Raw genomic sequence first — 115,343 nt, forward strand, 5'->3', positions numbered from 1 at the left:
CTGGAAGGTCTGGCACATGGCAGTGACTTCAAAGGACTGCTCGTTTTCTTCGATAAAGGCAAACCTCATTGATTTTCCTTCGCAAAAAAAACGGTGGCTTTTTTTAAAATATCCCGTTCCATTTTAAGACGGCGATTCTCTTCGCGTAATCGCTTCAGTTCTGCTTTTTCATCTTCCGTCAGCGAAGGCGATTCTTTGTCCTGGGGCATGAATTTCTCTTTCCATTTACGAATCTGGCTGGCGTGGACTCCCAGGCTCCGGGCAGCTGCAGCGAGTGAATAGCCCTCTTGAGTCACCAGACGCACCGCATCCAGCTTGAATTCCTCGGAATAAACGCGTCGTGATACCTTAGATTTTGACGACGATGATTTAGCATTTTTGGACATACTGAACTCCTCTCAGAGAGTATACACTCTCAGGCAGGCGCCCACTATTCCTGGGGAAGTCCAATACATCGCTTCGCACTGATCTTCATAAAGTTCCAGCAACTCGGGAAAATTATTTGCTTCTGTTTTGATGGAAGATAATTTTCCATGAAAATCTGTAAATCGAAATCGTTGTGCAATCTCTTCGCTGAAAAATAAGATTTTGCTTGCATCAAAATCTGGATGAACATCCTTTATGAATCGGCGATCAGGGTTTGCAAAACGCTCTTCCAAAAGCCGATGAACGTAACAAACACCTGTTAATAATATTTTATCAGTTCTTTGCAAATGCCATTGATTGCTCGACATCATTCAATCCTTTGCGAAATTATCTAGGGCGAGTCAATAGACTAAAATTTTAAGCTTATTGACGTCATTTATATGTGAATGCAGAAAATGATGCCGGTATTAAAATCTCTCAGCAGTAATGAGATCGCCCGAAGATGGGCGAGCCGAATTCTACCGGTTCGTTGGAATAAACTACTTGTGTCGCATTAAAATCAATAATGAATCAAGCAATCGGGTATTGCTGCATTCAATTTCATCACTCCCTCTTCCGTGACTTTAGTTTCTAACAACCATAAAAGAGTTAGTCTGGTCAGTTCTTTAAGATGCACAAGTCCTGCATCACTGATGTCGGTCATCGCAAGGGACAATATCGTGAGATTGTTCAGCTCTTTAAGATACACAAGTCCTGCGTCACTGACTTTGGTGGACCCAAGGTCCAATGTGGTCAGATTGGTCAGCTCTTTAAGATACACAAGTCCTGCGTCACTGATGTTGGTGCCTCGAAGGTTCAATGTGGTCAGATTGTTCAGCCCTTTGAGATGCACAAGTCCTGCGTCACTGATGTCGGTGTGTCGAAGGTCCAATGTGGTCAGATTGGTCAGCTCTTTAAGATGTACAAGTCCTACGTCACTGATGGTGCTGCCAGAAAAATAGACTCGTATGATATTGCCCGTGTCATCACTAATAATTATTCCTCCAAGTGCCTTGATCGAGTCGGTAGCTGGTTCATCCGTCTTTCCACACCCGCTACACAACAGAAGAAAAATAAAAGACATGAAAACACTGTAATTGTTCATTGAGGTAAAATTCTTCATTGAATGCCATTCTGATGAAATATGAGATGTTCCAAACAAAGAAGCTCAAACTCAATTCTGGAATTCGAACACCGCATTGTCAATGATACTATTTCTAAGTAATTGTCATTAACCCCCACACTTACCACATGCTTTTCCATCATCAGGTCCACAAATTCGACCACGCTTGGTATTCTTAAAATATTCGCGGTTTTAATTGTGCCTCACTTTGGATGTGACATGCCCCCTTTAACCGAATCCAGAGCTTGATATACAATTCAGGTTTCTTGACCTTGCCCCCAATCTTGAGCCAGTTGGAATATTAGAAATCTAATGTATTCATGCCCGGCGCGCCGGGCATGTTTTTTCGCAAACTTCACTGGTGACTGAAGCCCATCCGTTGTACGTGGAATTTTCGGTATGCTCTGTTGCAAACGGGCACTTTGGCTTTTGGTTTTGTTTGAATAGTCCGACTTCGAATGTCTTTATTTGTATTACTTGGCGTTGTATCTCTTTTTTGCTGTCTTTCGGGCTTCGCTACACTGTTTTGCGGTCAAATTGTTCTCGTAAGGAAAAAACCAATAGGTCGTCCCTTGGGCCATCAAATTGTCTTTGTCTTTCTCGTGTTCTAGTCCTAATGCGTGACCTATCTCATGCGCCATTAATTCTGGTTTACCGGTCAGGATAGCGACGGGATCAGAGCCAATCTTATAAGCTACTCCCTGCGGGTCACCGCCAAATCCATAGCCTCCCCAATCCCAAAAATCTGGCACAAAATGTACATCTAATACTTCGGGTGTGTTGTATTTCGTAAGAATCTTGTGCTCCCGGGGAAAGCCGGGTGCGACACTTTATATTGGCAGATCGCGTCTATAGCCACCAGCATTCTTTTTTGTATCCGTGAGCGTTCCAGACCAATCAAATTTGATGCAGCATTTTTTGAAGATTTTGTTGGCCATTTCTACAGAAGCAGATGCATGTTCTTTTTCGGCTGCACCATTCCAACGCCATACTTTCAACGGCACTGATAATGTATTTGCATAGCCAGGATTATCACAGCACGAATAGAATCCTACTCCCCTTCCACATTTTGAAAATGGCACTGATTTTTCTTCCGTACCACAACCCTTTGGCCGCACAGAGTAGTGGGTGATGGTTCCTCCCCCTCCGAAGGATGGATTGGCAATAGGGTCCCAGTCATAATTACCTTCTATGGTTTGACACCATTTACAACACTGACAAACCATCCCGCTCGGATCCACACCATTCGGTATAAAGTAAGCCAGATACAAACCGAAACCATCAACAAACCCTAACGGATCAGTGCTGAGCCATCTTCCGATGGTTGGTTCGTAGACTCTGGCTCGGATGTAGTAGCTTTCCAACTCTGTATCGTAGTAGTAGCCCACGTTTCCGGTCCATCTGAACGGGTTAGTGGTTGTGCCGGTGGTTGTGAGTTGGTTGCCCCAGGCGTCGTACAGGTAACTGTCCGTAATCGTTTCCGAGCTGTTCGTCAGATCGCGTGTGGAACCCAGTGCATCGAAATGATACCAATTCGTGGTGCTGCTGCGACGTTGACTAACCAGATAACCAAATTCAAATGGGTCATTCGTGTAAACGACTTGTGTAACATTAAAATCATCGGTTTCCAGCAGTACATTATCGCTTTCGACATCCCAAATGAAGTTATTCTTATAGCTAACTGTTTCTTTGGAAGTCCGACGATTTTCTGGATTGTAAGTCATTGTTACCAGTGCATTGGTAGGGGCCTCATAAACAGTAGGCTGATTTTCATAATTCCAGGTCGTCGTAGTGCGATTCATGCTTGGTTCAAGAACCACTTGCTGATTTCCTGCCGCATCAAACGTATAAGTCGTTCTCCCAGCTGCATCAATCTGAACCGTTAACTGGTTCGCCACATCGTATTCAAAGCGTGTCAGCACGGTATCTTTTTCGTTTTTGATCCGATTGCCGGACACATCGTAGGTAAAGGTCGCACTGTAGGAAGTGGTTCCCGTGCGATGCGTGCTGGTGAGTTGATTCGTTGCATCATAGCTATAAGTCGTGCGAGAATTGTCCGCTTCTATGATCGACACACGATTCCCGGCAGCATCGTAAGTGTAACCAAAACTGTCTATCACTGAATTGTCTGACTTGCGATGTACTAGATTGACAACCTGACTGTTTGCATCATAGCTAAACGACGTTCGTGTCAGATTAGCTCGCAGAATGCCCACACGTCGATTCTGCTCATCGTACGAGTAGGTAGTACGATCATTCTGCGGATTGACCAGAGTGATTAATAAATTGTCCGGATTGTAAGAGTAGGTAAACCGGCCACTGTCTGGATCAATCATGGTCGAACGATTTCCCTCAGCATTATAACTATATGTTATCGTCTTACTGGCAGGATCGGTCACAGAGACTCTCTTGGAAATAGCGTCGTAAACGGTAGTGTAACGCCCCGTACTATCTTCCATTGTAGTCATCTGATTGAGCGAGTCAAAAACAAAGGTTGCTCGAGAACTATCGGGATACGCGCGCCCCGTTAAATTATCGTTTGCATCATAGGAGTACGTCGTCCGAAAACCACGTGGATCAATTCGTAATGTCTGGCGACCCGCGGCGTCATAAGCAGATGTTGTGATACGATTTAACGGGTCTTCCTGCTCGGTTTCCCGATTGGCTGCATCATACACGAACGTGTTGCGATTTCTCACCAAAGAATATCATTCTGTCGAGGCACTCTGTTTTGAGTGAGCGAAAGAGTCGCTTAATGCAAGAATTCAGATTGGGGGACCTTGGAGATAAGACAATCGACTTAGTATCTGACTGGCTTAAGATCATTTGAAACGACTCACAATAAATCGTGTCTCGATCCATGATCAATTGTCGTTTCGCGCCAAGTTTCTCTTTGAGCACCTGATTTTCGATTCGCAAATATTCGATTACTTCTTGTTGGTGCTGGTTAGCCTAACCAACGATCATATAACAGAACAAGTGCCAAGATTGCAGAATGATACTCATAGATGGCCTCATTGTATGAGAATGATTTCAGTCTCTCTCACGATTAGGAAAAGTCGCGATGACATCAACTCTGTTTTTGCATCCAACACAAATAATAGAGTCAGCAATTATGATCTGCACACGGTTGTATCGGCTGGACAATACCTGCGGCTTTCAATAATTGATACAACTTCCTAACAAGAATTCGTAGTAATACGCTACGATAATTCTAGATACAATTTAGTGGGACATTTTGAGAACACAGGTTCTAATTTTTCGAACTGGTATGTTGGCACCGAATCACTTTATAGTCATTTGCTGCATTGAAAACTGTGTCAGTCCAGTCAAATCCGTTGTGGTTGTAGCGAATCTGCATCCCGCGGACCGAACCCGTTTTGAGCGCAGTGAAGGCATCATCCAGATTGAGCTGGGGTTCATCAGCATACAAAGTCTCGCCCCCTTTTATTTGAATTGACTCAATCTTTGTGAACTCTTTCAAATCGCTTAGAAAACTGGCAAGTTGCTCTTCTCCAAAAATCATTTCCCGCATTTCAGGAATAGGAGGACCATCTTCAAAGAGATTATGTGTTGTAGAATCCATGTCATCTTTTTTTCATTGAGAGTGGAAGAGGCTAGTCGTTCGTTTCTGATGCTTGTTGACCCTGATCACGATTTTTGTTGATGAGACTATGCAGGGTGACAAACGAATGTTGATCCAGTGTCGCAGAGGGAGCGTGGCATTGCAAACAGTTTGTGAACCAGGGATGCGTTGTTCTCAATCCAGGGCGAGTGAGTAAGCCGTGACAACTCATACAATCTTCTCGCATGAAAGTCGCGTGTGGTACTCTTGGCGGGGCAGTCGGATGTGCACGTAGACCAGGGCCAGGACGAGCAACTCCCACAAATAGATTCACCGCATCCACCGATGGAGCATCGAACGGACCTTTGTTCTCCTTGGGCACATGGCATTGTACGCAGTTAGCAAAACGAGGGTGACTCATTTTACTCGCAATTTTCTGACCGATCTGAACTCCTTCTCCATGACAAACTAGACACTTTTCTGCCCTGACATCGGCAATCAGATGTGGGATAGTCGGAGGAGCACCTTCAAACGCCCTGTTTTTCACTCGATCTAAGATTGCCTGAGATTTCATTTCTGGTTTTTTAATCACGGGATCAAAAATCCCCGGCTTCTGCTGCTTTAACTGTGAGAAGTGCATTGCCAGTTTTGGGTTCTTCTTGAAATCTGCCGTGGTAATATCAGAGTAAGAAACGATGAGAGGAACCGCTTCCTCACTTTTGGATAGGTGATTCTGTGTGGGGTGTTCTTTCCAAGAGGCGCGCACCGGCTCCTGCTGTTCGGAAATTCCCAAGATAAAGCCGACCAAAACACAGCCTGTCAGGAACACCCCGATTAAAATGGGAAGTCGGCTGTTGTTTTGGTTTTGAGTTGAAGATTCACGTTCATTCATCGGTTCGTTCACTTCTTTACCCAACCTTACTGATCCGTACGGCACATTTTTTGTAATCGGGCTGTTTACTGATAGGACAATGCGCTTCCAGAGTCAGCTGATTGATGAGCAGATTTTCATCAAAGAACGGTACAAAGAGATGTCCGGGAGGACAGCTTGCCCGCCCATCAATCCATGCATTCAATTGCAATTCGCCCCGCCGCGTTTCCAACCTGACCTTATCTCCTGTGCGTATTCCGAGTTTCCGGGCGTCATCTTTGTTGACTTCAACATAGGCGCTGGGCATGGCTTTGCGAAGCGGTGGCACCCGCATCGTCATTGTCCCCGAATGCCAGTGTTCCAGAACTCTGCCTGTATCCAACCAAAAAGGATATTCGTCGTCAGGCATCTCTGGTGGTGGGACATAGGGACGGAAGAAGATCATTGCCCTGTCGTCTCCCGTAGTGGAATGATAGAACTGGAATTTTTTCCCCTTTTCAACAAACGGGTCGGAGCCTTCTACAAACCGGTAGGCGGTATCCTTCCAGACTCCGTTTTTGTCTTGCGTCACTGGCCAGCGCATGCCGCGCGCTTTGACGAGTTCCTGATATGGGGCCACATTTTTATGTTTGATGGTCGTAAACTGTCGATACTCTTCAAAGAGAAATTCATCGACGTTGTAGTCGTAATATTTTTCCCAATCCCAGACAGGAACGGTCTTTCCATTTTTATCTTCAAAATGAAACAGGAACGAACCATCTTTTTTCTTCATCCCCGCAAAACCATCCAAAAACAATTGGTGTGCGACTGCCAATGTCTGCCAGCAGTCGTCACGGGCCTCTCCAGGTGGCTGGACCATCTTGAACCATTGTTGAGTGCGGCGTTCTGAATTCCCAAAAACCCCATTTTTTTCGACCCACATAGCAGAGGGAAGAATCAGGTCAGCCAGCTTTGTAGTTGCAGTCGGGTAGACGTCTGAAACAATGAGAAACTTATTTTTCTGTTTTTCCTTCGGATCAAACAGCTTGTGCAAGTTGGGAAGTGTCTGGCCAGGATTCGTTACCTGGACCCAGATCGTGTCGAGCGAATCTTTTTCTTCTGTTGGAGAGCAGAATTTTTCCCACATCTTAACGGTGTGGTAACCCGGCTTGGGATTGATTCGTCCTTCAGGCAGTCCCCACAATTCCTCCGCCTTCGCTGCATGTTCCGGTTTGGCGACGAGTAAACCTCCCGGCAAGGCATGTGCCAGTGTTCCCACTTCACGGACCGTTCCGCAGGCAGAAGGCTGCCCCGTCAGACTTTGAGGTCCATCGCCGGGTTTTCCCCAGTGACCACTTAGGAGATGAATGGCATGCACGAGATTATTAATTGCGGTTCCCTGTGTGTGCTGATTCATGCCCATACACCACAGACTGGTGATTTTGATATCCGGATTACCGAACAATTTTCCAAGCCAGAGCAATTCTTCTACAGAGAGACCGCTGACTTTGGAAACTTTTTCGGGAGTATATTCTGCAACGAGAGCCTGGTACTCATCAAATGAAATCGGCACCCCCTTCAGTGAAGCAGGTCCATCAGGGCCACGAAAGTTGCAGTATTTCTCAACGAACTCGCGCGAATAGGTTTTATTCGCAATCAACTGATTGGCAATGCAGTTTGCGATCGCCATGTCTGACTGAGGTTGCATCATTAAAACATGGTCTGCCATCTGGCTCGTTCGAGTCCATCGCGTTGTCATGTCGACCAGAGAAATTTTTTCGCCGCGTATTTTCCGATCCATGTACCTGCTAAACAGAATCGGATGCATTTCTGAAAGATTATTCCCCCACAGAATCACACAATCCGCATGATCCAGGTCGCTGAAACCATTATACGGTTCGTCAACCCCGTATGTCCCGATATATCCCGTTACGGCTGACGCCATACAAAGACGGGCATTCGGGTCGATCATATTATTGGCAATTCCCGCCTTGATGAACTTGTTCGCGACGTAGCCTTCCGGGATGGTCCACTGCCCTGACCCATAGATGGCGAACTTTTCAGGCGCCTCGAGGATACGATCGGAAATAATCTGAATTGCTTTGTCCCAGGAGATAGGCTCCAATTTGCCGTTCACCCGCAGTAGAGGTTTCGTTAATCGATCCTCACCATACAGAATCATCCCGACATGGTAGCCTTTTACACAAAGCAGTCCTTTGTTGACGTCTGCTTTGCGGTCTCCCGTCACCGCAACCACTTTGCCATCCTTAACACCGACTTGAACATGGCATCCCGTTCCACAAAATCGACAAGGGGCTTTGTTCCACTCCACATCTTGCAGGACGGGCAGCGCATCGCCCCCCGGAGTCGTCGAAGCTGACTTCGCGACTCCAGCAGCAAGAGCTGTCGCTGCAGCCATCGCAGTTGACTTGAGGAAAAAACGTCGGTCTGCTTGCTGATTCTTCATGAAACAGTCACTCCTGGGATTCCACTTCTTGACATTCGACGGGATTCAAATCTTCAAAACTCACAAACGCGACCTCAACCTTGAGCACTCCCGGAAATTGAGAGATCCTATAAAACCATTCTCGTGAGTCAGATTCGTCCTCAGCTTCGAGAACAATCGGGATTTTACAACCATGCCTTTGCCCGACTTCAATGCAGGAAATCCCTGCAAGTAGTTCTTCAATGGAACTGATTCCAGCGACATTATCATCGAGCGTAATAACCATACTGCTGATCTTCATGGTGAGATCCTCTCTGGAGAGAACTTGTTTGTTGCGTAAAGTTATCGACATCTTCCAGACAATTCAAGAAATAAAACTCTTTAATTCTTGATTCGGTTTGATAATTTCTATATCCTCTGCCGACATGAATGATTAAGAGTATTTTTTTGACGTATTTCAACGCGAAGGGAAGGGTTTCAGATGAACGTGTCGGCTGGAAAAATGCTCTTCATCGTGGGGCTTTTTAGTATTTCCGCATTTGCAGTACAAATGTTTGCCAGTGTAGAAAATAGCGAAGAAATCGCAATTCATCCCAAGGCCGATGACGCACCTTTGTTTCCAGTGAAGATCAATCCCGCGAATCAATTGGTAGAAATCCCAACAGACCGGAAAGATGCCAACGGGAATCCGGTTCTTGTTTCCTGTCAGTCGTGCCACGGTGTACGTAACCCCAATCCCAAAAATGGATCAACAGGGCCTTTGGTATCATTCCATCAGGACCTGAGCTTTGTGCACGGAAAACTAGTTTGTATTTCATGCCATAACCCGGAAGGATCTTATTCTGACTTTCGACTGGCCTCAGGAGAGAGCATCAAACCAGAGGACGTCATGCAGTTATGTGCTCAGTGTCACGGGCCCCAGTTTCGTGATTATCAACATGGTTCGCATGGCGGAATGACAGGCCATTGGGATTTGCGAAAAGGAATGCGGCAGCGAAATCATTGCGTCAATTGCCACGATCCGCACAAGCCAGCCTTCCCTTTATTCCGTCCTGCTGCAGGACCGAATGATCGTTTTCCTCCCCATCATCCAAAGGGAACTCATGAGTGATTCAAAGGCTTCGTTGCCAATTATTGACCATCCAGAAGTGAATCGACGACGATTTCTGAAAACCGCCGGGGCCACATTGGGATTAGCCGCCTGGGCCGCAGCAATGAAGCCGCTGCTGGAGCTGACTCCAGAAGTAAACGCAGATGAGTTCTTGCAGAAACATTACCGTGAGCTGACTCCCGAGCAGAAAGCGGTCGTATTTAAGCGGCTCGAAGAAGAAACCAAGGAAGAATACAATGCGGATGTGACGATCTCTGACCCTCAACCAATGGATAATGTTCTCTTTGGATATGCCCTGAATTTGAGTGCCTGTATTGGGTGCAGAAAATGTGCAGAAGCATGCCATATTGAGAACAATCACGATCGAGCATCGAATAATTCCTATATACGTGTCTTTGAGATGGACATGGGGGGAATCGATTTTGAAAAAGGGAATGCTAACTACGACCACCCCGTTCCTGCGCCAGGGAAATATTACATGCCGGTCCAGTGTCAGCAATGTGAAAATGCACCTTGTGTCACCGCGTGCCCCATTGAAGCAACCTGGAAAGAGAAAGATGGCATTGTCGTCGTCGATTATAACTGGTGCATCGGATGTCGCTATTGCGAAGCAGCCTGCCCTTACCATGCACGTCGATTCAATTGGGAAAAACCAGAAATTCCCGCTGAAGAAGTGAACCCGAATCAATCTTATCTATCCAACCGGATTCGCCCTCAAGGGGTCATGGAAAAGTGTACTTTCTGCTTACACAGAACCCGTGAAGGACGATTGCCCGCTTGCCTGGAAGCATGCCCCACTGGTGCCCGCGTATTCGGAAACTTGTTGGACCCGGACTCAGAAATCCGTTGGGTCATTGAAAATAAAAGAACCTTCGTGCTGAAAGAAGAGTTGGGGACCAGACCTCGCTTTTTCTATTACTTCGATGAATAAAGTTGTTGTTGAATAAAACCTGAATGCCTGATGAATAAGATCTCGATCAAACAGAATGGGAGTTCGTACCGTGGTTGAGGCCCAGAATCCACCTTCCCCTGCCCCTCAAAATACTTCGGTTGTACTGAGCTATCTTGGTTTCCTAAGACGTGCCACAGGAGTTGCCACCGATGGGAAATGGTACTTTTATGTGTGGATGATTATCTTGTTTGGGATTGCGCTTGTGGGGGCAAACGCGTGGGCACAACAAGTTCGCGATGGAATGATCGTGACAAACATGTCAGATCATGTGAGTTGGGGGCTCTATATCGCCAACTTCACATTCTGTGTCGGCCTGGCGGCCGGGGGAGTCATGATGGTGATTCCCGCATACCTCTATGATGACGAAGAGATGCATCAGGTTGTCATCATCGGCGAGGCGGTTGCCATCGCTGCGATTCTAATGAGTACCCTCAGTGTAGTTGTCGATTTAGGGCGTCCTGATCGCTTTTGGCATTTGATTCCCGGCATCGGCAAGTTTAACTGGCCTCTTTCCATGCTGACCTGGGACATCATTGTCCTCAATGGATATCTGTTGATCAATCTGCATATCGTAGGGTACTTACTCTACATGCGATACCTGGGACGCAAGCCGAACCCCAAGTGGTATGTTCCGTTTGTATTTCTTTCCATTTTCTGGGCAATCAGCATTCACACCATCACTGCATTCTTATATTGCGGTTTGGGAGGCCGTCCATTCTGGAATACTGCTTTACTCGCCCCTCGTTTTCTTGCCTCTGCGTTTGTCAGCGGGCCGGCATTTATTATCCTATCAATGCGTGTGATGCGCCTGTTAACCGACTTTCATTTTTCGCCCAAACCTGCCAACACCTTGATTCGAATTATACGTGTGTCAATGTGTGTGAACCTTCTGATGCTGCTCAGCGAAATCTTCACACTCTTTTATACCGGTGGTTCTCATGCATCCTCAGCACAATACCTCTTTTTCGGATCCCATGGAGCGAACGGACTTGTCCCCTGGATATGGACGTCGATGTTTTTAAATATCGCTGGCGCCTGCCTCTTTTTTACTCCTGCAGCACTACGCCGTGAAAATACGCGAATTGTTGCTTGCCTGTTTTGCATCGTTGGAATCTGGATTGAAAAAGGGATGGGGTTGATTATTCCCGGATTTATTCCTTCGACGCTCCATGAAGTTGTGGAATATTCCCCCAGTCTCATAGAATGGAAAGTGACAGCTGGAATCTGGGCCTTTGGTCTTCTGGTTCTGACCTTGCTCTTGAAACTGATTGCATCAGTTTTTACTTATGATTCATCCCGAACAATGACCACGGACCAAAATACTGATCTGGATGAAACCAATACCACATCCAGTCCGGTTGAGACGATTTCATGACACCATACGGGAAGACTGCCCAAAACGCGATTGCCGCTATGAGCTTGATGGCAGAGGTCTATCATGATGATCCACCTATCCGTCTGAGTTCTTTGCAAATTGCAGAAAAGCGAAGCCTGATGAAGCCCGTTGTAGCCAAAGTATTAACGGTACTTTCGCAAGCAGGTCTGGTTACAGGAGCCCCCGGCCCGAATGGGGGATATCGACTGGCGATGCCACCTGAAATGATTTCGTTGTTCGACATTTCTATTCAATTTGATCGCCTTGAGGAATCATTAAATTGTCCTTTCGGAAAAGAGTGGTGTGGAAACGGGCCACAGTGCCCGCTCCATGATGATCTGAAAGCACTCCGCGAAAACACGAATCGATTTCTTCAAGAGAATACGCTCGCCCTCTTCCAGACAAACAAAGAAGAGTCATCGTAAATCGTTGATTCCGTATGGTCAAAGTTTCAGCCACGCGATAAACCCTTAGATGATTTGGCTTTCTACGCAGTTGATACTATCGCCCCTGAGGAGGAACAACATCAGCAAAGCGTGGTTAAAGCGAATACAGTCTTCGGAACCGGGGGCCTAATGCCCACTTCCTGCTGAATAAATCAGACTTGACAGCGTCACGCCCTCTGAAATGATGGTGCATTACCTGTGTCGCGCGCGAGAAAAGTACTGGTTCAGGTGAAACGTCGGAACGTCTAAAAATATCAGCACCATAAAACCCACTCATCTCAGCCAGATTTTCATAACCACTGCTCGCCCGCACCTCAGTTATCGATTGACTTCGCACGACATCGCAGCCACTTCGATTGATTTCATAATGACTTCGTAGCATATCACTGCCCATTCGAATGACGAAAGAAGTCGCTTCCCCTGGACTCTCCCACGCCCCCAACAACATTCCTCGGTACAGATTTAATTGTTTCATGTGAGTCTCAGCTTAAACGTGGGATCAAACATTGGGTTGCCTTGAATGCCACTTTGACAAACGGCAGACAAAGCCTACCAGATATCACCGGCAATCTCTTAGATGAACAACCTGCACCGTCACGGGAAGAGTTACCCCGTACCATCGGATAGATCGCAAGCGTACCGGGGAAGCAAACCACTAGTGGAGTGTCATTTTTAATTTTGGGTTGATAGATATCACGGGAGTGCGACAACGGAGCACGTAAACAACACCCCCAACCCTCAATTTCCAGCTTGAAAAAGCACTCGCCTGACAATCCCTTTCTCCTGGTTCTTACAGAGCAGATTCCTCTTCCACTTCACCCCGCCCCACAGTGCTTACATAGTGCTCACACAGACACTTTCTGTGTCACAAATATCGAATTTTGTCCTTGATCGAATTGCGCTCCTGAATATGTTTTGCACAACAATAAAGTGTATTTGATATTCAATTACCCCTACGAACACGTCGGCAAAAACACATAGGGAACATTGTTTTAAAGAGCATCGTTCACATTCAATTAGAGATCACTGAAATACAGTCAAACAAAACACGATACACGTCAAAATAAAAACACACACTTAAAATCACAACCACATCAAGGAAGAGCATGAGCCCTAAACCAACAAGCACAGAGTGGCAGAAAGACGTTTCTAACACCGTCCAAGTGACCTTAAACGGCGCAACAAGCGACCAATCACTGTTCAACAAAGACTATGAATTGAAACTTCTCTATTGCTACTCCAAAAGCTGCTCTTGGGAACTTATATTCCCCGCCGCAAATGGATTGTCCAAGGCCATCTTTGTTGCCACTCAAAACAAGGACGGCTCATTTGAAGCCTGGTTTAAATTCGAAGGAAACACTCAAGGACCTGAGTGGACCGCACTAGGCATTCAAGGACTCTATAATACGATCAAGCTGTTTTTAAACCCGGACTTCCCAGCAGACCCTTCGGTCTCCGAGGGCTGGCCAAATGAAATTCAGGTCACATTTTTGCCTTTGAGTTCGGAGAAGAGAGCATTCTACATTGCCCCTGAACTGAATGCCGAACAAACTGCAATAATGTCGTACATCGAAAACTCAGGATCTGGTTCAGGATCTGGCTCTGGATCCGAGAGTTCAACTTCGACATCTTCCGAATCTGGAAATTCTTCTACTTCCGCTGACTCCGAATCTTCTAGCTCCGATGCTCCAGGAGGTTCCTCATCATCTGACTCTGTCGGCAGTGGTGGTAGCGGAGGCAGCGGCGGAAGTGGAGGCAGCGGTGGCAGTGACGGTGGTGACAGCAGTTCCAGCGGTGCAGAACCTGACACTCCCGTCCCCAGAACGGAAGTGGCCGGTTGCGGCGATTTTTCTGACGACCCCATTCGCTACGTCGACGGGCAAATTCAGATGCAGGCCGTCGATGTGGCCAGCCAGGGATTTGGTCAATACTGGGCACACGAACGAAGCTACTCTAACCAGTTGGCGTACAGCGTCAACATGGGAAATGGTTATAACTGGTGCCTGCCTTACCTGTCCCAAATCATCAGCATCACCACCACCAAATATGCGCTGGTGGGTAATATGAACAATGTGATCTATTTCGAAAAAGACCTTGAGACGGGTCTGTTTACTGCTCTTAATGGAAACCTGGAACAACTCACTTACGATGATATGAATCAGGTCTTTTATCTACTATCTCCAGACGGCACTTATCGTGAATTCAATGGCTCTAGTGAGACCGACTCTTTTGGAAAACTAATCTACTCCCGCAGTCCGGGAGGAAATGAATCAACGGTTGTCAGGACCCCTTCTAATTTTAGTGTGGAACGAGTGATTTCAATTCCGTCAGGAACGTTTACCCAACGCTTCTCTTATACCACGGAAAGTGAAGGAGTTTATGCCGGACTGATCACTTCATGTTTTCTACAAGTCATTGATTCGTCCGAAAACGTGACGAAGATCGCAAAATCGAACTATACCTACTACGACGGGAGTTCAGACAAGGGCTCTTTAAAAGACTTAAAAACAGTTTCAATTCAAACTTGGGACGAAGACACAAGTGCATGGATCGACCAGGGTACCACTTACTACCGGTACTATAAAAACAATGAATCTGAAGGGTTTGAACACGGCCTCAAGTATGTCACCCTGCCCGGTTCCTACGCGCAAATGGTCAGCGACAGCATCGACCCACTCACGGCATCGAATACCACAATCGCCCAGTATGCTGACAATTATTTCGAGTATGACACTTCACAAAGAGTCGTACTGGAGCGAAATAAAGGGGGCGCCTTAACCTTTACTTTCGGCTATAGCGAAAACTCTGCCGCAAGCTCGTCAACCAGTGGAGGCTCACCAACTTATAATCCCAATTCCTGGGAGAATAAAACCGTTCAAACCCTACCCGATTCCAGTCAGAAAATCCTGTATTTCAATGGCGTGGGGCAAACGATGCTTGAAGTCAAGAAATCGGGAGATGACGAGTGGTGCTGGTTCAAAAAATATGACACGAACGGGCGGGCCATTCTGCACGCAGAACCCTCGGCGATCTCTGGCTATGACGAACAGTACCCGGACCTTCTGCACTATTCCGCTGGCAGTTACCAATACCTGTATAACAGCGAAGGCCTGATTCATCTTTATGACTATTACACTACTACCGGATCGGGAGCCGCAGCAGGCTATCCTTCTTTCACAAAAATACAGCATGGTCAAAGTGGCACGCCCCTTAATCTCAGTAAAACCGAATACACGTCCCATTCGGCAAACGGGAGCACCATTTACCTGCCCTCCAAAGAAATCGCCTACCCGGACGAATCCAATCAGTCGACAACAATCGAATCCAGTTATTCCTACACATTCCATACAGGAACTTTACAGGTAAAACAAAAGACAACCACACTCCCCGTCATTTCCACATCCCAGAACGGATCAGGGACTGCCAACACCAGAGTGGAAGTCTATGACACAGAAGGCAATCTGACCTGGGCCAAAGATGAACTTGGCTTCATTACCAAAATGGTCTACGACAATTTAACCGGCGGACTACTCCAACTGATCGAAGACGTCGACACGACCCAACAATCTGACGAACCTGCCGGCTGGGTCACTCCCTCAGGTGGGGGAAAGAATCTGGTCACTGATTATGAATTAGACGACCAGGGGCGAGCCACTCAGGTTCTCAAACCCGAACACACAATCGACCTCAATGGCCAATCCACGACCATTCGCACTGCGATCTGGTATGTCTACAAATCCAACACAAGTGATAATCAGACCTGGCAAGCAACCGGCTACCAGTCAGGCCCGTCGAACAACTATCAATACACCCTGATCAATCCGGTAATAATTACGAAGACAGACAAATACGGCAACACACTCGAAAGCATCCAGGCCACACGCAGTTCGAGCAGTGGAAAACTACTTCCCACCGATTCGTTCCCGCAGCCCTCTTATGTCAGCTGGATTACCCGTCAGTACACGGGCTGTTGTCTGCTCGAATCTGATCGCGTCTATCATTTAATTCCGACATCAGGCATCGGCTCGTCGGGAACAAACTACGATCAGTCCAGTTATGGCTACGACAATATGCAGCGGCAAAACCGCAGCACTTCGCCGGGTGGCACGATCTCCTTTACGGTCTTTGATATTCGCAATAACCCTTATCAGGTTTATGTGGGCACCGACGATACAGGAGCCACTCAACAAGATCCCACAGGTGGTGGAGCGATTGGCAACAACATGGTGCTGGTTTCACAGAATCAATATGACAACGGCGCCGATGGGGGCGATAATAATCTGACCACTCAAACCCTATCTGTCGACTCGTCAGAGACGCGTATCACCGCATTCAGCTACGACTGGCGTGACCGCCTCGTTGAAACGGATGGCGAGATTGACGCGTTCCAGAAACAATACTACGACAACCTGAACCGCGTCATCAAAGTAGAGCAGTACCATACAACCTCAGCAGGGGTTTTACTGGGCCGCGCTGAAAGTAAATATGATGATCTGAGCCGCGTCTATCAGACCATTCAGTATGCCGTAGATCCGTCTACCGGGACCGTAGGCAATAGCCTCGTCAACAACACCTGGTACGATGCTACAGGCAAAGCACTAAAACAGCTCCCCGCCGGATCAGACCTCTTTACGAAAATGGAGTACGATAGCCTCGGACGGTTGACAGCGAGCTATACCGGCTATGATCTGGATGAAACCAGTTATGCCGACGCTGGAACCGTTACCGGCGATACGATCCTGGAACAGTCAGAATCGATCTATGATGATGCCAATAATATCATCGAGAGCATCACACGGATGCGTTATCACGATGCCCCAGATAGCCAGACAGGCGCACTTCTAGATCCGAGTTCTGCTCCCAAAGCGCGGGTCACCTACATGGCGAATTACCCAGATGCCATTGGACGTGTAATCGCTACTTCAGACTACGGAACCAATGGGGGAACCAGTCTATCGCGTTCCAGTACAATACCCACACGCAACGATACGGTGCTGGTCACAACCACGGCCTTTGATTCTGCAGGACGCGTTTATCAACTGATTGATCCTGCTGCGATGGAATCACGCAAGGAGTATGACGATGCCGGGCGGGCCATTAAAGTGATCGAAAATTACCAGGCTCCTGTGTCTTCCAGTTCCAGTAACTCGTCGGGCGCTGATCCTTCGGATGATACCAACCGCACAATATTGACCACCTATACGCCCGATGGTTCCATCGCCACTCTGACCGCAGAAAACTCAGAAACAGGAAACCAGGTAACCACTTACACCTATGGGACAACGTTAAGTGATTCCGAAATTGCCAGCAGTACCTTGCTGCGAACAGAGACCTATCCTGATTCCGTGGACGGAACCGATGTGGTTACTTACGCCTACAACCGGCAGGGACAGACCATTGAAAGAACGGATCAACTCGGAACGATTCATGAAGTCGACTATGATAAACTGGGCCGAACAACACAGGATCGTGTCACAACGCTGGGGACTGGCGTCGATGGAGCCGTGCGTCGCATCGGGCTGACCTATGATGAACGCGGTCTCAACTCTGAACTCAGCAGCTATGACAATGCCACAGTAGGACAGGGAACACTAGTTAACGAGGTTCAGTTTGCTTATAATGATTTCAGGCAGGCCATTACCAGTTATCAGTCGCATACGGGAGAGGTGAATGTGAGCACCAGCCCCAAGGTTCAAACCAATTTTGCTAATGGCAGTGACAACACGATTCGTCCCGCCAGCCTGACTTATCCCGATGGTCGCGTGCTGTCTTACAGCTATGGTTCTTCGGAGAGTATTGACGATGCCACCAGCCGCGTGGCAGCGATTGTGGACAGCGATCTCAGTGCCACCCACCTAGCCGAATATTCCTACCTCGGCATGCGCAGCCCGGTTATTGCCGATGATACCGAACCCGATGTCAAATACACGCTGGTCGGCACAGCAGGAGGCAACGATCCAGATACCGGAGATATTTATCGTGGCCTGGATCGCTTCGGTCGGATCAAAGAGTCCCTCTGGTATGACTACGGTGCAACAGCAGACAAAGCCAACATTCAGTATGGCTACGACCGAGCCTCCAATCGGACCTGGCGGTATAACCTCCTGGATACAACCCACAGCTTTGATGAATTCTATGCCTATGATGGTCTGCAGCGTTTAAAAGAAACGGATCGCGGCACGCTGAATGGGCCAAAGACGGGAATCGATACACTCAAGTTCGCTCAATCCTGGTCACTCGACGAAACAGGAAACTGGAAAGGTTTCCAGCAGGATGATACCGGTAACGGAACCTGGGATCTGGAGCAAACCCGTACCAGTAACACAGTCAATGAAATCACCGACATTACCGAGACCGCTGGTTCGAGTTGGATCACTCCCGCGTACAACAAAGCGGGCAATATGACGACGATCCCTCAACCCGCTGATCTGACAGCCGGTTTTACCGCGACTTACGATGCCTGGAGTCGGCTGGTAAAAATTATGGACAGCAGCAACACGGTTGCCGAATATGCCTATGATGGCCGCAACTTTCGGATCATCCAGAAATCCTACGTCAGCGGTTCCCTGGATGAAACCCGACATCTTTACTACACCGATTCCTGGCAAACCATCGAAGAACGCATCGACAGCGAAACCAGTCCCGAACGCCAGTTCGTCTGGGGAATGCGCTACATTGATGACCTAGTTCTTCGCGACCGCGATACCACCAGCAACGGCACACTGGATGAACGGCTCTACGCGTTACAGGACGGCAACTGGAATGTCACAGCGGTCTGTGATGAAAACGGTGATGTCCAGGAACGCTATGCCTACGACAGTTATGGCAGTCCTACGTTTTTAACACCCAGCTTTGGTTCTCGCAGCAGCTCTAGCTTCGACTGGGAAATTCTTTACGGAGGTTATCTTTGGGAAACAGCGACGGAACTGTTTCATGTACGTAATCGTGTGTATCATTCGCCCTTAGGATGTTGGATTCAACGTGATCCGGTTGGATATAGAGATGCTTTTAACTTGTATGTTTATGAATCTAGTAAGCCGCTTGTATTTTTGGATCCCTCAGGCACACAAAGTTTTATGCCTAATTGGAATCCTTATCAAAAATATGCTGAAGACTTCGCTAGGCATTATAAGCAAGATTCTGAAATGGTATCTGCTCCAAATGTGATAACTTATGGAGCAGTGCCTAATCCAGAGTTATTATATCAGGGAGTCAAAAATTTCGTAAATGAATACGGCTCTCCGAGAGAACGGAGGGCTTTTGAAGAAACCGAAAAGCTTATGTTTGGTCCGCAAGCAGATCCTAAATATTACGACGATACTGGTAAATATTTTGGTCCTGTTTACGGCACTCCACCTATTATGGGTGCCGGGTTTAAGGGGAGAGGTTGTCGGACCTGGAAGAGACGACCAGAAGGAACTCGGCTTAAAAAAGTTGGCAATTACTGGATTAAAGAAGTAGATCCAAACGCATCACGATTTATGCAATGGTGGGGGAGAGGATCATTAAAAACACAGGTACGTGCTCTAGATAAACTTGGAGATATGGCCCCATCGCATCTATTTAGAAATGGAAAGCTGATAATGCGTGATGCGGGAACTTTTAACGGATCAACCAAAAACTTTCTTAAAATTTGGGCAAGCGGTTCTTATAGATTAAAGACGCCATTCAATGATATCCGACCACGCAATATTGGTTCCAATGGATTGATCTTTGACCCTGCTCTTCATCCAATTCAACAAGGAGTTTATTGGACGGGTGCGGGAGCTGTTACATTCGGTGGTGGAGCCTGGATTTATTATGAGGCACAATCAGATGAGTAATCCTTTTTCGTTTCCATTACTTCTAATTGCTGGTGGAATCGCTTGGAACATTGCATGTGTTTTCTTGGCTTGGCTGCTTTCTCGGAAGCTGAAATATTCACCACCTTCTTCTTTTTGGCTGCAACAAGCTGGGTGGATTGGTTTTGCAATTTCTATAATTGCTGCTTTTGCGTATTATTTCATGAGTAGCTGAGACACAAAAAAAGATGACGAATGTAATACAATAAACACTTCAGACACAATAAGGGGTCTGGTCTCACTTCTAGTGGACCTGGCCCCTTATTTCTTCCTACGGTGCTTCCGCCGACAAAGCGAATATTCAATACGGCTACGATCGCGTTTCCAATCGAACCTGGCGATCGAATCCCCTGGATACAACCCACAGTTTCGATGAATTCTACACCTATGATGGTCTGCAGCGTTTAAAAGAAACGGATCGCGGCACGCTGAATGGGCCAAAGACGGGAATCGATACACTCAAGTTCGCTCAATCCTGGTCACTCGACGAAACAGGAAACTGGAAAGGTTTCCAGCAGGATGATACCGGTAACGGAACCTGGGATCTGGAGCAAACCCGTACCAGTAACACAGTCAATGAAATCACCGACATTACCGAGACCGCTGGTTCGAGTTGGATCACTCCCGCGTACAATAAAGCGGGCAACATGACCACCATCCCGCAACCCGCTGATCCGACAACCAGTTTCACCGCGACCTACGATGCCTGGAATCGCCTTGTAAAACTTACAGATGGCAGCGATACGATTGCAGAATATGCCTATGATGGTCGCAACTATCGGATCATCCAGAAATCCTTTGTCAGCGGATCACTGGATGAAACCCGTCATCTTTATTATACCGATTCCTGGCAGGCCCTCGAAGAACGCATCGACAGCGAAACCAGTCCCGAACGCCAGTTCGTCTGGGGAATGCGCTACATTGATGACTTAGTTCTTCGCGATCGCGATACGACCGGCAACGGCATACTGGATGAACGACTTTACGCGTTACAGGACGGCAACTGGAATGTCACGGCGATCTGCGATGAAAACGGCGATGTTCAGGAACGCTATGCGTATGATAGTTACGGGTTGGCATGCTCCCCATTTTCCGTCCCATTTCATCGCGGATAGGACAGCGATCTGCATCCAAGAGTTGGTCTAGAGAAGAAAATGGAGATGAAGTTAATCCGCAATATAGTGCTAATACGTCTCCCTCTCTGCTGAATACCGAGACCTTACTTGATCTTGCAACAAGGCTGGATATACCTGAAATTAAGAAAACGTTGCTGGAGTCCCTCTGAATTCAGACAAGCACACCCAGTATTACGAAATATCTGGTTTCAACATCAGTTCCCCCCATTCACCAGCCAAAGGATTGGCTTGCCCAATGGAACCACGGAAGATCATTCTGAGTAACTCACTAAGCCCTGGTGACATCGTCATGTTGACCGCGACGATCAGGGACTTGCATCGGTCCTATCCTGGACACTTTCTAACCGATGTTCGCACGACCGCGAAACAGATCTGGGAGAATAACCCTTATATCACACCTCTCGATCCTAAAGAGCCGGGAGTGACAACGATCAAAATGCACTATCCTCTGGTGCATCAATCCAATAGCAGTTCCTTCCATTTCATTCATGGATTTACCCAGTACCTGGAGAAACAGCTCGATTTGAAAATTCCGGTTACGAATTTCCAGGGAGACATTTACCTGTCAGATCAGGAAAAACGCTGGATGTCGCAGGTGGAAGAGACCGGCTTTCAGGGAAACTATTGGATCATGATGGCCGGCGGCAAATACGACTTCACTGCCAAGTGGTGGAACCCAGTATTTTACCAGCAGGTCGTCGATCATTTTCGAGGGCGGATTCAATTCGTGCAGTGCGGAGAAGCAAAGCATTTTCATCCGCCGTTAACGGGAGTGATCAACCTGATTGGTAAAACAGACACGCGCCAGTTCATCAGATTGATGCACCACGCGGATGGTGTGGTCTGTCCGGTCACGTTTGCCATGCACCTGGCAACTGCCGTCGAAACCAAACGAGGAAAACCAAAAAATCGGGCCGCCGTGGTTTTAGCCGGAGGCAGAGAACCCGCGCAGTGGGAAGCGTATCCGCATCACCAATTCATTAATACAAACGGTGCGTTGAGGTGTTGCGATCAGGGTGGTTGCTGGAAATCACGCTGTCAACCAGTGGGCGATAATGATCCCAAAGATCAGGATCTTTGCCTGTATCCGGTTCAAGTTGATGAGGATCTGCAAATCCCCAAATGTATGAACATGATCACACCACAGGATGTCATTCGACGCATCGAATTCTATTTCGATGGTGGTGCACTTCAATATAATCAGTCGGCATCGGCAGAAAAGACTGCTGACTGCTGTGAAGTACAAGCCGCATAAAAAGATCTTCCTTTAAGGCTACCCCCTTCCCCAAAAAACGAAACAAGAAACAATATGCCACGTTATACGTTTATCACAGTCACCGACTTCGCGTTTTTTCCTGGCACACTGGCTACCGTGAATAGTGTATTGCACTATCACCCCGACACGACCATTCATGTGGTCGTCAACGCGAAAAACCCGTTAACTCCCGCACAAATCGAATGCCTTCAAGCAGACGAACATGTGAAGCTAATTGGCTCCCGGGAACTGGAAAAGAATTCTCGGTTTATCAATGCCTGGGAACTGAAATCCTATGCCTGCGAGGACCTTTGTGAAGCGTACGACGTTGTCATCGGAATCGATTCGGACTGTCTGTTGTGCAGCAACGTCGATGATGTCATTGAACGCTGCTACCAAAGCGGGGGCTTCATCGGAGGCGCAGATGGCTCCGGCACAGACTATGGAATCAGATACAAAGTATATGGAATAGAAGCGCCCGCACATAATTCCAAATACATGAGCACGTCTCTGTTTTTCTGTGCGGTAACGGAACAGAATCGGCAGATTCTGAAAAAGTGGAGCGAATGCTGCAATTCCGCTGAGTTCAATGGCCAAGGCCCCTGCCCCGGCCATGGTGATCAGGGAGTCCTGAACGCTGTACTGTTTGCCGCCGGACGAACGGGGGATATTGAGCTGCTCCCGAATCACCTCTGGAGTCAACATTGGGTTTATTGGAATTCCATTATCAGTTTCAAAGACCAGCAGTTTATTAACTGCTCACATAACAATGTTCCTCAACGATCGTTTCATTGTGGAGGGGCAGAAAAATACTGGTCCAAGGCCCATCGTGATAAAATCTTAAATGGCCATGCATTGCAAACCTATCCTTACCTGTGGTTCCTGACGATGTTCTGGTTTGGCAAATGCAGCCAACGGAAAACCGATCCATTTCAATATCTCCCCGAAGCGAGCCAGCATTTGGTGCAGGACTTAATGGATTTTCTACCGCAAATTTTCCAAGTGTATCCGGAAGCTCGCACTCTCTGGGACAATTTAGAAGAGCCAACCCTGGATCGAATTGTGAATGGCGTTCATCGCATGCTCAGTCTGGAAGGTGGCAGCATGTCAGAATTAATAGAACTGGTGAAATCCGATCCCGGAATCAAACGTTATGCCGAAGTGGGCAGCTATGAAGGTGGCTCCATCATGACACTCGGAGTTCGGTTTGCCAATCGCGATATGGATTTCTATTCCATTGAATCGTTCATGGGAAATCTGGATGGAACAATGGACGGCCACCAACTCCCTTCAAGGCCGCGCTACCTGGAAAACTTGTCTCGTTTCCCTTCCATTCGAGTCAAACTGATACCGGGAGATTCACGCGATGCGGCAAACTTATTTGACAATGTAAGTTTGGATTTTGTGTTTATCGATGCCTGCCATGAAACAAAGGCTGTCCTTTCCGATATTGGTATTTGGAAACAAAAAGTCAAGCCGGGAGGAATTATTGCTGGTGACGATTATGGATGGGAATCAGTAAAATCTGCCGTTCATGAGAAATTTGAAGAAGTACAAAGTACTCCCACCGGACATGTCTGGTGGACGCGTATTGCTTAAACGGAAACTCAAACACTATCAATATTTGATCCATAAACAAGGCAAGCAGCATGGATGCTTTCAAAGTGCGAAATATCACGAAATGGTCTGTTGGGATTACGACGGCTCCGCGAAAACAACCAACGTTGAGTCAGACAATCGCCAGTATCAAAAAAGCGGGCTGGGATCGACTGCAAATATTCGCGGAACCGGATGTTGAAATTCCGGAATATTTCGATGACCTGATAATTGGACAACGTAATGAGAGATTAGGCGCGTTTCCAAATTGGTATCTTTCATTGACAGAAATGGTGCTGCGAGAGCCAAAGGCGGAAGCATATTTGATATGCCAGGATGATGTCTTATTTACTGAAAACATACGTGAGTATCTTGAATACCGATTATGGCCTGCTTCAGAAATCGGTGTTGTTTCGATTTATTGCCCCAGTCATTATCAGCAACAAACAACGCCAGGTTTTATTCGAGAAGATCGAGGCTGGAAAAGTTGGGGCGCTCTAGCTTATATCTTCTCAAATCCATCAGCCCGATCATTGTTAAGTGATTCTGTAGTATTAAATCATCGTGGATTTGGCCCTGCCGAGGGGATGCATCATATTGATGCTGTCGTTGGGCTTTGGTGTGAACGACAGCAACTGCCTTACTTCGTCCATTCACCAAGTCTGGCGCAGCACATTGGTGAAACGTCGACCATTTACCCCAAAGCTTCAGTTGTAGGGCATCGTAAAGCAAATCATATTCTAAAAAGTGTTCAGTGAAAGAAAGAGATCGAAATAAGAGAGCATCCATTTAAGGTAATATTTCATTATGGATAACCATAATCCTGATCAGGATGAGGAAGATTTTCTTCTAGAGCATTATGAGTCTGAACAATACCGGGGACGATTGAATGCGCCGACAGTCAGTTATCAGATATTAAATCGGACCTGTGGAGACAGCGTCGTTCTAGACCTGGAACTGAAAAACAATCTGGTCGTACAGGCAAAATTTGAAGCCCAGGGGTGTGTGATCAGCCAGGCTGCAGCTTCGATTTTATGCGAAACAATTACTGACTTGGAACTGACTTCCCTAAACTCATTTGACGCATCCTGCATGCTCAAAGCGATAAGGATTCCTTTGTCCCCCCGGAGGATGGTGTGTGGATTGCTGGCTTGGGAAGCGCTGCAAAAGATAAAAACAAATTTGGACAACCAAGTAAAAGGGAATAGACAACAATGAAAGCGGAGAATCTCACAATAGAGATTGTAATTCCAGACGGCCCGTCTTTAGAGAATGCCGATGCGACTATGGATTGTTACTCAGAACAAAATCAATCTAAAACGGTGGTTGAATTACTTGAAACCATCGCCTGCTTAACGGAAGCGCGAGATGTTGTTCTCAGAAATAGCGCTCAACCAATTGTCTCCGAATTGAGCGAAGTGATCCCCCAGGAACCACTTCGAAAGAAACAATTTCAACTGCGTTTAAGGTTGAACGCTCACACTTTCACTCAAGATGAATACCTCACAGAACTGTTAGAACAGACTGGATGCCAGGTTGAATTTTATCTGCAAGATACACTCCCCGATTTTCAATTTAAATATAGACAGATCAAAAAACTGATCGAGCGCTGGGAGAGAAGCTATAACCTGCAGGCATCCGTTCAAGTTCTGGACAATGCTCTAGACCAGGCAGATGCTGCAAATCAGCTTTCGATCAAACTGTTCCCCGGAATGAACGGCCATTCTGCTATGAAGCAGATGGCCAAATCAAATTATCTACAGTTCCTTAATGGTCAGTTATCCCACACGTCTCAGAGAACCTCTTTAGGCTCAGTCAAGCGGATGGGCAACCGACACCAAAACAGTTCCTCAAGAGCTAATCTATCACCTCTCTCCAATAATCAGTCACGCTGCCCCGATCAAAAACCCAAAATAGCGGTATTGGTGGCGGTATTCGATCCGACCGGTAGCAGCAATCTGTTTAAGAACTACAAGCGATTTCGAGACGAACTGACGCCGGATGCGGATGTGTTCGTTGCTGAAGCCAGCTATACCGGCAGGTTTCATATTCAGGATGCAACGATCAAAGTCAACGCCACGCACCGGCAGGTATTATGGCAGAAAGAGCGACTGTTTAACCTGCTGCTCGATCAGTTGCCACCTGAATACGATTGCGTGATGTGGGCAGATGCGGATATTATTTTTGAAAATAAGAATTGGTTAAGGGAAACAGTTTCCCTGCTGGAATCTCATGATGTGGTGTTCCCTTATTCGACAGCCACAAGACTGGGCGCTGATGGAAAGCCGGAACGAAAACAGCGAGTGGTTGCTCTGGTTGATCAAGAGGGAACGCAACCTGGTGCCCCAGACTGGCACCGGGATCGTGGGCAGGGTTTAGCGTGGACGTTTCGTCGTGAATGGTTGGAACGCCATCGATTCGACGACTACTGCATGAATGGCTCCGGAGACTCACACGATTATTATGCGATCAAAGGTGATCCTAAATGGGGAGAGCGACACTGTTCCAAAGAGACTTATCCTTTATGGCTGGAACGATGCAAAGCAATTCGCGGAAGCAAGGTTACGTACGCCAGCGGACATTTGATTCACCTGTACCACGGCAGTAAAACCAACCGTCAATACAAGCCATTGGAAGACCTGTTGAAACAAATCAACTTCGATCCGACCCGGGACATCCAAATCGCAAAGAATGGCTTGTGGGAGTGGAGGGGGAAAGAGTCAGCTTATAACGTCATTCGTGACTCATTCTATAAACGTCAGATGGAAGCGGGGCAAAACAAACGCTACTCCACGTTCCTAAAGGACGGCAGCATAAAGCCAACCTGGAATTCCCCTCTGGGTGAGGTGATCATGAGTAAGCACACTAGCAAAGAGTTTGCCCGATCACTGAATCTTCCTAGTCTGAGAACCCCTCAAACTTATAAGCTGAAGTCAAACAGCATTCTGAAACCGGACCGGGACTGCGGTGGTAGACGAGTACGCGTGATCCAGAAAAACGAAGACTGGATTTACGAGGAATTAATTCCCCATGACAAGGATTACCGACTTTTCGCCTTCGGTGGCCGGGTCGTCATGCTGCAGATTGACATCTGTAAAGAAACACCAAACGGGATGCAAATAACCGAATACAATTATAAACGATATCCTGACTGGAAGACGCTAGACCTTGATAAAAGCCTGACGGAAAACCCTTCCTTGATATTTGAGGCCGAACCGCCTGTCTGCCTGCCAGAAATGGTCGCGACTGCCGAGGAAATCAGCTATCACTTTCCCGTTCCTGTGCGCGTAGATTTCTTTATCGATGATCAGGGACACCCGGTCTACAACGAAATGAGCATTACACCCGGTCTGGTCAAAGACGGCCGCATTACAGATGAGGGTGACCTGTGGCTTGGTAGCTTCTTGAATGAGCCTCTATTAAATTTGCGACAAGCATACGAACCTGAATACGGTCCGATTCCGTTGCCTGATGACACTGGGATTCTAACCTCTTCCGATGATACATTTTTCCCAGCATTTCAACTACTATTTGTCAGCGTGATGGCGCGATACAAAACAAAGTTTGCTGTGGCCGACCTCGGACTGACGGCAAGGCAGAGGTCCTGGTGCGAACATCAGCCGGACATTACTCTGATAGACCTGCCTGAAACGCTCCCAGTGCCCCGCAGTGCTGAGGTTTGGCAGAACTGGAATAAGCCTCTGTATTTCCAGTTGAGCCCATTTAAACGTAACCTGTGGATCGATTCAGATTGTGTCGTAATGGGCGGCCTCGAAGTGATGGCGTCAAAACTACAAGACCAGTTCTACACCTGTGAATGTGTGGCCCCCTTTCGTCGCGAAGATCGGATGACCTTCCCACACAAACTATTTGGAACAAATCCGGTGAATGACACTCTGGTCATGGCAGGAATTTGTGGTTTCGACCGTGAACGGGATGCAGAATTTATCGCCAACTGGCTGGCAAAGTGTGTCGAGCTGGAAAAAGCCCCACGCAAAAAACGAGTGATGCGTGATCAAGAAGCCCTGCAATGGATGGTCGATGTCAACGGGCATCATGATCGCATTCTCAGAGGCAGCAAATGGAACGAATGCAATGTAAAATACAGTTCTGCCGGACCACGTGAGTTTCTGAGCTCACTCTCTAAAGAGCAAGCAAACATTTATCACTTTTACGGCAAGAGCAAAGGCAGTCCACCTTTTTGGTCAACGTGGGGAGAAGTGCCGATCTGGTAACGGGCAATGATGATCACTGTAACCATATCAGAGCAGAAATAAACGAACGGTTTCCCGGAATGAATCTGGCTGAGTTCAGAGGAAAACCGCGGATCCTCGTGCGGTTCCAAAAGTGCCGTGACGTTACAGTTGTTTTGGTATCACATTTTGAGCCTGACTCGGTCGCCTCAAGCGACTTTTCGCCATCGTTGGCCAATTTCACGAGTTGCATCATCATCATGGCCAAACACAATCGAAGTATAATCCTGAAACGCTTTGTGCCGCTTGACGCTCAGCAACCGAGGAATTGGTTGATCGAACACCTTGCCCATCAGGTCCCACAGCGCCTACCGCAGGCAGTCACAACTCGGTAACAGCTAGCACAGACGAAGTGATTCCCTGACCTAAATTAATTTAATCTGTCTGATTCAGAAACATCCTGACATTCAAGATCAACGGGAATGAGGAATGAGAATATTCTAATTGAAATAAGCTGTGACTAAATTTCAGATTGATCATTTGGCAGCGCCACGAGCGGACTAACGCGATACAACGAAGGGGGCCTGCCAGTTTCGCGTTTAAAAAAACGAGCAAATGTTTCGACATGAAAGAAACCGGTTCGCTCAGCGATTTCCTGAATAGTCAAGTCTGTTTCCAGTAATAAATTCATTGCGTGCGACAACTTTGATTGCCGAATTATTTGAGCGGGGCTTTTACCGAGAGACTTCTGGAAACGATTTTCCAGAGATCGGCGGGAAAGGGACGCGGCACTAGCCACTTCCTCTACTCGCACTGGTAAGGCAATGTTTTGTCTAATAAATTCCATTGCATTACGCACATGTTCATCTTCAAAATACAGGGTATCAACGGATCGTCTGGTCACAATTCCACATGGTGGAATTAACACAGATTTTTCTGGAGCAGGTTCACCCTGGATCATCTTTTGCAACAGTTTTGCCGCTTCAATTCCAACTCGATGGGGAGATTGATCGATATAGGCTATCGGAACGGGAGACAGAGACGAGACCAGAGGGTCAAGTTCAACCGCTAAAATCGCAACATCGTTCGGAACTGATAAACCGAGATGACGACAAAAGAGCATGATTTCTTGCCCCATCGTGGTCGTCCAAACGAACAAGGCGATGGGTTTGGGGAGCGAAAGCAGCCATTTTTCCATTTCCGGACGTTGGTCCTCAAGAGAGAGTTTGCCATAACCCAGGGAATGTTCAAATTGATGTGTGTAATATCCGTCTTCGGACAGTGACTGAGAATACGATTTTTCGGTTAGGTCAGAATATCTCTGATTGGGGGGTGGCCCAACAAAACCATAATTAGTCCAACCATTTTGGACAAAATACTCCGCAGCCATTTGACCACACGCCGCTTCATCAGAAATCACATTGGGGATGTGGATCGAATTTAATCCTTTCCAACTCACATTGACAGCGGGAATATTTCTTGAATGCAGCTCCTCGATTAACTCCGGATCTGTGAGCCGGCAGATAACTCCATCCCCTTCCCAATCTAAAGGCAAGCTGAGTTTTTCATAAAAGCCGCGCGGCTCAATTCGAAAATCCCACCCACCGATTGAAGAGGCATACTCTGCCACGCCTTCCAGAACTTGCCGACTCCATTCGCTGGAAGTCTGAACAAGCAACGCAACTCGCCAACGGAAATTATTCATGGTAGTTCAATTAAGGGAAAAGTATCAGGCAGATATTCGCATAACGTCATGGCAAACGACTTACATTCAATTCAAAATCGAACCATATGATATTTTACGTTTCCGTCGAGGGAATAGTTATGAAATCGATGTTAATTTTTGGTAAGTTGTCTGATTTTATAGTGACTGAACTCCTTGAGTTCGCTTTATAATTGGAAATCATTTGTATCATTAATGAAAGCGAATTCCCGAAAAAATTGATCGACAACAAGGAATTGTGATGAAGTATGACGTAATTGTAATCGGCAGTGGTATTGTAGGCTTGGGACATGCCTGGGCCGCTGCCCTACAAGGACTGAAGGTAGCCGTATTTGAAGCAAACTCCCGAGCGGAGGGAGCCAGCATTCGGAACTTTGGGATGGTCTGGCCTGTCGGTCAACCGGCGGGAGAAGCCCGTAAAATGGCTCTGCGGAATCGAGAGTTATGGCTGAAACTCGGTCAAGCAGCTGGCTTTGCTGTTGAAGAATGTGGATCGCTCTTTCTAGCACATCATCCCGATGAATTGGCAGTCCTGAATGAGTTCCTTGATTCAGAAGCATCTCATGGACTTAATGCTGAGTTATGTCCGCCGCATGTCGTTCAGCAAAAAATGCCAGCAGTGAATACAAACAGCCTGCAAGGGGGAATGTTTAGTCCGAGTGAATTGCGCGTCACTCCCCAAACGGCAATCAGCATGGCTACAGCTTATCTCGCCGATACTCTCAATGTGGAATTCTATTTCAATAGTACGGTGGTGAAGGTAGACTCGGGAGCAATTTTAACAACTGCAAACGAGACCTGGCATGCAAGCAAGATCATCATCGCCAGTGGGGCTTACTACGAAAGTCTGTTTCCTGCGACCTACAGCGAAGAACGCTTACAAATTTGTAAACTGCAAATGCTGTTAACCGATCCCCAGCCAATCGGTTGGAAACTTGGCCCCCATATGGCCAGCGGACCGTCATTACGTCATTACCCAGCATTCGAGAACTGTCCCTCAATAACCGAACTCCGTAAACGTATTTCTAAAAACATGCCCGAATTTGATCGTTTTGGAATTCATGTCATGGCATCGCAAAACGAGAATGGAGAACTGATTCTAGGTGATTCTCATGAATACAACGATGACATTGAACCGTTTGACAAGAGTGAAATCAACAACCTGATTATTCGCGAGATTCGCAAAGTGCTCAACATTCCAAATTTCTCGATTTCTCGAACGTGGCACGGCCTGTATGCCAAGCATCCCAAAAACATGTTCTTTGTCCGGGAAATTCGACCAGATGTCTTGATTGTCAATGGATTTGGTGGGAATGGAATGTCGCTGGCCTTGGCTGTAGCAGAGACCGTCATGCAAAACTGGAATTCTGCGACAACCTGCGAGATTAATTATGAACCAAGTCTCTGAAGGGAACGCGGTTGAAATTCTTACGGTGTATTTTAGATCTCATTTAAGTCCCCTGCCCTTACATGGTACATCCAGAACACGATCTACTGAAATTCCGAATATTTTCGCAGTAGACTCACGAGTCCTCTCAAAGCTAAAGTGAAAGTAGGGAGACAATGTTTGTGAAACATTTCAACAAGCTGCTTCCAATTCTGTTCGTCTTGCTGATCTTTGCCAATCTGCCACGAGTCACATTCGCAGAAGATGGTTTCTCGAAGCATCACTGGATATTTGCAAAAGAAAACCTGAATCAATCGTCAATCAAAGCGGTGAAAGGACCAAATGCAGAAATACTGGGAGAGACTTTCTTTACCCCCAGTGATCGCTTGAGTGCTATTGTATTGGATGGTGAGTCAAACTCGATCATGATCTCAGAACAGAGCACTCAGGCAAACTTGCCGAAAAAAGAGATCACCGCAGAAGCTTGGGTTTTTATTAACCGGGACCTGGAATGGGGCGGTATTATTGGTGCAGTCCGCGATAACGGGAAGGACGAATCAGGCTGGATTCTTGGTTATAGAAAGCAGCATTTTTACTTTGGTCTTGCCACACAGGATAAGCAGCAACTGACGTATCTGACTGCGAAATCTGAGTTCGAACTCGAAAAATGGTATCACGTTGTCGGTGTCTATGATGGAAACGTACATCAGTTATTTGTGAACGGAGAACTGGCTGCGACTGATTCATCACGTTCGGGGGAGATCTTCTACCCTCCCACAGATACGTTTTACGAAATGGGAGCTTTTCACGATTCCAATGAGTATTTCCGTTTAACAGGAATGCTTCATGAAGTTTCTGTTTCCTCTCAAATTCTGACTCAAAAACAAATTGCAGCGCGCTATCGTGCAAAATTGAACAAGCTGCCTACCAAAGCTCAAAAGCCGAAAAAGCATCATCTGGTGCACAGCCCTTATGCTTGGTATGAACCGAATGGCGATGTCACACTCTGCTGGCAAACGGAAGATGCATCGCCATCCAGCATCAGATACGGTGAACCAGGGCAAATTGATCAACTGGTTGAACAGACAACTCCCCAACACACGCATCGCGTTACTCTGACTAACTTAAAACAGAATCAAATATACGAATATCATATTTCCGTTCACAGAAACGGACAGGAGTTGCAGAGCCACAAACACCTTTTCGACACAACATTCAACCATCGACCGCGACCCGTTCCTGCTGAGTTCTCTCCCTATGCAACAAACAAAATGGCAAAATACTATGCCGATGCCGCAAAGCATACTTTGTCTAAGACAGGGGTCACCAAAGGCTATTGTATCGTATATGGCGTTGGGGATGGACAGTTTGCTTATGAATTGGCGAAGCAAAGTGAATTGATTATCGTGTGTGTTGATACCGATGTAGCCAAGGTTGCAGAGGCCCGACAAAAACTTCACTCAGCCAAAGTGTATGGCACAAGAATTACTGTGCGGCATGTCAAATCCCTCGAAATACTTCCATTCACAAGACAATTCGCCAACTTAATCGTCTCTGATGATTTCGTTACACACGGTAAGCTGATTGGTTCACCAAAGGAGACCTGCCGCTTACTGCGCCCCGAGGGGGGCACCCTTTTCCTGGGGCAGCCAGCGGGTACGGCGGAAGCAAATAGCAAAGTGAACCTCGAACAATGGTATCAGCAAACCGGATTAACGTTTTCACTCTACGACAATGAAGCAGGTTTCTGGGGAATAGGAAAACGCGATGCGGTTGCAGGTGCTGGTAAATGGACGCATCAATATGGCGGTCCAGGCAACTCTTCATTTGGAGGGGAAAAGCTGGGTGGCGTCTCACGCACGGCCGATCTGGAAGTGCAGTGGATTGGTCTTCCAGGAGCAGATTTCGGTATCGATCGACAGGTTCGACTCTCCGCGCCACTTGCTGTCAACGGAAGACTTTTTCACCAGGGAATGAACCGAATCATCGCTCTGGATTCCTATAATGGTGCGTTTCTCTGGCTATTGGAAATAGCCGATTTACGACGAACCAATATCCCGCGCGATGCAGCCAACTGGTGTGCCGATGAACGAAATCTTTACGTGGCAGTTAATGGGGAATGCTGGGTTCTGAACGCATACACTGGCGAGCGAACCCGCGTTCTTCAATTACCTGATACCAGCAGACAACAGAGCCATGACTGGGGGTATATCGCCAATGCAGGCAACATGCTATTTGGCAGCAGTGTCAAACGGGGAAGCATTTACACCGATTATTGGGGACGCGAACGTTGGTTTGATGGCACCGGATCTCCCGGTGATGGAACAGACAAAGTGTGTAGCGATGATCTCTTTGCCTACGACAAACAGACGGGGCAGAAAGCATGGGAATATCAGAATGGTGTCATACTGAATACATCGATCGCTGTTGGTGACGGGCGGGTTTACTTCGTAGAATCGCGTCACCCTAAAGTGAAAACTCTGGTGCACGGTGATGCACGTTTTCTTTCAGCCAAAGAGAGGCGCCGAGGCATAACCAATGGTGTTGCCAAAGAAAATCTCTGGCTTGATCAATATATGGTGGCGTTAGATGCCCGCACAGGTAAGAAATTGTGGGAACAGCCCATAGACACAAGAGATGGGATGGTGACTTTTTATCTGGTGTATGCAGCAGGCAAAATCGTAATCTCCTCTTCTGGACGCGGAGAATATCATCTCTATGCATTCGAAGCAGAAAATGGAAAACAACAGTGGCATTCGATCGCAAATTGGCCCAGTAACAATCATGGCGCGCATGCACAACATCCGGCTGTTGTTTCGGGCAAAGTCTATCAAGTTCCGCATGTCTATGATTTAGAGTCTGGATCGATGTTGAGCAACAACATGATGGGAGGAAAGGTCACACGCAGATGCGGCAGCTATGTTGCAACGGAGGGATCTTTAATCTACCGCGGAAACAACCTCTTATCGATGTGGGATATGAAAAATGAGGAAGTCAGCGATTGGTATCGGCTCCGTTCCAGTTGCTGGTTAAGTACGATCCCCGCTGCCGGGATGCTGCTTTCGCCGGAAGGAGGTGGGGGCTGCTCATGTGGTGCCTGGATGGAAGCCTCGTTTGGATTTGCTCCACGTTTATCTATTGCAAAACAGAACAAAGATTGAAGTAGAGGTGTTATCAACAATGAGCGATCATAAATACAATCAGGACTCTCAATCTGCACCACTTCACGGGGCACTTACAAGCGTTTCACTCCAACGGTTGCAACAAGTCTTTTACTTTCTCTTAATTGTCTTGAATTACAATTTGGTAAGCCATGCAACAGATTGGCCCACCTACCAGCATGATAATCGTCGAAGTGCCGTAACATCTGATAAATTGATCTTGCCTTTGCAGCAAATCTGGATGCGTCAATCAGAATCACTGCCGCGACCTGCGTGGGCGCGGCCGGCAAAGTGGGATGCGTATGCGGAGGTCAAGGGATTACAGGCCATGCGGAACTACGACCACGCGTTCTACACAATCGCTGTAGACGATTCAATTTGGTTCGGTTCCTCAATTGATGACGCAGTCCATTGTATCGACGCCAACACGGGCCAAGAGCGCTGGGCATTCTTTACTGATGGTGCTGTGCGTATCACACCGACGTGGCATGCAGGCAAAGTTTATTTTGGTTCTGATGATGGCTTTGTGTACTGTGTGGATGCAACAACCGGAACGCTTATCTGGAAATATCAACCTGCCGAGAATGACCGGCTCATTCCGAACAATGGCAAACTAATTTCATCCTGGCCTTGTCGCACGGGCGTTTTAATTCAAGAGGGTAAGGCATATTTCGGGGCTTCGCTGTTACCGTGGCAACCATCCTGGTTATGTGCAATCAATGCAGAATCCGGCAAAGTTGAGGGCAGTGGTACGTTCAAGCTTTCCGTTTCTAAAATGACAATGGAAGCCTCTATGCTTGCATCGGCCACCGATCTTTACGTACTGCAAGGTCGCAGCTTTCCTGCTATGTTTCAGTTGGCAGATGGGAAATTCAAAGGGGTAAGTGGTGAGGGTCGTCAAGGAGGAGGCGTGTATGGGTATCTGACTGAAGATGCGGATTTTGTTTCCGGACTGGGGAGCCTGCGCGGTGCGCTTGTTTTACACAAGAATGCAGAACATCCTCAAATGGTGATACTTGAAGGTGCCAATCGTATTCTCATTTCCGATCCGTTCGCCTATCTACATTCTGGCAAAGAAATCTCTGCTTTTGATCATCCTCAATATCTCGCCTTAAACCGTCGCAACGCAGCATTGCACGCTCAACTCTCCGCACTAAAGACCGATCTGGTGAAGAAGCTGAAGGCCAAAGTGAAAACTAAAACGGAAATTGAGGATTTACAAAATAAGATCCAGGACACGCAAAAGAACATCCAACAAGTGGTACCGTTGATCAAGAAATGCCTGCGCTGGCGAGTCCCATTTGCTGAAGTCCATTCTTTTGTTCTCGCAAGCGACATCCTGCTGGCTGGCGGTGACAATACTGTTGTCGCGATTGATACGACGAATGGTGAAACATTATGGCATGCAAACATCAACGGAAAAGCACTGGGTTTAACAGTCGCCAACGGTCGCCTGTTCGTCAGTACTGACACGGGAGCCATTTACTGCTTTGCAACCAATTAGGAGAATGTTAGCCAACGCTCCTTCATTCTTAGAATCCCACCAAATCACTATCGATAAATGACTCATATCCTCAGCTAATTCCCTGATCGTAAATGATAGACCAACCTGGCAGATTTCGTACTCTGGAATGAAATTCAGAATCGGAACGTACTTCTCGTATGTGCTTGATGTATTTAGCGTTAACTCAATGTAAAGAAGCGATGAACGTCGTGGAAATTGTGTTGGGCAAGATGACGCAAAACGTCATTGTGAATGACTCCTGGGTAATGCATCATGATGACGATCTGAGAGCTTGCCAAAACCGAGTCTTTGGGGAGCAGCAGTCCGGTACATCAAAATCGTTTTTACTCAGGAGTCCGATATGAAGCGTACATCAGCTTTTCGCAAAGTGTCTGGTTTTACCTTAATTGAATTACTAGTGGTGATCGCAATCATCGCCATTCTGATTGCATTGCTATTGCCGGCTGTACAACAGGCACGGGAGGCAGCTCGACGTTCCTCTTGCAAAAATAATTTGAAACAAATAGGAATCGCCTTACATAATTATCATGATCTCTTTTCAAAATTGCCTCCTGGAATTGTTGAGTTCTATGATAGTGGTGATCGTGGAAACTGGGGTTGGGCCGCTTATATTTTACCCAGCATGGAACAGAGTACCCTCTATAACTCCCTCAGAATATCAGAGATTTCCTTAGCAGAAGCGTTGGATGACCCTGCGATGGTCACTGCCATGAAACAGTCCTATCCCGCATTTCAATGCCCTTCCACTCCTGTGCCGGAACAAACCGATCGCGACATCAACCCCCTCAGTGGAGGCCCGGATGTTTTTTTGACTGTCAGCACATATGTCGGTAATGGAGGCTCTTGGCGGTTATACAAAACCAAGGCGGCGGCGGCTTCTGCTGGTCGGAATGAGGGTTGCGTCAATGGTGTATTCTGGTCCAACAGCAATGTGCGTTTTCGGGATATCACTGATGGAACAACGAACACAATTTTGGTCGGTGAAAGAACATGGGAGTTAACAAACCTTTCAACCCCACTCTCTTTTAAAGGTAGAACCCATCCTCATGCGGCTCACATTTTTGGTACTGCCACCGCTGCTTCCAATACCTATTATGGCATGGCTGATGTTTTAGGAGTGGGTGAATCGCACATTAACGGCCCGGGTTATCCACGCAATAGTTTCTCAAGCGCTCACACCGGAGGAGCTCATTTCCTATTGTGCGATGGTTCTGTGCGATTTATTAGTGAGAATATCGATCATTTAAAATCGACTTCAGCAGTTGACAGTACTTTTGACAGACTGTTGGGCAGAGCTGACGGTGATCCGATAGACGAATTTTAAGACTCTGATATGAAGTCTGATTCCGCATTTGTTTCTATTCGTTACTATTTTCATTTATCCAGAGGAGCGATTCGGGTGGATATTTTCCCTGCCAATCGGAGTTCTTTTTTCCCTTTCATCTTAGGGCTATTTAGTCTGTTAACGAGTGCTGGGTGTAACTCTCAACCAAGCACAGTGACAGCAACGGGCAAAGTAGTGATGGATTCAAAGCCTGTCTCTAATGCAGAAGTACTTTTTGAATCTCTGGAACAACGCGGTTACCCAGCGATTGGGATGACGGATTCAAATGGGACGTTCAATTTGAATCTTGTCGATGGACCTTCAGGTGTCGTCCCTGGAAAGTACCATGTATCGATCTCCACATTCAAGAGAGGGGATCCTAAGGAAGGAATCCCTGATACGCCAGAAATGATTCCGGTAGAATATAATGAGCGTTCAAATTTAGAAGTGACAGTAACAACAGAGAAAAAAAATAATTTTGACTTTGATATTCAAGAACAGAAATCGAAATCACAAACAAAGAGACGTAAATGATTCAAAAGCGAAAAAACAATCCGGTTTACTCTATTTAAAGTCTTATCTTGAATCAGAACATCGCACTATTCCGTGTATTGAATGCTGTTTCGTGATCGAACGCTTTTGCATTGGGACGCGATAAATCCTGAGCGTCGATCACTTTCTCAGCATAGACCAGAAAACGGGATATTAAAACGATTTGCCTTTCGGCACCGGGAGATTCGACACACTTGAAAAGAGCTCTCCCCCCTCCGGCAGCCATAATTCCTGGGAAACTGAGACGTTTTTGAATGTCTGCACTTTTCCCGAAAGCCAGTGAACAATCAGTTCATCGATCTGGCTGGCATCTCCCACACCGACAATAAGACGACGCTCGTTACTCGCCTGATAGCCGTCCCCTGCAGTAAGCTGACGCGTAATGGTCTTGTTGTTGACACGAACTTGAATCGTTGTTCCGATCGCATCTCGATTTGACTCAACCCCGAATAATCTGAGTGAAAGAGAATGACCTGTGGGAGCACTTGTGTTTGTTAAAAGAGCGGAACCACCATCAAGATGACCGACGATAAGATCGTCTCGACCATCCCGATTCCAATCAATTCTAGCGACAGCTCGCCCCAATCTTTCTTGCTCAAAATACGAACCTAAAGTGGTTGCATCAACTTTTGTGAACTGCTGTCCGTTCCCTTGATACAGATGTGGTCGCATTTTATACGGTCGCCCGTGTTGGCGCAAGTCATCAACGTGTCCATTCGACACGAATAGCTCGAGACGTCCATCGAGATCCATGTCGAGGAACTGTGTTCCAAACCCGAGAACGTTCATTGTTGGAGAGTGGAGATCCAGCATACGGGTGCGATCTTCGTAAAATCCTGTCGACGAATTCATGTAGCAGGTATTTGATTCACTCAGGAAGTTCGTAATATGGACGTCCAGATGTCCATCGTCGTTGAGATCGCCGAGGCTAATTCCCATACATCCCTCGGCCTTTCCATCCTCATTCAGTGCGAGGCCGGCTGGAATCCCGCGTTCTTGCAAACCAGGTTGACGGTCGCCGCCAGATTCGTTCTCGTTTACGAAAAAAAAGTTTGGCCCGGTGTCATTTGCAACGAGAAGACTCAGTTTTCCTGTTCCGTTCGCGTCCCACACAGCGACGCCGAGTCCTTTTCCGTCTGGTTTTACGGAGAGAAAGTCCTTAGTCGCATCGGTAAAGTGACCGTTTCCGTCATTGAGCCATACACGGTCCGTCTCCCCTTCGAAATGAAATGGTAAGCATGCGCGCGGTGTCCCGTCTGGATGTTTGCAAACACGTGCGAAGACATCTTCAGCGGTTAGATAATTGACGGCGTAGATGTCCGATAATCCATCAGAGTTTAGATCGGCCAGAACGCAACTTGTGGTCCACTGACTACCACCGACTCCTGCCACTAGAGTGACATCCGCAAAAGTCCCATCGCCATTATTCATCCACAAATAATTCGCTCCGATGTTGGCCACGTAGAGATCTGGAAACCCATCCGAGTTAAAGTCTCCTACCGCAACTCCCTGCCCAAAACCGCTTTCATGAATACCAACACTGGAAGTCACGTCTTCAAACCGAGTTGCCTCACGATTCCGAAAGAGACGATCAGAATACTCATTTCCTTGCGTGTCGAGTGGCCAGGGACGTCCTTGTGTAAAATAGATATCGGAGAAACCATCCATATCAAAGTCGAGGACGCCAATTCCCCCGCCAGTGAACTCGAACATCCTCCGCGAAGGGGGTCCCTGGGTCCCGTTAAAATACTGGAAATACAAACCACTTGCTTGCGCATCATCCCGAAAAGAAATTGTTGTTGATGTATTTAAACTAAGCTTGCCTGTTGGTGTTCGGGTCTCTCGAAATTTTGGAAGCGGATACGTCGAGAGGTCAACAGATTGTGCGACGTTCGCTGTATTGACTGTCAACTGTAGTGGAATACCGTTAATTTGTTTTCGTAGTTCCTCTAGATAAGACTGCGCACTCTGATGCAAGGGACTGACTCGAACAGAGAGTTGACACCAGGCATAAGCTTCCCAGATTCGTCCAGCTGCTTCATAACTTCTTGCCAATTCCAACACCGATTCGATGCTTGGTTGATCATTCATTGAAAAGATTCGGTCCTGAACCACATTCAATTCTTGTAATCGAACAACGTGTTCTGCAAATTTATCTGCCGTTTTGGTGTCTCCAACCTCAGAGAGAAGATTGGCGAGGCGAAAGTTCGTCAGCTTTGATTCTGGGGCGCGCAAGGCCGCTTCCCAATAACAACGAATTGCTGCCTCTTTCAAACCCTCTTTCTCAGCAACTTGTGCGCGAACGAGCCAGGTTTCTGAATATTGTTCCGCATCCAGTGGAAGCTGTTTTTCCCAAAGCAGCAGATCATCGTACTGGCCAGAAGCCAGCAATTGCCGCCCCAGCGCGACATGGGCGGCAATGACATCAGGACGTCGTGCTTTCGCATCTCGCAGCAATTGGATGGCACGTTCGGTTTGCTCGTTCTCTGCAGCATGCCACGCGAGACCAAGCAGTGGATTCACATCATCGGGAACCGTTGTATGCGCCCGTTCGAGCGATTCCGGATCGTTAATGACCCCTGATTCTCGAGCAATCAGCATCAGTAAATCCGTTTCCACTCCCTGACGAATCAATTTCAGGACATGGGGAATCGCCTCACTCCGCCGCCCGCATAGCCCCAGAAGTTTCGCCAGGTTAGAGTTGGCATGGATATTTTCTGAATCAAGATCGAGCGCCCTGCGGTAGGACCGTTCCGCATCGGAAAAATGATCCGTGTGATAATGCTGTAATTCAGCTGCGAACAGCGCTGCACGTACAAGCACATCCGGTTTTGATGTTCGCAATTGTTTCAGATAGTTGAGGGCATCTTGATCTTTATTCTGCAAGACGGCGCACTCAGCCGCGAGAAATACCGCTTCTTCAGAACCAGGATTGATTACCAGAACTTGCGCAGCTTTTCTCTCTGCCTGCTGTTCCCGTCCCATAGCATGGTCACGTCTCGCCTGATGCATCAGCCGTTCCGTCTGAACGCTGGGGTTCCACAATTGATGCCATGCTGCCCATCCGCATCCTGTCAAGATAAGAAGAACGACGCCCAAAACAACCAGCCGCCGATTCGATCGAGATTGTGGAATGACATCGTTCTCACTGACGGACACTGCGTTTCTCCGATACCGCATTAGAATTTACCATATTACTTTGATATTCCAATTGTACTTCTGCATCAGGTCTTTCGAGCTCCGAACCACGCCAGAGCGCGAAAGGAGCCTCTCCCTCCACCAACTCCAGGGTGACATCGACCGAAAGGTTTTTGATTGTCGTCCCCCCTCCCGATGGCCAGTGGATTAGGATTTCTTGAACTGAAACAGACTTACCCAATCCAAATTGAAGTAGCCGCTGATTACTCGCCATGTAACCATCTCCGGCCACTAACTGTTTTTTCCAACGCCGATCATTCGTGGCGACTTCAACGACGGTACCAATGGCATCGCGCGCAGTTTTTGTTGCATGCAGGCGTATGTTTATGAAATGACCACTTTCCGTGGTCTGGTTTGTCATCAGTGAAATTGGTTCTCCGATTTGGGAAACCACAAAATCCATCAAGCCGTCGCGATTCCAGTCAAGCCGTGCCAATCCACGACCCAGAATTTTTTTTTCGAACCATGGTCCTACATCAGTTGCGAAAAGCTCGGTAAACCGTCCTCTCCCCACGTTTTTGAAAAACTGAGGCCGCATTTGATATGCTCCTCCCTTATCGCGATAGTCATCGACATGACCATTCACCACAACAAGATCCACGTCACCATTGCAATCGGCATCCAGAAACTGCGTTCCCCAGCCAACAAATGGCCAACTGGGATTGGCCAGGCCAGCTTTCTTGGTCGCGTCAGTAAAGATCCCCTCTGTATCCTGCAAATAGAGAGTATTCGATTCGTCCTTGAAGTTCGTGACAAAGAAGTCGATTCGCCCATCTCCATCCACGTCATCGGCGGCAATGCCCATACAAGCCATTGACAGACCATCTTCAGTGTGTGAGACGCCGTCGATGAATCCTCTATTTTCCAGGCGAATACCAGAAGAGTTGTCTGAGCGGGATGGCTGAAGCAAAAAATTAGGAGTTTGATCATTGCCGACAAACAGGCATGGTCGTTCGCGATCATGCAAAGCTGATGCTATGACCCCCATGCCTTTTGCTCCAGAGACAGGAGTGACATCCGGGATGAAGGAAAATGTACCGTCCCCCTGGTTCAGATGCAGGCGATCAGGCGTGCCAGTAAATCCAGAGGGAGAGCATGCCTGGCCTTGGCAGATTGCGGTATAAACATTCTTCCCTTTCAGATAGTTCACATCAAACAGGTCTGGTAACCCGTCCGCGTTCAGATCGACGACGACACAACTTGCTGTCCAATCTTCTCCCGTAAGTCCACACTCATCGGTAATATCCTCAAACGTGCCATCTCCGTTGTTCCGATAGAGTCGATTGTGTCCGATGTTGGCGATATAGAGATCAGGAAATCCGTCGTTATCGAAATCGGCCACGGTGGGACCTTGTCCAAAGCCCTGGTTTCCAAGGCCCGCTAAAACCGTAATCTCTTCAAATGAGTCTCCCATATTACGGTACAATCGGTCGGTATAACGCTGGGAAGGTGTCGGCTCCTGGTTACCGGATTTCCATTCCGCTCCTTGCGTAAAATACAGGTCAGGCCATTCGTCTCCGTCGAAGTCTACAACCGCAACCCCACCGCCGTTTGATTCAAATACACGCAGGCCCTTTGTCGATGGATCGGGACTATTAAAGTAAGTGAAGTCGATGCCAATATCTGATTGTGAGAACCGGATTTGCGCATTGACCTGAGATGCGGAGTCTTCAGCCGAGAGATGAAGATCGGTTTGTGCCAGTTGAAACTCTGGAAAATATGATAAGTCATAATTGAGTGCCAGATTTTGTGTGTCTTCCACTAGCGGAAGATCTCTATTCAACAGGGGCGCGCATCGTGCTAAAAGTTGTTGTGGCCAATCTGCTTTATCGAATTGGTTCCGTGCCAGAACCCCCCAGGCGCACGTCTCCCAAATTCGTCCCATTTTTTCCAATAGTTCCAGTGTTTGATGAACTGCTGCTTCGTTGAGGCCTTTACTCCTTAAAACATGATCGACCTGCTGCGTCAGTTCGACCATCTGAGCCGCCCTCTCTCGAAACACGGCGGACGATTTCTGATCTAGTGATGCCAATACTTGACTCAGTTGAACTGTCGCGCGCCGGTGTCTTGGGTCGCGGCGAACACATTGCCAGAAGCAATGCGCGGCCATTTGACGATCACCATGTCGGCGCGCCCAAAGCCCACGCACATACCAGATATCCGGATGTGCTTCTGCCTCATCTGGTAGACTCTGATGCCATTCCACAAATTGTTTCTCGTTTTCATCAAGCAGTAATTCTCCCAGCATCGCCTGTGCGGAGATTAGTTCGGGGGCTTTCACCACAATCTGGCGCAGTCTCTCTTTTGCCTGATCTGGCTCTCCGTCCCAGAACAAATGGGCGGCCAGACCAAATCGCACATAGGAATCATCTTTTGATTTTAGCGAGCAAGACTGAAGGAACGCTTTATGTTCGACATGTCGGTCAAGATCCGCAAAGATTGCCAACTCATTAATCGTGGCCGATCCACTACGAACCAGAAAAAAGAAATGAGGTAACGCTTCCCAGCGTGCCCCGCTAGCGCTTAATAAAAATGCAAGCCGTTCATGAGTAGCAGCATTGTCAGAATTTGTTTTCAACACTTGCCGATAGGCCTCTATCGCATTAGATAATTGACCAAGTTCACGGTAGACTTCGGCAGATGAGAACCGGGCCAATTTAGTGTGTTTTTTTGTTTGTCCAGAATCAATCACCGATTGAAAATATTCCAGCGCATCAACAAATCGTTCGGTACGCATGGCGGCTTCTCCAGCCACAATAAGAGCAGCTGAGCGTTCAGGAGCACTGGCAGGTACAGCAATAGCAAGCTGCTCGGCACGTTCGAAGTCATTTTCAGCGAGAGCCGCTTCGGCCTGCCGTAAAAGTAAACCTGGATCAACAGACTCCGCCCCACAACCACAGATGCCGATCAGGCAGAGAAACCCGACAAAAAACGCTACTTGCCATTGAGCAAGTAGCGAAGCATCAGTCTTCAAGAGTTCCCGGTGTGGCATGGTGCAATCGACATCCTCTCTCTACTTGAGCTCCAGATCGAACTTGTTCTCGCCACCGGCTTCGACGGTTACCGACAACGGCGTAGAATCCACATCAGCGTATTGCGCCGGAATTGCGTTCTCTGTCGTTTGAGTTGCTTTCGCGTCGTGTCCGCCTCTTGAATCATAATTCTTCGTTGGATCGGCGCCATGCGCAGCATCACTTTGATCCCCCTTCGGTTTACTGCTTAAATACTTAGAGACGAGTACAGAAAACCGACCGGCGGCTGCGCCGTCCCCGGGATCGTAGGTCATTAATTCAAATTCACCAGAGCCATTGGTGCGTCCGTAGGCCACGGGTAGTTTTTCTTTTGATACAAAAGTGACTCTTGCCCCGGGAATAGGAGCCCCTCCCAAGCTGATGGTACCGGTCACTTTATAAACAGGCACTCGATCTTCTTTGCTACCACTACACCCCCACGAAAACATGCAGAGAGAAATGATTAGTAAAATCCGTACTTTCATTACAGGAATCCCTTAGAACTTATTACCTCAAAAAACACTTTACGCATCCCCATTACAGAGGGCAGTCGTTTGCTGCCCTCCGTTTTTTCAGGTTGATGCTTAATCGCTTGAAACAGCAATCTTAGAAATCGCCAACCGTTTCGCCACCTGAGACAGAACCCAATGAGCCCCAGACGCCAAAGGGACTCCTTGTGGCACCTAGTGGGGAAGGTGAGGCAGGATTACCAGAGTCAATATTTTCGCTGACAAACCGAACAGCTCCGTCCCCCATAAGCACTTGTGCTCCGCCCGTATGTTGACTGGTCGGATCCTGTACCCCATCGCGCTGGTCATCAGTTTCAGAACAACTGGGCTTGTTAGGGCCGAGGATGGTGGTCATACCGGTAAAGCTCATCGCACCATCCATCCAACGCAAACCTCCCCAACGGGCTGTAGCCCCAGCATATTCGTCAGTTGTACTGTTATAATTGTTGAGACAGACCGAAGCATCAGCACGATATTGGGCTTGTGAAATATCGGTAGCAATGGCACCAGTACGAATTGAATTTCCGCCTGGTTTTGCTTTGATGCGTTCGCCCATGGCGATTGTGTTGCTTAAGCCGTCGGTGACGTCGCGGATTCTTCGTACACCAGAATTGCCTGTTCCCCCCACGAAGAAACCTCTCAGACCACGTCCACCGTTTCCATTCCATGCAGGGTTAGTGTCCCAGGCAGAGTCACCCCGTGAGAACATAAAGTTACATTTTGCACGCGGATTCCCCTCGGTTGAATCTCCGTCTGACGGACAAAGCAACATGGGGATTTTTGTACTGACAGCTTTGTGATTATTGTCCCAGGGGACAAAATCGAATGCATTATAAACTGTCGTTCCATCGACTGCGGCAGCAGTCCCACCAGATGCAATCATGTTGAAGAGCGGTGCCTGATCAATAAAGGGGAGCAGGCCTACAAATCCACTCTGCCGCCGTCCTCCCGGACCGCCATCGCTTCCTGAGCCCATCGGCATGCAACCGTGCACTTCGTGATAGCCATGAATTGCGATTCCCAATTGTTTCAATTTATTTTTACACTCTGTCCTCCGAGCTGCTTCACGTGCCTGCTGCACTGCCGGAAGCAGAAGCGCAATTAGAATTGCAATGATCGCGATTACGACCAGTAACTCAATTAATGTAAATCCAAATGAAAAAATACGTTTTTGCTGACGTCTCAGTTTCATGTCTTTTCCTCCGTAGTAAATAAATAATGAGAAAAGTCAGTATTAATATGAAAATCATTGCCATAAATGGCATCTCTGTTAGAAAATTACACGGATCTTTCGTGGAACCCGATAAGGAAACTATGAGGTAATTACTAGATAATTAGTTAGAATTGACCATACATTCTGAAAGCACCAATATATCAATAACACTAAACAGCGGCCAACACAGCAGTTCATTAATATACTAACGAATATTAATATCTTTTATATCTACTTGTATCAGGATGTCAATTTAATTATGAAGAATAATTCATTTGCGCATCGAATCGATTGCAGTGGCGAAGAAACATAAAACCTCAAGGTAAATCACTTTAATTAATATTCATAAGTAATTATAATGCATACACTTACATCAACGACTATCCATTTCAATTACCCCACCAGCTGACTGAAAACTGGTTGCTGATCACACTATCTAAACAGCGGAACTCAATGATCTTGGACAATAGTTTGGATTGACAATTCTCAGGTGAGAAGCACCCATTATATACAATTGACAACATCTTATTTGAGGGATATTCCCCAACAGTGTACCCTACTAACCATGCGTACAAACCCGTATTTGTTGCACAATTATTGCTATTATCTGTGCTCACTCTATGGGGTGCCGTGGGAATCAAAGGGAGTCATTCGTTGCATGACTAGAGCAGTCCGAAAGTTATTCAAATCACGGCGTGTCTTCGGAATTCTACTCGTCGTCATCTACGCAACTCTGGCTATCGGGTCGACTTGGCCCTTGGCACGTTTTTCGACAACGTGTTTACCCACAGGAACATCAGAATCTTTAACAGTTCCCATGTTCAATCTCTGGACAATCTGGTGGAATACGGAAGGATTTCTACAAGGGACAAACAGTTATTGGAACGCCCCGATTTTTCATCCGATCCAAAATACGTTTGCTTTTTCAGAGCCACAAACAATAACGATGCTCATGGCTCCCATTAACTGGTTTACAGATTCTCGTGTCCTGACCTATAACATTTATCTTTGGCTCTCGTTGTTATTTAACGGACTGTTCACATTCCTGCTCCTGAGAAAACTCGGTGTGAATCGTTCAATAGCCATCGGGGGTGGCGCTGCGATGCTGCTGCTTCCAATTGTGCACTGGCAACTTGATGTCGTGCAGTTGACACCACTTTGGGGGATTCTCTGGACCTGGCTTGTTTTGTTGAAGATATCCCGGCACCCTACCCTGCTTCGTGGAGCGGAACTGGGAATCGCCTTCGGGTTCACATTTCTGATCTGTGGTCACCAAGGTTTATTCCTGGCAGTGCTACTCCTTGGAGCCACTTGGACATTGTGGAAACGATGCTTGAATCCCATTCTCTGGGCCACGTTTGCCGTGGGAGTGAGCGTTGCTGCATTATTGACAGGTCCCGTCATCTTTCACTTGAAACAGGCCGCAAACGAGAACAATTTCATACGTTCCTCGAATACCGTCTTACAACTCTCTGCACTCCCTGGAGACTACACCGCTTCTACCGGTAGGCAATTGATCAATTTAAATACCCGGGAGGCACACGACCAGCGGCGTCTCTCCCCCGGATGGTTCAAAATCGGACTTGCGATAACGGGAGTCATTATAGGATTAATACGAAATCGCTGGCGATGGTGGACGGTGTTTATACTCATTACGCTGCTGCTTGCTTTTTCACTTTCTCTGGGACCGAACCTTCGTATCTACGAATGGCGGCCCTGGTGGACCTTGACGGAATACTGCCCCGGATTCTCACAAGTTCGAAATGTCTTTCGATTTGCTTTTTTCGTTCAGATGACGATTGTTCTGCTGGCCGCCCAGGGGCTTTATGGAGCATTCCTGTTGAGTAAAACGTTCTGTGCGAAAAAGCTTCAGAACTACCTGGCAAAACCTGCTCTTCTCATTCTTGGCCTGATTGCTCTGTTTGAAGTGACCCCACCTTCGCCTGCACTCGGGAAAACGCCCAGCGCCGACAGACACGCTGGCTGGATTACATATATTCAAGAAAATACTCCGCCCGATCATGCGATTGCCTGTGTTCCTTTTGCTCGTGGAGTGAAGGTCAAAGATTTTGAGTCCACGACACGGTGGATGTACTTTGCTACGTTCCACGGCGTACCGCTTGTCAACGGCTATTCAGGTTTCTTCCCTGACGAGTATTTCGAGATCAGTGAAGCGATCAACACAGAACCCCCATCGGAAGCAATTTTCCGACAGCTTGCCGATTCCAAAGTGGAATTTCTGGTGGTGATGCGATCCCAAGTCAAGGTGAAAAGCTTCAGCGATACCAGGTTTGATACGGTATCGTTAGAACACGTTTATTCTGACCCGGTCGGTGTCGACGTCTATCGCTTACAACGAATCGAAACATTAAGGTACGGAATGACCAATCAATATTAGGGTTTTAAATTGAGTATGCCGATATTAACCGATTTAGACACATTTTTTAGTACTCCGGAAACCTTAGATGAAAATGTTTAGTAAAAGTGATTCAACTCAGATCTTGATAGTTCGACGTAGACAAAGCGAATGAACAGAGGTAAGATTAATTGAATCAATCATGGCCATCTGCACAGAATATCTCCCCCATCCTCAGCGTCGAGTTACGTTGCGGGATCCTTCCTGGATTTAGTTATGCTTAATATTTTTGATACTTCTGCCAACAAGTTTTGCAATCAGGTGTCGCGCCGGAATTTTATCAAAATCGGATCGCTTGGCCTTGGCGGTCTTTGCTTGCCGAACATACTCAAAGCGGAGCAACAAACGGGCAAAGTCAATTCTCATAAGTCGATCATCATGATCTATCTGCCAGGCGGGCCGCCGCATCAGGACATGTATGATATTAAGATGGACGCACCTACTGAGATCCGTGGCGAATTCAATCCCATCTCGACCAATGTCCCTGACATTCGGATCAGCGAGCAACTTCCACGGATTGCACGGATTGCGGATAAATGTGTGTTTGTTAATTCGCTCGTCGGTTCGATCGGCCAACATGCCTCGTTTCAATGTATGACCGGACACAGCTCCAATAACCAACCGGCTGGCGGTTGGCCTGAGTTGGGTTCTGCCCTGTCACACATGAAAGGCGATCCAGCGACAACCTCACCCGCATATGTGAATCTCTCGCCTAAGATGCAGCACACTCCCTACAACTTTGGAAAAAACAGCTTCCTCGGAATGTCACACACCCCCTTCAATCCAAATGGTGAAATGAAGGGTGATATGACACTCAACGGAATTACGTTAGATCGCTTACAAGATCGTAAAAGCTTACTGCGTAGTTTTGATCAATTCAGGCGCGATGCCGACAGTAGCGGCATGATGCAAGGGCTCGATTCTTTTTACGAACAGGCATTCGGTGTTCTCACCTCTGGACAATTAGTTGAAGCCCTTGATGTTTCGAAAGAAGATCCCGCAATTCGCGAACGCTACGGCAAAGGAACCTCTAGAAAACAAGGGGATGCTGCCCCGCGTCTGAATGAACAATTTCTGCTCGCGCGTCGTCTTGTTGAAGCCGGAGCACGCGTTGTCACTCTGAGTTACAGTTTCTGGGACTGGCACAGTCGTAATTTCAAGCTTGCCAAAGAGAACTTCCCCGATTTCGACCAGGCCATCACTGCCCTGATTGAGGACTTGCATCAACGTGGTATGGCGGAAGACACAACAGTCATCGCCTGGGGCGAGTTTGGACGCACTCCGAAGATTAACAAAAACGGCGGTCGCGATCACTGGCCACGTGTTTGCAATGCATTGCTTGCCGGTGGCGGCATGAAAACAGGACAGGTCATCGGCACCACCGATCGGCTCGGCGGTGAGGCTGAGACTCGGCCCGTTCATTTCCAAGAAGTCTTTGCCACGCTCTATCGCAACATGGGAATCGACGTGCAGCAAGTCACGCTTCCCGATCACGCCGGTCGCCCACAGTACCTCGTCGATAGCGGTTACCAGGCGCTTCCTGAAGTCATCTGAAATTTCCTTTCACATATAACAAACAGGCCTTCATCGCATGATGAAGGCCTGTTTTATTTCTTCTATCAACGTGTACCTCAAGCAATGAAAATGCTGCTTGGTACTAAATCGAGCTCCCGTTCAGAATGAAGTCCGACAGAGGATCATTCAGACCACCTGGAGTACCAATGAACCCGAAGGAAATGGTCCCGCCAGCGGGAATATCTTCGTTCCAGGATGCACCTCGAATGACGTAGGTATTACCGACGTGAGAAACGATCTCGGCGTTCCAGATGTCCGTGATGTCGCCATCGAACGTGAATTCCAGCGTCCATCCATCCCAAGCCTCGCCACTCTCGTTGTTGATTTCGATCGCTCCCTGGAATCCACTGTTCCAGTCATTCACCACAGCGAAGTCGACGTCAGCCATCGGTGCCGGGGCATCATTGTCCTGAATCGTGCCACTACCGGTGGCCGATACCAACGCGGCACCAACTGCCTGATCGAGCACGACCTGGAAGCCCTCAGACGATTCCATCACAGCATCACCCAGAATCGACACCGAAATGGTTTTCGTAGTCTCCCCTGGTTGAAAGACGAGTTGGCCACTGAGGGCCTGATAATCTTCGCCAGCAATCGCAGTACCATTCTGTGTATGGAACTGCACCGATACCATTTCGGTAGTCGGCTGATCCAGCGACACGGTAAACATGGCCTGGGAACTGCCACTATCACCTTCTATCACAGTCACATCATTGATGGAAATTTCCGGCATGATCACAACAAGAGACTCAACAGTGACATGCACTGTCGTCGTGATGATGCTGCCGGAATCGGTAACCGTCGTGTAAGTAAAGCTGTCATCACCAGAGAAAGTATCAACTGGCGTGTAGGTCAGCGTGCCGTCCTGATTGTCGACGACCTGCCCATGCACGGGCTGCGTGAACGACTGTAGCGCCGCACTACCGCCCATTGAAGCCGAGGGACTGATATAGTTCCCCGACATCACAAGCATGCTCAGCATCGAAACTGAATCGGCATAGTAATTCGAGTGCGTCGTCGCGACACTGTCGAAGACAGAGTTGAGCCAAGCCTGATCAGCGGCATCCGAACCGGTCATCGCAGAGACGCCAACCGCCGCTCGGAAGAACGGATCGCTCCAACTATTCAGCGGTGTTCCATCAAGCTCATAGCCGCCCAGAATCTGTGACGGATTTCCTCCTGAAGACTGCTGAAAGAATTCGGACAACATCTGTGCCTGCGTCAGCGAGACTGCATCGCCGCTCAAAACAGCGTCGGTTCCGATCCTCCAGGGAACCCGTCCCGCATTATACCAGTAATTCTGATCATTGACTTCCAGGAAACCAGACGGCGCAGGAGAAACGCTACCAGTCGCCGGATCCACAATCACAAAGTCTGGCACCAGTCCTGTTCCCGACTGCTGCTGTAGCCTTGTCAGTACGTCCTGAGTGGCGGCGATCACTTCGTCCCAGGCTCCGGTCTGTGTGGCGGCTTCAAAAGCTCTGAAGTGCCCATACATGAAGTCGCTGGTACGGGTGGACCATTGGCTGTGCTGGCTGCCATTCGGATTGACCCAATCCCCTAACATAGGGAGATGACTGTCCGGACCAATGGTCGATTCGTACATGGCATTGATAATGGTAATCGCTTCCTGGAGATAGTTGACATCACCATCACTGCCCCATTGGGCATCGGCTACTAACAGGGCATAAGCAATATCCGCATCCCCATCGAAGGCGCTGTTATTTCCGGAAGGATCCGGCTGCGCCCAATCCATGAGATCAGGGTTCCCCTGGCTGGGATTCGCACGCGAATATTGAAACAGGCCATCGAAAATGGTCTGGGCATCCGCATCATATCCATCCAGATGCGCCAGAATCAGCATACCGTAACCCTGTGCTTCAGATGTGGTACGTCCTTGCGAGTCCATCACAACCCGGTAACCGTTACCGCCGGGATCAACACGCAACCAGTCTGACTTCCATTGGTTAAAGTAATCGCTGACGACTGCATCGAGTTGCGTCTGAGTGTACTGACTGGGAAACAGGGTCCCGTTCACATACTGCTGCACGTGGCTGGCGAAGTCCGGGTCGCCGACAGACGTACCAATCGAAATCGTGACGGGCGTTTCGAAGGGAGTGGTGATGGTCACGTCTGTTTCGCTGGCAACGTCGTCGTTAAGAATCGTGTTGGCGGCAGACGAAAGATTATCATCCAGAGTCGCCCCCACGGGACTGCTGAGCGTCACATAAAACTGTTCATCGGATTCAATCTGAGTATCTCCGAAGATACTAACCGTGATCGTCTTGGCGCTTTCACCAACTGCGAAAGAAACCTGTCCGCTGGCTGCAGCATAATCGTCTCCAGCGGTGGCTGTTCCATTCGACGTCTGATAGTTGACCGTAACGGACTCCGTTGCAGGCGCAGAAAGCGAAACCGTTAACGTCGCCAGGATAGATCCACTACCCCCTTCGGTCACGGTTGCTCCGCTGATGCTCAACACAGGCTCCACTTCATCCGGAGGATCGACGACAACATCCAGGGGAACCGGATTCTGATAGTACTCCTGGACTTTGGTAATCCACCAGTAATCGTCCGTGGGATCACTGCCGATAGAATCGGTACTGATTCCAACGCCGGCTCCAAAGAGAATCTGCCGGATACCAGCAGCACGTGCCTCTTCGATATGAGAGCCCCAAGTGACGGTGTTGCCTGAAACGGTCAGCTTCTCATCTCCAAAATCATTTGATGAAAAGTAATCCAGACGATCTCCGGTTGCCGTGAACGTATCTCCCAGGAAAAACGTGGGCGCAGAGTCCTCATACTGGCGAGTGGTATTCGTCAGTGGATCAAAGGTGCCATTCTCGTCGTACGGATTTGTGGCGAGACTATCATTGATATGGCCGACAGGAATCTGCCAAAGAATCATTTCACGATCCGTCGTTTCCGTGAGTGTCTGGACAATCAGCAGATAATTATTCCAATGATCGTTGTTCCAGAACCAGGTACTGGCTTCCGGGTTATTTGCCGCACCATTTTGTGCCCCGGCATCCAAACCATATTTATCGAGAGAAATAAAGCCGGCACCATAGCTGAGGACACCTGCATCCATGTAATACTCGGCAATCAGTTCGGCTTCGCGGGCAATCGCTGCGCGTCCCGCTTCAACACCGAGCGTATCTGTCAGATGCACAATTCCTGTTCCTGGAATCGGTGTTTCAATACCCGACGAAGCCCAGAGATTGAATTGCCAGCCGAATTCCACATTCGGAGCGTAACTGCTGATCGTATAATTGATCGCCTGTATCAGCCCTGTCACCGAATTATCGAATTGCGGATCGACGCCTGCTTGCAATACCCCACTGCTATAGGCCGCACTTGTCATAGCTGAAAGCGCACTAGCGGGCGCATTGGCGTTCTGCATCAGGTAACCAATGAAGTCCGGTTCCAGAATTATCTGAACCAATTCGTCACCTGCTTCACTGCGAATGGTATCCAGTACGATTTTCAGATCACGGAAGTAACTTTCCATGTACGACTGACTGTTGATGTGCTCATTGTTAGTCGTATAACTTTCGCCGCCATCGGGAATGTTGTAATAAACAAACTGCGGGATCATCCCCAGTTTCATACTTTCGCGAACATAACTGCTCACGCGGTCCGGATCCCAAGTGCGCCAACCATTGATAGGTCCTCCGTTAATATAAATATAGCGCGAGTCGACATATTTATTGGTCAGCGGATCACTGCTGTCAAAATCCTGCCAGAATGCCAGATCGCCAGTGGTATCTTCGCTCACCGAACCGATCGTGACATAATCGGGCAACCCCGGCAATTGTCCATCTTCCGTGCGGACGCGAACCCCAATATAGCGATCTTCGCCTGTATCCGCATCGGTGACTCGCACAGACGCCCGCCCTGCCTCCAGGCCGGTAACGCGTAACGTATTCCCATTCACGATTTCCACTTGGATCACGCGTGAGTTACTGGTCGCGACGCTAAATTGTGTCGACTCACTAGATGAGGCGAGTGTGTATTCGACCGTTGTTTGATCGATGGTCGTCTGCAGAGCTTGCCCTGTAACGTCGACCTCTTCGATGCTGATCAGGCTGGCGTTACCTGCCACGTAATTCACTTCATCACTCAGCGTTGTCCCGCTCGCGTTGCTCACTTCGACCTGATATTCATAAACTCCATAGTCCCGATTAGTGATGAGCAGACTGTCTGTTTGCGGGGTCGCATTTCCCGACAATGATGCCTCGTAGATCAGTTCGCCGTTCTCGTAGAGTTTCCAATGGTCGGCAGGATCTCCTGCCCAGAGATTGAGGGTCACACGATAGCCACCCGAATTGTTATCCGTGAGGACACTCACGCTCGGCTTGTTTGGAGCGCCCACCACAGGATCTGGATCTGGATCTGGATCTGGGTCTGGGTCTGGGTCGGGATCTACCGGGCTACCACTGCCGAGAAAAGAAAAGCCCGTGGGTTCACTGTGATTTCCCACGGCAACGAACCCAACAGACAGCGACTCACCCACATCGAGTGTGTTATCCCAATTCGGAGGGGTAATCCGATAGCGACCGCCGCCAAGATTCTCGACCTCGGCATTCCAGAGCGACTGAATCTCGCCACTATAATCAAATTCGAGCTGCCAGTCCGTGAAAGCGCTCGCTTCATCGTTAGTCAGAATCAGGCTGGCCGACCGTCCGGAACCCCAGTCTTCTTCGATTTGGAATTGAACGTCGGGAGCGTCGGCCAACGGATGGGCCGCGAGCATTGTTCGCACCTCAAGTTCCTCAAGCGAATTAAATCGCCGTGACTTTTGGGCGCGAGACCGTCGAGGAGTAGTGTGCTGTTTAGCGAACCATTGCAGAAGGTTAACGTAAAGTCGTTTCATCTCACCAACTCTGCGAACGCAGAGTCCTTTCAGTCTGTGCCAAGACAGTGATCACCACTGATGCTGAGATTCAGCATCAGTAGACAATGGACTTGGCACAACTTCAGGATCCTGATGATTCTGAATCGTGCTTTGGTCACCGTAACACTGCTTATCACCGGGTGCGAGCAGAAAACCGCAAGGTAGACAGGCGGCCGTAGACTGCTAACGTGCCCAGAATTAACTTGGCGCGGAAGCTGTTTTGGCCCAGATCAAACAGCAATGTCCGAGATTTCAGATGTGGTTTGAGTCTGGAACCAATCCAGACTCGGAATACTCCGATTTAACCATGCTCCCCTCCCCTGTGTCTAGAGATGCTTTGAAAACATTTTGGAAATCATGTACAGGCAAGTGAGCTTCGGCAAGCACATGGTAGGAAGACTGCGCTATGTTCTATGTGACACACCGCGACGAAATGATATAACCAGAAAATCGTGCTCTAGAGTTCCTTGACACAAAATCACATACAGCTAGAGAAAGCAGAGTGCACTCAAAGCGTCGTTGAAACAATGGGATCTGAAAAACCGGTAGCTATGAAGAACTGCAGGAGTTGGGTTCCAGCGATAGCTCATCAAAGGATGTATTGAGAGTTCGCATTCCCTCGAGTCGACTTTTACAAGCCTGAGTAAGGCTGATTCTTACATCGACAGATACCAATATTAGCCGAACAATTCGGAAACGGCTTCGCCGGTATCGAGTAAAGGCAGCGGACGGTCCAGGCGATCACGGAACATCACGCGTTGTGGATCGATGCCCAGATGGCGATAAACGGTTGCCGCGACGTCTTGCGGACTGACGGGACGTTCCACGACATTTTCACCATGCTTGTTGGAACGTCCAATGATCTGGCCCATGTTCATACCACCACAGCCCATCAGCACACTGAAGGTTCTGCCCCAGTGATCGCGTCCGGCATTTTTATTCATGCGCGGTGTTCGGCCAAATTCTCCCATCGCTACAACCAGTGTTTTCTCATACATACCACGGTCCATCAAATCGCGAACCAGTCCGGCGATCGCGGCATCAAGTGGGGGTATAAGCTTGCGTGCTCCTTCTTCCGTTTTATACTGACCCGGTGAACCGTGGTGGTCCCAGGGGACGCAGTTGACTGTAACAAATGTGGTACCATGCTCGACCAGTCTGCGCGCCAATAATGCACTTTGACCGAAGGTATGCCTGCCGTAGCTGTCGCGCAGTGAATCAGGTTCTGCCGCGATGTCGAATGCAGATCGAACATCTTTTGAGGCGAGTAACTCAAATGCCCTCTGCTGATGCTCATCAAGATCGCGGAATCGCTTTTCATGATCACGAGGCAGCACATCGAGTGAGCCCAGAAGTTGCCGGCGATTTTTTAATCTGTCTAACGTCAAGTTTTTTGCTAAAGTAAGATTTTTAACACTAAAGCCCGCTGCATTCGGATCGGACTCGACAATAAAGGGGTTGCTGCCACCTCCGATATAGGAGGAATAGTGAAACAGATTATCGGTTCCGCCACGCAAATGCGGCACGCCCACATACGGTGTCATCCCTGCTTGATTTGGACCTCGTAAAAAAGAGGCAGCTGACCCCATCGAGGGTCGTCTTTGCACACGATTGTCGGGGGCATTGAACGCAGGACCTTCAAAGCCGGTCAGCATCCAGTGATTCCCTTTGGTATGATCTCCAGAACCATGATTGACCGTTCGCAGTACAGCAAGGTGCTCAGCCAGTTTTGCCTGCTCGGGCATCAATTCACCGAATTTCGCACCAGCCAGACTGGTTGCGATTGATTGAAAAGGCCCCCGATAATCAGCAGGAGCTTCTGGTTTGGGATCCCAAGTCTCCATATGACCAGGACCGCCACTTAACCAGAACAGAATCACGCTGGTATCTTGCTGCTTCGGATGAATCGCTCCCTCTGCCTTCAGCTTCAGAAAATCAGCTAATCCCAGCCCCCCAGCTCCCAGTAAGCCCGCCTGCACAAAATTCCGACGCGAGACCCCGTCGCAATTTGATCGCTTCTGAGATGTCTGTTTTTTCATCGAAAGTTTTCTTGATGTGTAAAATTAAAAATCGCTACAGGCTTAAAATCACATAAACCATAGTTGATCCGTTAATTATCATCAAAATGAAGTGCCAGGTCAAGTCGTCTCATCGTAAGCGAGAACCTTAAATCAGTCCGTTCAACAATTCTCCGACTCTCCCTCGCCACTATTACGCGTTCTCCGTTTTTGCTAAGACAACAGTCCTTTGACGACATTCGCACCTTCGACACCGGTGAGTTTGAGGTCGAGCCCCTGATATTTCACTGTAAAGCGATTATGGTCGATGCCCAGACAATGTAGAACACTGGCGTTTAAATCGTTGATGTGTACAGGATCTTTCACAATGTTATAGCAATGATCGTCCGTTTCACCGTAATCAATTCCTGGTTTAAAACCACCCCCGGCAACCCAGGTCGAAAAACAGCGACCGTGATGATCTCGGCCGTGATTGTCTTTCGTCAGTGCTCCCTGACTATAAATCGTGCGGCCAAATTCTCCTCCGAAGATAACGACCGTGTCGTCTAATAATCCCCGTTGTTTTAAATCTTTCACTAGGGCAGCGGCTGGTTGATCCACTTTGTCACAATTATTACGAATGGCTTTAGGTAAACCACCATGCTGATCCCAACCACGCTGAAAGAGTTGAATAAAGGGCACACCGCGTTCCGCCATCCGACGTGCTAAAATACAATTCGCGGCGAAGGTTCCCTTTTTCTGGGAATCAGGGCCGTACATCTCAAACGTGGCTTTTGTTTCTCCACTTAAATCCATCAAGCCAGGCACTGAGGTTTGCATCCGATACGCCATTTCGTATTGCGCGATGCGTGCTTCAATTTCTGGATCGCCTGAAAGCTGAGCTTTTTCCGCATTGATTTTCGCTAACCCATCCAGCATTTTGCGACGCAGACCTCTGTCTAACCCTTTTGGATCAGACAGAAACAAGACAGGATCACCGGCACTACGAAACTGAACTCCCTGATGTCGGGAGGGTAAGTTTCCACTGCTCCAGAGTCGCGAATAAAGTGCTTGTCCTGGTGCATTACCGACCGATATCATCACTACATAAGCGGGCATATCTTTATTAGGACTGCCTAATCCATAACTTAACCACGCTCCAAAACTGGGGCGTCCCAATTGCTGTGTTCCCGTATTAATATAGGTAATCGCGGGATCATGATTGATGGCTTCCGTATTCATGGTGCGGATGATGGCAATGTCATCCGCGATGGAAGCCGTGTGGGGTAGAATGTCCCCATTAATCCATGTTCCTCGTTCGCCATAACGTTTGAAATTGAACATCGGCGCCACACAGGGAAACGATTTTTGTCCGCTGGTCATTCCCGTCAGCCGTTGTCCTTTGCGAACCGACTCAGGCAGTTCTTTCCCGTGAATTTTCTTCAACTCAGGCTTATAATCAAATAGATCAATATGGCTGGGACCACCGGCCATGAAGAGATAAATCACCCGTTTTGCTTTGGGGGCAAAATGAGGCATGCCCGGTAATCCTCGTTGATCCGGGTTCGTTTGATTAGCTGCGGATAATTTGGGTACCTCGCCCATCAACGAAGCGAGAGCTGTCGCTCCCAGGCATCCACGGGAACGTGACAATAATTGTCGACGCGTTAACTGTCGCTGGTATTCTTCCAGAGGATTCATAGCGCTTTACTCACGAGTTAAAGTTTCGTCTAAATTTAAAATCATGTTAGCCACCACCGTCCAGGACGCCAGCTGCGTGACATTCAGATTTTTATCACGGGGCGATTCACCAACACTCATCAGTTCTTCAGCCGCTTTAACATTTGCCTGATAGTGCTTCAGACTTTTTTCATAAACGTCCAGAAGTACTTCTCTCTCTGTGGATCGGGGCTCCCTGGCCGTAGCCAGCAAAAAAGCATACGTAACCTGTTCTGCATTTGTTGCTCCCCCCTCTTTCAACATTCGTTCTGCAAGGTGACGAGCCGCTTCAACATATTGGACATCATTCATTGTGACTAATGCCTGCAGAGGTGTATTCGTACGCGGTCGTCTGATCGTGCATTTTTCCCGCGTCGGTGCATCAAAGATCTGCATACCTGGAGGCGGCGCTGATCGCTTCCAGTAGGTATATAAGCTGCGGCGATAAAGTTTCTCGCCGTGATCCTGTACGAATTTTGGATTTCCTCCCAAACCGACTTCTTTCCAGAGCCCGGGAGGCTGATATGGTTTGACTCCCGGTCCTCCCATTTTTGTGTTGAGAAGTCCGCTGACTTCGAGAGCGCTATCGCGAACAAATTCTCCCTGTAATCGAAAACGTGCCCCACGTGCCAACAGTCTGTTTGATGGATCTTGCAAATAGGTTTCGCGGGAGGCATCGGATGTTTGCCGATAAGTTGCCGACATCACGATTTGTTTGAGCAACCTTTTAACATTCCAGCCTGATTCCCGGAAATCGACTGCCAGCCAATCCAGTAAATGCGGATGACTGGGAAACGCCCCTTGTGAACCGAAGTCTTCCGGTGTCGTGACGAACCCCGTCCCAAATAACATTTGCCAGTATCTGTTGACCGCGACGCGTGCTGTGAGTGGATGATCAGCTTGAAAGAGCCACTGGGCTAAACCTAAGCGATTTTGCGGTGCCTCTTTTGCCATGGGAGGCAGAACCGCAGGTGTCCCCGGTTGAACTTTGTGTTTGGTAGGGGCATCGTAAGCACCACGGGCGAGAATAAATGTATCCCGGGGCTTTGCCATGTCGCCCATCATCATGACCGTGGTCAACGGTTTGAGGAGTTCTGTCTCCTCTGTTTTTAATTCCTGTTTTTTCTTGATCAACGCGATATAGTCTGCGTCTTCCTGTTCTAGATAATAATTACGCAACTGTTGCTGTTGCTCAGCCGTTCGTTTTTCAGGAGCGACGGCCAGGATTGTCGTAATCGGAAGTTGTTTTGTCAGTGTTTCCACTTCAGTTTGACTGAGCACACGATTATAGACGGCCACTTCATCAATGGTTCCCTTCAAACGAGAACTGGGATGCCGACTGCCAATCAGTAATGTTTTTAGCGTGCGGATGGATTCAGTTAAGCGATCCTGCTCAATCTTCCAGTCCCACAACTGACCATCAACATAAATTTTCACTCCCTTCGCTTTGGAAGAGCCATCATACGTCACAAAGACATGATGCCATGTTGAGGGTTTGAGTTTTTTCTTCGTAGTGACCTTAATGGCATTCGTGGGCCATTGATTAATGATGTGGACTGAAATTTGTTCGCTTGAAATGAGAATATCATATCCACGATAACTGTTCGCATCATCCATTTTTGCCAGCAGCGCACCGGAGCCTTTGGGATCGAGGTTGATCCAGCCACCATACGAAAATTGATCAGTCCGTTCAAAATCACAGACACTCCCTAAGTCAATATAAGTTTTACCATCAAATTTGATCCCCTGATCGTAAGGAGACTGAACCCAGTTTGCTGTGCCATGAATGGTCCCTTTACGATTCTGATCCACTTGATCAACGACTTGAGTTCCTTTCCCTTCGTCAAGCCGATAATGCAATACCTGACCTTCAATATGCGAAGGCGCTGCATGGTGTTCTTTTTCTTTTGTCGCTAACCAGGCTGCAAACTGAGGCTCTGCCGACTTTTGACGAGCGGTTATCTGCTGCTGGTTTTCTTCGATTCTGGCACGGGTCCCTGGCAGTTTTTTTTGTTTTTCCGGATCGACCAGCGCAACCGTTGGTTGGGCGTTCCCATTTCTTGTCTGACTGCCACCATCAGCACTGATGTTAAAAAACCCGAAGAACCGGTAATAGTCCTCGTGTGAAATAGGATCATATTTATGCTCATGACATTGAGCACATTCCATACTGAGACCTAACCAGACTGTCGACGTCGTTTTCACCCGATCCACGGCGTATTCAACTCGGTATTCTTCGGGGATCAAACCACCTTCATCTGTTGTCCCATTATTACGATTAAATCCAGAGGATACTTTTTGAAGCGGCGTTGCATTGGTAAGCAAATCCCCCGCCAGTTGCTCCGTCGAAAACTGGTCAAAGGGAATATTTTCGTTATACATCTGCACGATACGATCGCGCCAGGCCCACATATCACGTGGCCCATCTGCATGATACACGCTCGTATCACCATAACGGGCCGCGTCCAGCCACATCAACGCCATTCGTTCGCCGTAATGTGTTGAACTTAACAAACGGTCAACCAGTTTTTCATACGCTTCGGGAGATTCATCATTGAGAAAATTGTTTATCTCTGGAATTGTGGGAGGCAGGCCTGTCAAATCAAAGGTGAGTCGCCGTATCAAGGTTCGGCGGTTGGCTGCAGGCGATGGATGTAACTGCTCTGACTCCAGCTTTGATAAAACGAATTGATCGATGGGATTACGAATCCACTGACTGTCTTTGATTTGCGGAAGCGTTGATTTTTGAGGCGAAACAAAGGCCCAGTGACGATTCCATTCGGCTCCCTCATCAATCCAGCGTTTGAGCAATCCCCTCTGCTCGGGTGTCAATTTTTTATTCGAATCAGCGGGAGGCATCTTGAGATCGGAATCAGTGCTGCTGATCCGTTTAAAAAACTCACTTTTATTAGAATGCCCGGGAATGATCGAGTTTGCTTTCGCTGACTCTTCGATATCCAGACGAAGATCTCCTTCGCGATGTTTCGTGTCGGGGCCATGACAGTGAAAGCAGTTCTCAGATAGAATCGGACGGATATCGCGACTGAAATCGATTTTCGTTGTTGATGCAGAATTCTTTGCCGGATCATTTTCAGCCAGACAGACATTAATCGTCAGAGCGAGAAAACCAGACAGCAAAAAGCGGACGAGGCGAGGAAGCGTGCGCATACTCAATTATGTCCTTCAATATTGAACACAATCAACGATCCTGGTGCGTCTCAAGAATTTCCGAAGCTGCGACATCGCAGTCCGGAGAGAACAGGTGGGTCCCAAATGAATGATCGTTACCTAGATGGTAAGTATGCCGAAAGACAATTGTCAAGGCATTTCCAGTCAAAGATGAATGCGGATTGCTGAATGATCACATTGCAGAGCTCACGAAATAAGAATGCCACTGCTCTGCATTTCTGGCCTTCAGTAAAAGCAGCTGACTTTCTCTACCATGTTCACGAACCCCCTGATATATTGGAATCAAGAATTCCGGTTCAGATATCAAACCAACTTCGGTTTTCAATGCTGCTCAGAGGGTATCTATCGTGAACACAATAAAGATGTTTTTGCTTGCCTTGCCGACAACGTTATTGACCTGCGTTGCTGCGGCAGAAGAAAAGATCGAGTTTAATCGCGATGTCCTGCCGATTCTTGCGAATCATTGTTTTATGTGTCATGGCCCCGATTCGGCAACGCGTGAAGCGGGCTTGCGATTAGACCAGCGAGAATCAGCCACGGGCAAGGCGGACTCCGGCAAGAGAACAATCACCCCCGGCAAAGTACCAGCCAGCGAACTGATTCATCGCATCACCACACTAGATGAAAATAACCGTATGCCTCCGGTCGACGGACCGCAGGCACTAAGTGCAAAACAGATTGCGATTCTGAAAACGTGGATCGAACAAGGTGCCGAATTCCAACCGCACTGGGCCTTTGTTTCACCGAAACAACCGGCGATCCCCAAGACACAGAACTCCGCCTGGCCGAAGAACAAAATTGACCACTTTGTACTGGAGCGGTTGGAACGAGAGGGATTAAAACCCGCCGACGAAGCAAAACGTGAAACGTTAATCCGACGTGCAGCATTTGATTTGACCGGTCTGTCTCCAACACTGAAAGAAATTGACCATTACCTTTCCGATCAAGCTCCCAACGCGTACGAACGAATGGTCGATCGGTATCTCAACTCTCCCGCATACGGCGAACACATGGCCCGGCACTGGCTTGACCTGGCGCGCTATGCAGACAGTAACGGCTATCAATATGACACCGAACGCCAGCAATGGATCTGGCGTGATTGGGTCATCAATGCCTATAACAGCAACAAACCTTTCAATGAATTCACGATTGAACAACTTGCCGGTGATCTATTACCTAAAGCCACTGATCAGCAACGGCTGGCAACTGGATTCAATCGAAATCACAGTATCACCATCGAAGGCGGTATCATTGATGAAGAGTATCGTACAGAATATGTGATGGACCGGCTGGTCACCACCGGCGAAGTCTGGCTCGCACTCACCATCGGTTGCGCCCGTTGCCACGAACATAAATTTGACCCGATCTCACAAAAAGAATTCTACCAGCTTTATGCCTTCTTTAATCAAGTACCGGAGCGAGGCATGCAGGGATTTGCTCCCAAGCAGCGTATCCGCTCCCCCCTTGCCACGTCGTTACAGGATGGACTCGACGCGGAGTTGGCACGTCTCAAGACGGAGTTGAAAAAACCGACAGATATTGACCAGCATTTGGATCTATGGTCAAAGCATATCTCCAAGCAGGCCGTTAGTGGCTGGACTGTCGTTGAACCGCTCACGATGAAATCGTCCGGCGGAACGACGCTCACGAAACTTGTAGATAATTCCCTTCTGGCCAGTGGAGCGAATCCTCAAAAGGATGTCTACGAGATCACTGCGGAAACCGATGTAACAAATCTCACCGCTGTCAGGTTAGAAGCGCTCACGCATGAGTCGCTTCCAGGCGGTGGTCCAGGACGGCACAGTAATTCCAATTTCGTTCTGAGTGAGTTCGAATTGACGGCGGTTTCAGTGACAGATCCGTCCCAGCGGCAAACAGTCAAATTTACCCGCGCCATCGCCGACTATTCACAGGCCAATTATGAAATCAATAAAACCATTGATGGCAACAAAACCGGCAACAATGGCTGGGCCGTGGATGGCCCAACCCGCAAACTTCCGGCGACGGCCATGTTTATCGCGACTTCGCCCTTCGGTTTTGAGGGCGGCACCGAATTACAGTTTCGACTGCGCCACGAGGCCGGTTTTTCGACACACGGTGTAGGACGTCCCCGGTTTTCAATCACAGGCGACACGCCCCAATCTCTACAACTGCACGGCATTCCTGCCGACATTCGACAGATTGCAGGCAAAGAACGAAACCAGCGAACAGCCAACGAACTAAAACAACTGCGAGAATATTTCCTTGCCCATCACAACCCGAAGCAAGAACTGAACCAACGCGTTGCTGAAATTGAGAAACAAAAACTGGCAGCGATCCCTGAGACTATGATCATGCAGGACATGGCCCAGCCACGGGCGACTTATCTTCTCGATCGCGGTCAATACAATGAGCCACGCGATCAGGTCACCCCCAATGTCCCCGCGATCTTTCCGCCGATGCTCAAAACAGCGACAAAAAATCGTTTAGGTTTCGCTGAGTGGCTGGTTGATCCTAACCATCCACTCACGGCGCGCGTTGCCGTAAATCGATATTGGCAACGACTCTTTGGCTTGGGATTGGTGAAAACATCCGAAGACTTCGGTGTGCAGGGAAAAATGCCCAGCCATCCAGAATTATTGGATTGGTTGGCTTTGGAGTTTATTCGCAGCGGTTGGGATATCAAACAAATGCAGCGGCTGATCGTGAATTCGGCGACCTATCGGCAAACGTCTCACGTCGGTCCGGCAGCCTACAAACAAGATCCAGAGAATCGGCTGCTTGCCCGAGGCCCAAGGATGCGACTGTCTGCCGAGGAAATTCGGGACGCGACGTTAGTGGCCAGTGGCTTACTTGTGGAGCAGCTTGGCGGAAAAAGCGTCTACCCGTATCAACCAAAGGGGCTTTGGCTTGAGTTGAACAACCGGCCAAATTATTCCAAGGAATATCCACAAGGAAACGGAGACGATCTCTATCGACGGAGTCTGTACACATTCTGGAAGCGGACGGTTCCTTCTCCGATGCTGAAAACACTTGATGCCCCGGAACGGGAATTCTGTACGATTCGTCGGTCACGAACGAATACGCCGTTGCAAGCATTGTTACTGTTGAACGGTCCCCAATTTGTCGAAGCAGCCCGGAAGCTGGCCGAGCGGATGCTGACAGAAGGTGGTACAACGGTTGATGAACAAATCAGATATGGATTTCGACTGGTCACGGCTCGAAACCCCAGCGAGGCTGAACTAGCACTGTTTCGCGAAGCTTATGAAACGGATTTAAAACATTACACCAACGATAAGAATGCCGTCGAGAAACTGCTGCAGGTTGGTGATTCCGCATTGAACGAGAAACTCAATCAGGCCAAGTTAGCCGCCTTCACCAGCCTCACTCGCGTATTCCTGAATTTGGACGAAGCGATTACGAAGGAATAAATTCATGCCCCATCCATTAATTGAAATGCAATTACATCAAAACCGGCGTCAATTCTTTGGGCGCACGAGTACCGGCATTGGTGTCGCAGCACTCGCGTCACTTCTCAATCGTGACCTGTTTTCTAAAGAGACCGCCAACGATCCAACGCGCGTCGGCGGACTGCCCGGCATTCCCCATTTCGCTCCTAAAGCCAAACGGGTTATCTACCTGCTACAGTCGGGCGCGCCCTCTCAAGTGGACCTGCTCGACTACAAACCCTCGCTCGACAAGCTACATATGGGCGAATTGCCAGATAGCGTGCGTAAAGGCCAGCGACTGACGGGGATGACAGCAGGACAGAAGAAATTCCCTATTGTCAAATCACCATGGAAATTCCGGCAGCACGGTGAATCTGGAACGTGGCTAAGTGATCTGTTACCCCATATGGGAAAAGTAGCCGATGACATTTGTGTGATTAATTCCATGCATACCGAAGCCATCAATCATGACCCGGCCATCACCTTCTTCCAGTCAGGACATCAGCAACCAGGACGTCCGAGTATTGGGGCGTGGCTCAGCTATGGGCTGGGAAGTGAGACCGAAAATTTACCTTCGTTCGTCGTACTGCTCAGTAAAAATTCGTTCCATCAGGCACAACCCCTGTATGATCGATTGTGGGGTAGCGGCTTTTTATCGTCAAAGTATCAGGGGGTCAAATTCCGCAGCCAGGGCGATCCGGTTTTGTATTTGAGTGATCCTGCCGGCGGCAGTGACGCAAATCGTCGGGTAATGCTGGACCGACTGGCAAAGCTCAACCAGTTGCGAGAGCAGGAAATCGGCGATCCCGAAATCACCGCACGAATTGCTCAATATGAAATGGCGTACCGCATGCAGACCTCGGTTCCGGAACTCGCCGATATCTCTGATGAGACAGCCAGCACGCTCAAGCTGTATGGCGATGACGTCAAAGAGCCCGGTTCCCACGCGGCAAACTGTCTGCTTGCGAGAAGACTCGCCGAACGCGGCGTCCGCTTCATCCAAGTCTTTCACCGCGGCTGGGATCACCATAGTAACGTACAGCAGCACCTGCCAACACTGGCTAAGCAAACTGACCAAGGATCCGCCGCGCTCATTGCTGATTTAAAACAGCGCGGCATGCTGGATGAAACACTCGTGATCTGGGGAGGAGAGTTTGGTCGCACGGTTTATTCACAAGGCAATCCAAAATCGTTTGGCCGCGACCATCACCCACGGTGTTTTTCCATCTGGATGGCAGGTGGCGGCATCAAACCCGGCATCACTTACGGGCAAACCGATGATTACTGCTATAACATCACAGAGAACCCGGTTCATGTGCATGACTTTCACGCTACCATCCTGCATTGCCTCGGCATCAATCACGAGCGGTTGACCTACCGCTTCCAGGGTCGTGATTACCGTCTCACCGACGTCCACGGAACCGTGGTCAAGGACATTATAAAGTGAACCATGATTGAATCCACATACGCTTGTTTCTTCGTATGTTCGACAGCACTTATGACAACAGCGTTTATGACAACAGTGCTTTAATCACATGCGCTGGTTCCACACCAGTTAATTTTTGATCGAGTCCCTGGAACTTATAACTGAATTTCTCATGATCAAAACCGAGAAGATGGAGAACAGTTGCATGAAAGTCACGAATGTGCAATGGATCTTTCACGATGTTATATGAGAAATCATCCGTTTCTCCATAGATGGCGCCTCCTTTTGCGCCCCCACCTGCCATCCACATGCTAAAGCAGCGTGGGTGATGATCGCGGCCGTAATTCTCTTGGGACAAACTTCCCTGTGAATAGATGGTGCGTCCGAATTCGCCGCCCCAGATCACTAAGGTGTCTTCCAGCATGCCACGTTGCTTCAGATCTTCGAGGAGCGCGGAACAGGGTTGATCAACGTCTTTACATTGAGAAGGCATGCGTCCTCCTACGTTGGAATGATGATCCCAGTTATTGTGGTAGACCTGAATGAATCGTACACCCCGCTCTGCCAGTCGCCTTGCCATTAAAGCAGTGTTGGCAAAGGTCCCTGGTTTTTTGGCGGCTTCACCATAGAGTTTAAACGTACTTGCGGATTCACTACTAATATCGGTCAGTTCCGGAACACTCGCCTGCATCCGGAATGCCATTTCATACTGTCGAATCCGTGTGTGCGTCTCTGGATCTCCCAACGCCTGATAGTTCAATTCGTTGAGTGCGTTGAGTCCCTCAATCGTCTTTTTCCTGATTGAATCGGGGACACCGGGAGGATTATTGATATACAGAATCGGATCCCCTTTGCTGCGAAAAGAGACTCCGGAATGCTCACCTGAAAGGTAACCAGCACTCCACAAGCGAGAAGAAATTGCCTGCTCCTGCTCGCGGTTGGAGGGGGTCGCTACGAGTACCACAAACGCAGGCAGATTTTCGTTTTCGGACCCCAAACCATAAGAAGCCCATGAACCCAGACAGGGGCGACCGGGGACTTGATTTCCTGTCTGCATCGCCGCGATGGCGGGTTCGTGATTAATCGCCTCGGTATGCAGGCTGCGCATCCAGCAGATTTCGTCGGCCTTCTTCGCAAGATTGGGCAGTAGTTCTGAATTCATCCACATACCGCACTCACCGGCTGGACTGAATTTGTACTTTGAAGGCGCGATGGGGAAGCGTTTCTGGCCGCTCGTCATCGTTGTCAGACGTTGGCCTTTGCGGACTGACTCGGGAAGGTCTTTGTCGTAGAATTTCTGCATGACCGGTTTATAATCGAGCAGGTCCATCTGCGATGGCCCTCCCACCATATGCAGATAAATCACCCGCTTTGCCTTAGGGGGAAAATGACTTCCCACGGGTTGGCTTTCTGTAGCCGCATTGACCGAGTTACCGAGCAGTGATGCCAGTGCCGCCCCGCCAAGCAGATGACGCCCGCGAGAAAAGAAATGACGGCGTGTTTCCAGTTGATGAAAGTCTTCAAAGATGTTCATAGTTAGAACCTCATGATTAACCAAAGCAGTCGTCCTGCACCTCAAATCAATGTGCGTCAGACTGGCTATTTATTCAATGTTTCGTCCAGATTCATCAGTTCGTTGACCAGCATGGTCCAGGCTGCGAGTGTCGCCGGTTCGACCTGCTCACCGGCTTTTAAATCACCGACCGAAATCAGTTGCTTCGCGTCTTCAGTGTGTGTCGTGTAATAAGCTGCTAAATCGTTAAACGATGATTGAGCAATCGTTTGCTCTTCAGGTCGCAGTTTTCGAGCTAACAAGCGTTGCGCCACAAATTGCAGCCTCTCATCAAACCGATCCCCCCCGTTGAGAACCGCCGCCTGTGCCAGGTTTCGGGCAGCTTCGATAAATTGCGGATCGTTTAATGTTACCAATGCCTGAAGCGGCGTATTGGTTCGTTCACGGCGAACTGTGCAGAATTCTCTGCTGGGAGCGTTAAAAGTTTCCAGGTTCGGCGGCGGTGCCATACGCTTCCAGAAGTTATAAATCGACCGGCGATAGAGGTTTTCTCCTTTGTCTTGGACATAGATACGCGTATTGCCCTCGGGCAGTCCTACGATGTCCCAAATCCCTTCGGGTTGATACGGTTTTGTTCCAGGACCGTACATTTTTTTCGACAAAAGACCGCTCGTTGCCAGTGAATAATCACGAATCATCTCGGCATCCATTCGGAAACGAGGGCCACGAGACAGTAAGATATTATCGCGATCCTTCTCTAACTTCTCTGGTGTTGTGATCGCTGCCTGTCGATAGGTTGCGCTCATCAGCATCAGTTTAAATAACTTCTTAACGTCCCAACCATTCTCCTGAAACTCCACTGCTAACCAGTCTAACAGTTCTGGATGACTAGGCGGCGCCCCCATGATTCCAAAGTCTTCCGCCGTCGTCACAATTCCCCGTCCGAACACTTCCTGCCAGAAACGATTCACAGTCACACGAGCCGTCAATGGATTTTGAGTATCAATCACCCATTGCGCTAACCCGAGTCGATTGGGAGCAGCGCCGGTTGGCATCGCGTGTAGTGACACAGGCGGCGCGGCAGAGACCTGATCGCCGGGTTTATCGTAAGCACCACGCATCAAAACATGAGCCATCGCGGGTGTGTTCGGTTTTTCTTTCTGGATATGTGTCACCGGACTGCGTGAACGAATCGCGGTCTGTTCTGCTTCAAGTCGCACTACTGATGCGACTAACTCCGGATATTCAGCATCATGCCTCTCAAGGTAATAGTGATAGAGCTTCGCTGCCTGCTGGGGCGTTCGTTTTTCTGCAGCAATCGCAAGTAGTTTCTGTATCGAAGAATTATCTGCAATCGCGTTGACTTCATTGTCGCTGAGTAGCCGCTCATAAAGGCGAACATCTTGAACAGCGCCCCCTTCAAAAACGGCTCCCTCACTCCGCTGGCCAACTCGCAAGGGTGTTGGGGTGCGAATCGAAGCGTCTGATTTTAGCGACTGTTGTTCCACGCGAATGGGTTCGGCACGACCGTCAACAAAGATCTTCACTCCGGCAGGTTTGCCAGAGCCATCGTAAGTCACGAAGACATGCTGCCATTTCCCAGGTTTCACCACCCTGTTGCGCGTGACGACTTTCAGAGCGTTTCCGGGCCATGTGTCAATAATGTGAGTACCGAATGACTGACCGTTCTGCCACAGGTCCCAACCACGGTATGAAGCTTTCACATCCATTTTCGTGAGGATACCTGCCTGGGCATCCTTGCTCGCTGTTTTCACCCATGCACCGTAGCTGAAGGAACGATCTCGTTCAAAATCGCCGGCATTCCCTACTTCTAATGTCGCGCCCGCTTTAATCACGAGGGCCGGACCTGACTGACCATTCTTGTCCCAGTTAAGCTTCCCTGTCTGACTAACCAGTTCTTTTAGACCAACAGCTTGTAGTTCGTTATCCTGCCCTTCATTAAGTGGCAGATGGAGTACGAGCTTGTCTTGTGGAATATCCCGCCCCATGGACTCGGGGGTTGTTGAGTCCAGCCAGTTCTTGAAATCGGAGTGGGCGTTTTTCTTGCGTGACTCACGTTTCTGTTTTGCTGATGTGATTTCATCGGGCAGCCCATTCCAGCGCGGTTGATCAGCCTTGGAAGGAACAATCAAAGTGGGACCGCGGCCATCGGCCACATTACCATCCTTGGGGCCCTGTGTTGTATTTCGAAAGAACGCTGCCAGCGAGTAGTAGTCTTTCGCCGTTAGCGGGTCAAACTTGTGATCGTGGCACTGAGCACAGTTCGTTGTCAGTCCCAGGTAAACCCAGCCAAATGTCTGAACCCGATCAGTGGCGTAGTTTGCGAGATTTTCCTCATCGATTGTGCCCCCTTCGTTTGTAGTAATGTTACACCGCTGAAAGCCGGTGGCAATGAGTTGATCAGTAGTCGGATCTGGCAAAAGGTCTCCCGCCAGTTGTTCGACCGTAAATTGATCAAATGGCTGATTCCTGTTAAACGAACGTATCACCCAGTCACGGTAAACCCACATCTCACGATAGTTATCAAAGTGCAATCCATGCGTATCGCCATAACGTGCCGCATCCAACCAGTAACGAGCCCGGTGTTCCCCCCAGGCAGTCGATGACATTAATCGATCAATCCATTCGGAGAGTGCTGCATCCTTTCGTTGACGATAATCGGCGACAAATTGAGTCACATCGCCTGGAGATGGTGGAAGCCCCGTGATATCGAGATGCAGCCGTCGGAATAAAGTAGAGGCATCTGTTACTGGTGCCGGAGACAGACTCCGGGATTCCAATCGAGCCAACACAAACCGGTCGATAGCATTTTTGCTCCATGCGATGTTTTTGACAGCAGGCAGGCTGGTTTTTTGTGGTGCGATAAAGGACCAGTGAGGTTGATAAGCCGCCCCGGCGGCGACCCACTGCTTCAATACATCCTTCTGCGCTGAAGTGAGCGAATTTTTCGATTTATGTGGTGGCATCACAAGATCGGGATCATCACTCAGAATACGTGCGATCAATTCGCTTTCAGCAGAGCTTCCCTCAACGATTGCGCTTGCATCAATTGCCGCCTCACGTTGATCCAGTCGCAAGTCTGCTTTGCGTGCCGCACTGTCTGCACCGTGACAGGCAAAACAGTGGTCTGCCAGAATGGGACGAATATCCCGGTTATATTCCGGAGGCTCAGCCGCACGCGAAATCTCTGGACTCACCAGGGAAACGAACAAAAGCAAAACAGTTATGTTCCACAATGACAGACGATACAATAATGTAATCATAGTTTTCACTCGCACTTTCCTACGCGCTTCGCAGCTCAAATTGCTTGACGAATCACCAGCGAACCGAATAAACACGATGATTATTTTATAACACGCCCCTGAAGCGGAAGCAATGGCACGAATAAAGGCGCACTTTTCACCCTAACGGGAGAAACACTAACTCAAAGCAGATTCAAAGAATTTCAGCGTTTAATGTAGTCCATAACGACTCATCTTATAGTGCAGTGTGCGGACACTGACTCCCAGCATTTTTGCTGTTTTTTCACGATGGTAATCGCAAACAACCAGCGCAGCCGAGATCGCAGTCTTCTCTGCATCTTCGGTAACTTCGGCTAAGGTTCTTAAAGGTTCACTTGTGGATGCGATCGTTGGATTCAGGTCGTTTGGTAAATCTGCTGAGTGAATCATATCGCCAGGCAGTGTCACGACCAGTCGTTCGATCACATTTCGAAGTTGCCGAACATTACCGGGCCAGCGTGTCCTGACAAGCTCCTGCATTGCCTCTGGGGAGACTTGCTTGTGTGGCCGATTGTGACGCTGGCAGAAGTGTGTGAGAAAATGTTCGACCAGCAAGGGTATATCATCTCGTCGTTCGCGCAATGCAGGAACGTGAATCGGAATGACATTGAGTCGGTAGAATAAATCCTCGCGAAACGTCCCCTCTTCAATCAACGGTTCCACTGATTTATTGGTGGCAGAAATGATACGGGCATCACTTTTCATCACTTCTTCCCCCCCCACACGCATGAATTGTTGCGTCTCCAATACACGCAACAGATCGACCTGACTTTTGGCCGGCATTTCGGTGACTTCATCCAGAAACAGGGAACCGCCCTGGGCCTGTTCGAAGCAGCCTGGCTTTTGTCGCGTGGCGCCGCTGAATGATCCTTTCTCATGGCCAAACAATTCGCTTTCGAGAAGGGTTTCCGGCATGGCTCCCAGATTGACGGCTACGAACGGACCACTGCATCGATTACTCAAGTCGTGCAAGGCTCGGGCGATGAGCTCTTTTCCGGTCCCACTCTCCCCCTGGATCAGGACCGTCGCATCGGTCGCTGCAACCTGACGAACCTGCTGAAAGACATCGTGCATGGCAGCACAATTTCCAATGATATTCGAAACCTCGCCTGCATTCACAAGACGATTGCGCAGCTCTTGATTCTCAATCTGCAGGCGATGATGCTCACGCGCCTTGCGAACCTGATGTCGAATCAGGTTCAGATCTAAGGGTTTGGTGATGAAATCGAAGGCCCCCAGCCTCATGGCTTTGACTGCAGTTTCGACAGTTCCGTGCGCAGTGATGACAATGGCCGTCGTTTGCGGCCGACTACGCAGCATCTGCTGAATGAGCTGCAACCCATCCATCTCTCCTGGTAAACGGACATCGGCAATCACCAGTTGAAAAAATCCTTCCTGAAACCGGGCCAGTCCCTCTTCTCCATCGCCGGCTGTTTCCAGAACATCCGCTTCTCTGGCCAATCCTTTGGCAAGGCCGGAACGAATGTTTGGCTCGTCATCAATAATCAAAATCCCAAAGCCGTCTGATTGCATATCTACTCACTTAGTGGTAATAAAACAGTGAAAGTCGTTCCACTCGATCCGGTGGTTAGTTCGATTGTGCCGTTGTGTTGACGGACAATCTTTTCACATAGAGCAAGTCCCATACCGGTACCTTCATTACGCGTGGTAAAATATGGGTCAAAAATTAGATCACGAAACTCGATCGGAATTCCCTTACCTGTATCGCTGACATCGATTCGATACCAGTCTCCCTCTCGGCTCAGACTGATTGACATCGTACCAGTGTCAGGCATTGCCTGCAGCGCATTCAAAGCAAGATTGAGCAACACTTGATCAATGTGAACCGAATCTGCCTGCATGTCGGGAAGTTTTTCTTCTGGGAGATGTAGTTCAATCTTAATCTGCTGTTGTTCAGCCTGTGGCCCAATAAACCGCACCAGCTTCTTGATCAATGCAGACAGATCAACGGCAGAACGTCCCGGCTCCGACATGGATGCATAATCGCGAAACCCCTCCAACACGGATACCAAACGGTTGATCTCAGTGCGAATGACTTCGAGCATTTCGTCAATTTCATTCGTAGATGAATGTTCGATGAGCGCTTCATCCAGCAGCTGAACATGCAGTGACAAGGCACTGAGTGGATTCTTGATTTCATGCTGGAGTCCCGTCGCCAGTGACCCCAATCCCGCATAGCGCTCCATACGCCGAAGTCTTTGTTCCATGAGTGCCCGCTCGGTAACATCGCGCACATGGATGACAGTCCCCAGTTCTTCCTGGCGTTCATTTCTCAGTAAGCTGCAACCCGCACGGAGAGTTTGTTCGTGCCCCTGACTCGAAATTGTATAATCACAGTCTCTAACAGAGGAATGATGCGCGTTGACATGGCTGCAAATCACACATAAGAGTGTGTGTTCCGTCCCCACATCAGAGAGTGGGCGTCCAAGAACCGTCCCTTCCAAGCCGAGCAGTTCGCGGCCCCGTGGATTGATGCTCGTAATCATCTCTTTGCGGTCAGTCGTCACGACTCCCTGGTCCATGCTGGCTAAGACATCGCTGGCCAATACCTTGACTTCGCGGAGCGAACGTTCGCTGTTCAGATAAGCCCGCACCAGCAAGACCACAGCGATACCGGTCGCGATAATATTCAGCACTAGCAAAATGGACAATTGGGACTGGAATCGCAGTTCACCTGCCAACTCGCGTGCTACGGCCAGATCACTGTCCGGAAGATCTCGAATGATCTTCGCAACTATCTCCTGCTCGCGCTGAAAGTCGGACAGAATCCAAAACGTAACAACCAGCGCTGTCAGGCTTAATAACGCCAGACCACCAATTGCCAGTTGAAACCCGCGACTGACTCGCGTCTCGTAGACATGAAACATCTCTCGTCTCCCGCCCCCTAATCTATTTCAACCCCTCCCGGCATCATTGACACATTGATTTGTGTAAGGGAGGCAGGGGTTCATTTGAGAGGTCTGAAAGGACTTTGGTGATATGCATCTATTGTATGAGTCGTTTGATTTTTTCTCAATCGATTAAATTCAAACCGGGTTACACGACCAATGCCTCTGCAGTTTTTTGCAGAAGAAGTGCAGAACGTTGCACACTTCTTTAACCAAAACCCTGTTTCTCAAATTTTAAAACGATTCCATCACGACCGGCACACTCTCATCCGATACAGATAACTGAGTCTCCGTATTCCGCAAACTCGAATGGTGGAACACGCGCGACAACCAATATCCCGCCAGTTGGTATCAGAGTTGCTTTGCTTCAAAGAATTGACCAATTAAAGGATTTTGAGGGAAATAAAAGTAATGAACCAAGAAACCGGCTTTCAGCAGATACAATATTACTCAGCCGCACCAAACAGGTGTAAGCATATCATCTCACAGCCTTTGCGAACGCTTTCCATCTGGTCGCTGACCTTGTTTTTCGCGCTGTCACTATCCGTTCTTGAGAGCATGGCACAACCACCAGCTCCGGAACCAAACGAAACTGGAGTGCATTCTCACCTTCAGTCTCTGCAGAGGCAGATTGATGAATTGAAGTCACAACAGACGCTGATGAATCAATCTCCCAATGGCCCCGTTCCATCGGAAGAAGATGAATACGACTCAGACTTACCCTCGCTCCTTAGCAATGATCCTGCAAACGGTAACCAATATCCAACCGCGCGCCTGACAGGGTTCTTTCAAGCGGATTCAGTCTGGTTTCATCAAGATTCCGGCAATATCCAGGCGGTAGGTAATTTACAAGATGGCGCCGATTTTCGTCGAGCCCGATTGGCAGCCACAGGAGATGCCTGGGAGAACATCGGATACATGCTTGAGATGGATTTCGCTTTCCCCGGGCGCCCCAGTTTCATGGATGTGTGGCTGGAAGTGCGCGAAGCCATGGGAACGAATACCGTAAGGATCGGGCAATATCGACAGCCTTTAGGAATGGATGGACTCACGAGCGTTAAAGAGCTCACCTTCCTTGAGCGGGCTCTGCCCTTTGCTTTTCTCCCGTTCCGTCAAATTGGTGCAATGACCTTCGGCCACTCTGAAGACGAACAATCAACCTGGGCACTCTCCGGGTTTCGTTTTCCCACAGACACCTATGGTGGAAATGTGGGTGACAGTGGAGGTTATGGTCTGGCCACACGTCTGACACATTTGTTAATCGACAACGGAGATGGTAACGGACTCTTACACGTTGGCGGGGGTTATAGTTTTGGCAATCTAGCCAACAATTTGCTTCAGTATCGTAATCAACCAGAAATCTTCGTCTCAGAAACTGGTGGCGCCGCGCAAGTCCCGGTGGGTGTCCCCACGAATGTGCCCCCTTTTGTGAACACAGGTCTGATTCCGACTCAGAACTTTAATCTCTTCAATGCCGAATTGGCGTACGCCATCGGTTCATTCTATGCTCAATCGGAAGTGCTTTATTCCCATGTACTACAACGGAATGGGCAAACCAATTCGTTTTCCGGGGCTTATGCACACTTTGGCTATTTTCTCACGGGAGAATCTCGTGCTTATAACCGTAAGGGTGGCGTTTTTGGCCGTGTTGTTCCCCTGAATCCGTATAATCGAGATGGCGGCTGTGGTGCATGGGAAGTTGCTGGTCGCTGGTCCTATATTGATTTGAACGACAAGAATATTCAGGGGGGGCGTTTGACCGACCTCACATTCGGCGTTAACTGGTATCTTAATCAATACACCAAGTTTCAGTTCAACTACATCCACGCATTCCTGAACAGCAGCCCCGCGGTCAACGGCCCTGTTGTCAAAAATAGCAATGCTGATATTCTGGCTGTTCGCGCACAGGTCGACTTCTAATCCTCAATTCAACCTATTCTGGCATAATCACTCCAACACCGGTACCATAAATACTCTGGTTTGATTTAATATCAGATTAGCAAGCGCCTATTAAAAAACGATCCTACAAATACTTCTTACATGGGATTGATCAATGCAGTCGGCCATATTATCGATTATGTCTCAGAGCGATCTTTTTCAAGGATGCACAACACAATGTCATCGATTGATTGCAGATCGTTTGCAAATTCACAGTTTTGCACCTGGGTCCACCATTCTTCAAGCCGGTCATTCTGATCGTGCATTATGGATTGTATTGTTGGGTCAATGCAGGGTTGTTGGTCTCACACAGGATGCCGGCGAAATTGAACTGGCGCAACTTGGGCCTTCCAGTATTTTCGGTGAACTATCATTCTTCGCGCCCGCTGCCCATCGCGTCTCCGTGCTTGCCAAGACTGAGGTTCAGGTGGCTCAGTTCCCTCGCGATGACTTTGACCGTCTCTCCCAATCCCATGTGACGATCGCCCATCAACTCACTTGTAATGCAGCGACCATTCTTGCCAGACGATTACAGCGTATGGATGAATTAATCTGCCGCACTGTCGCCGAAGCCAGAATTGCCCATCACAGTGAGTGGCACGAGTTTTGTCAGTTGATGCACACCACACCTGACAAAACTCGGTAACTTACCTGATTTGATGTGGAGTCAGGATCCCCTCTGGTGTGGTGCCATGAGAGTACGGTTCAAAACGGGAGCCGACCATCGATCAGCCTTATTTCAACTCTAACAACAGGCGACTCTTTTCTCTCAAAGTGCACCTGCCCCAATCAAATAGTAAAATCGGCTTAGAAAATGTGGCACACGAGATTCCAGGCTCGCTGAACGAACCTTGGTTTCGGGATTGATCATTCAGTGGTAAAAAAAGTGCCCGTCGTTTCGCTCAGGCGATTGACCAGGAGCACGAAGTTGCCAGTCACCCATCATACTAGCTACCCGCCAAAGTAAGCGCATGAAGGTGACTGGCAAACTACGTTCACAATAATAGATCAACAACTTGAACTACCCGCTCAAGTGGAAACGGGATACGCGTAACTGAACGCCTCAGGAATCCCGCACGACGGACACTTCTTCGTCTCATAGTATGAACGCCACTCAATTTCATACAAACCATTTATCGTAGTCAGTTTTGCGCGAAACATGATTAAGCAATGAATTTGGATGCATCTCGCACGCGTACCACTTCCAAATATGCGGTAACAGCATGAGCTTCATAGCGTGGTTGGCGACAATAATCTACGATGGCATCGGCGATGGCTTCGGTTGTGATGATTTCAATACGTGTCTGAGAGTGGCCGATAAATGGTTCATCATATACCTGATGATGCCCCTGCCCCCAGCAATTCATGCAAGTAAATCCCTTAATGCCCAACTCACGGAAATGGTTTAACATTTCTGATTCGAAATGGGTCTCTGTAATCACAATGACTTTCGTTAATTCTGTTGTTATAGTCATGAAAACATATTCCTGTGTAAGGTTAGATCATATTCAGCAAGTTCGAAAATGAATGGATTAGCAAAATAAACTGAATGGCAATATCAGTTTGCAATTGTTGCCATTGATGAAAATGACTCTGGCTGAATTAGGGCTTTCCAACCAGAGCCGGGGCCGGGGCCGGTTATGTCACAGGAAACGCTGTCATGATGGACTGTGCCATCAACATGTAGACGGGAATACCAATCGTCACATTATAGGTAAATGTCAGCCCCAGCGAAGCTGCCAAAGGCAGCGTGGGACTGGCCTCGGGAATCGCCAGCCTTTGTACCGCCGGCACTGCGATATAAGAAGCTGCACCACACAGTACGGCAAACAAAGCATAAGTCCCCAAGCCAAAGGGTTGCCCTAATACAATGCTGTAACCATGGGCTACGACAATGCCCACGAATGCAAACACATTCGGGGCCAGTACACCGAAGAGAATAAATCTCCAACCAGCCGTTTTAAGATCTTTCAAACGTCGACACGCGGTGATACCCATTTCCAGCAGAAACAAGCACAACATTCCGTGAAAAATATTGACAAACAATGTGTCATCAGCCCGGGTCACTGCTTCCCCTTGAAGTCGTCCCAGAAATCCGATGACGATCCCACCAAATAGAAGATATAACCCTGGATTTAGAAAGACCTCATGTAAAAGTTCTTTGCTGAAAATGGGTTCTTTCTTTGAAGGTTCTTCCTCATCTGATTCAATCTCTAAATCATCTGCGACGTCCAGCTCTGCAGCCAGTTGTCGCTTTGTCCCTGTCTGTGGCAGATCCACAACAGCTGTTGCAGTGTGACCATGTGAGGGATAAGCATTACCCTGGCTCAGCGATTCGCCCTGCAATTCTTCTGAATATTCAACTGCTTCTCCTCCTGCCATTTCTAACGCTGGTTGAGTTGCTGGTTGAAAGCCGGGTTCATAAGGCATATTCCCATGAGGGTCCATGCCTTTCTGCCTTAATCGCGACACAAGAAAGAGCGCGACCAGACAACCAGGAATTTCCATGACGGCCAGCATCACAGGCATATAAGCTGCATAAGCAATGTTTGCTGCGGCAATCACTCCCAGACAGGTCACAAAGGTTCCTGCTGAATCCGAACCATAGAACCCGGCGACTGTCGCCGCATCAACCTGTCGCAACTTGGTGGTTCGCTGTAGAATGAAATAAGCAAATAATCCAATACAGAGGTTCGTGACAAACCCAATTCCCATGAACCCCAAAGCCTGCCCAAATTCGGCCAGTGAAAGCGAAGCCAGTTCCTCACCACCGTGCCAGCCAATGGCCACAAGCAGATAGAGGGTCAACCCCTGGTAAACTGCTTTCGGAAATTCAAAGGGGACTTTGAGAATCGGAATCAGAAATCCCATGTAGAAAAATAACAGCAGCGGCTTGAACAGGTTATGAGCAAAATTATGTAAGAAATCGGCTAGCATAGCTTAGTTTCCTCTGGTAGGTAATTGAGACGGTTTCAGTACCGAATTGGGGAGTGATGCGGCAAGGAACTTCACGCTGAATTGCCAACGTGGAAAGCACACAACGACCTTATGCAAGCGTTATGCCATCCCCGATATTTTTCTGTTTTATTTCGCTGGCGTGAATTGAGAACTCTGAAAACGGGATCAATCACTTGAGAAAAAGCATGTAAAATCTGATGGGAGTGCTTTGGCAAAACAAGTTCAGGGCAGCCTGACCTCTCCTGGTGTGCAATAATCTGCAGCTGACACGCAAGAACATGCAGTTCGGACCACCTGCTCTTCTGAGTTCATGACTTACCAGCGGTACTCGAAAGCAATACCTGTTCCACCGGAATACGAGATCGGAAACACGGACCAGTTTCGATCTGCGTTTTGTGTGGCATCGACAGCATTGGTCGCAATCCAGGCCATCCACCAACCGAGGAAGACTTGTGATGGATAATGCCTGTTGTCATTGACTCGGGACAGCGGTGCCAGTGTCGAACCGGCGTAGAAAACGAGTTTGAGCAGTGGTTTATCTGTCATCTTTGCCGCCGCCAGGAACGGGATTGCCCCCATGAAGCTGTGCCCGCTCACACCATTATTATCCTGAAATGGTTTCCAGTTTGCATTCGCGGTGGTTTCTCCCGGGCGTGAGGCACCGGTGACATACTGCATCGCCAACATCGGAGGTGTCCCGACAATAATAGCCCGTATCGAACGTTCGCCCCATTCCCCCGTGGCGTTGACCAGTGGGATCTTTTCAAACAGCGCCCCTGCTGCCCAGGCGGCTGCAAACAACGGAAGCGTGTAACGACCATTACCCAGTTCTTTTTGTGCATGCAACCCATGCAGCCATTCGTCTGAACTGGCACTGTGCACACTGGACTGAAAGTGATTCTGGATTCCCCCATCTAACGAAGTATTCGCCATGATGGCTCCCACACCAAAGCCTCCCGCTAACCAGGTGAGTGATTCTTGAGAATAGTAATTGACATGGTCTGCTTTAACCTGACTCCATAAAGTCAACTGTTCCCCTTGCAGTCCGTCATCAAACGTGCGATCAAACTCATTGGAACCGCCCACAGGGGCGTTTGACAGAAAACCTTCGACCGTGATCAACGCCGGCGGTTCGCTGCCTGGTCCGAATGGATCTTCCACGATCTCAGCCGGTTGATGCAATGGGGGATAATGGATCCCCTCAGGCGGCATATGAAGCCAATCCGGATAGGTAGAACCGTTACGCACTTCATCGGCAGTTTCGACCTCAGAACCAACCACGATTGGCTCACTCACTCGCTGGTAACCTGGCGACTCACTTAATTCAGTACTGAAATCGCGTGTGACAAACGAATTGATGTGCTCTGTCTGTTTGGTGGTAACACAACCTGTCAATAAAACGAGCGCGCTGATACACCAGGAGACCAGAATCTGGCAGCCTCGCAACCGGCACCGCGCATACCCGGTATGCAATGTCAGCGTTTGAGATGAGATCATTATTTGATAATTAAGCTGAGAGAAAGGTAAGTAAGAAGGGATGTCTTGAAGGGAAAGGAGTCGAGAGCGTTCTAAATCAGGGCATGGAATACCAATTAAATTTCAGATATTTTCTGACGGCGAGTCGGTACGTCCAACAGGGATTTCAGGGATGAATTCAGTCATTTCACTCAACATATTTATTTCTGAAACTCAGAATGAATGATGGCTCATTTTGAAGAAATCTGCTCGTGATCTAAATTTCGTTTCACAGTTTGAGCATCCTTCGTTTGTATATTGAGATCCGGAAACCACCGATCCGAATAATATAGTTCGAACGCTGATTGAAAATACGAAACTGCGCTTTTCAGTAATTTCTGATTGGGAACGTGCTGCTGTTCCAGCTGATAACTGGCTCGATCAAGCTCAAAACTTTCTGCTGATTTACCAAACCCGAGAACAACCATCTGATCTTGAGAATTAAGCAATGCGACATCGTGATTGTGCTGCATGATTGCACGCCCTTTTTTCGGATCAGCGTGAAGCGCATCGTAACCGAAAAACACCGAACGGTAGTCACTACCAAGCCTGCCCATGATGGTCGGTGCGATATCCAGCGAACAGGCTAAGGTACTACAGCGTGTCCCCTCGCCTGTTCCCTTCGGTTGAATCATTAAAACCGGAACTCGATAGGAACTCATGGGAAAAAGCTGGCTACCAGAAACCCGGGCTCCATGATCCCCCATCACAATAAAGATCGTATTCTGATAGAAATCGTGCGATTTTGCTTCGCGAAAGAAATAGCCCAATGCCCAGTCAGCATACTTAACTGCGTTTTCACGTGTCTGTTCATTCTCAGGAATTCGACCTTCCGGGTACGTGTAAGGGCGATGGTTGGAAACAGTCAGAATGGTAGCAAAAAATGGGCGACCAGCTGTATGCAAGCTGTCGAGTTCAGTTAACGCCTTGCGAAACAGATCTTCATCGCTGACTCCCCAGGCATTGGCAAAGATCGGATCCTGAATGTCTGACTGCTCAATGAATCGGTTGAACCCGTTCGACTTCATGAAGGAACGCACTCCATCGAACAAGCCTCTTCCCCCGGTCATGAACAGACGCTCGTAACCACGTTTGGCGAGTACGTTTGCGAGAGTATAAACACGGTCGGAATGATCTCGTTTGAGAATCGATTCAGTAGGAATCGGCGGCATAGAGGTCAGTACCGCCTCTAATGCACGCGCCGTTCGATTTCCTGTAGCATAAAAATTATCAAACAAGACTCCTTTTCTGGTCAGTGCGTCGAAGTGAGGAGTGAGCTTGCGGCCATCGCCTAAAACACCAATAAAATCAGACCCCAGGCTCTCTTCCAGAATTAGGACCACATTGTAATCCTGCTGTGGTCTCCCCGTGTTCACAATACGATCTACGGGATTATTCGAACCCTTTTTCAGTTCATCTCGATCGCCAACAATCTGATCCCTCAATTGCTGGTCGACTTCAGAACTTTCCAGCGTGACATAATTTTTGTTGAAGTCAAAACGACAGGTCCACGCGTAATACACGAAACTGTATAATCCGTTCCAGGTACACTCGTTTACGACACGGTCGCGAGATACCTGACGACTTTCCGCACCGGTCGTTGTCCACAAGATCATGATGCTCGTGAGAACGGCTAGCAGGAATCCGTAACGCCGCGTCCAGGGCATGGGGGTCGTAATCCTGTTGTGGAAATACTTCCGCAACAGAAACCAGAAAATCCCTCCACAAAGGCTAACTGTGGCCAGAAGTTCGATCAAGGGGTATGACTGCCAGATATTACAGCAGACTTCGGTAGGATAGACGATATATTCAAAGGCAATGTAATTCAGTCGCGATTGAAACTCATCAAAGAAAATAAATTCAGCAATGCACAGGAACGGCAGAAACAGAAATGCAATGATCCACGTCACATCCAGTAACCAGCGGCTGGCTCGCCCTGCAATTCTTTGATTCGAAACGAAGGTGATATGTAATAACTGGGGAACCACGAAACACAATGCAACTAGCACATCGAACTGAAATCCGACGAAAAACAGACTGAGCCCCTGCCAGAAGGATATTTTTACCAGATCAACATAGGACACCACCATCACGGTACGCAGTAGAATCAGATAGGAAACCGTGATTGCAAAAATGATGGCAATCACAGAATACCGCCCCGACCATTCTGAGAATGCAGAAAACCAGTTTCGTTGAACCAACACCATGTTTTGAGATTTTGATGCTGCAGCAGAGTCTAAATCTGATCGATTTAATTCTGTACCCGATGCTGGCAAGATATTTAACATGTCTCGAATATCCTTCTTCGAAAACCTGATCACTGTTATCAATAATTCAAATCAACTGTCACTGGAGACGAGGTCAAACGTCCTGCCTGAACTCCGAATCTTTTAGTAGTTCTTCATAAAAAAATGTACCCGTTTATCACTGTTCCCCCGCCCCTCGTACTCCTAATTTCTTAGTATTAATCTGCAAAAAAACAGACTCACCCGCGATTGTCTTGCTGCGTTTCCTGACCGTTTTTTTCAGGCTCACGATGCTCTAATAATTCGTGTAATTCAATTCGCCCGTTGTACGCGTCGAAATCATGCACGGAAAAACCAAAATCATGCAACGCGTCTGCCGTCCAGGTTGGCCACGGTGACCAGTTTGCACGCGGCGAGGCAAGCACATCTACGGGTACCCACACACATCCAGTGAAAACAGCGATCACGAAAAGACTGACGGATGCCATGAATCCGGAAACCGAAATGCGGCTGCGCGTATCTTGATTTTTCGCAATTTGTGTTAAACGTCGCGCACGCTTCGCCGTGAGGCTCTTTCCGCGTCCAAATGCCAGTGGTGTTGGAGTATCGTCTGCCTGTGATGCGCTATATTCAATGATCGTCAGCAACGTTCGCAAATACATGGCAATCTCTGCCGGCGACTCAATTGCTGCTTCGTCACAGGCAAATTCCCGACTCAATGCGGACTGCTGCGATGCCCACCAGACCATCGGATGAAACCAGAAGACCGCCTCGACCAGACGCTGCAGAAATAACTGTAGAGGATGCCCGGTTTTGAGATGTTCCAATTCATGCCGAATAACGAAGTTTAGTTTTTGTTGATCAAATCCGAGTAGATATTCGGGCAATACAATATAGGGATGATGAAATTGTGAGCAGAAAGGAGTCATCAATCTTGTACTTGTCAGCAATCGGAGCCTTTGCTTCAATGGCGCACCTGATAATTCAGGTGTCTCATTCCGATCCTTATCGGAAATAATTTGATCGGGATCAATCAGCTGGCATGATTTGAGAAATTGATTCACTTGAACAGCACGAATCAGAAATACCAATAGAGAAACCACGGCTCCCGTTAACCAGATCAAAAACAGTGCATGTCCTAATTGCATCTCGAACGTTACCAGTGTTGTTGCACTCTGTGAATCAATCGAAGACCAGGGTTGGAACAATCTGGGATGAGGAAATAGTAAAGCAACGACGAGTAGCATTAATAAGGCCACATAGCAGACCGTCCAAAGTTGACACTGCACCCGTTCGCTGTTTACCAGTCGTCCCAGCCAATGGGCCACGATAATCACAAATGCGGCCTGCACGGAGACGGAAACGACTAACTCCAGAAATTGAGTTGAGGTCATACGTCTTCCTCCAGTGACTGAATTGCCTGTTTTAACTCCTCGATATCCGATTGAGACATGGTATCACTCCCGACCAGACTCAATACGAGTGACTTGACCGAACCATCAAACAGACGCTGTGTCAGGTCGTTCGCCATACTCCGACTGACCTTCTCACGTGAAACCGCTGGTTCGTAGACAAATGCACGACCTTCTTTCTTTTTATGAACAACGCCTCGTGTTTCATCGAGTATCTTCAAGGTCGTCATCACAGTTGTGTAGGCCAAGGGACGTTCCAATGAATCAACGACTTCCTGGACTGTTGCACGTCTTTTTTTCCAGACGATATCCATCACTTCGAGTTCACATTTGGTTAAATGATATTTTGACATGAAACAATCCCTTTCACTCGAATCGACGTATACTTAGTTCTCATAATTCAATTTTTTCATCAATCACACCGCAGATCAAGCAACGTCAAACAGCCTTTGTTTAGAGCTAATTTGTCCTGCGAGCCAGCCTCTGGTAAGTCAACGAATCAAGCGATTCGGAAAGAATTCGAATCCGACCATCGGCCCATAAAAAATGTGCGCCACCGGGGTGGCGACTGGAAAATTCGCATTCATCGCACAGTTTACAATTCGGTGAAGTCATCGCACTGCCCACAATACGGCATGCGGCATCCTCACCTGAATAGTCCACTCCCAACCAGGTTGAAGGTACCTGTGCCATCGTGCGTTCTCCGACAATAATCGTATTACTTAAGCCACGCTGCAAGTGGGCAAAGCGAACTGGGATCGATTCACGGAATGTCCCATCTCCGGGAGGCGCTGGGATGCCATCGTCTGCTTCCACTGTTCCATACACGCCAACATAACTGGCTGTCGGTAGTTCGATGAGCGGAACCATTGTCGCACTGTAGGCATTTTCTTTATAAAGGATAAACGTTGGGTCTACGATGTCTGACGGGCACCGAAAGTTGGCAATCGAAATACTTCGCGCAAGCTGATTGGAGGGGTGGCTGATAATCTGGTTCCGATCAATTTGATCATAAATCGCCCGTTGTTCCAGATAGGGTAATAAGGGGACTGCCCAGCTATAGATGGATTTTTTTGAGCTTTCCCACTGCCAGCCAGCAGGCAGACAACCGCTGACCTCGTGATAAGAATGTAGCGCGAGGCCGATTTGTTTGAGTTGATTTTTACACTGTAACTGACGCGCTGCTTCACGTGCAGAACTAACAGCCGGAAGGATCAGACTGACCAGAGTGGTGATCACACCAAACGTCACCAGTAATTCAAGCACTGTAAAACCACGGCACTGAGAATCATTCCGTTGCTGGGACGGCAAACAAGCCCTCATTTGATTCGATCCATAATTCATGTGTCTTGTTTCTTTTTCAGTGCCCATTCCATTGAGAAGTCGCTTTTTACTAATCCTTTAGTATTTTGTCAAGCGTATCTTTTTGCCGTATTCCCCCGAGGGAAAGCACTGCACTCATCGGAATACAGAAAAGAAAAACAACTGGAGAATGGCCGTGGGTGTCCTCAAGCGACTCAATGATGCTTCTTGGAACGCTTAATTGCTTTTTCTATTTCCACTGCCAGGAAAACGATCGTTGAGAGTGCCAGCGTTACCGCCAGTTCCCCGGCCGTGAGTGGTACGGTCTTAAAAATGGGATTGAGAAATGGCACATAAATCGTGAGCATCTGTAATAGGAAAGTCAGTAAGACGGCACCGAGAAGTGGCTTATTAGAGAAGGCCCCTTGCGTAAAGAATGATTCCTCTTCGGATCGAATGGCCAAGACGTGCCCCATCTGACTCAAGCAGAGTACGGTAAAGACCATGGTTTGCCAGTGCGCCTGTTTAGCATCGATGAACCAGGCCTGGGTCATGATAGAAATAGCCCCCATCAATAGCCCTACCCAGATAATATGTGTTCCAAGACCTCGTGCAAAAATACTCTCTTTCGGATCTCTGGGGGGACGACTCATGATATTTTTCTCGCCTGGCTCGGCTGCTAATGCCAGACCAGGGACACCATCAGTGACCAGATTGATCCACAGGATATGGATTGGCAGCAGGGGAATCGGCAAACCAAGCAGCGGTGCCAGAAAGATGGTCCATATTTCGCCTAAATTACTGGTCATCGTGTATTTGATAAACTTGCGAATATTATCAAAGATACGCCGGCCTTCTCTGACTGTTTTGACAATGGTCGCAAAGTTATCATCCAGTAGCAGCATGTGGGAAGCTTCCTTAGAGACATCGGTGCCAGTAATCCCCATCGCCACTCCAATATCTGCCCGTTTTAAAGCCGGCGCGTCATTGACGCCATCCCCGGTCATCGCCACAAAGTGACCTTTATCCTGCAGTGCTTTGATGATTTTCAATTTTTGTTTCGGTGCAACTCGTGCATAGACCCGAATCTTTTCCACCTTGTTTTCAAATTCATCCAGGGGAAGCCGTTCGAGTTCCTGGCCGGTCATGACGGACTCCCCTGGCCCACTGATAATTCCGACTCGTCTGGCAATCACCTCGGCTGTCAGCGGGTGATCCCCTGTGATCATCACTGGATGAATCCCTGCAGACCGACATTGAGCCACCGACTCCGCTGCCTCGGGACGAGGTGGATCCAGCATACCGACGATTCCAATCAGGACCAGTTTTGATTCCACGTGTTCTGAAGTCAGTGGATCAGGAAGCGCGTCCCAGACCCGCAGTCCTAATCCCAAGGTCCTGAGTCCCTCACCGGCAATCTGTTCCGACACTTCTAAAACTTTTGAGCGGTTGATCTCTGCCTGACCTTCGTGAGTCAGTAATCGCTCGGAGCGTTCGACGATTTCCTCAGCCGCCCCTTTGGTGAAAGAAATGATCTGATCGTTTTCCCATGGGTGGAACGTGGTCATCAGCTTTCGTTCCGAATCAAAGGGGATCTCGGCCAGTCTGGGGTATTTCTCTTCAAGCTTCTCTCGAACGAAGCCCTTCTCTTGCGCCAGCTCAAACAGCGCGATTTCAGTGGGATCACCGATAATTTCACCTGAAACATCATGCTGCGCGTCATTGCAGAGCGCTAGAGCAAGCAATAATTCTTCGGATTGATTTCTCTCAACGGACGAATCTTCCGAAGCTGAGATTGGTTTTGTCGCTGCCAGGTCTTCAGTTTGGCAAACATGCCCCTCGACATAAACCTGCTCCACAGTCATGCGATTTAAAGTCAGTGTCCCTGTCTTATCAGAGCAGATATAGGTCACCGATCCAAGCGTCTCCACTGCGGGAAGTTTACGTATCAGAGCCTGTTGCTTAACCAGTTTCCGGGCCCCAAGTGCCAATGAAATCGTAATCACCGCTGGTAACGCTTCCGGAATGGCTGCTACAGCCAAAGAAATCGCCGTAAGCAGCATCAACAGAGGGGGCTCGCCCCGCAGAAGGCCAGCGAGAAAAACGATGGCACAAATCGCCAGCACGGCATACGCCAGCTTTTGACTAAATGTATTCAACCGCTTCTGAAGTGGGGTTCGTCCCTCTTCCTGATCCTGCAACAAAACAGCGATCTGTCCCAGTTCCGTCTGCATCCCCGTGCCGACTACAAGACCACGCCCTCGGCCGAAGGTAACCAGCGTTCCTTTATAAGACATATTTTTCCGGTCGCCGAGAGAGAGTTCTTCGTGCGCGAGTGACGCAGTCTGCTTCTCTACGGGCATCGACTCTCCGGTCAATGCAGCTTCATCAACTTGCAGCTGAACCGTTTCGGTCAATCGAAGATCAGCTGGCACCACATTACCCGCTTCCAGAATCACCAGATCTCCAGGAACAAGCTGCTCCGCGGTGATTGATTCAACCTGTCCGTCCCGTACCACAGTCGTCGAAGGGGCTGCCATTTTTTTTAGTGCGGCCATCGCCTTCTCGGCGCGGTATTCCTGAACGAACCCAAGTACGGCATTCAACAAGACAATCACCGCGATGGTGATGGTATCTGCCGGTTCGCCTATGATTCCCGCTACAACAGCCGCAGCAATCAGTACCAAGATCATAAAATCCTTAAACTGATCCAGAAACATCATCCCTAATGATTTCCGTTTTTTTTCGATCAGTTCATTTGGTCCGACGCGTTCCAGGCGCAGTCGGGCCTCTTGGGAACTCAATCCCTGATCAGACGATTCTAATTTTTCCGCGACATCTGTTGGATCAAACTGGTGCCAGTTGATTGATCTCGTTTCCATTCCGCTCATCAATCACCTCTCATAAACCGAATGAAGCATGAGGCGTTATGCGACCAAACAACTTCCCTCGATTGAGACTATTCTTAATTCTGATTGTGGTAATTATCGCCATCACTGCACAACACGTTGTACCAAACTTCGTACAGCAACGCGTTCAATGATTTTATCGAATTCTCTGCAATTCAGCTATAGTCACCCGGATTCAACAACGAGAGCTAAAATCATAATCGTAATCTGGTAAACGAATAGAATTGATTGCGCGATAGACTTAATGGCATCGATGTGGTTCAAATGAAAGATCGGTGATGCAGTGTCTGGATTGATCACAGCTTGTTCTGTTGACGATATTCGAGGAACACGAGATTGATAATGAATGTCTGTGTGCCAGAGAACCTATTCTCACGTCGCGAATTACTGCGTATTGGTGTGCTGGGCACAATGAGGATTTCGTTGTCTCAACTGGTGGCATCAAAGCGGGGTTCGTTTACGGTGCCAATGACCGCTCAAGTGCTGTCCCCATACAAAGCCCGATCACTCCCGGCGATATCATGGCGACAATTGATCGATTACTTGGGGTAGACCACCCTCATATTTTGTACGACACGCTCAACCGCCCTCACACGGTTGTTCCTCAAACTCGTATCATTCAGGACTTGACTGACTTGCACAAATGGACACATCCGCTTATCTAAAGAGATCTTCCAAGAGTCATGCTCTATGATTTCTCAAAACCAAGTCAATCAAAGTTTGAAATAGATTTTCCGACTTCCTAAACAAACTGAAAGATGGCATAAGAAGCTTTTATGCTTCCTTTTTTATCACCATTTTCTGGTCTAAATACCCTCTCACCCCAGTCTGGCGATTCATTACAAGTGTTCACAATCCCGTTGTCACTCGAAACCACTTCTTACGGATCACTTCATTAAGATTTTTATGTTACCAGATATGTAAACCGTTGATTCCTTGACTCTGAGAATCGCACCGGTTCTAATCACTCGTTCACGCAATTTCTACTTTGGAATGTGGGGAAAGTTAAGTCCAAATGAGCGATATCAAAATTGAAGTCTGGGACGCAACCGGAAACAAAAGACAAGTCATTGAAGTTCCGAATGATGCGGAAATTGACCGTCTCATATCCGTTCTGATTGGGAGAATGAATCTTCCAAGCCATAGCCCGGACGGGCAACTGATGAGCTATAAATTTCATCACAAAAGCTCCGGACGCCAGCTCTTACACTCTGATACGTTAGAGTCTGCAATGGTTCAAGATGGTGACATTCTCCGCCTGCAACCGGAAATCACAGCAGGATCTTGAACGAATAGGGCGAAAGTGAATCACATGAATGATGTTCTTAATCTGACCGATATCGACCAGCCTGACGACCGGTTTTCTCGATTTAATCTGATCGGGTGGTGGGATCAGGAAAAACTATCTTCATCGAATGCCCTGGTCATTGGCGCGGGAGCAATCGGAAATGAGCTGATTAAAAATCTTGCCCTCTTAGGTATCGGTAATCTGATGGTTGCCGATCTGGATAACATCGAAAACTCTAATCTTTCGCGATCAATTCTCTATCGCGAAGCAGATTGTGGACGCAGCAAAGCAGAAGTTGCTGCAGAGCGGGCACGTTCCATCTACCCGGAAATGAATTCACACTTCTTTCACGGCAATGTCGTTTATGACCTAGGGCTGGGAGTCTATCGATGGGCAGATGTCATTCTCGGCGGACTCGACAACCGCGAAGCACGCGTTGCCATAAACCAATCTGCTGCGCGCGTAGGTAAGCCCTGGATTGATGGTGCAATCGAACGGCTTGATGGGGTTGCCAGAGTTTTCAATCCTCTGACTGGTCCCTGTTACGAATGTACCATGAACGAAGTCGACTGGAAAATGCTTGAGTCTCGAAGAAGCTGTGCCTTGTTGACTCGCGACGAAATGGAACAGGGAAAAGTTCCCACAACTCCCACAACCTCATCCGTCATTGCCGGAATTCAAGTTCAGGAAGCCCTGAAGATGATTCATGGACTCGAAACACTCGAAGGACAAGGCTATGTTTTCGATGGTACGAATCATCAGAGTTATCTTGTGAAATACTCCCGTCTGGAAGACTGTCCGACTCATGATCATTTTGAACCCATCATTGAGCTCTCTCAGAACAGCCAGATCCAAGCTGGTACGTTTCTCGATATCATCTTATCTGACCTTGGTCCAGAAGCCGTTGTCGAGTTTAATCAGGATTTGATTGAATCATTCACCTGCCATTCCTGTCAGGAAACAGAGATTTATCACTCTTCACTGGGGCAAGTCACCGAGAGTAATGCAATTTGCCCCGATTGCGGGGAACATCGGGTGCCCCATTTTTTCCACTCACTCAATTCCGATTCGAAATTTCTCGATCTGACGCTGAATGAACTGGGAGTTCCATTGTGGGATATTCTTACCGGGCGGATGGGAATGGAACAGAAATATTATGAATTATCCGGAGATCGCCAACAGGTGTTGGGGCCTCTCGCATCAGGGAATAATAAAGAATGACCGGCCCCGATATACATCAGCTAAAAAACGAAAATTTTTCGGAAGTAGAATTTCCGATTAAGCCACATTCCGATTTTCGTCTGTTAATCTCGCCCACTGTTCACCAAGGCATTCAGGATCACGCTGCTAAAGATACAACTGTCGAAATTTGCGGTGTACTTGTAGGTGAATGGCACCGAGACGAACATGGCCCTTTTGCTAATATCACTCAATATATTCGCTGTAATCAGGCAGCCAGTAAATTTGCAGAAGTCACGTTTACTCACGAATCATGGTCTCAAATCAACAGTGACATGGATTCTAAATATTCAGATTTGAGAATCATCGGCTGGTATCACTCTCATCCTGATTTTGGAATTTTTCTTTCTGATCGAGATGTTTTCATACAGGAAAATTTTTTCTCAGGTCCCGGTCAAGTCGCATATGTTGTCGATCCCGTTCGAAAACTGGAGGGCGTGTTTGAATGGAGAAATGGAAAACCAGTTCTCATGAGTCATTATTGGGTGGGCGAAAAAGTCTGGAGCCTGGAAGCCAGTGAAGCACCTTTGAACCAATCTGGTAATGTCGCTTCCCCCTTCCATTCAGATTCTCACTCTCCATCCACACTACAGAGAGAAGAACCTCCATTTTTTAGAGGTTCCATCCAACTTCTGATGGGGCTCAGTCTGTTTCTGATTGGATACCTGCTCGCAGGAGCTAAATCAAGATGGGAGCAGGAAATGATTGTCACTGGTGTTGTAGAACACTACGGCACAAATAAATTAATCAAGCCTGGGTTTGAGGATAAACTCCGAGAAGTTAATCAGCGTCTGCAGGAAGTCAACCATCTGTTTGGAACACTTTCAGCAACAATGCCGGAAGGGTCGACAAAAGAGCAAATTGAAATTGAAAAAAAGAAGCGAATGGCGATTTCTCAAACCCTAGCGCTGTGTTCGCAAGCTTTAAGCATGATTCAAACACAATATGGGCTAACAGACCAGGAACGCAAGGCACTGACGAAATATATAAAACGTAAGCAAAGAGAACTCAAAGATGGTCAGAAAGCCAATTCCAAATCAGATGCTGATACAACAGAGCAACAACCCCAGAATCAGTCCGATTCCGCTAAGAAACCAAATGAGTTAAATACAAGAAATAAAGTACCTCAAGAAACCGAGACATTGAAATCAGAGAGCAAATAGGGATACACTATTTTTCCGTCATTTTATTTATCAGTGATGAGACGATAAATAAACGAAGGGCGATTTCATCAAATTAAGGATCACATGATGTCAGATTCCATGAAGATCACGTCAGATGAGCTTTATTCAAGTGACGTTGATGAATATGTCGAACTGCAGTCCTTTCTCCGGAGAGATGCGGGACCGATCAACGACCGTCCCTGGATCATTCGCGTCATCTACGCCAACTGGTTCTATATGGCGTTTTGTGGTGGTCTGGGTGGTTTTCTGGGGTGGCTGATACTCGAACCGTTCTTCGATGACAATGAAATCGGCGAGGAACTCAACATTGCGGGACTGCTTCTGTTCCCCGTAACGGCTGCTTTTATCGGTCTTTTTCTGGGCGCTGCAGAAGGTCTTATTTGTCGAAATACTCTGCGCGCAATCAAATCAAGTGCTGTCGGCCTGGGCGTGGGATTTCTTGGGGGATTGATTGCATTATTCCCAACGGGAATCGTATTCGGCATCATGTCAGCAATCGCGCTGGGATTGATGGACGATCCCATACCCGGAGAGATGCCGATGGGCATGGCTCTGTTGGTGTTGATGATGGGACGGGCTGCTGCATGGAGCATCGTTTCTATTCCTGCAGGAATCGGACAGGGAATTGCTCTGAAGGAAAAGAAAGTGATTATCAACGGACTGGTTGGTGCCGTTCTAGGGGGTCTCATCGGAGGACTCTTGTTCGATCCAATCAGCTTAGTCCTCACCAGTGAAGATGGTCAGGCAACCTATTCTAGAGCGGTCGGACTAACGACTATTGGTATCTTTGTGGGATTGTTTATCGGGCTTGTCGAAGGCTGGACAAAAACGGCCTGGGTCTTGATGCAGAAAGGGCCGCTCGCCGGAAAGCAATTTATTATTTACAAGGACACAACCGTTCTGGGAAGTTCTCCCAAGGCCGATATCTATCTTTTCAAAGATGATGCGATTGAACCGCGACATGCGTTAATTATCAATCGAGGAGGTCGCTTTGAAATCGAAGATTGCAGTACCCCTGATGGAACCTATATTAATGGGATCCCCATCACCTCAACGACATTACAAGACAAAGATCAAATTGTACTTGGAAAAACAGTGCTCGAATTTTCTTTCAAAGAAAATACCAGTTGATAGAATTTTCGTAACCTGAACCGTCTCAACCCATCACATTTAATACTTAGACCAAGAAAATTTGCACTATGACTATCCGTGTAACATGTAGTTCTTGTGGCAAGCAAATTAAAGCTAAGGACTCCTCCGCTGGTAAAAAAGGGAAATGTCCTGATTGCGGGGGGATCATTAAAATCCCTGATCTTCAAGCAGATGAGATTTACGATGCCGAGTCAACAGGTGAGGATGATCCTTTTGGCTTTGATGATTTCGACCCGAACGAGGGCGAATCAATTCCCTCCTCAAAAAGAAAAGCTTGCCCCAGTTGTGGAGAGGATATCGCAAAGTCAGCATCCAAATGCCGATTTTGTGGAGAAATATTTGACCCGGCATTAAAAGCCATAGCCAGAAAAGAAGCTAAGAAAAACCGGAAGAAAGACAGTGCATACATCGATGAAGATATGACAACAGGCGACTGGGTTGTTGCCGCTCTTTGTTCAGGAATTGGATGTATTGCAGGAATTGTCTGGATGATTCAAGGGAAACCGAAAGGGGGAAAAATGGTATTAGTCTCAATAGGTTTCGCCGTTCTCTGGAATGTCATTACTGCTGCGATTAGAGCAATGAATCAGCAATAACCCAAGATCACGTTTCAGCAAAAAATGGATCCCAGAACCCGTTTACCTGGTTCAATAACTTCTTATATTGACGCTTATTTTAAGAAAATCCTGTCGTGCCTGATAATATCGTAAGTTGTGATTGTGGAGTGAAGGTTCGACTTCCTGATTCAAAGAGAAACCGTTCATTCCAGTGCCCCAAATGCAAGAAATCGATTGCATTAACGACGGATTTGAAAGTTCTTTTCAGCTCCCCTTTGGATAGTGGCCAAAAAGCGGTTTGCCCGATCTGTCAAACTGATATCCAAGCCGATGAAAGCTGCGTCCAATGTCCCGACTGTGACCAAACCCATCATCAAGAGTGCTGGAGTGAAATTGGTGGATGCGGGACGTATGGTTGTCAACAGGCGCCTGCTGTGATCGATGCTGACAAAACATCTCAAGCACCATTAACCGCATGGGGGGATACCAAAGAGTGCCCCGCCTGCGGAGAAGTGATCAAATCAATCGCCCTCAAATGCAGATACTGTAATACAACCTTTGATTCCACAGATCCAATGTCTCTCAAGGATTTGAAAAATCAATACGATCGAGGAGAGCGTGTTGATTCCATGAGGAATAGTGTGATCGGTTTATTTGTTTTTTCGATGATCGGCATCCTGGCTCCTCTCGCACTGCTGATCAGTTTGATTTATGTACTGCCACGAAAAAAACAACTCTCACAATCAGGACCGATTACTTCTGTACTGGCATGGGTTTCAGTCGGTTTAAACATTTTTTACACCCTTTTGATGTTTCTGTTCTATATACTGAGTAATTAAGGACTTTCGTCTCCTTATTTACAAACAACAGGATCTGTGTCTAAATTCTTAACCTGGATGAGCCCCTATGGATCAGGACAGAAACAATTCAAATGAGAGCCCTTATTTCCGCGTTGCAGGGGAACGAGAGGCGGGGGTGAAATGTGCGCGGTGTAATAAAGAAATCGAACAGGGTGAGTTGACTGCCAGTTGCATGAAATGCGGTGGACTTCATCATCAAACCTGCTGGACGGATTACCTGAATTGCGGCTCCTACCAATGCTCGCAAGGCACAATGACCGACACTTCCTCGACAGCCCTGGTCATTTCACGAGACGATTTAAACCATGCAGAGCCACTTCCTGTAATTCCAAGTTACACGGATAATGCACTTGCCATTTCCGAAAAACCAAAGCAACTGTGGAATAAACTCGCAATCTGGGCATTTTTCATCTCGCTTCTTGGTATCCCGTTATTCGGAATCGTCACGGGACTCATAGCAATGATCTTGGCCTGTATTGCATTAGTTTCACACCCAACTCACAAGAAAGGATTTGGTTTAGCAGTCGCAGGGTTAATGATTGGTTTTTTCGAAATCATCGGCTGGTCTGCAGGGATCTATTTTTATAGCGACACGCCCCACACCAACTCGATTGCATTCAGTGAGTATGCCTTTGACCCTTCGTCTTTGGACAATTTACCAAGCCACTTAAAAAGAGCGATGAAGTCCAATGTCCTGATCGAAGTCAATAATGGCCTGTTCGGTCACGGAATGGGAAGCGGAGTCATTCTATCAACGGTCGACGGGAAATCGTTCATTGTGACGAATCGTCATGTGATTGATCCTGATTATAATGGAAGTTCTCAGGGCGTTCCTGCCGACTTCGACAAAACAGATCGAGTCACTGTCCAGACAATTGGACAAATTCCTGTTCCAGGCAAGATTGAATGGATTGCGCCACACGGAATCGATCTGGCTTTGGTCTCAGCACCACTCAACAAAAAAAGCGTAAGTGAAGCCTTCTGGAACCAGGATAACACCCCGCTTATCGGCTCAAAAGTCTTTGCCATTGGTAATCCTCATGCACTTGGCTGGACGCATTCCAATGGGAATCTTTCTCAGTATCGGAAACAGACTAAGGGAGCGTTTACTTACCAGATCATTCAAACAACCACGCCTCTTAATCCAGGTAACTCAGGCGGTGGGTTATATGATGAGAACGGCTTACTTATTGGAATTAACACGATGACAGGAGATAAACGAGTTGCAGAAGGGCTCGGCTTTGCGATCGCATTTAATACACTGCTAGACTTGATACCAGGCACTTTTCAAATCCCGGTTCAGCAAGGTAAAATAGAAGGCGATGCTGCCAATGAGTCCAAAACAAAAAACTAATAATCAAGGTTCTAATTAGATGAGCAATGTTCGACTGCGAAGGCTCGCTGCTGACTATGTCAAACTGAAAGAATATATTCGCCTTCATCCACGTGTTTCGCTGCTGCAAGTCACTGGTGATCCACCTGAGAAGTTTCAGTTGCAGTATGTCATCAAAAGCGTTCGTTTGCAAAACCAGGAAGTTGTTCCGGTCAAAACCCATACTGTGGAGATCTCTCTACCTCGGAACTACCCACGAACTCCGCCTCAATGCCGAATGCTCAGTCCTGTATTCCATCCCAATATCGCCCCACATGCAATTTGTGTTGGGGACCATTGGAGTGCAGGTGAATCATTGCAATCCATTATAATACGCATTGGTGAAATTCTGGCATACCAGAGTTACAACCTCAAAAGCCCACTCAATGGAGAAGCTGCCCGATGGGCTGAGCAAAATAGTGAGAATTTTCCCACAGACACTGTCAGCCTGCTCCCAGAAGAAAAGAGTAAGAAAAGGCAGCCTCTTTCTAAGACAGAAGATTCCCCAAAGAAGTCTCTAAGTCAAAAAATACTAATCTGTCCTTCGTGTCAGGCAAGATACCGATTACCAGCAGAATTCCAGAAGAGCAGAGTCCGCTGCAAAAAATGTGAAGAAATCATCGAAATCCCTGTTGCATAGCAAACACTGCCCCATCGCAAGCAACATCAGCGATCCCAAACTGGAAATTCCCCGTTAATCCGGAAAGAGAGACCGAGGCGACTCATATGAATCTACCTCATAATGAGCTCACTGAGACTCACAAAGACATTGATGAAGAATACTTACAGTCTCGGATAAGAGTGTTCCAGAAACGACAACGTTTTATGCTGGGACTCTCCATTGCTGTGATCATTGCATCCTTCAGCATGCGAAACCTGGACACCGGGAAGGTGCAAGTCAGCTGGCTTCCTTATATTCCCATACCCGAACTGTGTGGCTCTCGTGCCCTATTTGGCGTCAGCTGTCCAGGCTGTGGCCTTACCAGAAGTTTTATTGCTCTGGCAGAGGGAGATCTCGCAACATCAATTCAACTGAACCAAATCGGCTGGATCATGGCTCTTGCAATAATCGCTCAAATTCCGTACCGCATTTACATGATGTGCCAACCACCCCAATCGGTAATTGATCTCCGCTGGCCAAAATGGTTTGCCACATTTCTGATTACCATACTCATCGGGAGTTGGTTGTCCAAGACTCTCATCTAACTCAACGTGGCAGCGTTTCCATTGAACGTGAGAAGCACTTCAACGGCACAGCATTAATGATGCCGAGAGACTTCTAAGGAGTCTCTCGGAAATCGGTCTTTTAGGCCGACTTATGCGAATTCGATCAGGCCGAGGTTGGCAGAAGTTCGCGAATCGGTTTACCAAAAGGCAAAATCGGCACGGGACGCCCCTGGAGATCATGTAAAACATATTCATGATCAATTCCCAGATGACGGTAAACGGTCGCCCAAAGATCATTGGGTGTCAGACGTCGTTCAACCGGATACTCCCCCTTAGAATTCGTCGCACCAACCACTTGTCCGGTTTGCATTCCACCGCCGGAAACCAAAACCGACATCGCTTTCGGCCAGTGATCACGGCCGGGTTGCATCACCCCCGTTTGCGTTCCGCGCTGTACTGAAATTTTTGGCGTCCGCCCAAATTCACCAGTCACAACAAGCAACACTCTACGGTCCAAGCCACGTTGATAGAGATCTTCAATCAACGCCGAAACCGCCTGATCATAAGGAGGCAAACGCCAATCGCAGTCTTTAAACAGATGCGCATTCACGGCATGCGAATCCCAGTTATAAGCAGCCGTTTTGGGTGTTGGTTTCCCAGGGAATGGATGTTCCCAGACCATCGTGACAAATCTTACGCCTGATTCAACCAGCCGTCGTCCCAGAATGGCACGCTGGCCATAAGCATTCCAGCCATAGCGATCACGGATTTCTTTGGGCTCTTTTGAAAGATCGAATGCGTTACGCACCTTTTCGCTGGTCAGCATATCGATGGCCTGTCGATTAAAGCTATCCATCGCTTCCATTGAGCCGCTCTTATCGACGTCACGCCGGAATTTGTCAATTCCTTTCAGCATGGCAATCCGATCATCCAGCCGATTTTCCATCGCAGCTTTTACGCCAATATTTTGTACTTTGAAATTAGGATCGCTGGGATTGCCGGCTACCATGAAGGGAGTCGATGAGGGACCGAGATAAGCCGGTCCCATCGCAAAAGTATCGATGTTTGCTCGAGAGGAATCCACTTCAGACACACAGACCGGCATTTCGTTGCCATTTTTCTCCAGCATTTTTTTCACAATGCTACTGACAGCGGGAGCGTCGTTAACAGTTCCCACCGGTGATGCAGGAACACGGCCCGTCATCAATCGTTTGTGTCCGCCACCATGATCGGCAAATTCATGATGAATGGAGCGAATCAAGGTGAACTTGTCGGCAACCTTTGCATGCTGGGGAAGCATTTCACAAACATCGAGACCGGGCACGTTGGTCCGTATTGGGGCCAATTCGCCCCGATACTCCACTGGTGCCCCTGGTTTCATGTCATAGGTTTCCATATGAGGTGGACCGCCGGGAAGCCAGACGAAGATCACCGATGTGTCTTCCGAGGAATCTCCCCCCACTTTCGCCAAAGCCTGCTGACGGAGCAAGTCGCACATCCCCAGACCAAGCATGCTCGATCCACCAATTTCGAGGAACGAACGACGTTTCATGGGGCCTGCGCAGCGACCTTTTGAGGAGCTCACACTCATTATTATCTTCCCAATTGAAAAAATCTCGTTTGATACTTCTCAACAAACACACATCAACGTATTGTAATGTATATTGCATCGTTTAGAATAGAAATTCAAGTTCAATTTATTTCAGAATCTCCTGGAATTAAAATTGAAATCAGTCAATTTGTCGTTAAAGACGGTTTTGTAGCCAATTTAGGCTTTTTTAGTCAGCCCGGTTCTAGCACTGATTAGATGCAAATCCGCTGATTCGAAGACTTTGGGAAGACTTATGAAATTCAAATCCATACTTCTGATGCTCGCTTCCTGCTTGGGAGTTCTGTCTGGAGGGGCTCCTTCTCAATCTTATGCCGCCCAACTTGCTGGGTATATTCCGAATCAGGCACAGACGATCGAATTAAGCGATCCGGACGCACGGCAACAGTTACTGATAACCCTTAAAGAAAAACCGGGAACAGTTCGTGATTTAACACGAAAAGCAGCCTACCATGTTGAACCACAGGGAATTGTCCAAGTCAGCAAAACGGGTTACGTGACACCACTTGCCAATGGCGCGGCTACGATTACTGCACAGTTTTCATCGGCCACACCTCTGGTCATTCCAGTGCGAGTCTCCTCTTTTGAGAAACGACGTCCCGTCAGTTTTTATAACGATGTCACGCCGCAATTAACTCGCGGAGGCTGTAACAGTGGCGCCTGTCATGGGACTCCTTCAGGAAAAAACAATTTCCATCTCTCGCTGCTCGGTTTTGAACCACTGAATGACTTTGAATATATCACGAAAGAATCACTGGGACGCCGCGTGAATCCAGGGGCACCAGAATTGAGTCTACTACTGCGAAAAGCGACTGGTAGTCTTCCGCACGGCGGTGGCAGCCGATTTAAACAGGATGGTGAAGAAGTCAAACTGATCAGTCGCTGGATCCAGGAGGGAATGCAGTACAACCCAAAAATAGAACGGGCTGTAGAACGGATCGAAATCTTTCCTCAAGTCCGCGTCCTGCCAGTCCATGCGACACAACAGCTCGTCGTAACCGCTTTTTTCTCTGATGGCACAACGCGGGATATTACCCGTATGGCAGAGTATAAACCTAACCAACCCAAGATGTCCGAAGTCGATAAGCATGGTGTCGTCCAACTCAAAGACCTCACCGGAACAACATCTGTGATGGTTCGCTTTCAAGAACATGTCGCCGTCTTTATGACAACAATTCCGTTAGGAAAGCCCACACCGAATCTGCCACAGCCTGAAAATTTTATCGACGAGCATATTTTCGCGAAACTGGCAGTGTTAGGCTTACCCCCCTCCCCTTTATGCGATGATTCCACATTTCTGCGACGGGTGACCTTAGACATCACCGGCAGAATCCCCACCCTAGCGCAAACTCAGACATTTTTATCGGATCAAAGGCCTGATAAACGTGCTCGAATAATTGACGAGCTGCTCGACAGTCCGGGCTATGCCGATCTGTTTGCTTCCAAATGGGCGGGCATTCTGCGAAATAAAGCAGGCGGCAACCTGGAACAGATTGCTCGAGAAACATTCGGCTTTCATTCCTGGATTCGAAGCAGTCTCTCGGCCAATAAACCCTACAATGAATTTGCCACAGAACTAATTACCGCACGGGGTAAACCGGGTACCAACCCGGCCGTTTCCTGGTACCGAGCTGTCAAAGATCCCAAAGACCAGATGTCGGACATCGCACAAGTTTTTCTGGGAGTTCGGATTCAGTGTGCTCAATGCCATCACCATCCATATGAAAAGTGGAGCCAGGATGACTTCTACGGGTTTCAGGCATTCTTTACCACGTTGGGGCGCAAAGAAGTTTACAAGCTGCCGGAAGATGACATCGTCTACCATAAGCGAATTGTAGCAGTTGCCAAAAACCCCAATACAAACCAGGACCTCAAGCCGACGCCACTTGATGGAGAGGCGTTAGAGATCCCGGCTCAACGGGACCCACGTATTGATCTGGCCAATTGGGTTTGTGCGCCGGAGAATCCTTTTTTTGCCAAAATCCTGGTGAATCGATACTGGAAACACTTTTTAGGCAGAGGACTCGTCGAACCGGAAGATGACATTCGCATTACGAACCCTGCGACTCATCCGGAGTTGCTGGACCAGATGGCGGAATCATTCGTCAAATCGAACTATGACTTGAAAGAAATCTGCCGCACGATCTGTAATAGTCGGACTTACCAGCTCAGTTCGTTTCCGAACGAATATAACAGGGACGACGATCAAAACTACGCACGGTATTTTCCGCGCCGCCTTTCTGCTGAAATCATGCTGGATGCGATGAATGACGCAGCGGGTGCAAAGAATAATTTCAATCATCAACCGGTGGGAGTCCGCGCGGTCTCATTGCCCGATGACTCGGCCAATGTCGAATCGTTCTTTCTGCGTGTTTTTGGACGCCCCCAAATGGATACCGCCTGTGAGTGCGAACGAACAGCCAATGCCGACCTGGCCCAAAGCCTGCATCTGATTAACTCTGATACGATGCAGAAAATCCTGACAGCCTCCGATGGACGTGCACTTCAATTGGCACGCGACAAAAACAAGGATGATCGGACTCACATCACCGAACTGTATTTACACTCGTTATCACGGCAGCCAACTCAAAATGAACTTGAGACAGGATTAGCGCATCTGTCCAAGAAGCGAAAGCAGTCAAAAGCCGACCCTCAGAAATTATCACTGGAACAGGCTGAAAGAGAAGCCTACGAAGATATTATCTGGGTCGTCATCAATACCAAAGAGTTTTTATTCAACCATTAAATTCAATGAATGAATTCCCAATGAAGACAATGAAACAGAAAAAGTCTGGTGGCACTCGTTTTTTATTAATGATGTTGCTGACTGTGTCTTACCAGCAAACGATATTCGCTCAGCTTCCAACAGCGGATCTGCGGCGGATTCAGCCGTTTACTGCACCGGCGGGAAAAACCGTTGAGCTGACGATTTCAGGCTCCCACCTGGACAATGCTTCGGAACTACGATTTACTCATCCGGGGATCACCGCGAAACCCGTCATGTTGCCTGCCGATGATTTTCACCCTCAAGCTCGAATTCAAGGTTCTAAATTCACGGCCACAGTCTCTCCCGATGTTCCCCCCGGAATCTACGAAGCGCGCGTCGTTTCTTACCTTGGCCTATCCACGGCCCGACCTTTCGTCGTTGCAGCCGCTGACAGCCGGGAAGTCCTTGAAACAGGATCGCATGCGACACGTGAAACAGCAATGCCTGTCGAGGTCAATTCTGTCATCACAGGTGATGTCCCTTCACGGGGAATTGACTGGTATCAATTTAATGCGAAAGCAGGCGAGCGTGTGCTCGTCGAATTGACAGCAGAGCGGATTGATTCGCGACTGGATGGCCAAATCGTGGTTTACAATTCCGAGGGACGTGAAATTTCCCGCAATCGAGACTGGTATGGTCGCGATCCATTTCTTGAAGTTCATCCGGAACAAGACGGGACCTTCTTTCTGGCGATTTCGGATATTCTCTATCGTGGGGGATCAGAGCATTTTTATCGTTTGAGTATTTCTGACAAACCTCACATCGATTTTATATTCCCGCCCGCTGGCGAACCTGGATCACGAAAGACCTACACGGTTTATGGTCGTAATTTGCCCGGCGGCAGCTTTGGGAAATCCGTTTATCGAAATGGTCACAAGCTCGAATCAGTGGAAGTGGATATTCAACTGCCCGATGTGCCGACTCCCCCAGGCAGTTTCCAGCCGGGAACACCCCGCCAGGGCCTGCTAGATGGCTTTGACTATCAGATAGCGAATTCAAACTCAATCAAAATTGGTTATGCCACAGCGCCCGTTACGATCGAAAAACCGGAGCTCGACAAACAAACGGTTTCCGTTCCCACAGAAATCGCTGGACGATTTGATGAACCCAATGACGAAGATGTCTTTCATTTTCACGCAAAAAAAGGGAAGACGTACTGCATTGAGGTGATCGCTGATCGAATGGCTTCCAAAGTCGACCCCTCTCTGGAAGTCCATCAGATCACTCACTCCAAAACAGGAGAAACAACCTTCAAAATAGTCACAGAGAACGATGACTTGCCTTCGTTTTTCAGTACCGATAACAAAAATGCAATCAATCTCAACACAAACGATGCCGCGGCGACTTTTGTCGCAGAGCAAGATGGCGACTATGCAGTCACGGTCATTAACCAGTTTGGCGGTGGAGGAACTGCTGACCTGTACCGACTGGCGATTCGCGAACCAAAGTATGACTTCCAATTGATCGCAACAACAGAGCGGCCTCTGCCTACTGGAAGGACTGGCTACTCAGTCACCCCGCTCTTACGACGAGGAGCGAACTGGGGCGTACGAATTGTTGCACCACGCCAGGATGGATTTACCGGTGACATCGTAATCACCACTGAGAATTTACCACAAGGCGTGTCAGCGAAGCCTTTGACGTTGAGTAGTAAAACGGATCAAGGAATCCTGATCATTTCAGCCGACGAATCGGCCAAGTCCTGGTCAGGAGAGATCCGCATTGTCGGCAAGGCTCAGATCAGTAATCAAGCGGTGGTCCGCGAAGCGAAATTTGCTTCGCTGATCTGGGGACACATTTTTGCCGATGCGATTCGCGTACGATCGAGACTCACAATGCGCATGCCACTGGGGGTCAATGAACAGGAAGCAGCGCCCGTCGTTCTTTCACCAGTCGAAGAAAAAGAATGGACCGTTGAACTCAACCAGAAGCTGGAAATCCCGATTAAGCTCACAGGAAACGGGGCGCGAACTGGAAATCTGACGGTAGAATCGCATGAACTGTTTGGCATGTTACGTAGCCCTCCCACCGTCAATATTGGTGAGAAAGAAACCGAGGGAAAACTGGTCATTGATTTCAGGCCAACCGGGAATTTCAAAGTCGAACCGGGGCGTTATCAATTTGCACTATTGGGAGTCGGCGTGACCCAATATCAGCATAACCAGCCTGCCAGTATCGAAGCGGCTGCCGAAGTGAAACGTATCGAACAGCTGGTAGAACAAATCAAGTCAGAGGTTGCGCAGAAGAAAGCGAAACCCGATCAACTTGTCCGCGCAGAACAGGCGTTGGCGAAAGTAACGGCAACGGCAAATTCGACAAAAAAGAAAGCGACTCCCGCCAATACCAAATTTGCCGTCTGGTCAAAATTGATCACTGTTAATGTCACAAAACCGGCAGACAAAAAGTAAGCCGTTTTGCAGGCGGGGCGTTTTGCACCGCTTCGATGACGTTTGAGATCCCGTTGTTATTTCTTTCTGCCTTTTATCCTAAAGCGTTTCATTGCTTCTCTACGCGTCAACCCTTTGAACTTTCCCTGACGTAAAATGGCGTCTCGCTCAGTTTCAATACCTTGATCGCCTTGTTCTTTCATCCATGTTTTGAGCCTCTGATTTAATCGCTGTTTCACTTCTTTGTACTTTAAGTCCTCCGCCAGATTATTCATTTCAAGTGGGTCTGCATCACAATCATAAAGCTCGAACTCCGGACGTGTTTTATATTTCTCCACGAGTGATTTTGCTTTCGCGTCACCTGCTTTCCCCGCCTGGACCATCGACCGATAATAATCGGTATTCATACAGATATTAGAGAATTCAGCGTTGTAATTCAGATTCCAGATCAGACGATACTGTTTGTCACGCACGGTACGGATTGCATATTGATCACTGCCATTGATAATTCCTCTTGTGGTCATGATGCCATAAGTGAAATTTTTGTGATGATTTGTTTTGCCTTTCAATACCGGGAGGAAACTTGTCCCATCCAAAGCAGGATCTAAATCACCCCCAGCGGCGTCGACGAATGTAGGTGCGATATCGACATATTCGACCATTGCATCAGTGGTCGATGCGGGCTTCACTTTACCTGGCCAGCGGACGATCATCGCAGACTGCAGTCCGTTGCCATAGCAGGTCCACTTTGCAAAAGGGAATCCGTTGCCCTGCTCGCTCACCACCATGACCATCGTATTTTGACTCAGATGATGCTTATCGAGCAATCTCAAGATCTGTCCGACCTGATCATCGAAATAAGTTATCTCTGCCAGATAACGGCTGAAATAGTCTCTCACGAGGGGCGTGTCCACAATATACGACGGCAGTTTTATCTTCGCGGGTGGATATCGTGAAGCATCCCCTTTATTCCAAGGGGAATGTGGTTCGTTCGAGCAGGCAAATAAACAAAAGGGTGAATTAGAACTGCTTGAATTTGCAAACAGTTGATCGATGACTGCCATGTCCGGATTATTTTTCTTACCACTATATTCGAAGGGAAAAACTGTTTTCGGGCTGATATGTTTTTTTCCGGACAAAGCAACCCGGTATCCCAGTGGTTTCAGATAATGCGCGATACTTTGGGTGCCCGGTTTGGCAAAGGTATGATTTGGATACGCTCCCGATTTCACCGGATACAATCCTGTATAAATATTGTGCCTGGTGGGAGAACACATGGGAGCGGCTTGAAAACATTGCGTGAACTTCATTCCTTCGGTCGCCAGATGATCGATGTGAGGCGTGTGTGCCTGCCCACCATAGCAACCGATATCACGGAACGTCATATCATCGGCAATGATGAAAACAAAATTGGGTTGCACTTCCGCTTTAACAACGGGAGCACACAAAAGAAGAAGCAACAACAAACAAATTTGACCCCGACTTCGTTTTGGCATCAGACTCTCATTTTCTAAAAAGCATCGTTTTGATCAGAGAAACAGTGACTCTCAAGTAAAATATCGAGCCGCGAACTGCCAAACAAGCACAACACGGAAGAATGACTACTTGGTTTTTTAATACTTGAGCCACAAGACAAGCACACCACTTCCGTAGGCACAGGTAAACGTCACCAGTTTTAAGCATACAAAAAACAAAAATTTCCCTGCTGAATTCCTGTTGATCCGCCATTCCCACAAACCGATGGGAAGTGCGCCGATGGGTGCTGCGAGAAAGGCCCACTCGAAGACAAGGCTGAGACGACGGCAGAGCATAAAATACACGACAAAGACGGTCAGAAACCAGAGTACCGGCAGACGGTCTCGCCAGAAGGATGTTTTCTTCACATTACGAAATTGAACACGCGCCAGAACCGGCTCCAGAGCAATAAATAGACACAGCGGCCAGGTGAAAACAAATTCCTGTGTCCAATCACTGATCCAGGTTGTTCCCAGTGCGCCTGAAATAAAAGCGAGTGTTCGATAACCAACCGCCCAGACGCCCATCCGACGTTGAGCAGACACAAAACAGGCAGGAATGGCAGCCACAACAAAACTTCCCAGCAGCAGCCACAGACACCAGTAGAACCAGTTGACTAACCAGGCTGGTGATGGGATATCAAACGCATACTCCGGCTCCACCGTGAGAATTTGTCCTGCCCAGTCGTAATATATTTCTTGAGGAATGTCGGACAGGCTGAGCGTGGACTGATTCTCCGAAAGCAAAGCAGGATCCCCGACGAAGATACAAGCGGCCCGGGAATGGTTGCGTACAAAAACACAGCCACGATGCAGGATGGGAGGAGTCCAGGTTAACTCGCCCGTCAGCACGTTACACCGAGCCAGAATCTCACACTGCTCCGGATTGGCACGTAGTAAAATCAATTCGCCGCGTTCGTTAAACAGAATCAGTTTCCCATCCGCGACGATCAATCCTGCCTGACCTAATTCGCCTGACGTATCATTATTCGATCGATCCGGCCGCCCCGATCCCTGTTCCCATAGCGCTTTGCCGGTCATAAATTCGATGCAACGAAACTTCCCCCGCGAAGGGCGTTGTGTTTTTGACTGTGGATCAAAAATATCAAATCCATAAAGCTGATCACCAACCAGAACACTCGAAAGTACGTCATTGGATAACGTACGAGATCGCCAGATGTTTTTGAGGGGGACCTCTGGACTCAATTCTTCAGGCAACTCGAATAATTGCGAACCGGATTTAAACGGTGCTGCGATCCACAAATAGGGCTCACGATAGATCGGCCAGGCAGAATGCTCGTCGTAGCCTTGTGACAATTCGTGTTCGAGCAACACTTCCCCGGACCTGAGATCATGAATGACCACCGCATTTTCCAGATAACCGAGGATCAGTTGTCGTCCGTTTCGGACGATCGGCATGGCAGGATTGTAACTGGCAGGTTCATCACCAGAGGCCCAGACGGTCTTACCATCGGACAAGTTCAAGGCAACCATGCTCGCGCCCGGTCCTCCGACCGGCAGAAACACAAGATCATCCACGACAGTCGGGGAACAGGAGTAACCGAATCCAGCCCCCCCCTTGCCTTGAAATTCTTCTATCACATAGCGCGACCAGATCAGTTGCCCCGTGTCCGCATTCAGACACCCGACCAGTCCACTAGGCCCTGCAAATAAAAGACGCCCCTTAGCCAGGGTTGGCGTCGCCCGCGGACCTGGATAAACGCCTGCCAATTCATAAGGCCAGTCGTAGCGATACTCCCAGAGCGTTTTCCCGGTGCGTGCATCCAGACAATAGACATATTGACCTTGCAGAGACTGGGCTTGCGTATAAACCCGATTTCCTTGTGCAACAAACGCCGAATACCCCTGCCCTAAATCTTTAACCCAGAGAACAGGAGGCCCTTCCTGCGGCCAGCGATCAGCCAGATGAATTTCCGGGGAATGCGCATCATAATGAACGCCACGTACTGCAGGCCATCCTTCATCCTTGACCCCGGCTGGCAAAAACGGATTTTGATCCTCTGCCTTTACATTGACAGCAACCGCCGAAAGAAACAACACAATCCGAAACAGGAAACTCAACCCCTGGCGGAATGTTCGTCCGTTCTCCGATTCATTCAATCGTGGTGAGAAGATCACAGAAAACCGATCGTTAACTACAGAATAGAACTGTTCATCGTTTGTTGCAAAGAAGTGCAATACTGTCTGACATGAATGGCGGGTTGAATCCAGCAACGCTGCCACTGGCTATTCTGTGTTAATCGTTCTGCTAAATCAATTAAATAATCAGTACAGAACGTGAAAACATTTCTGTCGCGACTTGAGCAAGTGACTTAAATCTCTGAATGAATTCTTTGTAGAGATCTTATTTTGTTACATCAGCTAAGAGTTTCCTCACCAGCATTTTTGATAAACTGGGGTACTTTGTGATTTACACTGGAAGTAATTCCGCTGCACTATCATAGGACTTGTTTTTGACGAAGAATTGAGCCAGACTCTAATCTTATCATGTCTGGATTATTGGATCTCGGAGAAAGACTATGATTCATAAACCGCTAACCCAAATAGCGCGCCTGCTATTTTTGAATCGCCTGCCGATTCTCATTTTTTCGATTTTGCTCTGGGTAGTTCTCTGGGTAGTTTTCTGGGCAGTTACCGGCACCATATCACAAGCCGCGGAACCTACCCCGATTTTCTATGAATCGTCTGCTCAGAAGATCATTAAAGCCAAGTGCGTCCGTTGCCATAATCCCAAAACCAAAAAGGCCGGGCTTGACCTGAGTACCGCGCAGGGAATTCTTGCGGGAAGTGAATCCGGGCGGATCGTGCAGGCGGGAGATCCAGAGGCAAGTCTGTTATTCCAGATGATCGAAGCGGAGGAAATGCCGCCTGATGAGAAAGATCACCTCAGCAAGAATCAATTAGAATCGCTGCGTCATTGGATCGCCGGCGGTGCGAAGTTTCGGGAAGCAGTCTCATCCGCGCCAGCGGTCACGCAACATGATATTGTGCCCCTGCTCTATTTGCGATGTGTCGCCTGTCATGGTGGCCGTCGGCAGGAAGCGGGCCTTGACTTGCGTACAAAGGAGTCGATCCTCAAAGGTGGGAAGTCCGGACCTGCGCTGGTTTCGGGAAAACCGGAAGAGAGTCTGATCATCCAGCGAATCAAGTCCGGCGAGATGCCACCACGACGGAAGCTGGTTTCAGTCAGTGTGAAACCGATGGAAGCCAACGAGTTGGATTTGCTCTCACAATGGATCACACTCCAGTTACCTGAGCAGAAAGAGAACCCGGTCGATGAAACGAGGTTGTCTGATTCGCTGGTATCGGACAAAGATCGAGAATTCTGGTCGTTTCAACCTCCCGCCCAAGTACAACTTCCTCAAGTCAAACAACGTGACAAGGTTAAAAATCCCATTGATGCATTGATTCTGCACAAACTGGAAGCACGGGGACTGACACTCGCTCCGACAGCAGGCAAGCGCACACTGATCCGCCGCCTGTATTTTGATCTGACCGGCCTGCCGCCGACGCCGAATGAAATCAATCTATTTCTCAATGACACTGATCCGCTCGCGTATGAAAAACTGGTGGATCGACTGCTGGCATCGCCCCGCTATGGGGAACGCTGGGCACGTCACTGGTTGGATGTCGCCGGTTATGCTGATTCAGAAGGGGCTCAGAACCAAGACAAAGTACGGCCGCACATGTATCGCTACCGCGATTATGTCATTCGTGCGTTCAATCAGGACAAACCTTATTCCCGTTTTCTGATGGAGCAGATCGCCGGCGATGAACTCGTCGATTATCAATCTAAAGAAATCACACAAGAAGCCTATGATTGTCTGGTCGCGACTGGTTTCCTGAGGACCGCTCCTGACCGGACCTTTGCCAACATTACCAATTTCGTGCCGGATCGCCTGGAAGTCATCTCTGATGAAATGGATATTCTGGGGTCGGCCGTGATGGGATTGACATTAAAATGTGCGCGATGCCATTCCCACAAGTTCGATCCCATTCCGCAACGTGACTATTACCGCCTGACGGCGATCTTTAAGGAAGCGTACGATGAGCACGACTGGCTGAAATCACAAGGGCCACGCACGCTATCGCATGTAATGCCAGAAGAACGCAGCCATTATGAAAACCATGAGAAACAATTGACAGCACAAGTAGAGCAGATCAAGCAAGCGTTAAATGATCTCACTGCCAAAACCCTGAAAGTGCAACGGGAGAAAAAAATTCAGACGTTGCCAGACATGGATCGAAAACAGATCTTAATTGCCTTCTCGAATGACAAGTCATTACATACGGCTGAGCAGACGAAACTGTTGAAGAAGCACGAACAACTAATCAAGATTGCCCCGGAAGAACTTAAGAAACTCAATCCCGAATATCAACAGATGTCTGAGAAACTACAGACTCAGATCAAAACAGTTGAAGCGAAACGCATGTCGGAACCCCGCATTCGGGCACTGTGGTCGCGTGGGTCCCCTTCTCCGTCTTATATTTTGAAGCGTGGCAATTATCTCACTCCAGGGCGGCCCGTTAAACCGGGTGTGCCTGCGGTTCTCACAAAAAGTAGTCAACCATTTGGAATCACCACTCCAGACAAAAAAGGAAAACCAGTCGGACCTCGTCTCGCCTTTGCTCAGTGGTTAACCCAGCCAGATAACCCTTTGACAGCGCGAGTGATCGTCAATCGAATCTGGCTGCATCATTTCGGAAGAGGCATTGTCAATACGCCGGGCAATTTTGGTCATGCGGGCGAACGACCTTCTCACCCGGAATTGCTGGATTGGCTTGCCAATGAGTTTGTGCGTCAGGATTGGAGCCTCAAAGCCCTGCATCGATTAATGGTCACATCGAATACGTATCGACAGAGTTCGGTTATCAGCGAACAGGCACTTCGGCTTGATCCTGATGGACGTCTTTTTTCGCGGATGCCGTTGAAGCGAATGGAAGGGGAAGTTCTCAGAGACACATTACTCTACCTTTCCGGCCAGTTAGATGAAACTCCCTTTGGCCCGGCTGATCCGGTCGAGGTTCGCCCCGATGGCCTGGTGACGTCGAAACGATCTGACCGTGGCTGGCGACGAAGTATTTATGTACTCCAGCGCCGCACACAGATCCCCACCCTGCTGGATAATTTTGACTCCCCGCAAATGGGACCGAATTGTCTGCGTCGGGGTGAGTCACTTGTCGCACCGCAGGCGCTACATTTAATGAACGATCAAATGGTCCATCAGCTGGCGGTTCATTTTGCAAACCAAATTCAGAAGGCAGCAGGAACCGATCTGCTGCCGCAAGTGAGACAGGTTTATCTGAAATCGTTTGGCCGCAATCCGACTGCAGCAGAGGAACAGATTGGTGTTGCCGCACTGAAACAACTGGCAGCCGAATGGCGCGAGACAAACCCTCAAAAGAAAGCGCAAACCGACATCACCCAAAAGGCGCTGGTAAATTATTGCCACGCGATCTTTAATCTGGCAGAGTTTCAATACATCGATTAATCGAACCAGCACAGCGTATCCCAAACGATCCAAGAGGAAGCGTCGTCACATGAAACAAAATCACGGCATTCTAAATCAAATCCCGAGACGCAGTTTTTTTCAACAAATCTCCACCGGTCTTCAGGGCGCGGCATTAACCTGGCTGTTACAGCAGGATCTCTATGCCGATTCAAAACCGCAGCCCCACCAGGAGACTCCCTCGTTCGGTCCGCACCATAAACCACGTGCCAAGTCAGTCATTCATTTATTTATGAATGGAGGGCCGAGCCAGATGGATCTGTTTGACCCCAAACCGTTACTCGATCAATTTCATGGTAAGCAGCACTTCGATAAAATCGCGGGGGAAGTCGAATTTCCTGAGCAAGCGGGTGCTCTGATGAGAAGCCCATTTAAGTTTGCCCAACATGGGGAATCGGGGATGTGGGTTTCTGACGTCATGCCTCACCTGGCAACCCAGGTGGATGAACTCACGTTGATTCGTTCGATGTATACCACCAATTTAACTCACGAACCCGCGCTCTACAAAATTCAGTCGGGCAGTGAGTTTCCAGGCCACCCGGCTCTCGGTGCCTGGACCTCTTACGGACTGGGAAGCGAAAATAAAAACCTGCCTGCTTATGTCGTCTTGGATGACCCACTCGGTCTGCCCGTCAATGGAATTGAAAACTGGCAGGCCGGTTTTCTGCCCGCACAACATCAGGGCACACGCTTCCGTGCAACGGGTTCTCCGGTGTTGAACTTGAAGCCCGGTTACGATCACCCCGAAGCGGTCTCCAAACTCGAGCGAGATTTGATTACGCGATTAGATCAAATCCATCAACGAAAACATGCACACCACCAGCAGTTGGAAGCGCGTCTTTCGACTTATGCTCTGGCAGCACGGATGCAGATTGCGGCTTCGGATGCACTCGACCTTTCACAGGAGACTGCAGAAACACAAAAAATGTACGGCATCGGTCAACCAGTCACTGAATCGTACGGGCGGAGATGCTTGATTGCCCGCCGGCTTGTTGAACGAGGAGTCCGATTCGTGCAGTTATTTATCAACAGTCAAATCTGGGATACGCACAGCGCGATTGGAACCAGCCTGAAAGATGCTTGTCAGCGGACCGATCAACCGGTGGCTGCCTTACTGAAAGATTTGAAACAACGTGGTTTATTAGACGAAACCCTCGTCATGTGGGGTGGCGAAATGGGCCGTCTGCCGATCGCCCAGCTGGCAGCAGATAAAGACGAACGCAAATCGGGACGCGATCATAATAAGAATGCGCTTTGCACCTGGATGGCAGGCGGCGGTGTTAAAGGCGGGCTGACCTGGGGAGCGACTGACGAACTGGGTTTTGCTGCCGTCGAAAACCGGGTCAGTGTGCCAGACTGGCACACCACAATGCTGCATCTCCTGGGCTTAAACCACGAAGAACTCTTTATTCCCAGAAATGGCTTGAACGAACGCCTGACTGGCGTGGGCAACAACCCACGTGTGATCAAGGAAATTCTGGCGTAACTCTGCCAGCATTAATTTTATCCCGCAGCTTTTAGTCGTTTAATTCAAACGTCAAGCCAGTTAGATCTTCTCCGGCAGGAACAGAGACAGTCAATTCTGACGTATCAGCGTTTGCATATTTTTTCGGAAGAAGATTCTTCGGAGGTGCTTCTGCTTTGGGATTGGGATCATAATTGGGATCATCCTCTGGCAGCGCTTGACTTGAACTGGCTGCTTCCAGCTTGGTAATCATCACCGTGTACTCTCCCGGCACAACGCCATCACTTCCTTCGAATGTCCCCATCTGAAAGGTACCTGTCTCATCCGTTCGGCCGTTTGCCGTTTGACCTTCTGGACCAGCAGGGCGAAATGTAATGACGGCACCTTCAACAGGCGTTCCCTGATACGTCACTGTTCCAAAAACAGAATTTCTTACCGGACGCGTGTCTTCAGCTCCACCACAACCAAGCAAGGAGGCAATCAAAACGATCGATAGACAGCCAGATACTTTTGTAAATTGATTACTTAAATTATTTCGCATCATATAACCTACTATCTAAACAAATACACACACAGATAAAGCAACAACTTTAATTAAGTTGTATCGCACAAATTAGAGGCCCCGTGCTGAATCATGCAGGGGAACATCACTGCAATCTCGATCAACTTTAATTATCATAGTTGGAATCATCAAGAAAGGAACTAGTATATTTAGTTGTCTTGGCTATATAATATAAAGAGTGAGATTAATATAAGTATGAGCAGCGTTCATGCTTATATTAATACCCTGAGCCTGAACGGGCTCTTCTCTTTGTGGGTGAGTGAGACATTGTTTTAATTTAAAATAGCTTCCCGCCTTCCTTTCCATCCGCGAACTTCATTCTGAATTATTTTTCCGGGAAATTATTTCCTGTATCCCTTTTTACAAAGCGCCGTAGTAGGGATCAAATCTATTTCGTATTTAAGAAGGAGAATCTTTGGTGAAGAGTTTATCGAAAAACATACGTAAGGGATTCACATTAATTGAATTGCTGGTTGTGATCGCCATTATCGCGATTTTAATTGCCTTGTTGTTACCAGCAGTCCAACAGGCACGAGAAGCAGCCCGTAGATCCACTTGCAAGAATAATTTAAAACAGCTCGGACTGGCACTGCATAACTACCACGATGTCTTCGGGATGTTTGTTCTGCGACGAGGAGGTACGGGTGGAAGCAGTTCTTCATCAAACGCTTCCCGTTTGAGTGGCTATGTCGGACTGCTGCCTTACATGGATCAAGCTCCTTTGTTTAACAAAATTGCTGCAGGAGATCCCACCGCTGGCACACCCATTTATCCCTTCGGCCCGTGTGCCTGGTGTGGCTGGAGCGGCTGGAATGTTACTCTGCCGATGCTGATGTGCCCGTCCGATAGTAGTAAACAGACGATTCGTGCACAGAATTATGTGTTTTGCTTAGGAGACTCTGCAACCGGCATCAATGGAACCAACTCGCGTGGGATGTTTCCGTCTCGATATGGAACACGAATTCGAGACATTACTGATGGAACCAGCAACACCATCGCCATGAGTGAGCATGTCCGCGCCAATTATGCGCCCAATGTAAGCAATGCCGGACGGAAACGAGTAGAAGGGATTGCCTTGGGTCAAGATCCCGCAAACAATCCTGGGTCCTGCATGACCTTGGCTTCAGGTTCGAAATGGGTCAGTGGAACTGAAGTCAAAGCGAAGCATGGGACCTCATTATGGGACGGACAGGCAGAACGTTGTGCTTTCATGACGATCCTTCCCCCCAATGCTCCTTCATGTGCCGCAGGCACAAATGTAAACGCGGACTCAGGCACAGCCGCGCTTGCCCCTTCCAGCCTCCATACCGGTGGCGTGCATGTCCTGATGGCCGATGGCGCCGTTCGCTTTGTCTCTGAAAATATTGATACCGGTGACTTAAGCCAGCCTAGCCCAAGTCCCACTACAACGATTTCCAGTCCTTATGGTACGTGGGGTGCTCTAGGAACAAAGGACTCAGAAGAAGTCATTGGTGAATTCTAAATCACAATTCTTAAATAAATCGTGATTGACACATTTTAAAAACCCTCTTCGCTCTCAGAGTGAAGAGGGTTTTTTTATATTCAGTTGGGTTCACAATAGAAAAAGCAACGAACCACTTCTCCTGACTCCTCTGGTGCAATCCCGTTTCATCCTGGTCATGACCAGGCATTCGCGGATCGCTATGATTCCCCCCTCTGACCTCTAGTTAATCCCCCAAATCAACTAGTGGTACGCACCAGCCAACAGACTAAAGAACAACGAATTCATAATAATGTATAGGTAAAAAACACTGACTGGTTACCGAACTGAACCCCTCCACCTGTTTGATCTCTCTGTAGCAGAAGCCAGTCAAGCCACTTAAAGCAACACATACGTTCACATGTCTTTCTCGATGAACATAATAGTAAAACTGTTAAAAAAAGAAGAATATGACATTTATTACAGTGGAAATGAACAGATGAATCAGGTAACTCTAGTACCTATGTAAACAATAGGCTAACTGAGTCAGGAGGGGTTTTAACCTGAATGGCTGTGTTTTTCCTACGAAAGAGTGTCCGCTATTTTGTGCGTTCATTCAACACTTTATTTCTACCAAACCATCTAAAATAATCCATCCCCCGCATCTTTTGATTGCCCTACAAGGAATGACAGAATGCTA

Annotated in this window: 70 protein-coding genes (1 of these 70 running past the window's edge); 36 read left to right on the forward strand and 34 right to left on the reverse strand. The window is 48.2% G+C overall.

Features of this window, described 5'->3' with window-relative positions; genetic code table 11:
* Positions 1–65: 65 nt before the first annotated feature.
* The 9 genes from AAC022_RS19820 to AAC022_RS19860 form a co-directional block, all read right to left on the reverse strand.
* Positions 66–386 (reverse strand): transposase, encoded by a 321-nt coding sequence (locus tag AAC022_RS19820; RefSeq protein WP_339733770.1) that lies wholly within the window; start codon positions 384–386, stop codon positions 66–68.
* Positions 387–398: 12 nt separating this feature from the next.
* Entirely contained in the window at positions 399–737 is a 339-nt protein-coding gene (locus tag AAC022_RS19825) for a hypothetical protein (protein ID WP_339733772.1), read from the reverse strand.
* Positions 738–925: 188 nt separating this feature from the next.
* Positions 926–1,528, reverse strand: coding sequence for a leucine-rich repeat domain-containing protein (locus AAC022_RS19830; protein WP_339733773.1), 603 nt, complete (start codon positions 1,526–1,528; stop codon positions 926–928).
* A 473-nt stretch (positions 1,529–2,001) separates the two neighbouring features.
* A complete protein-coding gene (locus AAC022_RS19835) occupies positions 2,002–2,280 on the reverse strand; it encodes a matrixin family metalloprotease (protein WP_339733774.1) in 279 nt (92 codons plus the stop codon).
* A 78-nt stretch (positions 2,281–2,358) separates the two neighbouring features.
* Positions 2,359–4,227, reverse strand: a complete 1,869-nt coding sequence (locus AAC022_RS19840; protein WP_339733776.1) for an RHS repeat-associated core domain-containing protein — start codon at positions 4,225–4,227, stop codon at positions 2,359–2,361.
* A gap of 554 nt (positions 4,228–4,781) precedes the next feature.
* Positions 4,782–5,114 (reverse strand): hypothetical protein, encoded by a 333-nt coding sequence (locus tag AAC022_RS19845; protein WP_339733777.1) that lies wholly within the window; start codon positions 5,112–5,114, stop codon positions 4,782–4,784.
* Positions 5,115–5,145: 31 nt separating this feature from the next.
* Positions 5,146–5,985 (reverse strand): hypothetical protein, encoded by an 840-nt coding sequence (locus tag AAC022_RS19850; RefSeq protein WP_339733779.1) that lies wholly within the window; start codon positions 5,983–5,985, stop codon positions 5,146–5,148.
* Positions 5,986–6,001: 16 nt separating this feature from the next.
* The gene (locus tag AAC022_RS19855; RefSeq protein WP_339733781.1) at positions 6,002–8,410 is read right to left on the reverse strand and encodes a molybdopterin-dependent oxidoreductase; all 2,409 of its coding nucleotides are present in this window, start codon (positions 8,408–8,410) and stop codon (positions 6,002–6,004) included.
* Between the two features lie 7 nt (positions 8,411–8,417).
* A complete protein-coding gene (locus AAC022_RS19860) occupies positions 8,418–8,690 on the reverse strand; it encodes a hypothetical protein (RefSeq protein ID WP_339733783.1) in 273 nt (90 codons plus the stop codon).
* A 180-nt stretch (positions 8,691–8,870) separates the two neighbouring features.
* Between AAC022_RS19860 and AAC022_RS19865 the strand changes: the two genes are divergently transcribed.
* From AAC022_RS19865 to AAC022_RS19920, 12 genes are all read left to right on the forward strand, one after another.
* Positions 8,871–9,500 carry a cytochrome c3 family protein gene (locus AAC022_RS19865; RefSeq protein WP_339733784.1) on the forward strand — a complete coding sequence of 210 codons (630 nt, stop codon included), beginning with the start codon at positions 8,871–8,873 and terminating at the stop codon, positions 9,498–9,500.
* Positions 9,493–10,431 (forward strand): 4Fe-4S dicluster domain-containing protein, encoded by a 939-nt coding sequence (locus tag AAC022_RS19870; protein WP_339733785.1) that lies wholly within the window; start codon positions 9,493–9,495, stop codon positions 10,429–10,431. Before AAC022_RS19865 ends, AAC022_RS19870 begins: the two co-directional genes overlap by 8 nt.
* Before the next feature lie 70 nt (positions 10,432–10,501).
* Positions 10,502–11,827, forward strand: a complete 1,326-nt coding sequence (gene dsrP / locus AAC022_RS19875; protein WP_339733787.1) for a sulfate reduction electron transfer complex DsrMKJOP subunit DsrP — start codon at positions 10,502–10,504, stop codon at positions 11,825–11,827.
* Complete coding sequence (locus AAC022_RS19880; protein ID WP_339733788.1) at positions 11,824–12,252, forward strand: Rrf2 family transcriptional regulator; 429 nt, start codon at positions 11,824–11,826, stop codon at positions 12,250–12,252. Before dsrP ends, AAC022_RS19880 begins: the two co-directional genes overlap by 4 nt.
* Before the next feature lie 1,127 nt (positions 12,253–13,379).
* Positions 13,380–20,096, forward strand: coding sequence for an RHS repeat-associated core domain-containing protein (locus tag AAC022_RS19885; protein ID WP_339733789.1), 6,717 nt, complete (start codon positions 13,380–13,382; stop codon positions 20,094–20,096).
* Complete coding sequence (locus AAC022_RS19890; protein WP_339733791.1) at positions 20,089–20,289, forward strand: hypothetical protein; 201 nt, start codon at positions 20,089–20,091, stop codon at positions 20,287–20,289. Before AAC022_RS19885 ends, AAC022_RS19890 begins: the two co-directional genes overlap by 8 nt.
* Before the next feature lie 472 nt (positions 20,290–20,761).
* Positions 20,762–21,229: a hypothetical protein gene (locus AAC022_RS19895; RefSeq protein ID WP_339733792.1), complete on the forward strand. Its 468-nt coding sequence runs from the start codon at positions 20,762–20,764 to the stop codon at positions 21,227–21,229.
* A 256-nt stretch (positions 21,230–21,485) separates the two neighbouring features.
* Complete coding sequence (locus AAC022_RS19900) at positions 21,486–22,505, forward strand: glycosyltransferase family 9 protein (RefSeq protein WP_339733794.1); 1,020 nt, start codon at positions 21,486–21,488, stop codon at positions 22,503–22,505.
* A 54-nt stretch (positions 22,506–22,559) separates the two neighbouring features.
* Positions 22,560–24,104: a class I SAM-dependent methyltransferase gene (locus AAC022_RS19905; RefSeq protein WP_339733795.1), complete on the forward strand. Its 1,545-nt coding sequence runs from the start codon at positions 22,560–22,562 to the stop codon at positions 24,102–24,104.
* A 125-nt stretch (positions 24,105–24,229) separates the two neighbouring features.
* Positions 24,230–24,859: a hypothetical protein gene (locus AAC022_RS19910; RefSeq protein WP_339733796.1), complete on the forward strand. Its 630-nt coding sequence runs from the start codon at positions 24,230–24,232 to the stop codon at positions 24,857–24,859.
* A 49-nt stretch (positions 24,860–24,908) separates the two neighbouring features.
* On the forward strand, positions 24,909–25,319 hold the full coding sequence (locus AAC022_RS19915; protein ID WP_339733797.1) for an iron-sulfur cluster assembly scaffold protein: 411 nt from the start codon (positions 24,909–24,911) through the stop codon (positions 25,317–25,319).
* Positions 25,316–28,336: an ATP-grasp fold amidoligase family protein gene (locus AAC022_RS19920; RefSeq protein ID WP_339733798.1), complete on the forward strand. Its 3,021-nt coding sequence runs from the start codon at positions 25,316–25,318 to the stop codon at positions 28,334–28,336. The genes AAC022_RS19915 and AAC022_RS19920 overlap by 4 nt, the downstream gene beginning before the upstream one ends.
* Positions 28,337–28,814: 478 nt before the next feature.
* Here AAC022_RS19920 and AAC022_RS19925 read toward each other — a convergent pair whose 3' ends face one another.
* Positions 28,815–29,999 (reverse strand): DNA-binding transcriptional regulator, encoded by a 1,185-nt coding sequence (locus tag AAC022_RS19925; protein WP_339733799.1) that lies wholly within the window; start codon positions 29,997–29,999, stop codon positions 28,815–28,817.
* A 259-nt stretch (positions 30,000–30,258) separates the two neighbouring features.
* On the opposite strand from AAC022_RS19925, the gene AAC022_RS19930 reads away from it, so the two are divergent.
* The 5 genes from AAC022_RS19930 (at position 30,259) to AAC022_RS19950 (ending at position 37,948) form a co-directional block, all read left to right on the forward strand.
* Positions 30,259–31,425, forward strand: coding sequence for a TIGR03364 family FAD-dependent oxidoreductase (locus AAC022_RS19930; RefSeq protein WP_339733800.1), 1,167 nt, complete (start codon positions 30,259–30,261; stop codon positions 31,423–31,425).
* Positions 31,426–31,586: 161 nt separating this feature from the next.
* Complete coding sequence (locus tag AAC022_RS19935; RefSeq protein WP_339733801.1) at positions 31,587–34,565, forward strand: LamG-like jellyroll fold domain-containing protein; 2,979 nt, start codon at positions 31,587–31,589, stop codon at positions 34,563–34,565.
* Between the two features lie 19 nt (positions 34,566–34,584).
* Complete coding sequence (locus AAC022_RS19940) at positions 34,585–36,069, forward strand: PQQ-binding-like beta-propeller repeat protein (protein WP_339733803.1); 1,485 nt, start codon at positions 34,585–34,587, stop codon at positions 36,067–36,069.
* Between the two features lie 361 nt (positions 36,070–36,430).
* Positions 36,431–37,414, forward strand: a complete 984-nt coding sequence (locus tag AAC022_RS19945) for a DUF1559 domain-containing protein (RefSeq protein WP_339733804.1) — start codon at positions 36,431–36,433, stop codon at positions 37,412–37,414.
* A gap of 9 nt (positions 37,415–37,423) precedes the next feature.
* Positions 37,424–37,948 carry an Ig-like domain-containing protein gene (locus AAC022_RS19950; RefSeq protein ID WP_339733805.1) on the forward strand — a complete coding sequence of 175 codons (525 nt, stop codon included), beginning with the start codon at positions 37,424–37,426 and terminating at the stop codon, positions 37,946–37,948.
* A gap of 171 nt (positions 37,949–38,119) precedes the next feature.
* On the opposite strand, the gene AAC022_RS19955 is transcribed toward AAC022_RS19950, so the two are convergent.
* From AAC022_RS19955 to AAC022_RS19970, 4 genes are all read right to left on the reverse strand, one after another.
* Entirely contained in the window at positions 38,120–40,978 is a 2,859-nt protein-coding gene (locus tag AAC022_RS19955; RefSeq protein WP_339733807.1) for an FG-GAP-like repeat-containing protein, read from the reverse strand.
* A 133-nt stretch (positions 40,979–41,111) separates the two neighbouring features.
* A complete protein-coding gene (locus AAC022_RS19960) occupies positions 41,112–44,156 on the reverse strand; it encodes an FG-GAP-like repeat-containing protein (protein WP_339733808.1) in 3,045 nt (1,014 codons plus the stop codon).
* A gap of 21 nt (positions 44,157–44,177) precedes the next feature.
* Positions 44,178–44,660, reverse strand: a complete 483-nt coding sequence (locus tag AAC022_RS19965) for a carboxypeptidase-like regulatory domain-containing protein (RefSeq protein WP_339733810.1) — start codon at positions 44,658–44,660, stop codon at positions 44,178–44,180.
* Between the two features lie 121 nt (positions 44,661–44,781).
* Positions 44,782–45,876, reverse strand: a complete 1,095-nt coding sequence (locus AAC022_RS19970) for a DUF1559 domain-containing protein (RefSeq protein WP_339733811.1) — start codon at positions 45,874–45,876, stop codon at positions 44,782–44,784.
* Between the two features lie 679 nt (positions 45,877–46,555).
* Here AAC022_RS19970 and AAC022_RS19975 point away from each other — a divergent pair.
* Positions 46,556–48,295, forward strand: a complete 1,740-nt coding sequence (locus AAC022_RS19975; protein WP_339733812.1) for a hypothetical protein — start codon at positions 46,556–46,558, stop codon at positions 48,293–48,295.
* A gap of 234 nt (positions 48,296–48,529) precedes the next feature.
* Entirely contained in the window at positions 48,530–49,867 is a 1,338-nt protein-coding gene (locus AAC022_RS19980) for a DUF1501 domain-containing protein (RefSeq protein WP_339733814.1), read from the forward strand.
* Positions 49,868–49,970: 103 nt separating this feature from the next.
* Here AAC022_RS19980 and AAC022_RS19985 read toward each other — a convergent pair whose 3' ends face one another.
* The 4 genes from AAC022_RS19985 to AAC022_RS20000 form a co-directional block, all read right to left on the reverse strand.
* Positions 49,971–54,644: a glycosyl hydrolase family 8 gene (locus AAC022_RS19985; protein ID WP_339733869.1), complete on the reverse strand. Its 4,674-nt coding sequence runs from the start codon at positions 54,642–54,644 to the stop codon at positions 49,971–49,973.
* Positions 54,645–55,462: 818 nt separating this feature from the next.
* Entirely contained in the window at positions 55,463–56,824 is a 1,362-nt protein-coding gene (locus tag AAC022_RS19990; protein ID WP_339733815.1) for a DUF1501 domain-containing protein, read from the reverse strand.
* 192 nt (positions 56,825–57,016) lie between these two features.
* A complete protein-coding gene (locus tag AAC022_RS19995) occupies positions 57,017–58,483 on the reverse strand; it encodes a DUF1501 domain-containing protein (RefSeq protein ID WP_339733817.1) in 1,467 nt (488 codons plus the stop codon).
* A 6-nt stretch (positions 58,484–58,489) separates the two neighbouring features.
* Positions 58,490–61,669, reverse strand: coding sequence for a DUF1553 domain-containing protein (locus tag AAC022_RS20000; protein ID WP_339733818.1), 3,180 nt, complete (start codon positions 61,667–61,669; stop codon positions 58,490–58,492).
* Positions 61,670–62,037: 368 nt separating this feature from the next.
* Here AAC022_RS20000 and AAC022_RS20005 point away from each other — a divergent pair, with 368 nt between their 5' ends.
* Positions 62,038–65,100 carry a PSD1 and planctomycete cytochrome C domain-containing protein gene (locus AAC022_RS20005; protein WP_339733820.1) on the forward strand — a complete coding sequence of 1,021 codons (3,063 nt, stop codon included), beginning with the start codon at positions 62,038–62,040 and terminating at the stop codon, positions 65,098–65,100.
* Between the two features lie 4 nt (positions 65,101–65,104).
* Complete coding sequence (locus tag AAC022_RS20010; protein WP_339733821.1) at positions 65,105–66,565, forward strand: DUF1501 domain-containing protein; 1,461 nt, start codon at positions 65,105–65,107, stop codon at positions 66,563–66,565.
* 64 nt (positions 66,566–66,629) lie between these two features.
* Here the strand turns inward: AAC022_RS20010 and AAC022_RS20015 are convergent, their stop codons facing one another.
* The 4 genes from AAC022_RS20015 to AAC022_RS20030 all read right to left on the reverse strand — a co-directional run bounded on the left by AAC022_RS20015 (position 66,630) and on the right by AAC022_RS20030 (position 74,247).
* Positions 66,630–68,078 carry a DUF1501 domain-containing protein gene (locus AAC022_RS20015; RefSeq protein ID WP_339733823.1) on the reverse strand — a complete coding sequence of 483 codons (1,449 nt, stop codon included), beginning with the start codon at positions 68,076–68,078 and terminating at the stop codon, positions 66,630–66,632.
* A gap of 65 nt (positions 68,079–68,143) precedes the next feature.
* Positions 68,144–71,341, reverse strand: coding sequence for a DUF1553 domain-containing protein (locus AAC022_RS20020; protein ID WP_339733871.1), 3,198 nt, complete (start codon positions 71,339–71,341; stop codon positions 68,144–68,146).
* A 189-nt stretch (positions 71,342–71,530) separates the two neighbouring features.
* Positions 71,531–72,892 (reverse strand): sigma-54 dependent transcriptional regulator, encoded by a 1,362-nt coding sequence (locus AAC022_RS20025; protein ID WP_339733824.1) that lies wholly within the window; start codon positions 72,890–72,892, stop codon positions 71,531–71,533.
* A 2-nt stretch (positions 72,893–72,894) separates the two neighbouring features.
* The gene (locus AAC022_RS20030; RefSeq protein ID WP_339733826.1) at positions 72,895–74,247 is read right to left on the reverse strand and encodes an ATP-binding protein; all 1,353 of its coding nucleotides are present in this window, start codon (positions 74,245–74,247) and stop codon (positions 72,895–72,897) included.
* A 432-nt stretch (positions 74,248–74,679) separates the two neighbouring features.
* On the opposite strand from AAC022_RS20030, the gene AAC022_RS20035 reads away from it, so the two are divergent.
* On the forward strand, positions 74,680–76,188 hold the full coding sequence (locus AAC022_RS20035; RefSeq protein ID WP_339733827.1) for a porin: 1,509 nt from the start codon (positions 74,680–74,682) through the stop codon (positions 76,186–76,188).
* Positions 76,189–76,345: 157 nt separating this feature from the next.
* Positions 76,346–76,852 (forward strand): cyclic nucleotide-binding domain-containing protein, encoded by a 507-nt coding sequence (locus AAC022_RS20040; RefSeq protein ID WP_339733873.1) that lies wholly within the window; start codon positions 76,346–76,348, stop codon positions 76,850–76,852.
* 517 nt (positions 76,853–77,369) lie between these two features.
* Here the strand turns inward: AAC022_RS20040 and AAC022_RS20045 are convergent.
* From AAC022_RS20045 to AAC022_RS20080, 8 genes are all read right to left on the reverse strand, one after another.
* Positions 77,370–77,681 carry a hypothetical protein gene (locus AAC022_RS20045; protein WP_339733829.1) on the reverse strand — a complete coding sequence of 104 codons (312 nt, stop codon included), beginning with the start codon at positions 77,679–77,681 and terminating at the stop codon, positions 77,370–77,372.
* A gap of 163 nt (positions 77,682–77,844) precedes the next feature.
* Positions 77,845–79,143 (reverse strand): sodium-dependent bicarbonate transport family permease, encoded by a 1,299-nt coding sequence (locus AAC022_RS20050; protein WP_339733831.1) that lies wholly within the window; start codon positions 79,141–79,143, stop codon positions 77,845–77,847.
* 336 nt (positions 79,144–79,479) lie between these two features.
* Positions 79,480–80,661, reverse strand: a complete 1,182-nt coding sequence (locus tag AAC022_RS20055) for a phosphatase PAP2 family protein (protein WP_339733833.1) — start codon at positions 80,659–80,661, stop codon at positions 79,480–79,482.
* A gap of 209 nt (positions 80,662–80,870) precedes the next feature.
* Entirely contained in the window at positions 80,871–82,967 is a 2,097-nt protein-coding gene (locus AAC022_RS20060; RefSeq protein ID WP_339733834.1) for an LTA synthase family protein, read from the reverse strand.
* A 197-nt stretch (positions 82,968–83,164) separates the two neighbouring features.
* Positions 83,165–84,319 carry a M56 family metallopeptidase gene (locus AAC022_RS20065; protein ID WP_339733836.1) on the reverse strand — a complete coding sequence of 385 codons (1,155 nt, stop codon included), beginning with the start codon at positions 84,317–84,319 and terminating at the stop codon, positions 83,165–83,167.
* Complete coding sequence (locus AAC022_RS20070; protein ID WP_339733838.1) at positions 84,316–84,690, reverse strand: BlaI/MecI/CopY family transcriptional regulator; 375 nt, start codon at positions 84,688–84,690, stop codon at positions 84,316–84,318. The genes AAC022_RS20065 and AAC022_RS20070 overlap by 4 nt, the downstream gene beginning before the upstream one ends.
* 106 nt (positions 84,691–84,796) lie before the next feature.
* The gene (locus tag AAC022_RS20075) at positions 84,797–85,660 is read right to left on the reverse strand and encodes a DUF1559 domain-containing protein (RefSeq protein WP_339733840.1); all 864 of its coding nucleotides are present in this window, start codon (positions 85,658–85,660) and stop codon (positions 84,797–84,799) included.
* A gap of 194 nt (positions 85,661–85,854) precedes the next feature.
* The gene (locus AAC022_RS20080; protein ID WP_339733842.1) at positions 85,855–88,521 is read right to left on the reverse strand and encodes a cation-translocating P-type ATPase; all 2,667 of its coding nucleotides are present in this window, start codon (positions 88,519–88,521) and stop codon (positions 85,855–85,857) included.
* A 1,042-nt stretch (positions 88,522–89,563) separates the two neighbouring features.
* Here AAC022_RS20080 and AAC022_RS20085 point away from each other — a divergent pair.
* The 7 genes from AAC022_RS20085 to AAC022_RS20115 all read left to right on the forward strand — a co-directional run bounded on the left by AAC022_RS20085 (position 89,564) and on the right by AAC022_RS20115 (position 97,406).
* Positions 89,564–89,836, forward strand: a complete 273-nt coding sequence (locus AAC022_RS20085) for an EsaB/YukD family protein (RefSeq protein WP_339733844.1) — start codon at positions 89,564–89,566, stop codon at positions 89,834–89,836.
* 24 nt (positions 89,837–89,860) lie between these two features.
* Positions 89,861–91,057: a ThiF family adenylyltransferase gene (locus tag AAC022_RS20090; protein ID WP_339733845.1), complete on the forward strand. Its 1,197-nt coding sequence runs from the start codon at positions 89,861–89,863 to the stop codon at positions 91,055–91,057.
* Positions 91,054–92,238: a Mov34/MPN/PAD-1 family protein gene (locus tag AAC022_RS20095; protein WP_339733847.1), complete on the forward strand. Its 1,185-nt coding sequence runs from the start codon at positions 91,054–91,056 to the stop codon at positions 92,236–92,238. The genes AAC022_RS20090 and AAC022_RS20095 overlap by 4 nt, the downstream gene beginning before the upstream one ends.
* Before the next feature lie 84 nt (positions 92,239–92,322).
* Positions 92,323–93,390: an FHA domain-containing protein gene (locus AAC022_RS20100; RefSeq protein WP_339733848.1), complete on the forward strand. Its 1,068-nt coding sequence runs from the start codon at positions 92,323–92,325 to the stop codon at positions 93,388–93,390.
* A 68-nt stretch (positions 93,391–93,458) separates the two neighbouring features.
* Positions 93,459–94,007 carry a hypothetical protein gene (locus tag AAC022_RS20105; protein ID WP_339733850.1) on the forward strand — a complete coding sequence of 183 codons (549 nt, stop codon included), beginning with the start codon at positions 93,459–93,461 and terminating at the stop codon, positions 94,005–94,007.
* An 867-nt stretch (positions 94,008–94,874) separates the two neighbouring features.
* Positions 94,875–96,182: a trypsin-like peptidase domain-containing protein gene (locus AAC022_RS20110; protein ID WP_339733851.1), complete on the forward strand. Its 1,308-nt coding sequence runs from the start codon at positions 94,875–94,877 to the stop codon at positions 96,180–96,182.
* 744 nt (positions 96,183–96,926) lie between these two features.
* Positions 96,927–97,406, forward strand: a complete 480-nt coding sequence (locus tag AAC022_RS20115) for a DUF2752 domain-containing protein (protein ID WP_339733853.1) — start codon at positions 96,927–96,929, stop codon at positions 97,404–97,406.
* A gap of 124 nt (positions 97,407–97,530) precedes the next feature.
* Here AAC022_RS20115 and AAC022_RS20120 read toward each other — a convergent pair whose 3' ends face one another.
* Positions 97,531–98,958, reverse strand: coding sequence for a DUF1501 domain-containing protein (locus AAC022_RS20120; protein WP_339733854.1), 1,428 nt, complete (start codon positions 98,956–98,958; stop codon positions 97,531–97,533).
* Positions 98,959–99,211: 253 nt separating this feature from the next.
* Here AAC022_RS20120 and AAC022_RS20125 point away from each other — a divergent pair, with 253 nt between their 5' ends.
* The gene (locus AAC022_RS20125) at positions 99,212–101,722 is read left to right on the forward strand and encodes a DUF1549 and DUF1553 domain-containing protein (protein WP_339733855.1); all 2,511 of its coding nucleotides are present in this window, start codon (positions 99,212–99,214) and stop codon (positions 101,720–101,722) included.
* Positions 101,723–101,742: 20 nt separating this feature from the next.
* Positions 101,743–104,151, forward strand: a complete 2,409-nt coding sequence (locus AAC022_RS20130) for a PPC domain-containing protein (RefSeq protein WP_339733857.1) — start codon at positions 101,743–101,745, stop codon at positions 104,149–104,151.
* Between the two features lie 56 nt (positions 104,152–104,207).
* Here AAC022_RS20130 and AAC022_RS20135 read toward each other — a convergent pair whose 3' ends face one another.
* Positions 104,208–105,626 (reverse strand): sulfatase, encoded by a 1,419-nt coding sequence (locus AAC022_RS20135; protein ID WP_339733858.1) that lies wholly within the window; start codon positions 105,624–105,626, stop codon positions 104,208–104,210.
* 117 nt (positions 105,627–105,743) lie between these two features.
* Positions 105,744–107,783 carry a PQQ-binding-like beta-propeller repeat protein gene (locus tag AAC022_RS20140; RefSeq protein ID WP_339733859.1) on the reverse strand — a complete coding sequence of 680 codons (2,040 nt, stop codon included), beginning with the start codon at positions 107,781–107,783 and terminating at the stop codon, positions 105,744–105,746.
* Between the two features lie 401 nt (positions 107,784–108,184).
* Between AAC022_RS20140 and AAC022_RS20145 the strand changes: the two genes are divergently transcribed.
* Complete coding sequence (locus AAC022_RS20145) at positions 108,185–111,157, forward strand: PSD1 and planctomycete cytochrome C domain-containing protein (protein WP_339733861.1); 2,973 nt, start codon at positions 108,185–108,187, stop codon at positions 111,155–111,157.
* Positions 111,158–111,206: 49 nt separating this feature from the next.
* A complete protein-coding gene (locus AAC022_RS20150) occupies positions 111,207–112,661 on the forward strand; it encodes a DUF1501 domain-containing protein (protein WP_339733862.1) in 1,455 nt (484 codons plus the stop codon).
* A gap of 31 nt (positions 112,662–112,692) precedes the next feature.
* On the opposite strand, the gene AAC022_RS20155 is transcribed toward AAC022_RS20150, so the two are convergent.
* Positions 112,693–113,184, reverse strand: a complete 492-nt coding sequence (locus AAC022_RS20155) for a carboxypeptidase-like regulatory domain-containing protein (protein WP_339733864.1) — start codon at positions 113,182–113,184, stop codon at positions 112,693–112,695.
* A gap of 436 nt (positions 113,185–113,620) precedes the next feature.
* Here AAC022_RS20155 and AAC022_RS20160 point away from each other — a divergent pair, with 436 nt between their 5' ends.
* Positions 113,621–114,685, forward strand: coding sequence for a DUF1559 domain-containing protein (locus AAC022_RS20160; RefSeq protein ID WP_339733866.1), 1,065 nt, complete (start codon positions 113,621–113,623; stop codon positions 114,683–114,685).
* Positions 114,686–115,337: 652 nt separating this feature from the next.
* Positions 115,338–115,343 carry part of the coding region annotated (locus tag AAC022_RS20165) for a LamG-like jellyroll fold domain-containing protein (protein ID WP_339733868.1) on the forward strand (this coding region is incomplete at its 3' end). The annotated region continues 7,401 nt past the right edge of the window, so 6 of the 7,407 annotated nt are shown.

The sequence above is a fragment of the uncultured Gimesia sp. genome, from assembly GCF_963976445.1.
Taxonomy (GTDB): domain Bacteria; phylum Planctomycetota; class Planctomycetia; order Planctomycetales; family Planctomycetaceae; genus Gimesia.

Bases quoted from the DNA above. Each gene is read 5' to 3' on its own strand.
- AAC022_RS19820 (WP_339733770.1), bottom strand. From the start codon at position 386: ATGTCCAAAAATGCTAAATCATCGTCGTCAAAATCTAAGGTATCACGA.
- AAC022_RS19825 (WP_339733772.1), bottom strand. From the start codon at position 737: ATGATGTCGAGCAATCAATGGCATTTGCAAAGAACTGATAAAATATTA.
- AAC022_RS19830 (WP_339733773.1), bottom strand. From the start codon at position 1,528: ATGAAGAATTTTACCTCAATGAACAATTACAGTGTTTTCATGTCTTTT.
- AAC022_RS19845 (WP_339733777.1), bottom strand. From the start codon at position 5,114: ATGGATTCTACAACACATAATCTCTTTGAAGATGGTCCTCCTATTCCT.
- AAC022_RS19850 (WP_339733779.1), bottom strand. From the start codon at position 5,985: ATGAATGAACGTGAATCTTCAACTCAAAACCAAAACAACAGCCGACTT.
- AAC022_RS19855 (WP_339733781.1), bottom strand. From the start codon at position 8,410: ATGAAGAATCAGCAAGCAGACCGACGTTTTTTCCTCAAGTCAACTGCG.
- AAC022_RS19860 (WP_339733783.1), bottom strand. From the start codon at position 8,690: ATGAAGATCAGCAGTATGGTTATTACGCTCGATGATAATGTCGCTGGA.
- AAC022_RS19865 (WP_339733784.1), top strand. From the start codon at position 8,871: ATGAACGTGTCGGCTGGAAAAATGCTCTTCATCGTGGGGCTTTTTAGT.
- AAC022_RS19870 (WP_339733785.1), top strand. From the start codon at position 9,493: ATGAGTGATTCAAAGGCTTCGTTGCCAATTATTGACCATCCAGAAGTG.
- AAC022_RS19880 (WP_339733788.1), top strand. From the start codon at position 11,824: ATGACACCATACGGGAAGACTGCCCAAAACGCGATTGCCGCTATGAGC.
- AAC022_RS19885 (WP_339733789.1), top strand. From the start codon at position 13,380: ATGAGCCCTAAACCAACAAGCACAGAGTGGCAGAAAGACGTTTCTAAC.
- AAC022_RS19890 (WP_339733791.1), top strand. From the start codon at position 20,089: ATGAGTAATCCTTTTTCGTTTCCATTACTTCTAATTGCTGGTGGAATC.
- AAC022_RS19895 (WP_339733792.1), top strand. From the start codon at position 20,762: ATGACCACCATCCCGCAACCCGCTGATCCGACAACCAGTTTCACCGCG.
- AAC022_RS19900 (WP_339733794.1), top strand. From the start codon at position 21,486: ATGGAACCACGGAAGATCATTCTGAGTAACTCACTAAGCCCTGGTGAC.
- AAC022_RS19905 (WP_339733795.1), top strand. From the start codon at position 22,560: ATGCCACGTTATACGTTTATCACAGTCACCGACTTCGCGTTTTTTCCT.
- AAC022_RS19915 (WP_339733797.1), top strand. From the start codon at position 24,909: ATGGATAACCATAATCCTGATCAGGATGAGGAAGATTTTCTTCTAGAG.
- AAC022_RS19920 (WP_339733798.1), top strand. From the start codon at position 25,316: ATGAAAGCGGAGAATCTCACAATAGAGATTGTAATTCCAGACGGCCCG.
- AAC022_RS19925 (WP_339733799.1), bottom strand. From the start codon at position 29,999: ATGAATAATTTCCGTTGGCGAGTTGCGTTGCTTGTTCAGACTTCCAGC.
- AAC022_RS19930 (WP_339733800.1), top strand. From the start codon at position 30,259: ATGAAGTATGACGTAATTGTAATCGGCAGTGGTATTGTAGGCTTGGGA.
- AAC022_RS19940 (WP_339733803.1), top strand. From the start codon at position 34,585: ATGAGCGATCATAAATACAATCAGGACTCTCAATCTGCACCACTTCAC.
- AAC022_RS19945 (WP_339733804.1), top strand. From the start codon at position 36,431: ATGAAGCGTACATCAGCTTTTCGCAAAGTGTCTGGTTTTACCTTAATT.
- AAC022_RS19950 (WP_339733805.1), top strand. From the start codon at position 37,424: ATGAAGTCTGATTCCGCATTTGTTTCTATTCGTTACTATTTTCATTTA.
- AAC022_RS19955 (WP_339733807.1), bottom strand. From the start codon at position 40,978: ATGCATCAGGCGAGACGTGACCATGCTATGGGACGGGAACAGCAGGCA.
- AAC022_RS19960 (WP_339733808.1), bottom strand. From the start codon at position 44,156: ATGCCACACCGGGAACTCTTGAAGACTGATGCTTCGCTACTTGCTCAA.
- AAC022_RS19965 (WP_339733810.1), bottom strand. From the start codon at position 44,660: ATGAAAGTACGGATTTTACTAATCATTTCTCTCTGCATGTTTTCGTGG.
- AAC022_RS19970 (WP_339733811.1), bottom strand. From the start codon at position 45,876: ATGAAACTGAGACGTCAGCAAAAACGTATTTTTTCATTTGGATTTACA.
- AAC022_RS19975 (WP_339733812.1), top strand. From the start codon at position 46,556: ATGACTAGAGCAGTCCGAAAGTTATTCAAATCACGGCGTGTCTTCGGA.
- AAC022_RS19980 (WP_339733814.1), top strand. From the start codon at position 48,530: ATGCTTAATATTTTTGATACTTCTGCCAACAAGTTTTGCAATCAGGTG.
- AAC022_RS19985 (WP_339733869.1), bottom strand. From the start codon at position 54,644: ATGCTCGCGGCCCATCCGTTGGCCGACGCTCCCGACGTTCAATTCCAA.
- AAC022_RS19990 (WP_339733815.1), bottom strand. From the start codon at position 56,824: ATGAAAAAACAGACATCTCAGAAGCGATCAAATTGCGACGGGGTCTCG.
- AAC022_RS19995 (WP_339733817.1), bottom strand. From the start codon at position 58,483: ATGAATCCTCTGGAAGAATACCAGCGACAGTTAACGCGTCGACAATTA.
- AAC022_RS20000 (WP_339733818.1), bottom strand. From the start codon at position 61,669: ATGCGCACGCTTCCTCGCCTCGTCCGCTTTTTGCTGTCTGGTTTTCTC.
- AAC022_RS20010 (WP_339733821.1), top strand. From the start codon at position 65,105: ATGCCCCATCCATTAATTGAAATGCAATTACATCAAAACCGGCGTCAA.
- AAC022_RS20015 (WP_339733823.1), bottom strand. From the start codon at position 68,078: ATGAACATCTTTGAAGACTTTCATCAACTGGAAACACGCCGTCATTTC.
- AAC022_RS20020 (WP_339733871.1), bottom strand. From the start codon at position 71,341: ATGATTACATTATTGTATCGTCTGTCATTGTGGAACATAACTGTTTTG.
- AAC022_RS20025 (WP_339733824.1), bottom strand. From the start codon at position 72,892: ATGCAATCAGACGGCTTTGGGATTTTGATTATTGATGACGAGCCAAAC.
- AAC022_RS20030 (WP_339733826.1), bottom strand. From the start codon at position 74,247: ATGTTTCATGTCTACGAGACGCGAGTCAGTCGCGGGTTTCAACTGGCA.
- AAC022_RS20035 (WP_339733827.1), top strand. From the start codon at position 74,680: ATGAACCAAGAAACCGGCTTTCAGCAGATACAATATTACTCAGCCGCA.
- AAC022_RS20040 (WP_339733873.1), top strand. From the start codon at position 76,346: ATGTCTCAGAGCGATCTTTTTCAAGGATGCACAACACAATGTCATCGA.
- AAC022_RS20045 (WP_339733829.1), bottom strand. From the start codon at position 77,681: ATGACTATAACAACAGAATTAACGAAAGTCATTGTGATTACAGAGACC.
- AAC022_RS20050 (WP_339733831.1), bottom strand. From the start codon at position 79,143: ATGCTAGCCGATTTCTTACATAATTTTGCTCATAACCTGTTCAAGCCG.
- AAC022_RS20055 (WP_339733833.1), bottom strand. From the start codon at position 80,661: ATGATCTCATCTCAAACGCTGACATTGCATACCGGGTATGCGCGGTGC.
- AAC022_RS20060 (WP_339733834.1), bottom strand. From the start codon at position 82,967: ATGTTAAATATCTTGCCAGCATCGGGTACAGAATTAAATCGATCAGAT.
- AAC022_RS20065 (WP_339733836.1), bottom strand. From the start codon at position 84,319: ATGACCTCAACTCAATTTCTGGAGTTAGTCGTTTCCGTCTCCGTGCAG.
- AAC022_RS20070 (WP_339733838.1), bottom strand. From the start codon at position 84,690: ATGTCAAAATATCATTTAACCAAATGTGAACTCGAAGTGATGGATATC.
- AAC022_RS20075 (WP_339733840.1), bottom strand. From the start codon at position 85,660: ATGAGGGCTTGTTTGCCGTCCCAGCAACGGAATGATTCTCAGTGCCGT.
- AAC022_RS20080 (WP_339733842.1), bottom strand. From the start codon at position 88,521: ATGGAAACGAGATCAATCAACTGGCACCAGTTTGATCCAACAGATGTC.
- AAC022_RS20085 (WP_339733844.1), top strand. From the start codon at position 89,564: ATGAGCGATATCAAAATTGAAGTCTGGGACGCAACCGGAAACAAAAGA.
- AAC022_RS20090 (WP_339733845.1), top strand. From the start codon at position 89,861: ATGAATGATGTTCTTAATCTGACCGATATCGACCAGCCTGACGACCGG.
- AAC022_RS20095 (WP_339733847.1), top strand. From the start codon at position 91,054: ATGACCGGCCCCGATATACATCAGCTAAAAAACGAAAATTTTTCGGAA.
- AAC022_RS20100 (WP_339733848.1), top strand. From the start codon at position 92,323: ATGATGTCAGATTCCATGAAGATCACGTCAGATGAGCTTTATTCAAGT.
- AAC022_RS20105 (WP_339733850.1), top strand. From the start codon at position 93,459: ATGACTATCCGTGTAACATGTAGTTCTTGTGGCAAGCAAATTAAAGCT.
- AAC022_RS20110 (WP_339733851.1), top strand. From the start codon at position 94,875: ATGGATCAGGACAGAAACAATTCAAATGAGAGCCCTTATTTCCGCGTT.
- AAC022_RS20115 (WP_339733853.1), top strand. From the start codon at position 96,927: ATGAATCTACCTCATAATGAGCTCACTGAGACTCACAAAGACATTGAT.
- AAC022_RS20120 (WP_339733854.1), bottom strand. From the start codon at position 98,958: ATGAGTGTGAGCTCCTCAAAAGGTCGCTGCGCAGGCCCCATGAAACGT.
- AAC022_RS20125 (WP_339733855.1), top strand. From the start codon at position 99,212: ATGAAATTCAAATCCATACTTCTGATGCTCGCTTCCTGCTTGGGAGTT.
- AAC022_RS20130 (WP_339733857.1), top strand. From the start codon at position 101,743: ATGAAGACAATGAAACAGAAAAAGTCTGGTGGCACTCGTTTTTTATTA.
- AAC022_RS20135 (WP_339733858.1), bottom strand. From the start codon at position 105,626: ATGCCAAAACGAAGTCGGGGTCAAATTTGTTTGTTGTTGCTTCTTCTT.
- AAC022_RS20145 (WP_339733861.1), top strand. From the start codon at position 108,185: ATGATTCATAAACCGCTAACCCAAATAGCGCGCCTGCTATTTTTGAAT.
- AAC022_RS20150 (WP_339733862.1), top strand. From the start codon at position 111,207: ATGAAACAAAATCACGGCATTCTAAATCAAATCCCGAGACGCAGTTTT.
- AAC022_RS20155 (WP_339733864.1), bottom strand. From the start codon at position 113,184: ATGATGCGAAATAATTTAAGTAATCAATTTACAAAAGTATCTGGCTGT.